Below are 115343 nucleotides of genomic sequence, written 5' to 3' on the forward strand. Positions count from 1 at the left end.
ATTTTTGTCACCTAATCCTGATATGCTAAACAGCATACCATCTCTTGTTAGGTGGCCAAACTAACTATGCCACTACAGTTCAAAGATTTTCAATGGCGACAAGACTCTCCATCAAGAGATACCTACCTTTCTGTCGCCTTATCAGAGTCATATAATAAGAAAAGTGCAATTTGGTTTCTAATTGAAGCTTTGGAGAAAATAGAAGCAACCAATTGGCCCGAAGAAAGTTATAAATTAGCATCCTCAGCTTTACTTTGGTGTTGTTCAGCTACGGATCGACGAGTCAGAGATCAAGCAACAAGATGCCTTGGCTTGCTTTTTAAACAATACCCTGTGATATGCCAGCATGCAGTAAACACGTTTACTGGATGTGACGACGACTACATACTTGAAAGCCTGATTCAGGCTATGTATACGTCCTGCTTGCTTTCACCTGAGTCAGCTGAGGACTTTGTACAGCCATTAAATAGATATATTAGAGCAAATAGCGGTTCAAATAACATTTTAATTCGCGAGCACTCCCAGCTATTGAGGCAGGAGCTTGTGAAACTAGGGATTGAAGAAGACAGAATATCAAATCAATATGTAACTCCTTCTTTGCCATTAACATGGCCTATTCTAAGCGATGTGCAGACCTTGCTTAAACTAGAAAATTTGCCCTCAAACATGCGCCTATGGGGTGATCAATTAGGTCCTGACTTTTGGCGCTATGTAGTTGAACCAAGACTTAGGGCCTTTGACCTACAATCACAGAACATAACTCTTGAGAATATTTCCTGCTGGATTATGAGAGAAGCCGAATATATCGGCTATCCCGGATATGGTAATGGCGCCCTCAAACATGACTTGGCAACTCTTCATAAATATGGAAGAGGAAGAGCAAAACCCGGCTATGCAGAAACCATCGGCAAGAAATGTTATTGGGTTGCTTTTCATCGATTGATAGGTCTGTTGGCTGCCAATGTAGCAACGACCCAATCTCGTTGGGAGCCACAATTAACCTCTGATAGATTCTGGTCGTTAGAACTTAGAAAGGTTGATATATCAGATATAAGAGATTTGTCATCAAAGCAAAAGTACCCTCTTAGAAACCTAATAATACAAGATCTTGAGCTGCCAGAAAGCAATGTAAACTATTGGTTGCAGACTGATGATTATTTCGTTGCAAGCAACGTACTTGTCTTGAATGACGAGAGCGGTACAACGTGGATTAACTTGAGTTTTTATTCAGAGGTTCACGCTAAACGAGATGAGGACGACGTCTCGTTCGACGCAGAAAGCTTCCTTAGTATATCTAGCTATCACGGCTATTTTGTTGAACCGAGCAACACTGAAACATTCGAACTCCACAATCATAGTAATGACCACTGCTACCGTGTCTACTTGGCGGAGTACCCTAGAAGCCCAGCTTTCAAACAATGTATTACTGAACAAGATACGACTATTTCAGATGACCAGCGAATATTCTCTAGCATTCAACTATTGAGAGGTGGGGAGTGGGAGTACGATTACTCAAGCAATGTTGAACAAAGCTCTATCAATATGCCTTGTCCTGACTTAATTGAGAAGATGAACCTTCGCTGGGATCAAGACAGTGGATGGCTCGATGAAAACCAAGACTTGGCTGCGTTTAGTCATAACATTGATAGAAATTCTTCTTTGTTTATTAGGAAAGACACCTTAGATAGCTACCTATCTAAGTTTGGTAAGTCTTTGGTATTTTCGCGTTTTTGTAGAAAACAGTTCAGCCGGGGTTTTGCCAACGATGCAAAATTAATGGAAGTCACTAGTAGGTACATTTACACGCCAAGCGATTGCTCTTTAAAACGCATTAGCGAAGATATCGAGTACTTGGGCTTTGAGCCTAGCGAAGAACCAGAGTAAAATCTCTGGAAAATAGCTTCAAGCCATACTCTTTTCAGGAAAAATAGTCACAAAAACTAATTTTTCTGGAAAGAGCCTGAATGCCACACTACAAAAGGCGTTGCAGAAAAATTCCAGACGCTGGGTGTGATAGTAGATTCATACCCTAACTTAATGCTCTGTAGCTCAGAAAATTAGGTGAACAAGGGGGCTAGTGAGAATCTGGTCCTGTCATTTTTTCTGAACACCACTTTCGTAACATTTGTGCTAACTGCTCCTCTTCTACCGGTTTAGTTAGCACATCGTTCATACCTGCCTCTATGCACCTTTGCTGATCCTCAGGTAACACATTTGCGGTTAGCGCAACTATGGGTACCCCTAAATAATGATGCAGTTTGCGAATTTGCTCCGTCGCTTCTATACCATCCATAACGGGCATTTGCATATCCATAAAAATTAAATCAAAGGAATGATGTCCAGTTAATTTTAAGGCTTCAAGTCCATTTTCTGCGATTTCAACTTGCCCTACGCCCTGACTTTCTAAGAATGCACTGAGTACAATTTGATTGACTTCGTTGTCTTCAACTACTAGAACGCGTAAATTCGAAAATTCAGAAGATGTAGCTTCATCTTGTTTGGCATTTTCCGTTTGATTTTCCGGTGCAGGCGCAACCGGGAGTGTCAGTTCAAAGAAAAAGCGCGACCCAGTATCTTCTTCGCTTTCTATTTTTAACTCACTGCCCATAGCATCCAATAGCTTGGTGGATATGGTCAATCCTAAACCGGTGCCGCCAAATCTTCGCGTAATGGTAGAGTCTGCTTGCTTGAAAGCCTCAAATAAGGTGCTAATGTGCTGCTTAGAAATTCCGATCCCGGTATCTTCAACACTAAACAAAATCTTCGCTTCATTCTGTTCTGTGCGCTGACCTTTTACATCTATGCTTACACGCCCTTCGGGGGTAAACTTTATCGCATTGGTTATTAAATTAATTAATACCTGATTGAGTCGTGTAACATCACCAATTACTCTATGAATGTCCTTGGGAAGACTATTGCCCACCACCAAAACTAACCCCTTTCTTTTCGCTAGTGGCTCATATAAATGACGAAGCTCGAATAACATGGTGTCAATTGAAAATGGCGCTTGTTCAAACTCGACTTTCCCCGACTCTATTTTACTCAGATCCAGAATATCATTTAAAATGACCATTAAGTTTTTACCAGAAGAATTGACAACATCTAACATTTTCTTTTGATGGGGATCCAAGTCGGTTTTTTGCAATAGGGCGACCATGCCTAATAGGCCATTCATAGGTGTTCGAATTTCATGGCTCATATTGGCCAAGAATTCGGATTTAATTTTTGAGGTATCTTCAGCTTGTTGCTTTGCCTCCACAAAAGCTTCGCTTAACTCTCTAAATTCATGAGCAGCGGAAGCTAAGACTCCAATTTCATCTTTTCGTGCTAAATCATGAATATCAGCAGATAAATCGCCTTCCAAGAAACCTTTAAAACTTTCAGTCAAACGTTTAATTGCCTGTGTTATATGTAAATGGAAAAATAAGGTAACGCCAACAAATAACAACAACGCGGTGATAGCCATTGCATTAAGTACAGTTTGCGTTACTTTAATACTAGATTCACTTTGGTTCTTGATATTAACTAAGTCTTGTAGTGACTGTTGACGAAGGATATCAGCCAAAGCGCTAAATTCTATGGCGTCTCCTGCCATAACTACATTGATAAGCGTAAGGTAATTACGATTTGCCTGAACGCTTTGAGCAAAGGTAGTTTGGTACAACTCAGATATTTCTATAACCTCTTGAATTGATCCTTGGTTATCTTTTGAAAACTGTGGGCTCAGTAATTGAATGAGGTCTTGGAATCTATCCAATCCTTGTTGTACATTTTTTCTATGGCTATATTCCTTCTTTGCCAGAAACAGATTTGCAGACCAATTTACTTGATGCCAAGTATTTAATGCATCCAAAATAATGAGCTGGTCATCTTTACTAGATACCTTATCTAGCAGTTCGTTAAATATCGCTTTCACTTGTTGATACTGTTGGGGTAATTGAGTTTCTATAAGTGCATTTTTTGTAGCAAAGCGTCTATCCATTACCGATAGATTGGCACCATACCTGTCAACCAAAGCTTTCATAGAAGCGATGACGTCTTTATTTTTTTCGCTTTGTGCATAGCCTTCCAATGCTAATACACGTTTTTCAATATCTTTGTGTTTGACTTTGATTTTATCAAGTATTACTTGATTGCCAGAACCACTATAAACAGTAATGTCTCTTTGTAATTCAACAATTTCCCGGTTAATCTGAAGGATTTCAACAGAGGTATTCGAAATCGCAACTACGCTAGTTACCGATTTATCAATTTGCTGTAATCGTCCTAGCAAAATGATATATACAATTAGCATTACAACTACGAATAACCCAGTTCCTGCTAGAATTTTGGTCGCTATAGAGCGTACTGAAATCATGCTAACGAAAAACCTTAGGCATTGAGAAGCTCATACCATTTATCCAGGCTGTAATCATAATTATCCATCACTGTATTCCATACTGCTATATTGGAAAAACGCTTAAAGTAACTACCACCATCACGGGTCTGCCCTGACTGAACCGCTATATTGCCATCGGTTCCTTTTAACATTGTTGCTGCTTCTTTACCCTCATACCAATAATCCCATTCAGCTTGCGTCATAAGAGGCTTACTTCGTTGCGGATTTGAGATGTAGTAACCTTGACGAGCGATAAAAGCCCCCGGATACCCAGATAACCACCAATTCATATAATCATAGGCAGCATCTTTGACATGGCCTTGCGTATATTTCGACATGCACATTACCCCATGCCAAGCTCGGTAGCCTTCTTTTGGCGCCGCATAAACTACAGGAACACCCTGTCCTTTTAATGAACTTACACCGGGAGAGAACATACTTTGAATTCGCACTCTATCGGTTTTCATAAATTCAACCGATTGTGGCACTGATGTCCAAAAACCAGCAAAATGCCCTTCCCTTTTTTTAGCTAACAAAATTGAAAATAGCTGATCAATCTCTTCAATTGTCATATTGCCAATGTTATTAAACTGCATTAGACCTTTAGCTTGAACGGCCAAAGCGGCATCAAATATGCCTATAGTCGGTGCATTCACCAAGGCTACTTTTCCACGATAATTATCGTCTAACAACCACCCCCAAGATTCAGTTTCATAGGACGTACCTCTTGATATGTATTGGGTGTTATAGCCAAAAGAGTCCACATTATGGACATAGGGCAAAAAACTAATTGCTTTGGTAGGACTGCTTCCAAGTCTTTGATTCGGTTGAACGAAAAGGAGTTTATGTGGTGAGTCACCCGCAGCAATTTTACCATTTGGCTGCAAGGTCCCCGTCTTTGAAAGAGAATTTATTTCATCCCAATATGTTAACCGGTCAACGTCTATGGGCTGAATTGCCTCAGCTTGCCACAAAATATTAATAGAATCTGACCACTGTTCATAGAGATCAAAGGACATTGGATCAGCTGCAGCCTTTTGCAAAACAGCAGCACTCCCCATTGGCGTGAACTCTATCTTAAAACCCAACTCTTTCATCGCTAATTGACGAAGTTCTTCTTGCAGGGTTACATGAGTTCCCATAACCCTCAAGGTAACTTTTTGTTTTGCAAATACATAAGGCGCTTTACTGATACAAGCAGTTGCGGCCAGACCCGCGCCCATTGATTTAAGAAAGTGTCTTCGGGTTACAGAATTCGTCATATTATATGTCGCTCATTTAACAGCTTTTTTTAGTATAGTTCAACAAATTTGAACTAAGTGATTAAATGTTTGATTAAACTGCAATCGGCTTTAGTGTTATCGGTCATATTTCCTTCTGCTTAACCTTTTGTATCTTTTGTATCTTTTTGTTCGTCCACGTAATCCCACATTTCGCGAAGCTGTTCGGAGAATCCTGAGTTTAATAACGGAAATCGATGAAAAGTTTTAGGATCAAGGGATATTTGCTCGATATGAAAGCCTGCTCTGATCCCATAGCGTTTCCAAGGATTGCGGCAGAAAAAAGTAAACCAGCGCTGTATAAAGCTTGCTAGTTCTGAAAATGCGTATCGGTCACCGTAACCTTCTATCAATAATTCTACCAGTATACTTTTCGGCCACATCTGTTTAATCAGGTAACAGTCCATAATAAAATCACAGATGTCATAAGGCATTAAGTCTTCTTCATCTGTTTGAGCTTCGGGACGAAGTTCAGCCGTGGGTTGTTGCTGGTTAATTAACTTCAATGATGGTAATTTAATCTGGGTTTTCTCGAACTTACTACTAGCGATTGGTAGTCCTTGATTTTCCAGCCATAAATTTAACTTTCTAATTCGTGATTTCGAAATCCCCGATATTGCCGACATTACGCCTGATGTATCGCCATCCATGGTGGCATAGCCTAACGCAGATTCAGATAAATTTGAGGTTGCAATAAGTAGTTTATTGGACCGATTTGCTAACATCCAAACACCCGGACTTCGCGCTCTGGCCTGAATATTCTGCAACGCAATATCGTCCTTTTCCCACCCTAACGGGTCTTCTGGTGTTAAGCTATTTACCAAATCATTATAGGCAGATACCAAAGGCTGAATATTCCACTGTTCAAATCTGGCGCCTATTTCTTTTGCGATGCCTTGAGCTGCGTTGAACGTAGTGTCAGAACTATTATCCGTTCCTTGATACAAAGTCCATAGCAGATGTGGCATTACTTCATTCTGCACCAAAGCTACGGGATCATTGTGCCTGGAATCGTCTATTGTGACCTCTAATGCAGCATCTATGATAGATTTATAACGGGTTATCCCAAGTTGGTGTATCGCTATTAATTGACTAAAATAAACCAAACAAGCCACTAAACCAGAATCAGCCCCGCCTGATAGACTTACCATGTAGCCTTTTGTCTTGGTCCTCAACATCCAATCCCATAAGCCGTTGCCTATGGCGTAACAGATTTCCGCATAATCTAAATCGTCTTTATCCATGGAGGCCCAAAAATCAGCCAAAGTACTATTGCTACTTTTGTCATAAACGGCTTTATTTTGTTTGCTAAACCCTTGACTTTGTAAACAAATATTAATCGGTAAGGAAATGATATTTTCATCTATATTGGCAATAGATTCACTGCTATTGATTCGTGAAACCCGATTAGCACTTATATTCACTAACACATGATTGATTAACACTTCAGCTACATGAAAACGCTCGCCGAATGACTTAATGTCACCTTCAGAGGCAATCATACATCCAGCATCAAATATGCTGGTGCCATTTTCTGTCCCGTTTAAATTTGCATAAGCATATGCGACACCAAAAGCTCTCGATCCTTCTCTAACAAATTGTTTTCGGATTGCATTTTTACCCACTGCAAAGTGAGAGGCACTTGGATTAAGAATAACATCGACATTTCGTTGGTATAAATCTCGTCCAGGGCGGTTGCTTATCCAAGAATCTTCGCAGGTTTCGAAACCAATGCGTATTCCCATAGCGTCAATAACAATATCACCCATGGGCACATTAAATTTTGGATGATTCATGACCTTTTTTCGAGGCCAGGCTTCAAACCACCTGGGTTCGTAATGTAGGCCATTTCGCGCTAAAAACTGTTTGCACGAAAAACCATGTAATCCTTGCTGTGAAATAACTGCGATGGCGTTAAATACCTGACCACCAGGGAACATGATTGGCATACCCAATGCCATTATCATATTGTTAGCGGAGTCTTGATTACAAGATTGCTGTATCCCCTGAATGACTCTAGCTAACGCAGCTTCCGCAGCATCGTTGAATTCCTGAAAAGTAAAGTTATCTTCGCAGCCATATCCGGTAAGGGCGAGTTCAGGGAACAGCAACAAGTTAACATTCGCTGACAAAGCTTGTTCATATGCTTGCATAATGCGCTTAACATTTCCGTTAAAATCAAATGGAATCTGTCGAAGGGCCACAGTGCCAATTCGCGTGTAATGTGCCATACAAACTTTTACCTTTTATTAGTATACACAATACATTATAGGGTTAAGGCTAATTTGTACATCTTGAATGTTGGTGAGCATTTATTGATAAGTCTTTACATTAACGGTATCTTGCCAATGAGAAATTGGAGGTTGCGTGAAATTAGTTATTTTTGGTTCTGCTTTTAATCCACCCACTAAGGGTCATGAAGACGCCATTTCTCATTTATTGTCCGATAAACACAATTTTGATCGCGTGTTACTTATTCCCTCTTTTCGTCACGCATTTAATAAGCAAATGTTAGATTACAACTATCGTAAAGATTTACTAGCTGATTTTGTGGCTGATATAGATGACCCAAGAGTGGATAGCTTGCCCATTGAAGACACAATTTCAAAAGATGATCACCCTGTGTTTACCTATGATCTATTGCATCATCTTTCTACAAGTGTTTTTCCTGAGGATGAGCTGTTCTTCGCCATTGGTCCAGATAACGCAAAAATTTGGCACAAATTCTATAAGGCTGATGAAATTACTCAGCGATGGTCCTTGATAGAAGTACCAGAGCGAAAACCCATTCGTTCCACTCTGGTTCGTCGAAAGATACGCCTAGATGAGGACATTTCAGCCTTGGTGACCCCATCTGTCGCAAAGCGCATTAAACAATATAAATTATACCTTTAGTACTCATTCGAGATTAAAGATACTAGAGTTCATTCTCAGCAAATTCCGCCAAACGGCTTCTTACTACGCCGTCTAAGCTTACGGTTGAACTCCCTGAGAAGAATTTAAATTTTTCTACCAAATAAGTTAAACCAGAGGTCAACGGATTTACCCCGTAATTAAAATGTTACCACGACCCCGTAATTGACATTTTACTAATTTGCGTTACCGTTTATTACCTCTTAAGTGGAGTAGTAATGAAAGTTCCAAGCGTAGCACAAGTTATTAAAACGAACATTAATATCGGCAGGATTCCATATTTCGAAAGAAACCAAAAGGGAGAAATTATTGAGCAACAAGTTGAAGGTCATAGTCTTCGAAATGTTATTTATCAAGAGAACAGGATTGTCGAACAATTCCATCTAATTTGTTGCACAGAAAGACTGGATTTATGTTTAGCATTCAATTTATATTTGATTGAACGTTACACTGGTGAGTATTCACTGAGAAAGAACAGAGATAGCGAGACGGAAAAACATGTTCATACGTCAGGCTATCTAACCTCTAAGAAAAAAAGTGAAGGTGTTGAAGTTGAAGCTATCAAGACCATAGCAAAAGACTTAAAAGCATTTGTGGATTGGATCATTGCGGACGGATGCTCGTTGGAAGAAGTATATGCCGTTCCAAAGAGTTATGATGTAAATAGCATAGATGAGTCGAAAGCAATTTTGCCAATTTGGAGATTTCAAAAATACCTGACCCAATGTGTCGAAAGTAATGAATACTCCTACAATCTTGCAAACAGAATATGTCGTCATCTGGTCCAGTTCTACGTCTATTTGTACTTGAGAGGGGATGTCCGCAACCTACCGTTTAGCTACAAGCTCCGAGGAATAAATGTAAAGAAGAAGGATGGGTTACAGTCGTTTTTCGCAATCCCTGGACTTGATTCTAGCTCCAACTATAAACAAGCAATCGAAGCGTACATTAGCAACTTTAAGATTCCAAGAACAGCCAAACAAAAAAAAGCACCAGACGGTATTAAAGAACTACAACCATTTAACAGCACAGAGTTGTTTCACGCTTTTAATTCAGAACACTATACCAACCCAACATGTAAAGCAATGATTAACTGTGCGCTACTCGCGGGGCTACGAGATTTTGAAGTCATCTCCCTAGATTACAGTGATCTTACCAATCCAAATGACACAGGAAGAGCGATTTTCAAAATTCAATTGAATAGAAAATTTTCTAAGACGGTAAATCTAACGATTTCCCTTACATTGATGCAAATCCTCTGGGACTACACCCAAACGGACATATACCGTCAAAGACGTATAAAGCATGAAACAAAGTACGGTGTTAATAACGAAAAGCACCCACTGCCATTGTTCATAAACAAAGAGGGTGAACGTATGGAGCGAGGAACACCGGGTACATATATACGACTGATTCGAACTGAATTAAGAGCCAAAAATCAATTTGAATTAAAACGTACTTTTCATGATTTGCGTGCGACATTCGCAACATATTTTGCAATAGCAATGATTAAAAAGGGATATAAGCCAGAAGAAATTAAGGCGCGGCTAATCGTGTTGATGTCTCATGAAAACTTTGACACTACGCAAAAGTATCTTGATTTTGCGGTCAGTGGTGGGTTCGGGAAACACGGTGCAATGGAGGCCTGGGTAGTTGATATCTACTCCGATGTTTACAAGAAGATTGAGGATGATGCAAAACGATCTAAAAGAGGAATGAAATGAAAAGGCGAATTAAAGGTGTCACATATATAACAGCATTCCTACCAGATCAAGCGTTGGCGATGATGCTAAAACCTTAATAGATATTTCCGAAAACAAATTAGGATATTCCACAAGCTACATTACTCAAACGCAGCGTTTAAAGGATTTAGCAAACTATATTCCAAAGCTCATTAAATATGACCGAGGGGTTGCTATTAAACAGTTCAGAAACCAAGGGTTTGAGTTCATCAGAAATAATGAAGTCAATTGGGCTTTGTTAGAATCGGTTATATTTCGTTACGAGGCCGAGCATTGGCATAGTCTACAAAGTCAGACACATCTGCTTATCAAATCATCTCTGATGTCAAAACGACACCCTAACCCCCGCATTTGCAATAAACCCATCATTCCTAGACCATATATCAGTTGTCCATTGACCACTTGGTGCTCTTGCAGGCAATAGCAATGGATGTTCATCAGTTTGTTTGATATCCAGAAGATTCTCCAGATTTATAAAATAACTCGCACTACCAACCGTAATTTCTCCCATAAGCCCTAAGTGCCAGTAAGGGGCCGACTCATCAATAAACGGATTATCGTTCACGCGTTGCGGACCTGTATAATAAGCTTCGAACCCTACTCGAAATTCATCTTCTTCCTCCCACATTGCAACAAAACCTGCTGAATACTGCGGTGTGAGTGCAATTTTTTGTCTGTCTCCGTCGGCAGCAGCTTGTTCAGTAGCATCTAAGTAAAGATAGCTAGCAGTCAGTTTAATATCGTGCCAATAATATCGTACTAACACTTCCGACCCACGAATTTGACTCTCTCCATCTGCATTAACGAGTCTCACTCGGTCTAGCGTCATATTTTCCTGAGACGAAAAAGCTTCTAACTCTGTTACGTTTTCAACATTTGACCCAAACAATGTAAAGCTCGTTTCTATATTGTTGTAGGTATAGGTAAAGTCCAGCGACGCTGTTTCTGCTTGTTCTTCTACCAAGCCTTGGATGGGTGCCAACCTAGATAACCCTGCGGCTTCAATTTCTTCTACGAATGGGGTAGGTGCGAAATAGCCTTGCCCGTAAGAGCTTCGAATCGTCAAATCGCCAGGTCGATACAGTAGCGAAACCCTTGGGCTTAACTGGGTACCAAAATCACTGTGTTCATCAACTCTAGCGCTAACAGAAGTCGTTAATTTAGAGGTCATTTCATAGTCAACTTGCGCAAATAGACTTGGCACCTCGTAAGAGTAGTCGAATGTAGGAAACGTATCCGATTTATAAATATCAGACAAATACGCTAGACCAACTACCCAATCGCTTCTATCGGTATAACCAGACAAACTACTCTCTAATAAATAACTTTCGTGTTTGTCGTCTTCAATAACATCACCAAAAAGGTGCTTATGCTCTTGCACCATGGCTGAAGCTCTAGTTGAAAAGGTATAAGTGTCCCCTAAGGGCATGCTAAAAACCAAACCACTGTCGTAACGCTTTGAATCCTGCGTTTGTTCAAAAGCGTTACCATCTGCGACCACACCGCCATCCACAGTCCCCCCTCTTCTGTTTTCGGTCATATAACCAGCAGTAAAATACAGACTTTCACCCTCGTCCCCGTTCCAAAATAATCTAGGGCGAACGGTGTAGCGCTCATACCCAGCCAAGTCTATCCAATCGTCATTATCAATATCGACACTTTTTTGGTGGTGAGCGCCTGCGGTTAAGGAGGCTTTCAGTGCTGTTGATAAAGGAGCTTCTATGTACGCCGTGACATCTTGGGCGTCACGGGTAGTTAGATTAACGATAGTCTCTCCATTAAACTCTTCGCCTGGCCGTCTAGAGACAAGATTAATAACGCCACCTAAGGCCGAGCCGCCATACAAAGAAGATGCGGATCCTTTGATTATTTCAACCCTCCCTAAATCAGTAGGCGGGATCTGTAATATGCCGATAGATGCAGCTTGATTTCCATACAGAGGTAATCCATCTGCAAGTAACTGAGTGTATCGCCCGTAAAGGCCTTGTAGACGAATATTTGCGCTGCCAAGAGCGGGTGAAGTTGTCTGAACGCGCACACCTCCTGTCTCTGCAACAAGCATAGATATATTCCCTGGGCGCATGGTTGATTTTTCCATTATCTCTTCACGGTTAATTATCTCTACTCGCATTGGTTGTTCGTCTGCAATCCGACCTGATCGGGTTGCTTGTACAATAATTTTCTCGACGTCTTCATCATCATCGTCATCTTCTTGCTGCAAATCGTTGTTTTCGCTAAGCATGCTGCCAGACCTTAGAGCGGGTTCTTTGGCGTTTGACGCCATCACTAACTTTTGACCGGCAATGGCCTCAAATGCACACGTAAACAAGATAACTAGCGAGGCGATGCGTGATAACGAAAACATAAAACTGCTCCAATTCAAGATTGTTAATGTACAATAACTATAAAGCTTACAGTAACTGGAAGGTCAACATGAAAATCAGCGAATTAGCGAAAGCTACAAATGTGAGTGCTAAAACAATTCGTTATTACGAGCAAGTCAATCTGCTATTGCCAGCTAAAAGAGGTGAAAGTGGATACAGGCATTACGATAAAAAAGATATCGCAACGCTTGTGTTTATAAGGCGTTGTAGAGAGCTTAATATTCCTATTATCGATATAAAGCGCCTGCTCGATGTTCAGAAAAATCCAAACGCTTCTTGCGCCTTTATCGACGAGATGATTCAAAATCAACTTATTCGCATTCAGGAGGCTCAGAAAGAGCTCGCCCTGTTAGAAAAGTCATTAGCGTCACTTGCATCATCGTGCAACAATCATACTGTTGAAGGATGCTCGATACTGCATCAGTTGCAATCAAATTAGCTCAGTCTGATAACACGAAGTGACTTTGGTTTATGTTGTTTCTAAGTGATGAGTCACGAGAGCGCGAACATTTAGTGAAATGTCAGAAAATGCAAGTAATAAACTACTCTCTGCATCTTTTACTCGCAACAACAGTTACCTTTTTGAATTGGCGGGCATTTCACTGTTCCATATGAGCAATAAACGCAGCAGTCTCCCCTAAGAGGTTTCAGTATTGATTTGCAATGAGTGCATTCATAGAAAAATTGACATGCAGTGGTTGGCATTTCCTCTAGTTGGCTATGATTGCATTTAGGACATGTAATTGTTGATAAAAGCTCTATTTCGGACAAATGATAGTGCTCCCAATTTGATTAAAAAAAGCGATTCGAGAGTAAGTTAAGATTTTATTCTTGAAGGGAAACCAGCATTCTCTGTTGCTTTGGTTAGCGTATCAGGGCTAGTAACTTCGTCGTCAAATATCACGACAGCCAGTTTGTTTTCGAATGTAACATCCACTTCTTTTACACCTTTTACACGCTCTAGTGCTTTTTCCACTGTTATTGGGCATGTAGCACAATCCATTGACGGCACTTCTAAAGTAACGGTTATATCTTTAGCAAATGCTACGGTGCTGCTGACTAACAATAATGACGTGAATAATAATTTTTTCATTTTTTCTCCGATTAAATTTCAGTGATAGTAGCTATACTAACCATATAATCCAGTAGTTACTGGTGACAAAAAGAAAAGCCAACAGCGCGGTAGACCAAAAAATTACTATTCTCCGCGCTCTTACTTTAGGGCTCGCGCACAACTCACCCTCCGCACATTCTTTCAATGGGCGATAAGTTTTCCACCCAGCTAATCCAAATAAAACCACTACGGCAAAAATGAAAATAGGTCGATAAGGATCTAAAAGCGTTAAATAGCTGATCCACGTTCCGCTAATGCCCAACAAAAGAAGTACAAGCGGCCCCGCGCAACATGCACTTGCACCGATTGCCGCGGCAAGACCTCCTAAGATAGATACCTGACTACTTTTTACCATGTTATTAAGCAATTTTATTCAAACTGTCTAAAGCATAACTCCCGTACTTAGGTACGGAGTCAAGTGTTAGTTTTATTTGATGGCTGGAGTGATTCGATAATGGGACAAATTTTGTTATTCGAATTATTTTTACAGTCTGATACGAGGGATTCAAGACTGCCTTTAAGACGCGTTAAGTCTTTCAACTTCTCTTCAATAACATCCAGTTTATGTTCAGCAAGAGACTGCACCTCCTCACAATTGCTGTTGCTTAACACTAATAATGACGATATTTCAGCCAACGTAAAACCCAAGTGTTGAGCACGCTTGATAAATAACACCCTTGAAAGTGCTTGCGGAGTATATTGTCTGTAACCTTGAGATGGTTTTATCGGTTGCTGCAACAAGGCCTTCTTTTCATAGAACCGAATAGTCTCTACACCCACATTTGCTTCTTTTGCGAGTTTACTTATTGTGTACATATAAAGCCCTAAATAGTTTGACTCACTTACTAAACAAAAAATAGCATCAAATCATAATTTATACCGAGTTTGCATAAATTCATCACGAGCATCAACAATAACTGATGATGGCAATTCGACAAAAGCGAACGGTATAAACGACACAACCCCTTGGTCGTCATGCTCAGTCACACCCTAAAGTCGCCTATATAGAGCCTGATATCACAGTGTTAGCATGGCAGATGTCTTTTTTAAATACATCTGCCGTTCTCTTCTCCTTTATTTAAGTTTTCTGTCGTGCACAAGTCGATATAAAACAGGCAATACTATCAATGTCAGTAAAGTAGACGAAATTATTCCGCCAATGACCACTGTCGCCAATGGACGCTGTACTTCTGCTCCCGTCCCGACATTCAGCGCCATTGGCACAAAACCAAGGCTAGCAACCAATGCCGTCATCAGTACCGGCCGCAAGCGTGTTAATGCACCATCAACAATAGAATTAATTAACTCTCCTGTTTCTTCTAGTCTTTGGCGGATAAACGACAACATAACCAAACCGTTAAGCACAGCAATGCCAGACAGCGCTATAAAACCGATGCCTGCTGATATAGACAAGGGCATGTCTCTCACCCAAAGCGCAAAAATCCCACCGGTTAACGCTAAAGGCACGCCAGTGAAAATTATCAAAGCGTCTTTCACCGAGCCAAAGGCGATGACTAGCAATGCAAGAATTAAGAAAAGCGTTGCTGGGACAACAAGGCTCAATCGTTGACTCGCACTTTCAAGCTGCTCGAACGTGCCGCCATAATCGACCCAATAACCACTTGGCAATGAAACATTTTCTGCAATTTGCATTTTTGCCTCAGTTACAAACGAGCCTAGGTCGCGCTCTCTTACATTAGCAGTAACCACAATACGGCGCTTGGCGTTTTCTCGGCTGATTTGACTGGGTATACTGGCATATTCTAGCGTTGCAACCTCTGCTATCGGCACATAATTACCATCCCTTGTCATAATAGGTATGCTGCCTAGCGTGTCAAGATTATTGCGAATATCCTCTGAGTAGCGCACCACTATCTCAAATCGCCTGTCGCCCTCGAATATCAAGCCTGCTTCTTTGCCGCCAACCGATGCGCTTAACCATGTTTGCAGGTCAGTGATATCCAAATTATAACGCGCTAAAGCATAAGGTTTGGGATTCACGGTAAAGATGGGAATTTCATCAACTTGCTCAACGCGTGCATCCGCAGCGCCGGGTATATCTTGCAGTACCGCTAATATATCACCGGCCGAATCGCGCAGTTTATTTAAATCATCACCATAAATCTTTATGCCTAAGTCAGCTCTCACGCCACTAATTAATTCGTTAAACCGCATTTGTATAGGTTGAGTAAACTCGTAGTTATTGCCGGGTACGCTTTGAAGCTCACGCTCCATTTGCTCGACAAATTCGGCTTTGGATAAAGTAGGATCTGACCATTGGTCGATAGGTTTCAACATCACGAACGTATCGGTCACATTAGGCGGCATCGCATCTGTGGCAACTTCTGCCGTGCCGGTTTTAGCAAAGACAGTGCTTACTTGTGGGTACTGCATAATGACGTCTTCAAGCCTTTTTTGCATATCCACAGCCTGCTCAATGCCAGTGCCGGGCACTCGCATAGCGTGCAAGGCAATATCACCCTCATCGAGTTGAGGTATAAATTCAGAGCCAAGACGCATGCTTAGCCAAACGCTCACAACGACCAATAATGTCGCTGAGCCTATTACCAACCAACGTAGCTTAAGCGCCCATAACAGAACAGGACGATAGACCGATTTCGCCCCCACTATAATAGGGCTCTCTTTTTCACTGACTTTACCCGACATAAACATCGCAACGGCTGCTGGCACAATAGTGATTGAGAACACCATCGCAGCAAGTAATGCCAAGATGACGGTGGCTGCCATCGGGTGAAACATCTTCCCTTCTACCCCTGTTAAACTGAAAATGGGGATATACACGATTGTAATAATCATCACGCCAAACAGACTCGGCCGTATAACCTCATTGGTTGCTTCATACACAACTTCGAGCCTTTCCTTGATGGGCAGCACTGAGCCGGTTCGCCTCTGCGCTTCACTTAATCGCCTGATACAGTTTTCAACAATAATGACTGCACCATCCACAATTAACCCGAAGTCTAGTGCCCCTAAGCTCATTAAGTTTGCGCTAACGCCTGTTTGCACCATCCCTGTTATTGTGGCGAGCATCGCCAGCGGTATCACAGCGGCGGTAATAATGGCTGCTCTTATGTTGCCAAGCAGCAGAAACAACACCACAATCACCAGTAATGCGCCTTCAACAAGGTTTTTGCGAACGGTGTTGATGGCTTTATCAACCAGTGCGGTCCTATCGTAGACAGTTTCTATTACCACACCGTCGGGCAAGCTAGCTTGGATTTCATCCACTTTGTCAGCCACTGCCAAGGCCACAGCACGACTATTTTCACCAATGAGCATCATCGCAGTGCCTAAGACGGTTTCCTTACCCTCTCGTGTTGCAGCCCCCGTTCGAAGCTCTTTACCAATAGCCACTTCGGCAATATCGTTGACGGTCACTGGAGATTGATTAGTGAGTGTTACCACTACATTACCTATATCTTCAATTGTGGCCAGTTGCGCTTGAGAGCGCACCAGTATTTGTTGACCGTTGCGTTCAACATATCCCGCACCTTGGTTGGCATTATTGCGCTCCAATGCCCGCAGCAGATCGTCAGTGCTCACACTATAATTAAGCATACGTTGAGGATCAGGATTCACATGATATTGCTTGGTAAAGCCGCCAATGGCGTTAACTTCGGTGATACCTTTTACTAGAGCGAGTTGAGGCTTTACCACCCAGTCATGCAACTCTCTTAAAGCCATCGCATCAAAGTCTCTGCCATCGGATGTTAATGTGCCCGGCTCAGAGCTGAGTGTGTACATGTAGATTTCACCTAAACCAGTGGCAATCGGTCCCATCTCTGGCTCAATACCCTCTGGTAGCTGACTTTTAATAATGCCTATGCGCTCATTAATGAGGTTTCTGGCAAAATACAGGTCGGTGCCTTCTTCAAATACGGCGGTCACTTGAGACAAGCCATAACGAGATAGTGAACGGGTATAATCCAAGTTTGGTATACCCGCTAGAGCGTTTTCTACCAAAAAGGTGATGCGTTGTTCAGTTTCAAGCGGCGAATAACCAGTTGCTTGTGTATTAATTTGTACTTGGACATTGGTGATGTCGGGTACTGCGTCAATAGGCAGTTTTTGATAACTAAATAAGCCAAAACCAATGACTAAAAAACTCAGCATCAAAAATATACCGCGCCTGTCTATTGCTGTGCGAATAATGGAAGCTAGCATGTTAAGCCTCCTTTAAAGCCTTGCAGTAGCAAACATGTATATTCGGATTGAATTGAGGCATTAATGGTCATGACCGGCCTCCGATTTTTCCAGATCCGCTTTGATCAGGTAACTATTGGTAACCACAACAAGCTCACCTAATTCAATGCCGCTGATGACTTCAATAAAGCGACCATCCGTCACACCAAGCTGCACGGGGCGTGGTTTATATTCATTATCATAACTAACAAATACCACTTGCTTGTCTTCATACTCTTGCACGGCAGTAACAGGCACCATATGACTTACGGCCTTAGTGGCGGTGGTTACCTGCGCCTTTACTAAAGTGCCTAATGGCCAATAGCCACTGCTATTATCCACAGTGACGTTGGCAAGCGAATGCGGACTGCCATTGGCAGATGGCGTCAGATAAGCAATTTCAGATAGCTGTTCAAAGTTTGCATGTCTTAATTCAACAGCTTGTCCTACCTTAATTTTGCCGAGGTGCTGCGAGAACACGGTTAACTGTGCCCACACATTCTTATAGTTTGCTAATGAAAACAGTACTTGTCCGTTTGATAACTCACCATTATTGGCATGCCGCGCTATTACGTTGCCATCAAAGGGAGAAACAATCGAGTAGCTTTTTAAGCTCTCATTTGATTCTACGACTGCTAAAACATCTCCTTTTTTAACTGTGTCGCCAATATTAACTTTGACATCTTTGATCACACCGTCAAAACGCGCTCTGATATGACTCAATGAACTCGGATCTGCGCTTATTCGGCCATAGAGTGTGGTCGAAAGTGATATGTCGCCAGCGATGACATTTGTGGTGGTAATCCCATTTTGCATAGCCGTCTCATCACTCATCGTAACGACTTCACCAGCGTGTTTATCGTCCTCATGAGAATCACTACCTGTGTGTTTGTCCCCTGCGATTACCGTCCCATGTATCATCATTAGCGTGACGCTTAAAACGAGTGCTTTTAATATTGTGAATGTTTTTAATTGAGTAAATTTATTCATGATCGTTGCTTCTTATCGAAATGTTTGATGGCTGCTGCATAGTGATGTTGTGCTCTAGCTTTTTGGAAGCATTGCTCTTTGCAGTATCAGTTTTTGCAGTGCCGGCTAGTGGAGCCTTAAGTGCAAGACCGGTAAGCGTTTCAATTTCTGTTTTGCTTAGGTGCACTTGAGACGCCGCCTCGATTAATGTCAGGCGCGTATTTAAGAATTCTTGTCGAGTAGATACCCATTCCAAATAGCTAAATCTGCCATCTAAATAAGCGCTTTCGACTAAATCTAAGGCTTCTGTAAGAGGCGGTATGACGGTTTGTTGAATAGCGTCGACCTCTAGTAATGCACGAGTGTGCTCCCCTAAGGCCTGATTAACTGAATGCAATAAACTTTGCACATTGCTCTGTTTTTGCAGTTCTATTGCATCAAGGCGTGCCTTTTGCGCCTCGTATTCGCCTAGATTTCGTTTTTGTTGAAACAATGGCATGCTGATCCCGGCTATTAGAGCAGTTTCATCAATACCTTGTATTCGTCGAACACCCGCCGTCCATTCAATGTCAGCTCGATTATTGGCTTGCACTAATCTAAGCTGCGCCGCTTGAACGCGGCTTTGTTTTGCAAACAGGTCTATATGCGGACTGCTTTGGATAGCGGTCGAAAGCGTCTCAAATGAGCCAATGTCTTGAAACGCAAAAAGTTGACCTTCCACTCGCTTAAAAGTGGGCGTTTGTTCGCCCCACATGATGGCAAGACTGCGCATTGCAAATTGAAGACTTTCTTGAGCTAATTTAACATCGAGTTTTGCTTGGGCTAGCGCGGCTTGGGCGCGTTTTTGCTCTAGCAATGGTGACGCGCCTGCATCAACCCGCTTAGCAACTGCGTTATAGGTATAGAGTGCAAGCGACTGTGCGTCGTTTTGCACGTCTAAGGTGGCCTGCAATACGAGTGCTTTGATGTAACGACGATTCAGCTCGCCGAGGACATCTAATGTGCGTATTTTCTTTTCCACTTCTTGTTGTATTTTACGCTCAGAGAGTACATTCAACCTCGCGCTAGGCTTGTCGTTGAGCTGTAGTACAGATGACAAGGTCAAACTGACTTCAAGCTCCTTAATGCCCGACACCTCGCCGGTTCCCATAAAGTTCTCTAGTTCAATCCCAGCGTTCAGTGCGGGTTTAAGCGCGGCGGTTTTTGATTCGCCGTCAATTACTCGCTGTCTAAATTCAAACTCATATAAACTTGGATTATTGGCAAGTGTAAGTCTTACCGTATCTTCAAGGTTCAGCGTTTCTCGCACAGGCGCTTGAACACCATCATCTATATAGCGATTAGTTTGTACCGCTTGAGCGGTAAGTGGGCTAAACGTTAAGCCCAATGCGCAAGCAAACGTAATGGCGCGTGCATGCACAAAAATATGAAACATTTTCATTAGAGTATCCTAATAATTTATCAATATTCAGCGTCGCAAGCTTTTTAGCGCGACACTATCGAAAGCGATATTAGGATGGTGTTTTGGGTGGGCGTAGTAATCGGTTGATGGGTGCGTCGATAATCGCATCCAAATAATTAAAATTGTGAATAGATACCACAGCTTGTAGATTGTTGATGTTGTGCTGACCTAACCACTGTGCATGCGTACCGTGGCAGTGGCCACAATGGTGGCAATCGGCAGGGTTGTGGTGGTCTGCTTTTGCTGACTCACCAAGCGCTTTAGTTGGCATATCGTTTGAAGCTTGATTGTGCTCTGAATGCTGGTGTTCATGTTGCAAATGTTGAGTATCGATGGCATGAAAATCTAAGGAATTCGCCACAGCAGAAAACGACTGAAAGAGTATCAGCGAGATCATGATGTAACTTATACATTTTAAATTTTTCATGAGCGCGAGTCTACCAAGTCTATTTCACTTCGTCACGACATTGTTCATCGGCAAATTCTATTTCGACTGTAGTGTGTTCAAAGTCGTACTTTGCTAATGATGTTTGTACGCTATGCTTCAATGTTTGGATGTGCTCAATGTTCACCTCACCCTGTAAAACAAGATGGACTGTCATGACATTTCGCTCGCCGTCTAAAGACCAAATATGAAAATGATGGAGGTCGCTTACCTTATCGTTTGCAAGCAAGTCGTTTCGGATTTTTGACATTTGCTCCTCATCTGGTGTTGCTTGTAAAAACAACATCAGGGTTTCTTTTAGGTTACGAAACACATTGAAGAGAATGAACAAAGTAAAGCCAATGGACAGGATGGGATCTAAAATCGCCCATGGCTTAAACATTAAGACGATCGATACAATAAATACGGCCACCCAACCGAGCACGTCTTCTAACAAGTGCCAATTAAGCACGCGTTCATTTAATGACGTTCCTTCACTTAGTTTATAAGCGGCAAAACCGTTTACTGCCATACCAAAAATCGATAATGCTAACATCCCTTCAACTTGGGGCATTTCAGGCTCTGCCAAACGAGGTATCGCTTCAAACAATATCCAAATCGAGCCCACCGTGAGCACTAAACCGTTAATTAATGCGCCCAATAAAGAAAAGCGTTTGTAGCCATATGAAAACGTTTGATTAGCATCTTTGTCGCTAAGCTTGTTCAATCCCCACGCTGTGCCAATTGACAAACTATCGCCTAGATCATGCACTGCATCTGCCATAATAGCGGTGCTATTGGTTAGCCAACCACCAATAAATTCAATAATGGTGAACACCACATTTAAGAAGAATGCCCAACCGATGCGTTTTGACGCATCCTTTGAATTTTCATGCGAGTGTGAATGACTATGTGAATGATTATGACTGTGCATGTCTAATCTTATCCAAGATTGATTTATTTGCAGACGAAACTGGCATGGGCTTGAATGGGCTAACATTTGCACCACCCGTGTTACCGTCTGGAAGCAAGCCTATCGCTGTTTTCGTTAAGGCACCCATTATTCTAAATATTTGCCCGAATACTTCTTTCATGTCCTTGTGTTTTAATCCAAATTTCAGCATTTTATAATGCACTCGGGTATGGTGATAAGTAGAGTGCTGTCCAATCACATGTGCATCTTCTAAAGCTTTAAATCCTGCTTCATCATCTTGATGTAAAAACGCATGTTGTGCATCTCTTAGTTTTTTATCTACATAGGGTTGTGCTGCTTGAGTGAAATTCATAATGCTTCTCCGGCAGATTGACTGTTATCACGAAGCTCTTGTTTAGCGTCTTTTAATATTGAAATTGCACCGCGTAAAACGATGATAGACACAATAAGGCCAATCACTAAATCGGGCCAGCGAGTGTCAAATAAGTAAACCGTCACGCCTGCTAATATTACGCCCATGTTGGCAATGACGTCATTCGCAGAGAAAATCCAACTCGCTCGCATATGTACTTCGCCGCTCTTCTGTTTTCTAATGATTAATAAACATATGACGTTGGCGATTAAGGCAACAAAACCCATCCCTATCATTAACAATGACTCTGGGTCACTGCCTAATATCGAACGACGAGCAATATCAAATAAAATAATGAGGCCTAGTATTAATTGAAAATAGCCGCTAATTTTTGCCGCGTTTGCTTTATGAATAATGGTTTTGCCCACTGCATAAATACCAATACCATACACGACCGCATCTGCTAGCATATCCAACGAATCTGCAATAAGCGCTGTTGAGTCAGCCAATAAGCCTACACTCATTTCAACGACGAACATTACGGCATTAATGCCTAACAACCAATACAACACCCTTTTTTGTTCTTGGTCTTTGATTTCAATGTCGCACCCACACCCGCTCATAAAAAACACTCGCTTTACTGACTCATGACACAAGTGTAAACTCTATACTTGGTATAGAGTCAAGCGCGTCAGGTAAAGAAAAATGAAAATAGGACAGTTAGCAGATAAAACAGGCCTAAGTATTCAAACTATTCGCTTTTATGAACGAAAGGCGTTGTTAGCAGCACCAGAGCGCACGCAATCGAATTATCGAAGTTATTCGGACGAAGCACTAAAGCAGTTGCTGTTTATTAAGCAATGCCGTGCGCTCGATATGACGATTGAAGAAATTAGTTTAGTACTAGAAACACGAGCTAACCCAGAGAGCAGTTGCGAAAGTGTTAATGCTACGATTGACAAACACATTGATGATATTGAGCATCGAATATCTGAGTTAAACGCTCTACAAAAAACACTGCAATCCATGCGTGCCGCTTGTGATGATGACAAAAAAATCAAGGAATGCGGTGTACTGCATCAGTTAGATAGTATTGTAGATTCGCACTGCCCTACAAAACGTAATGACTGAGCCTCAATGACTCGTTCGCTAGCGAACGGTATAACAAGTTGTTGCCTCACAATAAATAGTATTTCCAATGAAACGCTAGTTTTACCGATTGGGTTATAAAATTAAATATCCTGAAATCTATTTAATCCTTGAGCCATCCGCACAATTTCTTGATTTTCCAGTGCCAGTAAGTTGTCCAAAAGTTCTTTATGATGAGGGATTACAGCCTGCTCTCTTAGATAAGAATAAAGTGCTATCACTTCTTGATGTTGTTCAATTACGATTGCTGCAATCTCTGAATCTGTTTTTTGTTCAAATGCACCGTCGCAGTGGTCGTGCAAGACAATCGGATTCTTCTCCAAATATTCTATAAAGAGCGTTTCCAACTCTCCAGATTCCGCTTTTACTGAAAATGATTTTATAAGCGCTGCTAAGTGCTCCTCATGAGCAATCAAATATTGCATTGCCATTTTTGAGCGCTCAGAATTATTTGGTTCGCAATGCGTGAGGCAGCTTGCTAGTTGTTTGTGGAAATCGATGGTCCACTCTAAAATATCTCTTACACTTTCTATTTTCATACTAACTCTCGATATCCCGCACAGATTAAAAAGATTCCAGTCAGAAATTTAAATTATATACCGCGTAAAATCATAACGGCTAGATTACAGTTGCATTACAAATTTGTCAGTTCCGCTCTTTTACATAGTGTTTCACGTTGGGTCACTTTAAATTAAAAATTAAGCCATGAATACGTCACCACTTATTCGCTTATTACAATTGGGAATGAGGCTAAAACTCTCATCTAGGCAGGACTATTCATAGTCGGACTGCTTTTTGCACTACTCTCAAATAAGATTAGGGGAGAGTGACTATAAGAACATTAAGTTGTGCTCTACTTCCCAAGAACTAGGGCGTTTTGACTTGGTTTGTTGTAATAGAGCGATTTTTATTTCTGTAAGGTTGATTGCAATATTTACCTATATATGTGAACTTTTTACCCGATATTGACGGGGTTTGAGCAACATTATGAACGCAAATAAAACAGATAAAGGATTACTTAGTGCATTTGTAAAATGCGCTGGGTGCCTTGCTTTGCTTGTTTTATCATTGTCTAGTGTTGCATGTGAGCCTTCAGACAAAAATGACGCAAATGCCAATTTCATTGAGTCCGTAACGACTCAACATCAATCTGACAATACACAACAGTCGGAACATCAAAATCATACAGAGTGCGACAGTAAGTGTTGTGACGGTGTTTGTGAATGTAAATTAGGCTCATGCTTTAATTTTACAGCAATGGTTGCGCATGATTTGAAATCAATTAGTGCGCCGTCCTCTTCGCACTTTTATTTCTCCAATTTTTATCATTTTTACTCGGGGTTCAGCCTCCTGAGGCCACCTAAACTTCATTTGATTTCTTAAGTAGTTTTCAGTTTACCGACGGACAAACATATCAATATTGCATACCGATAATGCAGTTTGTGGCACATGTCGCAAATAAAATGAGGTTCTTATGAATAATCGAATGAAACAAAATCGGCGCGTTTTTTTGAAAAATGCTGCCTATGCGACTGGTGGATTGGCCTTGCTAGGTCAAATGAGAGCACCATGGGCTTTCCCAGAAGGTTATAGCAATAGCAACAATCATAGCGGTATTGCTAAAGTCAACTACGGTAATGCGGTAGTAGGTGGGGAAAATATTAAGATGACGATCTCTCGTCAGCAAAAAAAAATTGCCGGCGATATTGCAAGGCCCATTACCATCAACGACATATCACCTGGCCCATTGCTCCGGTTAAGAGAAGGTCAGCAAGTTAAGATTCATGTTACCAACGAATTACCAGACAGCACGTCTATTCATTGGCATGGTTTTATTCTCCCATTTAATATGGATGGAGTACCTGGCGTTTCATTTCCTGGTATCGACCCTAACTCTACGTTTACCTATGAATTTGATATAGAACAAAACGGCACCTATTGGTATCACAGCCACTCGGGCTTGCAAGAGCAGTTAGGTCATTTGGGGCCTGTCATTATCGACCCTGTTGACGGTGACATAGGTGCAGACAGAGAGCATGTCATTCAATTGAGCGATTGGACCTTTGAGGATCCACATGATGTGTTTAGACATTTAAAGGTAGCAGAGGGTTACTACAATTATCAACAACGTACGATAAGCGACACTGTTAACGATATTAAAAAACAAGGTTTTGTTAATACAGTAAAAGAAAGAGCTATGTGGGCCAATATGCGGATGAATCCCAGAGATATTCTCGATGTAACAGGCTCCACATATACATATTTAATGAATGGCAGAGATGCTCAAACCAACTGGACCGCGCTCTATAAGCCCAATGAAAGCATTCGATTAAGGCTCATAAATGGCTCCGCAATGACGTATTTCGATTTTCGTATTCCGGGCCTCGAAATGACGGTAGTGGCTGCTGATGGACAACCAATAAAACCCGTTAAAGTCGATGAACTTCGAATTGCGGTTGCTGAAACCTATGACGTCATTGTAAGACCCGTCGGCTCGAACACATATACTCTTTTCGCAGAGAGCATGGATAGAAGTGGCTTCGTTAGAGGAACCCTAAGTACTGAACTTGGAAAAGAAGCACATGTGCCAACATTGCGCAAAATGCCAGAGCGGGGCATGGCAGCTATGGGGATGAGCTCAGACATGTCAGGAATGGAAGGAATGAATGAAATGGACACGTCGGCCGCTGACGTTAAGAGCCGAGCAACATCATCTGGCTCTTCCATGGCTCATTTGAATGGCCACTCATCTATGCCCTCTCGTGCACTGCCAGTAGACGACATTAATATAAAGCATGATGAAAACGGTCATGGTCCTGGTGCAAGTATGCTTGCAAATAATCCCACAAGTCGACTCGATGAACCGGGTGTTGGTTTAGAGAATGTGAAGCATCGAGTATTGCTGTATAGCGACTTAACAGGTGCCAAAGAATGGCCCGATACCAGAGAGCCGAAGCAAACAGTTGAACTGCACCTCACAGGTAATATGGAACGTTACATGTGGTCATTCGATGGACTCAAATTTAATGAAGTCGATGGCCCCATTCATTTTAGGTATGGTGAACGAATTCGTTTGATTTTAGTAAACGATTCTATGATGAACCATCCGATCCACTTGCATGGTATGTGGATGGAGTTAGAAAACGGGAATTATCCGCCCCCTCGAAAACATACGATAAGTTTAAAACCCAGTGAAAAAGTTTCGCTGTTGATAAGTGCAGACGCCCCTGGTAATTGGGCATTTCATTGTCACCTGCTCTATCACATGGATGCGGGCATGTTCAGAATCGTATCGGTCTCGTAGGGGAATATTATGAAAAACACTTTTAAAGTTTTCAGCACTATACTGGTTGGTCTTTGCGCGTCCTCAAATGCGCAAGAGATACCGTCAGATTGGCCGCAACCTGTCGAACAATACAATACGGGGATGGTTTTATTTGACCGTCTTGAATATACGCGCACAAACGATGAAGAAAACATCGGAGTGTGGGACATGATTGGATGGTACGGCGGTGATACCTATCGCCTTTACTTCAAAAGTGAAGGGGAAAACAAGCAAGATGATGGTGAACCCACAGATTTAGAGCGAGCCGAGCTTCTTGCAAGTAAATTGATTGCGCCATTTTGGGAATTTCAAGCCGGTGTTGGCACAAGAGGAACCTTAAGTAGCGAATCTAATATGGAGAACTATGCAGTCATAAGCTTATATGGAGTCGCTCCTTATCAATTCGAAATGGATAACTCCATTGTCATTAATGAGGATGGTGAAATCAGTTTCTCAGTAGAAGCCGAGTATGAAATTAGAGTCACCCAAACATCATTTTTGCAACCGAGACTTGCCTTGTCTGGTTCGCTTTCAGAATCTGAAAGGTTCGACCGGCCCTCTGGCTTCAATTCAATACGCATAGGTTTTCGATATCGCTATGAGTTTGCAAGAGAGTTTGCGCCATACGCGGGTATTTATTGGAGTCGAAGTCTTGGTAATAGCGCTGATATCGCTCGAAACAATGGTGCGTCAGTAAGTGAAACTGGTCTCGTGGTGGGTGCTCGGTTCTGGTTTTAAGGGCTTTAGAAAGGAGCAGTAAATGGAAGTAATTAGTCAGTTGATAGTAGCTTTAATAGCGATTGGATTGTCAACCACGAGTCATTTTTTAAGCCTCAGAGCGTTAAAGAATCGTGTCGTGAGCTCAGACCTTTCTGCATACCTAAAGCTCATTGCAGTAGTGTACGGCATAACCTTTAGCCAGTTAATAGCTGCCTTTTGGTTCGCCGTCGGGTTTGTGGTATCTGTAGAGATCGGTTTAGGCGATTTGCAGGGATCAACTTCTCTTAGTTTTATTGAAATTTATTACTTCTCACTGATCAATTTAACCACCTTAGGATTGGCTCAACTAACGCCCATTGGGCATTTAAGTTTCTTATCGGGTTTAGAGGCAATGACGGGCTTTTTACTCGTTAGCTGTTCAGCTTCTTTAATATTTAAAACAATGAATCAGTCCTAAACGGACATAAAGGATAACGTGATGACTAAATATACAAAGTTTTTAGCAATGATTTTCACATCAACTATGGCCATGCTGCTAATGATGTATTTCAATACTTATGCATTCGACCACATTTTCTTTAGCGAAACGCGGTTCTATATGGCTATCTATATGGGTTCGATAATGGCAATCATTATGTTGCTGTTCATGCTCAACATGTATGAGAACAAAGCCAAGAACTGGACAATTTTACTAGGTAGCGGACTTGTTTTTTTGGTCTCACTATTCTTAGTTCGCTCACAATCAACCATCGCTGACGAGGCCTGGATGAAAGCAATGATACCGCATCACTCTATTGCCATTTTGACTAGTGAGCGAGCCAATATCTCAGATAAACGGGTGCTTAAATTAGCCAATGAAATCATCGCTGCGCAGGAGCGCGAAATCAAAGAAATGAAGTGGTTATTAGATGATATCGAGAAGAACGGTGAAACACAAACTGACGCCGAAGCGACTAGCCGCTCGGTCCCCGATTTCAATCAACAATAAGCAAACTGCTAAAACATTAATACCTTACTAAAAAAGCAGGAGAGGGACCATGGCAAAACAAGCAAAATTATATCGAATGCATACCGATGAGCACATCTGTCCGTATGGCTTGCGCTCTAAAGACCTATTAGAGCGAGAAGGGTTTCAAGTAGATGATCATAAGCTTGCAAGTCGCGAAGAAACCGATAAGTTCAAAAAAGAACACGACGTAGAGACTACCCCTCAAACCTTCATTGATGGGGAGCGGATAGGTGGATATGACGACCTAAGGGAGTACTTTGACTTAGGCGAAGCTGGACAAACAGGCACCACCTACACACCTGTTATTGCGATATTTTCTGTTGCCTTGCTGATGGCGTTGTCAATAGCGTATGCGTATCTCGCAGGTAATTACATTATCCAAGTTATCGAGCTTTTTGTCGCATTTAGTATGACACTGCTAGCAATTCAAAAGCTCAAAGATTTATATAGCTTTACGAACTCCTTCATCACCTATGACTTGCTGGCAATGCGGAATATACGCTACGGCTACATTTACCCCTTTGCCGAAGCATTCGCTGGAATCGGAATGCTGGCTGGCCTGTCGGGTTATCTCGTTGGCCCTGTTTCTTTATTTATTGGGACAGTGGGCGCGATCTCTGTATTCAAAGCAGTATACATCGATAAACGTGAACTTAAATGTGCCTGCGTGGGTGGTGATAGCAGCGTGCCACTTGGCTTTGTATCTCTCACAGAAAATCTATTTATGATTGCAGCTGGATTATGGATGCTCTCTAAAGCAATTGCCTAGATGCGTGAGTACAAAGCTATTGAAGCGTACTGACAAAATGTAAAAAATTTGGTGAAAAAGACCTTATTATCAATTAAGGAAAGGTTAAATGAGTTCTCACAACGAAGATTACGAAAAAGGAAGTTTGAGTTTAACTGGTACGGTCGCTATGGGTACTGGTGTAATGATTGGAGCCGGAATATTTGCGCTTACCGGGCAAGTCGCGGAATATGCTGGGTCGTTATTCCCTCTGGCATTCATTGTGGCTGCCATTATCAGTGGGTTTAGTGCCTATAGTTACATAAAGGTTTCAAACAAATATCCATCTGCGGGCGGCATCGCCATGATCTTAAAAAAGGCTTATGGCCCAAGTGCTATAACCGGAGGTGCCGCATTGTTGATGGCATTTTCAATGATCATCAATGAAAGCTTAGTGGCTCGAACGTTTGGCACATACACCCTTCAGCTATTTGATATACAAGAAAATAGCATATTCGTTCCTATATTGGCTATCGGGCTTATCATTTTTGCATTTGTAATAAACGTGGCAGGTAACAAAGTAATTGGAAGTGTTTCCAAGGTTACAGCCGTGTTGAAAATTGGCGGCATATTGATTTTCGCCCTCGTAGCTCTCTGGGCAGCGGGGTTTGCTTTTCAACCCGCCAGCGCTGATGTGAGTGAAAATGCCTCTGCTAGTGGCTTTTTAGCCGGTACCGCTTTGGCCATTTTAGCCTACAAAGGATTTACAACTATTACCAATAGCGGCGACGAAGTGGTCGACCCAAACAAAAATGTTGGGCGAGCCATTATTGTGTCTTTATTAATTTGTTTGGTTGTCTATTTATTAGTGTGCTATGCGGTTGGCTCCACACTAACGGTCGAACAAATAGTTGCTGCTAAAGACTACGCACTCGCTGAAGCGGCTCGCCCCGCCATCGGACAATACGGTGTTTGGTTTACGGTGGGTATTGCAATAATAGCGACCGCGTCGGGTCTACTAGCCAGCGTTTTTGCGGTTTCGCGTATGTTGGCAATGTTGACAGATATGAATTTGATCCCCCATCGGCACTTTGGTATGCCCGGTAATATTCAAAAACATACATTGGTCTTTACTGTAATTGCTGCGGGCTTACTTGCCGCTTTTTTTGATCTTTCGAGAATCGCCTCTCTAGGGGCCATTTTTTACCTAGTAATGGATATTATTATTCATTGGGGCGTATTGAGGGTACTTAGAAAAGACGTTGGAGCAAACCCACTGGTGGTGATCACCGCAATTATGTTAGATGTTGTTGTTCTTCTAGCATTCATTTGGATCAAAGGCAGTGATGATTTACAGATTATCATCATTGCCGGCATTGGCATTGTTGCTGTTTTTGCCTACGAGCGCTTTTTCCTAAGGCATAACGGCGACGACAAGGATAACGATGAGGAACATACCCACAAGGGCTAGCATTAAATAACTATGAGGTAATAAAAGTCTGGGAAATGCACGTTTATCGGCCTGAAAATTCTATAAAATTGAATTAGTCCGATAAACGTGTGGATAGGAGCTCTAAACGTCACACCTTCACAGATATTGATTGCCTGATTTCACTTGGCGCAGCCTGGTCACCACCCTTCACTTTATTCGCCTCTGCAATGGTGCTCTCTTCAGCTTCTTTCTTCTTACAGTTGGACGTTTCTGCTTCTGATGTTTGATGATTTTTTTCCAATTTATCATTCACAATCGTTTGATAAATTGGCGTGTTGTTAGAAATCTGCATTGATAATGCCTCCTAAAGGTCAAAAGGTTTTGAAAGATATTAAAGGTATTTTTTATTTAGAGCGCTTGCCTTGGTCAGTAACGTGACAACTCCATGGCTTGTGTTTAGCATTTTCACGAATGTTTTCGTCAACAAATTGATAATAACCTTCCTTGAAATGCGTCCACCAATCGTCTGAAATGTCGGCTCTGTGCATTCGAACGATATTCTCGATACCATCGAGTTCACAATGTGTGGCATCATAACCAACATGAAGGGTGTTAGATGACTCCTCAAACGACACTGCGTCAACACCAATAGTTGAATCGATATCTCTGATAATTAAATCTATATTGTCGGAAGTCACCCCGGTCAACCGAAGGTGACGAATAACCAAATTTAATTCATTCACACCAACTCTATGATATTTATTACTCATTGTTTTCTCCTGCCTATTAAAATGTTGAATTGTTTGACGGAAGCGATTTATCAAAAACGCTAATTGTCGTATTGGAGGTTTGAGCTGCTGAATTTAGGTAACCAGGCAGGCGTGGTCTCTTTATATGCTAAATAGCGCTCCCCAAATTCGGCTATCGCTGTTTTTTCTTCACGTTTGGCTAAGCGAATGTAGACTAATGTTAATATTGGAAACATGATTAACGTTGGGATTGTGGGCCATTGCAATAAAAAGCCAAACATAATGATAATAAAAGCTAAATACTGTGGGTGGCGACATCTTGCATACCACCCTGTATTAGCGAGCGAATGGCTTTTCTGCGCACGATGAAGAACATTCCATGCAGAAGATAAAATAAAGAAACCAGCAATGATAAGTATATTGCTAGTGATATGCAGTATGCTCCAATGAGCATCCCCCTCAAAACCTAAAATCGTTTGTAGCAAATGTCCATTTTCATGTGCTAGAAAATCTATGTTCGGATAAAGCTCTGTTAGCCAGCCTGACAAAAAATAGATGGTGAGAGGAAAGCCATACATTTCTGTAAACAACGCAAGAATAAAAGCGGAAAAAGCTCCTAAGCTTCTCCAATCAGTCTTTGATTGTGGTTTTACAAAGCTGAATGCAAAAAAAATAAAAATGGCAGAGTTTATGAAAACTAAACCCCATAGACCATAGTCAGAATCACCGTGCATCGTTCTCTCTCTTTTCTTCAATGTTGGTAGTTGTCTTTTGTTGACGCTCTTCTGTAAATGTCATCTGCTCTTCTTCTGTCTTTCTTTGCTCGCCATCATGATGGCCGTGTCCATGACTCCCGTGCATAAAAAAATGCATAAAGGGGCAAAGTAGCAGGATCAGGTAAGGAAAATACGGCCACACATGCTCGCCATGCTCAAAAAATAAAAAGTAACTTGCCGCAGCAATGAGTCCCAGTGCAGCCCAGCCTGAAGGTGTTTTCCAAAATGATAATTTTGAGTCGCTCATATTTACTCTCCTATTTGAATGCTAACCATCTATTGAACAGTTATCTTCCCTTTATACATTTGCATTTGGCAGTGAAATGCGTACTCACCTGCTGGCAGCCTCGGAAGCGATATGACTGTCTTTTTATTTAAAGGCAGTCGTTCTGAAATATCTAATTCGGGTATCGAAAGCATTTCTGCGCAAGGCGTTGCATCAGCTCTATGAAACACGATTTGCCTTTCTTCATTCGCTCTAATTTTGATGTGCGATGGTTGATAAATACCGTCTTTCACCAAGATCTCCAACGAACCTTCAGCGATACGAATACTTTGCTCTTTGTATAACCAAAACCACCAGATGATAAGAGCAATCAATACAATTCCTGTAAGGTTGATCCATAGCATTGTCACACTCTCCTAATGTTCTTTTGCTTTAAACAATCGCAGACGATTGGCGTTGGTAACGACGGTAAGTGATGAAAACGCCATCGCGGCACCAGCTATCACAGGACTTAATAAAAGACCAAAAAATGGATACAGAACACCGGCAGCGAATGGTATACCTGCAACGTTGTAAATAAATGCGCCAAATAGGTTTTGCTTAATATTGGTTAGAGTGGCTTTACTCACCGCAATTGCATCAGCAAGACCATGAAGAGAGCCCCGCATTAAGGTAATATCAGCACTTTCAATGGCTACATCAGTGCCTGTACCTATTGCAAAGCCTACATCTGCGTGAGCCAATGCAGGTGCGTCATTAATTCCGTCTCCTGTCATGCCCACAATTTCTCCCATTGATTGATACTCAGCGACTTTATTTGCTTTGTCCTCTGGCATAACCTCGGCCACAAACTCTGTGATACCCGCTTTTTCAGCCACTGCTTTTGCGGTTGAACGATTATCACCTGTGAGCATCACTACTCGTATTCCGTTGTTCTGAAGTCGCTTTATTGCATCAATAGAATCAGTTTTAATTGGATCGGCAACTGCAATTACTGCAACAAGCGATGAATTAACAGCGAAATACATTGGTGTTTTAGCTTCAGAGGCTAAGCCTTGGGCTTTTTCGATGTAGTCGCTAATGTCAATATCACGCTGCTTCATTAGCTTTTCGTTACCGAATAAAAGGGTATCTTCCTCAAACTTCGCTTCCACTCCCTGTCCAGCAATGGAAGAAAACTGAGTCACTTTCTTAGGTTCTATATTTTTTGCTTTGGCACTTTCAACGATCGCCATTGCTAGGGGGTGCTCAGAGCCAGCTTCGATACTCGATGCGAGCATTAGCACTTGTTTTTCATTTTGACCCGGTGCTAGCAATACATCAGTTACCTTAGGTGCTCCCTCGGTAATAGTGCCTGTTTTATCTAGAATCATCGTAGTAATCTTACTGGCTGTTTGCAGCGCTTCGCCGTTTCTTATCAACACACCCGCTTCTGCGGCTTTGCCTACCCCTACCATTACGGACATCGGTGTCGCCAAACCAAGTGCACACGGACAAGCTATGATAAGAACCGTCGTTGCAGACACAATTGCGTAAGCAACAGCTGGAGATGGCCCAAAGTTTAGCCAAACTAAAGCGCTTATTACGGCAATAATCATAACGACGGGTACGAAGTAAGCTGAGATAACATCGGCTAAACGTCCTATCGGGGGCTTTGAATTTTGAGCACGTTTTACCATGTTGATGATTTGGGCGAGCGCCGTATCTTTGCCTACACGCGTTGCCTTGAAAATAATAGAGCCCGATTTATTAATCGTACCAGCGACGACCTCTTCTCCCTGTGTTTTTTCTACTGGCATCGGCTCACCGGTCAACATAGATTCGTCAACTGTGGAGTGTCCCTCTACGACCATGCCGTCTACGGAAATTTTTTCACCAGGTCTGACTCGAATCAGATCGTCGAGCAACACTTGTTCTATTGGTATATCTACATCTTTACCGTCTCGAATAGCACGGGCTGTTTTAGCTTGCAGGCCAATTAAACGCTTAATCGCCTCTGAAGTCTTACCTCGCGCTTTAATTTCAAGAGCTAAACCAAGATTGATTAAACCAATAATCATGGCAGTAGCTTCAAAATACACGTGTCTGGCCATTAGCGGCACGATATCGGGAGCAAACACAACAACCATTGAATAAAGCCAAGCGGTACCCGTTCCAAGGGCTATTAATGTGTCCATATTCGCAGAATGATTTTTAAATGAATTCCATGCGCCCACATAAAAGTGTTTACCGGCAAAAAACATTACACCAAGAGTTAGCAATCCGACCGTTAACCAAACGAGTCTTTCAGTATTGGTTGTTACTGTCATTTCGCCAACGAGCAGGCTGTAAATCATCAATGGCACACCAAGCGATAACGCCACGGCCATCTCTCGCATTAATTTCTTGTAGTATTGCCAGTCGGCTTTTTCTTTTTCGTCTAGCGCTTCTTGCTCAGAATCACTGTCGTCTAATTTTGCTTTGTATCCGGCTTTTTCCACCGCTTCTATAATATTTGAAACCGATGCATCTCCGATTACCGTGACAACACGCTGAGCGAAATTCATCTCCGCTCGATCAACTCTAGGCAGATTGTTTAACGCCGCCTCAATTTTGTTGACGCAGCTGGCACAACTAGCTCCTTCAATTATAAATCGAGTTTCGGTTAGCATGTTGTGCTCCTGTTTGATTGTCTCTTTGAGCTTTGGAGTTTCGTTTGCGGATTGGGCTTGCTTGCTACAACAACAGTTTTTCTCTGTGCTTTTGGTAACTTTTTGAGTTGCTGTCATTTAGATTCCGTCGTGTAATTTTGCGCGTTCAACTTTTTTCTGTGCTCTGTATTTGCATAGATTCATATTTTTTGACTCTAATTGCATAGTGATTAGGGGCGATACGGGAGCAAGACAAAAAGTAATAAGGTTGCTTTTAAATTAAACATAATTTTAACGGTGTAAGACGTTAAGAACACGGCACTGGCATTACAGTTTGATTACTTTTCTGTCATTTATGAGATAAATAATTGGTATGCGCAAAAACAGTAATGTGAACGGCTACTAATTGACTAGAAGTCTTTTAGCTAGAAATTGGACTAGCCCAACATTATGAACATCTTTAGGCTATTATTCGCGAGAAGCGAGGTCACGAGCAATCAATAGTGTAGCCCTGAATTTTAAATTAAATTTCCACTGACTACGCATAATTTTTTGCACTTCGAGATAAATATTGCCAAGTGAAGATTGACAAAAATGTATCATACTTTGTGGACGTTTCGACTGGCTGGATTGCCCAAGATAGCGGACGGATCTGTTTAGATGAATTTGATCCCTTCAGAGCGATAAACAGACATCAGATGGTCAGCTCGGGAGAATAGACCCCTAAAGACAAATATTAGAAATTCAGATTTAAAAAATTCTGGGCTGGCCACACTTCGTAAAGCAGAAGCTCTAGACTCAATCAGATTTGGCCTGATGAGGCGTAAATTTCTTGATTAAAGTTAATTATGCAGAAAATATAGGATCTGTAATTGCGATTGTTGATATTGCCCCAACTGTATTAGTAATCTCAATTGTAGGTGAAAAATAGTTTGAATAGTAATATTGAACATTCGGAAAAAACTCTTCCAGAGGACTTGACCATTTCACTCAGGCAGTTTGAGAGTGAAGAGTTTGCAAAAAATTTTGGAGAAACTTGCATATATATTTTGAGCGAGCTCTCCAAACGTTTCAATTTGTCTAATTTGGACGGAGTAACGATTGCTTATGATTATTCGAGTGAAGTCGCGGCAATAGATCGAGGTTCTAATGGTTTTGGTGAATTAAAACCAAGCACTGGTGATGTAGAAGGAATCGCAATGGCTCCCGCAGTAATGCGAGACGGTAAAATCAAATCTCATCTTATATTAAATGCTAATTATCTAGTTCCTATGCTAGATTTTAACGGAAAGCATGTAGAAAAAGGTATAAACGTAATCGCACACGAGTGTGCGCATGTAGAATCAAATCACGCATTTTACGACTGCTTTCCAGAATATTCATACGGTAAAATAATTCATAGCGTAACCGAATATCTAAGAATACTTGCTGGTCAGGCATCTTGGGATGAGTATTTTGCAACAAAGCTTTCCGCCACGATCGGAGACAGTGATCCAAAAGCTTTTCAAGAGACTTTTTTGCGTGTTCTAGATACATCCGAAAAATCCATCTACTCAGTTCTTATTGACTACCAGCACCATCATGATGTAACTAAAGGTATCGAAGAAGTGGGAAACGCAGTTATTGAATTAATGAAGTTTGCTTCATATATGATTGGTGACTGCATAGGTAGAAAAGAAAACCCTTCAGAAATACCAAATGTAAAAGCAGCATTGAATAAAAGCTGGTTCTCACCTTATTTTTTCGAGTTGGTTAACTCTCTTAACGCACTTGATGAAGACTATCCTAATTGGCCTTCGTTTGAACCTTTTGAACGAGTTATGAGGCTTTACGATAGCGTTTTGGCCCACTATGGTGTAGTTGTTGAAAGTAGCGATTCAGATTCACCTTACGTTCATTTTTATAAAATGCCATTTTATGATGATTACTTATAACAACACGTTTAATTTTTTTACTGACCGAGAAAAGAATGCTGAACGTCATTCCATTGATAACATATTAAGTTCAAACAAACCTTAGTCCTCTATACGCAAACAATGGACATTAAATGCCTTAATAATCGACATCTGGTATGGCTGTCCTGCGTCGTACGAGCTAAGTTGATTGACTTATTAAGCATAAATTCCCGGATATACCAAATTAATTGCCTCACGCACATCATCTGTATAGTTGTCTTCTACAGAATCTAGATAACTGTGAAACTCATCCCAGTTTCCTACAGAAAATATCTTTGTATCACAAGGTTCTAAAAGCATTGATTCAGGGTCCTCGCACCATTGCTTCATGGCCCTGTCTATAAAAATTGCATCGCTGTAAGGACCGAAAACAGAAATGCACTCAGAATCATAGAATAGTCCAGCCAGTTTCCGGCGTGCATTGATGGGGTTAGTGTATGCTCCGTTCTTGACCATCTTTCGTAAAACCGCAAAAATTCCACACGAAACCTTGATATTTGGAATGCTTGTAAAATAATGCGATGAAAAAAATGCGCCTATTCTTCTTAATCGCTCATCAATTTTCATGGTTGTTCTATCACAATGAAGTAGCGATTCTACGTACATCGTGTCCATTGGAGCATCCATATAACTCATCAGGTTTCCAGTTCCAACATTGGCAACCATCTGTAAATACTGATTAAGCAAAGATCTCCCGTATCCTATGGCCTCCATACTTACATCTTCTTCAAAGGAAGTTGTCAGTTTTGCCCAGTCCGGGAACAGATTTACCAGACCTTCGATTGCAGCAGCCTTTCCTTGTCGGATAGCCTCTAAGTCGCCCAAGTAGGGACGTAAATCGATCCAAATATAATCATCCCATCCATGGATTTCATCGCGAAATGCATCGCGCTCTTCGATAGGTTGAATAATTTCTGACTTGGACCTAAATGCGTCAAATAATCGATGCATTTGTTCCAGCTTAATCTCGTAGGCTTCTCTAAATTTATAGCCGCGTGCAGTTTGCTTTATGAATTTATACAGGTTTTCTTGTTGCTCGTGTCTCCACAAGTGCGTTTCGTCTGTATGAACGGATGAATATGGACATACAACTAATTGCCTAGCAGCCATGTCTTTTATGCGATTGGCCGCATCTATAAATAATCGCTCTTGATCCCTAAAAGCATGAGACAGAAAAAACTGATCAAGATAAATTATCTTTTTTCGAATATCTGGGAGAGGGAACTTTGTCCGTTCTCCACAACTATTACACCCTCTATTTAGGATGTTTCTACTGACATTGACGTTCCCATACTTTCCTGTAACACCGCACTTGGGGCATGGTTCATAAAGATATCTGGATATCAGCACGCTTTTTTCCTTGTGAGCTTAACAACTTCATATCGAACCCATGGGTCATTTATATCATTTGTTGGTTTTAATATATTAACTGCCGTGTTGCCAAAGATATATTTTTAATAATTAATTAATTTTTTAAGAAGATAAAACGACCATAGGAACGTTTTTTTGAATATAGGAGTAAGTCATTGAAACGTCTCTTTTATGCACTCTGCAGTCTATCAGTCATCTTTGACTGGCATCAATAGACAGAGATCAGGCTTTCCAAAGGCAGACTCTGAACTGCTGCTTCAGATAAGAGAAGAGCCGCCGGTCGGAGTATATCAATAATCAAAAAGTAGTATGATACTCTTTTGTAAAGTAATGACACTTTATTGTCAGCCTACACCAATCTACACAATTGTAAGCTTCCCAGAATACACATTCATCGCGCTATAAAACTCATACTCGCCTGGCGGATAAGCAGAAAAGTTCACTGATACTTGTTTATTGAGTTTGAGTCTTATCGTTAATCCTAGCTCAGGAAAAACCAAATATTCCGAGCATAAATTTGAATCCTTTCTCAGAAAAACAATTTGATTAGCTTCATTAGCCGTTAACTTAACCGTAGCGGGTCGATAGTGGAAGTCTTTCACCTCGACTAAGATCCTGTCGCATCTCAGTCGTTTTTTAATGTGTTGGTGCAAAGTTAGTGTTGATATTAGTAAACATAGTAAAAATAATGCGCCGCTAATCCATAGCATTTAAAAATCCTTTGTTATTTGCTCCCTGAACAGCCACTTTTTGTACATTAAAAAGCGCTCGATAAAGCGATATGTAAGTCATTCAGTGCGTTTAGATTTATGAGGAGAACTAGTGAACAAATAGGGCAGCGTTTGCTACCCTTGAATAGTTTAATTAAGTGCTGATTATTTGTCGAACTCCACCATATCATGCTGGTATATCTGTCCTGTAACCACACTAGCGGTGGCAAAATGTTTATCCTTCTTTTCTCCGAGCTTCACTTTTCCAACAAACTCACGAGAATAGCCAGATTCCCCCTCATTTATGACAAGCTTATCCATTACCGTTCTATAAACGTTAAATACATCGCCTTTTTCGAGGCTTTCTGTATTTGCGACACAAATAACCAGGGTATTATCATCTTTTACAGTAACAACTTGTCCGCTCATTATATAGTCATGATATACACTGCTGGCGCAGCCGCTTAGCAGAGCAGTTGCGATTAGTATTAGTGTCGCTATTCTTATGGTCTTATTCATTTCAAATTCCTTTAAGAAGTTTATCCTTAGCTCAATACGCAACTACGTTGTTATTGAGCTGTGCAAACCGGCGTGCATATTATTTGCTTAGCATCTTTTAGTGTTCATGCATCTTTTTGGATTTTTCAATAGTATGCCCCATCATTTGCTCCATCATTTTTTCCATCATTTGGAGGCGCTTTTCCATCATAGACATTTTCATTTCAGCAGACATTTCCTTGCCATGCATCATGCTTGCATCACCTTTTGAGTGATGCATCATGCCCATCATATCTTGCATGCTGTTAGCATGTTCATTGAGCATTTGCTCTCTTTTCGCGGGGTCGTTTTCTTGTTTTATTTTCTCTAAGGTTTTGTTCATTTTTGTGATGTGTTCATTCATCTTTTCCATCGATGCATCATCCATCATACTCATCGACATATGCGACTTATCGCTGTGTTGATGCGCACTGGTGATACCCAACGGCGAGAATATTAAAAGTGAGGAAAAAGTGATTAAAAGAAGGTTTTTCATATTCAGTTTCCTTGTTGTTGAGTTAATGATTTCTGTCTTTTGATGCAAAAAAGCTACATCTAGCATCAAAATTCCATACTTCACTGTAGTTTAAAACAAGAGTTGTTTCACGGCAGAAGCATTACAATTTGATTACCTTTTGGTAATTAAATCTTGTTTAGTAATTAAGTTACAAGGCGGATAAAGCGGACGACATGAAAATGCGAAAACAATTTTGCAAAAAGATAAACGCTGCCTACCCATTAATAATAAAAAGTCGACAGCGCAGTATTTTTAATTAGACCAATGAATATGCGTGATCTTCCACTCATCATTCAATTTTTCTAAACCTATAGTTTCGTTGCCAATATGGTCTATTTCTTTTCCTTTGTATTGCCCTTTCACCGAGCTTCTCGACAAGGATATTGCATATGTGCCATTTTCTTTTACATGATGCTCCATGAGCTCAACTTGCATTTGTGATAAATACTTCATATCAGAAAGCATATGGTGACTCGCATACTCTTGGGCGCTTCTCTCTACACCTTTTCCTTCAAAAATCAGCACATCATCAGCCAAAAGACTTGCAGCTAAGTCACCATTTCCTGTTTCTAAAGCTTTATGAAATTTAAGTACTACAGTTGCTGCATCGGAATCAGTTCCGCTAAAGTACTGTGAGTTTTCGTTGTGTTTTTCATCTCCGTGAGCACTAACTGCTGCACTAAATGACAGTAGGAATGCAAAAACAGTTAAGGGTCTTAAAGCAGTTATTTTCATAAACATTTTCCTTTTCTTATTTTGGCGTAAACCGCCGATTATTTTCATTAAAGGTTCGGGCTCAGCGCAGTAGTTATTGAAGCTGTAACAGATAAAATAATAAGCCCAATAATGGACTCGAATTTGATTGATTTGAGCAATTTAACGCGCACACTTTCATCATGAGCTAGCCTAGGTACCCAAAAGAGCTTATGTCCAGCAGCTAAGGTCAGCATTAGCGCAACTGCAAGCAGTTTAGATAAAAAGGCTAGTCCATATTCACTGAAGAAAAGCTCCGACGGTGAAGACAGTAGCTGTATCAACATTACTACACCAACCGTGACTAAGATAAACACCAACACGATGGCAATGTTACCGTAACGTTTCATGATGAGAGCTAAATCGGAATGATTGAGTAAGTAACATGCAGTAATCAGTGGGTATAAAGAGCCTACCCACGTCAAACCAATCAATGAATGAATAGCAATCTGAATTTCGCCGAACGTGACAAACTGACTGGCATGTCCGGTCAGGGAGAACGTAAACGCTAGCGGCAGCAAAAATATTACACTGCTACCTAGCAAAATCTTGAAAGATACTAAACCATGACCGCGTTTGAGTTTTTGTAACAGAAACCAAGCAAGCAAGCCGAACAAAACAAAGATAACGGCGTGAATAGTGGCAATAGTTCCTACCTGTGAGCGCCACATCATCTCCATCATGAAAGGAGAAAACATGCCTGTAAGTCCCTGCTCTGCCATATAGCCAGTCTGAATGAAAAAACCAGCGACACTAGCAAAAAAACCAACGATTGAAAGACGAAAAGAGAAGCTTAAGGTAATCAGTTGCCAGCTTTGATGAGCATTCACTGCAACGCCCTGCTTGCTGCCTTTTAAAAGCAATAAAGTAGCGCAAGAGCCCATGATGCCCATCATTCCTAAATAAACTAGGAATTTGACAAACGCTAGTAATATCGTCCACCATTCTGGCAACATATCAATTTACCTTTTTAATGCTTAATAACTAATGACTCATACCTGAATGATCCATCGAAGTATCCTTCATGTCTTTGTGCTTCATTCCTTTCATCTTTTTACTCACATGCACCATAAATGAAAGCTGTCCTTTCATTTTATGACCGTCATCTCCCATGATGGTCCATGAAACCACGTAAGTATCCACAGCGAGCAGAGGTAAGCTGTAACTGTAGTTTTTGTTCGCCTCCATCGAAGGTTCAAAGCCAACATCCACGGTGTCACCTTTTTTACTGTTGACTTTTAAATCCACAAGACGCACATCATCTGCAAAATTTAGAACGAGCTTGTCTGGACTTTCCATCAACATAGCATTGTCTTTCGGCATTGATGACGCTAACGATGTATGAGCATAAACTTGTGTACTTAAGCTCAGACTTAAAGCGAAAAGTACGATGATTATTGATTTCATATTATTTCCTTAGTAGGTAGTTTATTTAAATAATTTTGTTGTTATTGTTTGATATCGTAAAAAGCCTGTCGTTGGTGGCGGACGGATTCTCGCAGACGCATAGTGGCGGGCGAAAGAGTTCGCCACGCTACCACTTGTCGACAATACTCTTATAAAATTTCTTTCCTTGCTTGAAGCGAGCATCAGAAAGTATCCGGCAAGTTTTTAATTTGCCTTTTCTTCCACAGAAAGTATATAGCGGGTAAAACCAACAAGGTCAGAAGTAACGCGCTAACCATGCCGCCAACCATTGGGGCAGCAATACGACTCATGACTTCAGAGCCAGTGCCTGTGCCATAAAGTACGGGTAGTAACCCAAATATTATGGTCGCTGTGGTCATCATAACCGGTCGAACTCGTAATCCAGCACCATGCATCACCGCCTCACTTAACATGTTGATGGTAGGTTTAACACCCTCAGATTTACATTTGTCGACCAGTGCTTGATACTCATGATTTAAGTAAACCAACATGATCACGCCAATTTCTACGGCAACACCTGCAAGTGCAATAAAGCCGACGCCGACGGCAACTGAAAAGTTGAAGCCCTCTATGTACATCAGCCAGATACTTCCCACCATAGACAGTGGTAAAGTCCCCATAATGATCGCTACTTCAATGAAATTTCGAAAGTTTAGATACAGTAGAATAATGATGATAGCTAGCGTCAAAGGAACCACATAGGTTAATTTCTCTTTTGCCCGCAACATATATTCATATTGTCCAGACCAGTTCACCGAATAACCTGCCGGCAAGACTAGTTGTTCGCTCACTGCTTTTTGGGCTGAAATTACATAGGAACCAATATCTACACCATCGATATCCACATACACCCAACCATTTAGTCGTGCATTTTCACTTTTGATGCCTGGAGGACCATCTTCAATATACACATCCGCCACATCGGCCAAAGCAATGCGTTTACCCTGAGGTGTAACGATGGGTAGCAAAGACAAAGACTCAGGCGATGACCGATAAGACTGCGGGTAACGAACATTTACAGGGTAACGCTCTAAACCTTCAACGCTTTGAGTCACGTTCATTCCGCCGATGGCACTTGAGACAACTTGTTGCACGTCAGCGATGTTTAGACCATATCGAGCAGCCTTTTCGCGTTGAATATCTACTTTGACATAACGTCCTCCTGCCACACGCTCGGAATAAACAGAGGCAGTCCCATCAACATCAGAAAGTATGGTTTCAATTTGCTGTCCAATCTTCTGAATTTCCATAAGATCAGGACCACCAATTTTTATACCAACGGGCGTCTTTATGCCTGTTGCCAACATGTCAATTCGCGTCTTAATAGGCATTACCCAAGCATTTGTTAAGCCCGGCAATTTGACCACCGAGTCAAGTTCCTTTATTAAATCATCAGTTGTTAAACCTTCTCGCCACTGCTCTTTAGGTTTTAATTGAATAAAGGTTTCTATCATCGTTAAAGGTGCCGGGTCAGTTGCAGTATCAGCACGACCCACTTTTCCAAATACGGAGTCAACTTCTGGGACGGTTTTGATCAATTTGTTAGTTTGTTGTAACAGCTCTCTCGCTTTGCCAATTGATATACCGGCATAGGTTGTTGGCATGTACATCAAATCCCCCTCATCTAAAGGCGGGATAAACTCGCTACCGATTTTGTTCACGGGCCACAAACCTATCGCTAGCACTAAAACCGCAGCTAACATTGTTAACTTAGGAAAACGCAGCACAGTTCTAAGCGTAGGCATGTATAAAAACGTTAAAAAGCGATTCACCGGATTTTTACTTTCAGCAAGTATTTTACCGCGCACAAAATATCCCATAAGAACTGGCACGAGCGTAATTGCAAGTGCTGCTGAGGCCGCCATGGCATAAGTTTTGGTGAAAGCAAGTGGTGAAAACATTCTCCCTTCTTGTGCCTCAAGCGTAAACACAGGCACAAAACTTACCGTTATAATTAGAAGGCTGAAAAACAATGCAGGGCCTACCTCAGATGCTGAATCCACAACTATTTGCCATCTGTTCTCTTTAGTTAAAGGGGTACGCTCCATGTGTTTATGCATATTCTCAATCATCACTATCGCCCCATCGCTCATCGCACCGATCGCAATAGCAATTCCGCCCAACGACATAATGTTGGCATTGATACCTTGCATATACATCACAATAATTGCTGTGATAATGCCTACTGGAATGCTAATAATAGCGACAAGTGACGAACGCACATGGAACAAGAATGCGATGCACACCAGTGCAACGACGATAAACTCTTCCACTAATTTCGATGCGAGGTTATCTACCGCTCTTTCTATTAGTGCAGAGCGATCGTAAACCGTGACAATTTCGACGCCATCTGGAAGACCTTTTTTAAGGTCTTCAAGTTTCGCTTTAACGCCATCAATAGTCTTTTGCGCATTTTCACCAAAGCGCATAACAACGACACCGCCAACCGTTTCTCCTTCACCGTTCAACTCAGCTACACCTCTGCGCATCTGCGGACCAAGACGGACATCAGCAATATCTTTTACTAAAAGCGGCGTTCCATTATTGTTTACACCTAAAGGAATGAGCTCAATATCCCTTTTACTTTCTATGTAACCTGTCGCGCGAACCATATATTCAGCTTCAGCCATTTCAATGACGGATGCGCCCACCTCCTGATTACCGCGCTTGATGGCCATTTGAATGTGAGAGAGCGGAATGCCATATGCTCGCAACTTCTCAGGATCGACCTGCACTTGGTATTGCTTTACCATGCCACCAATAGCTGAAACTTCAGAAACGCCTGGCACCGTTTGAAGCTCATATTTAAGGAACCAATCCTGTAAGCTTCGCAGTTGGCTGATATCGTTTTGCCCCGTTTTGTCGACAAGAGCATATAGATAAACCCAACCCACGCCGGTAGCATCTGGCCCCAATTGTGGTCTTGCGTTTTCGGGTAAATTAGGCGCGACTTGCGATAAATATTCAAGCACTCGACTACGCGCCCAGTACAAGTCAGTGTCGTCATCAAAGATGATGTAGACATAAGAATCGCCAAAAAAAGAATATCCTCTCACTGTTTGCGCTCCAGGCACTGACAGCATTGAGGTAGTCAAAGGATAGGTAACTTGATCTTCTACCACTTGAGGCGCTTGCCCTGGATAACTAGTCTTAATAATTACCTGTACGTCCGACAAATCAGGCAATGCATCAACCGGCGTATTTTTAATGGCAAACAAACCACCACCCACTAGAATGAGCGTCGCCAGTAGCACAAAAAATCGGTTATTGACCGACCATCTAATTATGGCAGCTATCATTGATGAGCTCCTTGATGGTCTGAATGATTAGAATGTTCCATGTTTTGGGTATCGTTCATGTCAGTCATTGAGCCCATGATATGGACAGTTGCCACTTCAAAACTTCCAGAGTCGGTTTTGACAATTTCCATGTGCAGTGACATACCGGCTTTCAATTCTTCAATAGCAACGCTATCGGCAACATCGAAATCCATTGTCATACTCGGCCATTCCCACTCATCAATAGGACCGTGGTCAACGTTGATTTTTCTGCTCTCCATCATCACGTTATTTATGGTTGCCTCTGTCCAAACCGACATAATAGGCTCTTCCATACTGTGCATTGCGTCATGACCTGAATCAGTGCTGTCCGCAGAGCTATTCATATTTTCAATATCATCCATATCACTCATTTCATTCATCGAATCCATGATATGAATGGTGGTTACTTCGAAACTTCCCGAGTCAGTTTTAGTGATTTCCATATGAAGTGACATGCCGGCTTTTAACTCATTAATGTCGACGCTTTCGGCAACGGTGAAATCCATTGTCATGCTCGGCCATTCCCACTCTTCAATAGCGCCATGATCAACATTTATCATTCTATGATCAGTCATCACGCTATTTACGGTCGCCTCGGTATATACCGACTGTGAAGTCGCTTCAGGCTCCTCCATCCTTTTGAAATCAGAACTAATGCTGCTTTCTGAATCGAGTAAAAATTGTGCTGACGTAACGATTTTGTCGTTGAGTCTCAAGCCTGATAAGACCTCCGTATATTCATCAACTACCTGTCCTACTTCTACTGACACCGACTTAAACTTTCCGTCTCCAAGTGCTAAAACCACTCTATCTTGGCTACCCGTTCTGATTACCGCCTCAGAGGGCACGAGCAAATTCTCATCTGTTAAATCAGAATGAATCGTTACCTGAGCGAACATGTTAGGTTTTAGTGCATAATCATCATTGGTAAATCTCAGCCTGACTTTAAGCGTCCTAGTCGATTCATCTAGGGTTGGATAGATATAATCAACATCTCCAGTCCACTCTTTACCCGGGAGATATTCTAAAGTCATAGTCACAGGCAAACCCTCTTGAATTTGAGCAGACTGTCGCTCAAACACCTCAGCGTCTACCCAAACTTCATCCAAGGCACCAATTGATAAAATTGTGAGTCCTGGCTTTACGTAAAACCCTTGGCGCACATTCAAATTATCAACAAAGCCAGCTTGGGGTGCATAGAAGGTAATTGTTTGCTGAACTTTACCAGTTGAGATAAGCGATTGAATTGCAGATTCTGGCATTTGCAGCGCTTTTAACCTTGTTTTTGAAGCCTCTATCAGCTCCTTATTTGAGCGTTTTAAAGCAATAAGATATTCCTCTTGAGCATTTACGAGTTCGGGAGAATAAAGCGCGTATAGTGGCTCGCCCTTTTTGACATATTCGCCCGCTGCTTTTACGTATAGCTCATCTATCCAACCCTCTATCCTTGGGTGAATATGAACGAGTGTATCCTCATTGTATTGGATATAACCTACGGTTTTTATGGGTACGTGCAAAGACCGTTTCTCCACTTTAGCAGTACGCACACCTAAATTGTTCACGACAGTTGGCGAAATTTTCACCGTACCTGGGCTATCGCCTGCGCCTTGTTCATCTTCGTAAACAGGGACTAAATCCATGCCCATAGGGGACTTCCCAGGCTCATCTCTTCTATAGTTTGGATCCATTGGCGCAACCCAATACAAAGGCTGCTTTTCTCCAGCATCCGCCTTACTATCTTGTGAGCCATTTGAGCTTGGTAATATTGAGTAGGTAAGAGCTGTAATTACAGCGCCTGCTATCACGCCTATAGCGATTGCGTTAACAGTTTTCATTGGTTTGCTCCAAATTCAGATACAGCTTTAAGACTCTGCTCAGAAAAAAAGTAATTCAGTTGAATTTTTGTTTTAAGTAGTTCGACTTCGATTTCTAATGCGTCAATACGAGCATTTAGATCAGCGATCCTTGCTCTCACAACCTCAGCGAAATCACCATCGTCATTGGTGTAAGCTGTTAACGCGGCTTCTGCTTGTTCGCTTGATTGCTGTAGAATATTGGTGCGATATAAGGTTTGTCTCTCCAGCAGTCTTTGTCTTGCTGCAAATATGGATTGCATTTGAGCAAGCATGCCTCTGAGCACTAAACGTTTTTCAGTTTTAATTGCTTCTGATTCGTTAACGGCGGCGCTTACTTCTTTATCTTGTTTATTTTCTGTAAACAAGGGGAGGTCAAAGCTAACGCCGATTGAAAGAAAATCTGCTCGGCTTCTGTCCATTTGGTCATCTGCTCGATATGCATAACTGGCGTTTACGCCCCATTGGGGCTTGTATTGCTGTTTTGCTAGTTCGATACCCGTTTGACTAGACTTAATCCTACTTTCCACCGCTCTGAGTAGAGGATGCGAGAGAAGTCTGTTCGCCAACATTTGTTGGTTATTGACTTTTAGCATTTCATAGTAGGCATTATCTATCTCTTCAATTTCGGGCAAACCGTCCGGCAATTCAAGAGCGACTGCATTAAAAGAGTGGCTAAAAACGCCCGCATCTCCTCCCGTCAACCATTCTAAAAGATCGGCCGAAGCAGTTTCCTTTTTAGATGATAGCTTTGTCAGTCTGTCTTCAAGTCGCGCGAGTTCTAGCTGCGCTCGGATAATATCTTGTTGCCTGACTTTACCGACGGCAGAGGAGTAATTCGCTTCAGCAATTTCACTGAGTTGTTCAAACAAAGATCTGTCGTTCTCAATTAGCGAAATGCTTTGCTGCGCTAGATAAACGTCTAACCACTTCATAGAAACGGCAACTTGTGTTTTGGCTATTCTGTCCAATCGCATAAATGGATGCTGCGTTGCCAATTCTTCGAGTTGCTTGCGTCTAATACTCAAGCTTTCTCCACGAGGAAACATCTGTGAAATGCCAGCTTTAATTTGAGTCATAGGCTCTTGGTCGAATGCAAAACCATCAGTAGGGATGTTTGCCAACCCTAAAGAAACAACTGGATCAGGCAAAGTATCTGCGGCGATACTTGAAGAAATAGTCGCGTTTTCCCGATATTGGCTACCTTCCAACCACGGGTCCTTTTGAATAGCTTGGGCAACAGCCTGCTGCAAAGTAAGGGGGGTCTTTTGTTCTGCTGATATTTGACCACTTGTTGTAACAAGCAAAATCAGGCATGCAAAGCCTTTAAAAGCACTCATCAGAATTGCTCCTCATACGAATTCACCTCGGCAAAAACCTCTGCCGTACCGTCATCTTTGAGCAATAACACTTGATATGGTCTGAATTGCTCACCGTTCTCCATTCCAGGACTGCCAACAGGCATACCCGGCACTGAGAGGCCGATAGAGCCTTGCGGAACATTATCTAAGTATTTAACAATAAATTTGACGGGTATATGACCTTCGAAAACATACCCTTCAGTTGACACCGATGTATGGCAGGAGCGGTACATTGGCTTGATTCCGAGATCTTGTTTTTTAGTAGTGAGAAAAACTATATCATCTACATCAGTTTGGATGCCTTGAGATTCAGCATGATCAATCCATCCTTGACAACATCCACACGACTCGCGTTTAAAAACGTCCAACATTAAAGTTGACTCAGCATCTTGAGAATTTGTCTTATTTAGTTCAGTGGTAACTGATTCATTTGTGCATGCAACGACAATAGTCACTGAAAAAAGCAGCACTAATTTAGTAAAAAGCAATTTTATTGGCTTCATTTGATTTCTCTTACTAACGATTTAAATGTCGACCACAGCCTTTATTGGGCGGCGTTCGATATTGGAACTTTGACGAGCTTCGCCAAATTCTTAGAGTTAGGCTATAGAGCGTTTTGGGGGGCGTTGCAAGCGACCAAGGACAGCGTTGTCTGCATCCGTGATAAAAGTGTTGGGCTTAAGGGATTTGAAGTCGATTGGAGTTAAAATGTCAAAATTCACCAGCATCGCGATGGACACAATGCCTAATGGACAAGCACACCCGTCGCCACAGCAATCCTCGTCCATTTGACTAATCTGATGAATATTTTGTGATGAATTGCGATCATTATCCATAAAATGTTGCTCATGCATATCGTTCTGCATATCACAGCCAGGGCTGGACATCGCAAACGAATCTGCAACTTGAGTGCTTAAAAATATTATAAGCAAAACAGCTTTAATGCATTTACTGACCACACCAACCCTTAATGAATAATCTAATATGACTTTACTATTCTTGAAATAACTTTGATAAGGTATTCTAAATATAGTTCCAGATGAAGAGTATAGTTAAGCAACATGGCAGCGCGATTACCTGCTCATTACAATGTTGTAATCTAGTGAGAGCAATCGTTGGTTATTTTTATGCATTGGAATATATTGCTTATGAGTGAGGTACGTTTTGTTGGCCCGAGTTGCCATATCCAATCTCGAAAACCCACTTGTTAAACACTTAGCAACACTAAGTACCGAAATCACATTAAACATAACGTGAGTGAACTATGAAAATTCTGGTAGTCGAGGATGAGAAGAAAATCGGTGACTATATAAAGCAAGGATTGACAGAGTCTGGATTTGTCATTGAGCTCGTTCGCAATGGTTTAGACGGTCACCATAAAGCGATGACGGGCGAGTTTAATTTAATAATATTAGATGTCATGCTACCAGATATTAATGGATGGCGGATTCTAGAATCATTGCGTCAATCTGGCAATCAAACTCCTGTATTATTTTTAACCGCAAGAGATAGTGTCAATGACAGAGTAAAGGGTCTAGAGCTGGGCGCTGACGATTATCTAGTAAAGCCTTTTGCTTTTGCAGAATTGCTGGCTAGAGTCAGAACCCTTTTTCGAAGAGGAAATACAGTTGCAAGCAGCTTGCTACAAGTCGCAGATTTGCAAATGGACATCCCGTCTCGTGTTGTAAAACGCGCTGGCCAATCCATTAATTTGACAACAAAAGAATTTTCACTTTTAGAACTCATGGTCAGAAGGCAAGGAGAGGTGCTTCCACGCTCGCTGATTGCGTCTCAAGTATGGGATATTAATTTTGACAGCGATACAAACGTCATCGATGTAGCAATTCGCCGCTTAAGAGCTAAAATTGATGATGAATTTTCCCCAAAATTGATTCAAACGGTTCGTGGTATGGGATACAAATTAACAACTGATGAAGAGCAAAATTAAAAGACAAAAGCCGTACTCAATTTCCTTTCGAACAATGGTATTTGTGGGAATAGCTATTTTCGTGTGTCTCGGCATTATGGGCACACTAGTAGTCACCTCTATTGAAGACCATTTTCAAGAACAAGATGCCGATGAGCTTAATGAGGTGTTTCATGCCATTAAGTTAAAGCTCGAAAAGTCACATGATCAATCGGTACAACCTTCCAAGCTTTTATTCCAGGCAGTTTCAGGACATCATGGTGTCTACTATCATGTTGAGGATGATAAAGGAGATACGATATTTACAAGTGAAGGAGCTGACTTTTCATTCTTTCCTAAAACAGCCACAACATACACATCAATTAATCCGAAAGACATGTTGTTGTTTAGCGATGAAAACCATATGCATAGAGCCATTAAATTAAGTTTTAATACGCATGATACTAGCTATATCATCATCGTGGCGTCAAACATGGAATTCCACATGACGTTTATGAACAGCCTTTTAAAATCGATAATGGGCATCATTATTTGTTCGGGCATTATTACAGTGTTAGCTGCGCGTTTTGCGATTTACAGAAGCCTATCACCATTAAGAAAGCTTACGCGAAAAATTGAAACTATCACCGCCGATAATCTTGATATAAGACTAAACCCAGATGAGGTACCAGAAGAATTAATTACTCTAGTAAATTCTTTCAACACCATGATTGAACGTCTTGAGGATGGCTTTGAAAAACTATCCCACTTCTCAGCAGATATCGCGCATGAATTACGAACCCCAATTACTAATTTAACGACCCAAACCCAAGTGATGTTAGGACAAGTGCGGTCAACCGAGGAATATGCCGACATACTTTATTCTAATTTAGAAGAATATGAGCGCATGACGAAAATGGTGAGTGATATGCTCCTATTGGCTAAAACCGAGCACGGACTTATAAAGCCCGCAATTGAATCCTTAGATGTGCAAAAGGAAATATCAAGCCTGCTCGATTACTTTAATTTACTTGCTGACGAGAAGCACATAAACATCCAAGTTACCGGCTCTTCCTTTACTATTCACTGCGACAAAACCATGTTCCGACAGGCAATAGGAAATCTGATTTCAAATGCGATAAGACACGCTCCTAATAATAGTACGGTGGAGGTCAAAACGGAGTCCAAAGGAAAAAACCAGAAAATAATGGTGTTAAATAGCGGGGAGAAAATTGAGCCTCAGCATATTCCTAAATTGTTCAATCGCTTCTATCGAGTTGACCCCTCTCGACAGAGAGATGGTCAAGGCACTGGCCTTGGATTAACCATTGCTAAGTCTGTTATGAAGATCAACGGAGCCGATATGTACGTTGAATCCGATGAAAGTAAGACCGTGTTTACTATGGAGTTTAGCGACACTTAAAAATAAGATGATGACGATGGGTAATCGTGTTTGAAAAATTGCTAATTTATCTTGGCTGTTTATTGAGGCCTTATTGTGAATGAAATTAAAACATCTGATTCACGCAAAGGCTAATCGGTTTGAGCATCAACTTAATCGATATGACAGTTGAATCAATAAATCTCCGTTTTCCACCCGTGAAAAGAAGAGACTAGAAGACTTGCCGGCCATGTCTTTAGTGGGTAACACAATCTGAATTTCGATGGCTACAGGACGTATTGTTGTGGCCCTGTCCATTTTTCTTGTGCCCATATGTCAAATTCTGTGAATGGCGTTAATGACACCGATAAGTCAGAGTCTTCTGTGGGGCAATGCGTCTTCAGTAAAAGAAGAAAGAGGAATATACTTCGGGTGGCTCCCCAAAACAGTACCGTCCTTTTTTACTTTTAAGTCGCTTAGCTTCGCTATTAGCCTATCCCGCCCTACAGCACTAGGTATTATCGTAAATCCGAACGAGGCCCAAAATTTTATCCTGTTTGTTTGACAGTGTTTTAACAAGTCCGGCTCTCTTGGGTCATTTGCATCAGACATTTCACCACTCACCTCTATGTCGGCGGAGAGCTTAGCACGTAGGTATTGCACCGCAGTGTTGACTAACAAGCTACCAGTTCCTTTACCCTGGAGCTTAGAATCAAAGCCATTGCCTTGGATGTCCTCAATGAAGACGTAACTGGGAGTGTACTTAAGCATCATTTTTACGTAGCCGTCGGGTACTCGCGCTTCAACGTCTAAAAAGGGCGCATGATCATAAATACGCACACGTAATTCATCTTTACTCCACGATAAACAATTTTCCATTATTAACCCTTCTGAGGCGATATAAGCGACAGTTAACCAACATGAATATTATCTAGCCTTGTAGCCTCGCGCTCCAAAGATGCCAAGTCGTGATAACCTCTTCGAGCGAGGGAAGTAGCAGCGAGAATGATGATACAGGTCAAGAAAGCTAATATAGTCACTTGATAATCATTAATACCTATGCGCACACCTCGATGGGCTATTTTAGACCTTAACGCGTAATATCTAGATACGGTTTTCTTAATACTTCGATAGTCTTTCAACTCTGCTATGTCCTCTTGCTTCATATCGATATCACCGTAAAGAAATAAAGAGGCAATTCCAATTGCATTTCTTTTCGTAATTTCCTCATTGCGCAACGTGAAAAAGCACTCCAAGCAAGACCATAATTTTAAAAATGCGGAGGGCAACGAACTATCTGAGTTTGCTTCGCCGACCCAGTAAAGAGATTTTACAATTGTTTCTTCAAGCTCCGTTCTGTCTTCTTTTTTGAGAATTTCCGGCAGGTGAGTAAGTGAGATCTCTGCTAAAAAGCCTTTGGTTATTTCTGTGTCAAAATATACTTCTCGTCTAGCACTAACTGAGCTAGTTGAAATTAAGCGTCCATTATCCTTGTTCCAGCCAAAAGTAGAGCTTGGCTGGTAAGAAAAACCACCTCTACCTTTTATACTAACGTGAGCCTCCCTGAAGGCTCTTTTGAAATTCGCGCAAGCTAAAAGCCTCAGACATGAAAGACTTAAATTTGCATTGTCATAATACTTACTAAGCGCAACATCATGCTCGCCATAAGCACAACCTAAGAACACTAGTTTGCCAGTGATGGGGCGAACGAAGTTGTCCTCCCAAATATCTTGGAGTCTATGAGGTTTTACATCCTTAATGAGTTCTTTGTCGAACAATCTTAATGTACCAAACCCGAGATCGATGCAACACTCATAAGAAAAATCAAGTCCAGCAACTTCGCATACGAAGGTGTACTGTTTGATTGTTGCATCAATATCATCAAGAATACTGTTAAGATAATTCTCTTCATATACAGTGTTTTTTCGATTATAAAAAAATTCTAGGCGCTTTCTGATAATACCTCGAATTTTTCTCATCGATACTAAACCGCGATAACGTTCGCTTTTGGCAAGTACCTCACAGATATCGGATTGAATGGTCATCCCGTAATTGGACAAAAACAAACTACCACCATCAACAGTGATGGACTGTTGAAAGGTATCCATCGATTTTATCTTTTCAATATCAAACGACTGGAAGCATTTACTCTTTGCCTGTTGAGGCAAAAGTCGCAACAGAGTTCTCACTTCTTTTTTGGACAATCCACTAGGAGTGCTATAGGTCATAATGATGCAACTTTGCTCGCAATTTTAATTAGCCTCAAATCCGTTTTAGTCTGCTAGACTTAAAGACCGTATGCTGCTCCGGTAATGAGGCTCTTTTACAAAAGACTGCGCGTTCATTCCGACGCAGGTCTCGGTAGAACTTCTGTTTACCAAAATGTCTACCAAGCAAAACTACACTACAGGTTCTGCTCAGTGAATTGTGCTAACGAGCTTCGCTCTACCTCATCAAAAATCAGTATGCTTCCTTTCTCGTAATTTCTGTAGATATTCACTGCTGCTGTTGCTCCACTGGATGCTGGCGTTACAAACTTGTCATCAATCTGCGCCAAGTTGCCCAAAACGATTGTCCGGCAATTCTTTCCGCCACGGCTTAACATCCCCTTCATCTGAGCACGGGTCATGTTTTGGGCTTCGTCAATAATCAAAACGGCATCATCAATCGAGCGACCACGAAAGTATGCCATTGAAGTAAATTCAATATTGGCTCGCTCAATAATGTGCTCAACAGTAGCGTAAATATTTGCATCATGATCATCAACTGAATGCATTGAAATTAACGCATCAGTAATACCGGCAAGTAAAGGCATTGATTTTTCCTTAAGGTCGCCAGGAAGAAAACCAGGATCTTCATCCATAAAATCACGGGACCTTACCACAACTATTTTCTTGTATTGTTTTAACTCCAGAACTTGGTGCAACGCAGCGGCTACCGCCAAAAAAGTCTTACCTGAACCAGCTGGACCAAGGATGATGTTTAAATCAAAATGAGGATCTACTAACTGGCTCAGAGCAATAGCCTGTCTGGAATTTTTTGGACTAATTCCCCACACCGTATCTTGCTTTCGCGGAAGTAGTTTTGTGAAAACGTGCTCATTTGTCACTTCAGTAACTAAACCAATGTGACCTACCCCATCATACCAATACATATTGTATTGAACCTCTTCATTGAAAAGGTTTCTGTCAAGTTGATATACCTCTCCAGAGAGTTTAAAACTATCGTCTGACTTAAGACGATCGAACAAATCTCCATCAAATGCCTGCACACCGGTATACAGTAAATCTATATCTGATATTTGATGGTCTACAAGTACATCTTCGGCATCAACACCAATTGTTCTTGCCTTGAGCCGCATATTGATGTCACGAGATACTAACGTGACTTCCTGACCCAATACCTTTCGCATGTGAAGCGCATAGTTGATAATTCGATTATCAGCATCGCTACCAATGCCATGTTTAAGTTCGCTTTGAATGTCTAAATTGGTATCAACCCCAATAAACAACTTTCCTCTCTTTGAAGTTTCATTAGAAGGAAGTGGGATACCTTTTTCCATCTGCTCAGCACTGTGCCCGTTGATGATATCTTCAAGCATTCGTATGATAACTCTAGCGTCGGCACTGACACTTTTATCTCTTCTCTCTTTTAGGTTGTCTAACTCTTCTAACACCGTCAAACAGATATACACATCATCTTTGTATGAAAGCAGACTCTTTGGATCATGAACAAGCGCCGATGTATCTAATATCCGTGGATTTCTATTCTCGTTTGAATTTTTCATTTTCGTCCCTCTTTGAGAATTACTATTTTGATTAGTCTAAAGTAAATGTTTGCTAGTCTTATTACGTAGTTATCAAAAAGAAACTAAATTGTCTGGGTTTGGGATAAAAGAATGACCACCGCATCTTTAGTGTATTCAAGGCTTTCAGATAGGTCTGTACAAATGTTGAAAAAAGTCTTGCAGTAATACCTGTTTTTCCGCTTCCTGCGGGACCTGTTAAAATGCAAAGATCAATGTGAGGATCTAGTAAGGCATGCAAGGCCATGGCTTGGCCGATGTTTTTCGGTGTGATGCCCCAAGCTCGACGCGACATTAGTCGTTCATAACCAAGGTCAAGTACTTCTATAGTTTCTTCATTTATAGCTTCAATCAAGCCAGCAAACTTGCCCGCTCCATCGACTAAAAACTCATTGATATAAGGGTCCGGCACTATGGATTTTTCAAGGGTGTGTACGGTGTCCCTGCCTTCAGTCACACTTTCAACACTTTGTATTTTGTCCCAAAACTCGCCCTCAAACTCGTAATAACCCTTACTAAGATATTTGATGTCACTGATTAATTGGTCGGTACGATAATCTTCTACCAACGCCATCCCAGCACCTTTGGCTTTTAGACGCATGTTGATATCTTTGGTCACCAGAACAACTTCTCGATGTTTGAACTGCGCTTGTAAATGCAAAGCTGCATTGATGATGCGATTGTCGTTTTCGTTGCTAGTAAATACTTGAAGATTTTTGTCCATGCCTAAATCAGCAAAAATAGACAAATGCCCTGATGGTGCTGAATCTCCAGAACCAAGTCCCATCATAGTGACGCCTGCAATCATATCTTCAGGCGAAGCATCATGCAGAAGATCCTCCATTGCTCTAATGGAGACTCGGGCGTCTCTAGCAACGTCTTTTTTACTGTCTTTTATATAATCTAACTCTTCCAACACTGTCATAGGGACAACAACATCGTGTTCTTTGAAGGACATAAAGGCTAAGGGTTCATGAAGCAAAATATTGGTGTCTAAAACGAACATCTTTTTGCTGTTTTCTTTCGCGGTATTAATGTCGACGGGTTCGACTTTTTGGATTTCCGGCATTTATGGCTCCGTGTTAGTGCTGGAGAAATATCGTTACCAATTATGTAATTGATAATCCGATAGGCCACTAAGCGAACAGAAGCTGAGTGAAAAACAATCTGCTTGCCACTGCGACTGTCCACTTTAGATACTACCTTAAACAGAAATTAAAAATTTATCACCTGTTTTATGCAGAATTTTTATTTGCTACTGACATTCGAGTCCGAGCCGACTACAATTCGCATAATTAAGTAGCGAAAACTAAAAACAGGCATGGCAGAAAAAACTGAATATATTGTTGGGCAACGTTGGTTAAGTAACTCAGAAGTCGATCTGGGTCTTGGCGTGGTAATGAATGTTGATTTTAGATCAGTATCTGTACTTTTTCCCGCAGTAAAAGAAGAGCGTAATTACGCCAAAAACCAAAATGCGTTGGCAAGATTAATATTAAATCCAGGCGATATTGCAACTCATGTGGATGGTTGGTCGCTAAAAGTCGAAGAAGTGGCCGAAGACAGCGGCTTGTACTCCTATTTAGGAACCCGAACAGACACCAACGAAACCGCAGCTATCGTTGAAGTCGCGCTAGAACATACGATTAAGGTGCATCAACCTGAAAAAAGATTGTTTATAGGGCAACTTGATAGCCCTAAATGGTTTGATGCTAGATATGCCTGTTGGGAAAAACAATACGAAATGGCCAGCTCCGATGTTATCGGTCTAATCGGTGCAAGAGTCGAACTTATTCCTCATCAAATTCATATTGCGCATGAAGTCGGTAAGCGTTATGCCCCACGAGTGCTATTGGCCGACGAAGTAGGTCTAGGGAAAACTATCGAGGCAGCGCTAATACTACATCAACAGATTCTAAGTGGTCGTGCTCAACGCATATTAATTTGCGTGCCTTCTAGTTTGGTACATCAATGGCTGGTTGAAATGCTAAGACGCGTCAACTTACGTTTTTCTGTGTTTGATGAAGAAAGAATCGAAGCGGTCAAAGAAAGTGGCGAAAACCCATTTAGCCAAGAGCAATTAGTGTTATGTAGTCAGGAATTTATTCAACAAGAAGAAAATCTCCTTGCTGCTAGCAGTGTAGATTGGGACATTTTAGTGGTAGATGAAGCCCACCATCTTAAATGGAGTCCAGAATCTGCTTCACCAGCCTATACAGCTGTTGAGCAGCTCAGTGCTATCGCTAGTGGAGTATTACTACTTACAGCGACACCTGATCAACTGGGGCATGAAAGTCACTTTGCTCGCTTGCGTTTATTAGATCCTGCACGATTCCATTCTTACGATGCTTTCATAGAAGAAGAAAGGAAATATTCGCAACTGGCTGAAGCCATCACACCTTTAATTGAAAATCATCAATTGACCGAAGCTCAAGAAGAAACCTTAGCTTCAATCGCCCCTGACACTGATATTTCTGCCCTATCAGATCTTGAATATCGCAACAAATTGGTGAAACAGTTAATTGATCAACATGGTACTGGACGTTTGCTATTCCGCAATCGTAGAGCAGCGATTCAAGGGTTTCCTGAGCGTATATTGAATCCTCATCCACTTAGCTTACCAAAAGAATTTGAGTTGGCCTTGATGGGCGAAAACGATACTCATATTGAGTTACATCCTGAACGTTCAACTATGCTCGATCAGGCTTGGCCAAGTTATGATCCAAGAGTCAGTTGGTTAATAGAATTTTTATCGGGTCAACGTCAAGATAAAGTATTGGTAATATGTGCCTTTGCATCAACTGCTTTGCAAATTGCTGAATACTTACGTGTAAAAACCAGCATTCGCCATACCGTATTTCACGAAAATATGAGCATTGTGGAACGAGATAAAGCAGCGCACTTTTTTGCCACTGATGAAGCTGGTGCGCAGGTTATGTTGTGTAGTGAAATTGGGAGTGAAGGAAGAAATTTCCAATTTTGTCATCATTTGGTGCTGTTTGATCTTCCGCTCAATCCTGACTTATTGGAACAACGCATTGGCCGACTCGATAGAATTGGTCAGACCAAAGACGTGAATATTCATGTGCCTTACTTTAAAAAGCACGCCCAAGAAGTCTTATTTAACTGGTTTCATTATGGCTTGGGAGCTTTTGTACAAACTTGCCCCGTGGGTACTGACGTCTATAAATCAATGGCTGACGACCTACATTCAGCTTTGCAATCGCCTCTGGATCAAGAGAATTGGCAAGACTTGGTTGAACAAACCAAAGCACTCACTGTTAATTTAAAACAGGAAATCGAAGAAGGCAGAGATCGACTATTGGAGTTGAATTCATCTGGTGGAGATCAAGTAGACGATGTTATTGACCGTATCATCGGCGCTGAAAATCCGGTCAATATGATGCGATTCATGAGCCGATTATTAGATTCCTTAGGCGTTAATCAAGACGAAAAAGATGGTGATGTCTTTGTATTAACGCAAGGTGAATCAATGTTATTTCCAGTTCCTGGTCTGGATGAAGAAGGAACCGAGGTTACTTACAAACGAAGTGTCGCCACACGTCTTGAACATGTGCATTATTTAAGTGGTGATAGTGAAATAGTTACCCATTGTATAGATTCAGTATTAACCGATGTTATTGGTAAAAGTAGCATCTGCTTTGTGAATCAAGAAGGTGCACCTGTAGGCGCGTTTTGGATCGAGTTAGTTTGTGTATTGGCGCCAGTAACAGAAGCGAAGTGGCAATTATATCGATTCCTACCAGCCACACCTATTCGCTTGTGCGTTAATGCTAAAAATCAGTTAGAAGACTTAGCATTTAGTACCTTCTTCAAAGTCAAACCGAAAATGGCGCAACAGCTTATTACTGCGTTAGCTGACCAACTGAAAAAGAACATAGAATTCGGTATGACCGAAGCGAAAAATGCATTGTCAAAAGTAAAGCAAGATGCCCTGAGTCAAATGCAAAACAGTCTAGATGACGAAATTGTACGACTCACTAAACTACAAATCGTCAACCCGAGCATTCGGGATGATGAAATAGATTTTCTAAAACAGCAAAAGGCGCATTTGACAACTGTGATAACCGACTCTGAGCCGTATTTAGATAGCCTACGTTTGGTCATTAATAATCCTAAATAATGGCCATACTTAACTATAATCCGCCCAAGGATCCTTATTTACACTTCATCTATAGAGATGATGACATTGCGATATTGGAGAAACCTAGCGGATTACTTAGTGTTCCAGGAAAAGCGCCAGAGCATAGAGATTCTCTTGCTTGGCGCGTAGCAACAGTGTTGCCCACTGCTACCGTAGTGCATCGGTTAGATATGGCGACATCGGGATTGATGATTTTCGCTCTAAATAAACAAGCTCACCGAGCCATCAGCAAGCAGTTCGAGCTGCGTCAAATTGACAAAACTTACTATGCATTAATCTATGGGATACCCACCCGAAAAAGTGGTCAAATTAATTTACCGCTCATATGCGACTGGCCCAATCGGCCAAAACAGATGGTCGATCATGAAAGAGGTAAAAAAGCCATTACGGATTACCAAGTGATTCAAACTCAGGGTGACGTCTGCAAAGTACAATTGCATCCGATTACAGGGCGTTCACACCAGTTAAGAGTGCATATGCTGTCAATGGGACATCCTATTTTAGGTGACCGTTTGTATGCGCATCCCGAAGCCTTAGCCTTGTCGCCTAGGCTCTGCTTGCATGCAGCAAGCATCAGTTTTACCCATCCAACTACTGCACAAAAACTCTCCTTTGAAAGCAAACCAAATTTCCCTGAAATTCCACTGCCAATTGCCGATAAATAACTATTACTAGCTCAATAAAGCAGTTCATCGGATAACATATTTTTACATGAATACTTTTTTCAACAAGTTTACCCAGATAATTATGCGGATTGCGTTTATTGCATTGTTCGCACATGTAAACTTGGCTTTGGCACAGGATGAAACCGCATTTACTCCTCTTTCAACTATTCAAAACGATTTAATAACTCAATTACCGCCAGATTCAGTAATCGAATTTGAATATAATAACCAGCCGCATAAATTTTATAGTTTAGCGTCGGAATTACCCAAGGTTCGTGGTCTTTTTCTGATTGTAGAACATGAAATGCAATTTTCGTCAAATAGCCAATTTTCATTTTCACTGGCGTCACAGATGAGTCAAATAGGTTGGAATACAATTGTCACATTTGTACCTAACAAATCTCCAGCTGAATCCGAAGAAAATAGCGACAACAGCACCGATGAACAATCTACTGAGCAAGATAGTTCACAAACTAATCCAACAGATCAAGACGATTTACCGAATTCTTACGCCAGTACAACCTCTGCCAAAGAAATACTGCCCACTTTAACCAGTGAATTTTTGCAAACCTGTGCCAATGACACTGCCCAATTTCTAAATACTGTAATAACGACAGTAAATGCTTCAAATCAGCGTGTCGTGTTGTTTTCTTCGGGGATTACTTCACATTGTCTAATGTCGGGCGATTTATCAAAGTACAAGGGCGTGGTGGCGCTGAGTCCTTTCGCTCCTAATCAAGAGCAAAATAACAAAGTACCTGAGTTATTCGGCAAAGCAAATGTACCAGTTTTAGATCTAACCAATGATTATGAAAGTCATTGGGCTAGAGCGACCGCTCACAAGCGTTTGGTAAATGCAAAAATAAACCTTAAACCACACTATCGCCAACGCAAAATTATCGGTCAGCCACTGTCGAATTTGCAGTTGACCTATCTAACAAAAGAAATTTCTGGCTGGTTGTCCTACTTAGGTATGTAAAAATCTATCTATTTTTTGCATATTTTTTTTAAATTTAAATATCATACATTTAGCAAAATTTCACAATTTAACCTCAGCAATTCACAGAATTTGACTATACTTACAAAGTCATTTTTGCATGAGGAAATATTATTGTCAGTCGACGGCTTCATCACAGAAAAATCAAAGCAACTTGAGTTCTATATCAGGGGCTATTGGGATGCAGCAATTACCTATCATGAATTGCAGCAATTTCTTTGGGATACGCTGGAAGAATGGGGCACAGTAGAAAACAGTGCTTTTGTTGCGTATTCGCATCAGGAACGCGTATTTTGGCATGTGTTTTTTGTAGTGCAACACACAGAGGAAGAAGACTTAAAGTATGAAGACCAAAACCCTGATTTAGCTTTTGTATTAGAGTTTTTAAACAGAAATTATCTTTGCCCACTAGACGTAGTAGGCATGCGCCCTTAATAAACAATTACATTCTAAATGTAACCACTCTATTTCGACCTGAATTTTTCGCATCATAAAGTGCCGTATCTGCCGCTTGTAACCAAGCCAATGGTTGTTTAAACCCAGTATTAAACTCAGCTATACCCACACTGACGGTAAAATTAATGGCAGTAGTTTCATGAGTAACCGTGGTTTTTTCTGCTAATTTTCGAATACGTTCAGCTACAGTTTTAGCATTTTCCCCAGGAGTGTCAGGTAACAAGATCACAAACTCTTCTCCACCGTACCTACCTGGAATATCTGTTTCTCTTGTGGCGACGCGAATAATATCCGCCAATTTTTGAATTACAGCATCACCGGCTTGATGGCCATAAGTATCATTCACGCCTTTGAAATGGTCTATATCGAGTATTAGTACTGAAATATCAGTCTTGTTGCGAATGGTAAGCTTATACTCTCGTTCAAAGCGTTCTTGCCAATATCGGCGGTTGAATAAGTTTGTTAGTCCATCGATTCGACTTATTTGTTTAAGCCGATCATTTAATCCCTCGATTCTAATCTTGCCCATAGCCTGATCGGTAACGTCGTAAATCAAAATACAAACTCTATCGACCTTACCTAAACTGCCAGTGACAGGAAAAATCGTAATATTTTGGTACATATATTCGGAAGGTGAAGTGACGGGCCTAGCTGCTTGCATCTTAAACACATACTGACGCTGTTCCCATACCATAAACACTGGTGTATGCATTTCGAAGACTGGACGACATTTATTTTTCAGCCAGTGCATATCAAGATCAGAAAAGTACTTGAATAAGGTATTACCTTTAACATCGGTACTTTCGAAACCAGTATGGTTTTCCATAAACTGATTCCACTCTTCAATTTCGAAGTTAGTATTGACGACTATGATGCCCACTTCGATAGATTCCACTAAGGCCTGTTGCCATGAAACATGATTCTCATTGCTGTAAGCTAAATTCATTGTCATGCAGCCCCTCTTATTTCAAGCAACTGCTTAAAAGTGGCATCAATCTCTTCCCCTGGGATAACTAAAAGCAGTTCAAAATTAATATTTTCGTCCGCTATTGCATAGGCAATTTCGATTACCAGAACCTTTTCCCATCTTGAAATGTTATTAGAAACCAACTCATTAAGGTCACAATGCACACCTAATATAATTGGCGAATTATGGGTGAATTTTACTGCTAGTTGTTCTGATAACCCATTTAAACAAGCGCCGATAATCAGGTTAGATACATCCATCAATACTTCTATGTCGTTAGGTGCTGATGAATGTTGTTGTCTACCAAGTAAGTTTCGAAATGAATCAATATTAGTATCGTTGAAAATAATTAAGGCTTCGCCCTTTATTCGTTTACTGACAAACCCTTTTGAAACTGCCGATACCTGTTCGTTGTCGTCAATGGAGGCAAGTGTCATGGCTAATTCGTTGGTGTGCACAACACTGACGTTAGGGATAGGAAGATGTACAAATCTGTCTAAAATTTTAGCTAAGTTTTCACCCGCTTGGCCCATAGCAATATTGGAAAGTTCACGAAAGGCATCGAGTTTATCTTCTTGGCTTGAACCGATTTTGACATTCTCTGACTTAGCACGATTGGAAGTACTCATGTCACCTTGATAGATGCCATATTTTTTTAAGATTTCGCTGAGTTTATCGTTATCAATAGGTTTGCGAATAAAGTCGATAGCGCCCAGTGCTTTCATACGCTTGCGCGCTTCTTCCTGAACATCGCCTGACACCACGATCACCATGGTTGGAAGATCGTGTTTGCGGATGTACTGCATAGTTTCGTAACCGTCCATTACTGGCATATTCAGGTCAAGAAACATAATGTCGCCCTTCCCTTGCTTAATAGCATCAATGGCTTCTTGGCCATTGTTAGCATATGAAACGTCAACATCCCAGCCATCCGGCAAGGAGCGCGCCATTGCTTTGCGAGCAAAAGCCGAATCATCACATATCAGTACAGGTAAAGTCATAGTCATTAAGCTTAAATTCGATGCCGATAATTTACTACAATTTAAAAGCGATTTCCTTTTTCTTAACTCTTTATCTGCAGTTCTTATAATTTATTTACTATTCTTTAGTATAAATAAATATCCATTGCGACTTGAAGATTTAGATAAATCAGTGGAAAAAGAATCCAAATTTATAACTAAAAAAACGTATTTTTATAATAGATGAAAAAAATCGAAACGTTTTAACTGAGACGTTAATTTTAAGCTAAATGAACCAGAAACGATGAAATCAGTGTTTTGTTGTTTCAATTTACACAGCAAAAGGATAAGCAATTGACTCATGATGCTGATAATTTTCAACCTCAAAATCACTAGTACTGACCCAGGTTTCAATATCTTTTAGAGACTTGATATCAGGGTTTATGTTTAACTTGGGAAATTCGAACGGCTCTCGTTTGAGTTGAACATCTCGCATTAATTCAAGCTGATTTTCATAAATATGCGCATTTACAATTTTATGAAACACCTTACCTGCTTTATGCCCTGTGATTTGCGCCATAAGTGCTAATAAAACAAAACACTGGGGCATGTTGAATGTTAATCCAAGCGGCACATCACAGCTACGCATATAACTCGTCAAATGCAAAGTGTCCCCAAGCAAACTAAAGGTATGCGTATGCATGCAAGGACGCAGACATCCCATGTCAAACTCACCAGGATTGTAAAAGGTGACAATCTCTCCTCTATCATCAATACCTTGAGATAAATTTTTTACTACTTTGGCTAACTGATCTAAGCTGGTACCGTCAGGTTTCTGCCAATTTCGGCCTTGAACTCCATACACTCGGCCCATATCATCCTCGCCTTTACGATGAGGATTATTCAACCATGCTTGGTTTTCGTTGGCATTTGCATTCCACGTATTGCAACCAATAGCGCGAAAGTCTGCGGCATTGTCATATCCGCGCAAATAACCCAAAAGTTCAGCAATTGCTGCTTTGTAAAAACATTTTCGAGTAGTCACTAAAGGAAATTCATTGTTCCCAACATCGTACTCAAGATCAGCATTGATTACGGTTAAACAACTTATTCCGGTGCGTTCATTCGTGACCCATTGGCCTTCTTCGATAATGCGCTTACATAGTGATTCATATTGCGACATAATTTAGGCTTTTTTACCTTTTTTCTGTGTTTTTTCTGGTTGTTGAGCAGGTGTCATATTGGCATAAATAATTAAACCCAAACCAGCTAAAATCATAGGTATGCATAGCATTTGTCCCTGACTAAGCCCTAGGGTATTCAAACCAATGTGCATATCTGGCTCTCTGAAAAATTCAATGATAAAACGAAATACGCCGTACCCTAATAAAAACAAACCACCGACAGATCCCACTGGCCGAGGTCTAGCTGAATATAACCAGAGGATCACAAAGAGTACAACGCCTTCTAAAAAGAATTCGTATAACTGCGATGGGTGACGAGGCTCATCGCCTCCGGTCGGAAATACAAAGGCCCAAGGCACATCTGTAGTTCTTCCCCAAAGTTCACCGTTAATGAAGTTGCCTAGACGCCCTGCTCCCAAACCAATAGGTACAAGGGGAGCTATAAAATCACCCACTGTTAAAAAACGCCAGTTTTGTTTTTTCGAATATAAGAACGCCGCTAAAATTACGCCTATACAACCGCCGTGGAACGACATTCCACCTTCCCATAATCTAAATAGATAAAGTGGGTCTTCTAAGAAATCTGAGAATTTATAAAATAGTACGTAACCTACACGGCCACCTACTATGACGCCCAAAAACGAATAAAACAGGAGATCGCTTAATTGTTCTTTGCTCCAATTCATACGATGTAAACGGCGATTTGCCAACCAATAAGCAGCAGCAAAGCCGATTAAATACATGATGCTGTACCAGCGTATTTGTAAGAATCCTAAATCGAAAAGTACTGGGCTGATGTCGGGAAAGGTCAAGTGACTGCCGTTTGACATTTATTATTCTAATCCTATTAACATGCGTATGCTGACGATAACAAGAAAGCCAGCAAAAATTCTTTTAAGTTTTACAGTATCAATTCTGTTGGTCAACTTGGCACCAAGAGGCGCTGTGAATACGGATACTATCACAATACCCAAGGTTGCAGGAAGATAAACGTAACCCAATGAATATTCTGGTAAATAGGGTTTGTTATATCCGGCAATAATGAAACTTAAGGATCCAAAAACAGCAATGGCGACACCGCAAACACTGGCGCAACCAATGGCTTTTTTGATATTCACTTGAAACCAAACTAAAGCAGGCACAATTAAGGCACCACCACCTATTCCCATGAGAGCAGCAATGAATCCACTACTTAATCCTACTCCTGAAAGGGATAGTTTTGACAGTTGACTGTGCGCTTGTGGTTTTCTTGATAATAACATCTGTAGAGCGATCAAAATAACCAAAACAGCAAAAATGCGTTGCAGCACAACACCTGAGATAAAACTCGCGAACTTGGCGCCAAGCATTGCCCCTATTGAGATAGCAATTACAATAACGGGTAAAATACTCATATCGATGTTACCCATTTTAGCGTGACTACGGGCAGACGATAGGCCGGTAAATATCACCGTAGATAAAGAGGTAGCAATGGCAATCGGCATGCCGTGCTCAATATCAATATTCTGAAAGCTATTTAATAAGTAGAGAAGCGCAGGGACTATTATGAGTCCTCCGCCAATACCCAACATACCTGCAAGTATACCAACTACACCACCTAATCCCATACAAAGGATAATAAAAACTACTACATCTTGCACTTAAACTCCTACTCTCACTAATCCACCCAGTCCCTTAGTCTCCAAATAATTTTCTAATATCTGACGAACCTGTGCTGGCGATTCTGAGGATAGTATTGAAGATAAAATTGCCTCACATTCGGTCATCGACGTATTGCGAATAACCCAACTTATTTTTCGCAGAGAGTGCCCGTTCATGCTTAACTTTCGATATCCCATCATTATTAACAATAGCGCTCCTAAAGGCTCGCCTGCTAGCTCTCCACATACGGTTACCGGTACGCCATGCTCATTTGCTGTTGTAACAATCCCTAACAGCGCGTTTATCACCGATGGGTGATAACTAGAATATAAGGATGCCACGCGAGGATTATTTCGGTCTACCGCCAACAAGTACTGTGTTAGGTCATTCGTCCCTACAGAGAAAAAATCAACGCGCTTAGCAATTTGTGGCAATTGGAATAATGCTGAGGGCACCTCTAACATTACACCAAGTTTTGGACGCGCTAGTGTTACTTTCTTTTCATTAGCTTCCTCTAGAACTTCTGAAAAAGCTTGGTCAATTAACGTTTTAGATTCATCAACTTCATTCACACTAGCAATCATAGGCAACAAAATATGCAAATTAGTGTGCCCTAAACTTGCTCTTAACATGGCCCTGATCTGCATTAAGAAAATATCTGGATGATCCAAGGTTAATCTAACCCCTCGCCATCCTAGAAAAGGATTCTCTTCGCTTATGGGAAAATAGCTAAGTGGTTTATCTCCGCCAACATCCAAAGTACGCATGGTAATTTCTTTGTCGGGATGAGCTGTAAGTACCTGCTTATAAATATCACACTGTTCTCGCTCAGATGGAAAACGCTGACGTAGCATAAAGGGAATTTCTGTACGATATAGACCAACACCATCGCCCTGAGAAAATTGCTCTAACTCTAAGTCAGCCGATAGACCAGCATTCACTAGCAAAGAAATTTTAGTTCCATCTTGGGTAATGGGAGGGGCATCAGATTCACTGTCGATTCTTGCAAATAATGCTTGTTCCTGTTGAATCAGACGAATAAATTCGTGTTCTTGAAATTGATCAAAATTCAGCGCGACATCACCTGAATAACCGTCCACAAACAGGGTTTGAGATTTCAATAAACCAACTGATACGCCTTCTAGGCCCATAACCGCTGGAACATTCATAGCTCTGGCTAATATAGCTGCGTGCGAATTATTAGAACCTTTCAGTGAAATGATCCCGGCGAGTTGTTCTCTAGGAAATTCAGCCAGCATAGGCGCACTGACTTCTTTTGCTACTAAAATGTACTTTTCGGAGCTGTGCATAGGTTGAGTGTTATCAACATCACCTAAAATATTGGCTAATATTCGATTTGAAAGGTCGATAATGTCTACTGCCCGCTCACGCATGTATGGATCATCCATGCTTTCAAAGCGATTGGCATAGGCTTCAACAACGAATTTTAGCGAAGACGCTGCGTCCCAACCTTCATGGATTTTTTTTTCTACTTCTCTTCCTAGGGAGTTAGCATCCAACAATTGGTTGTAAAGTTGAAATATAGCTTTTACATCATCAGGAAGGCTAGCGCTAAGACCGGCTGATAGTTCACCAACATGTTGGCGCGTTAAGTCTACGGCTTTCCGATAAATAGTGATTTGCTTGTTCGGATCATCTGACTTTTTGGTTATTAAGGTACGTAAGTCATTTTGAAAATTTACCGCATAGCCAATACCAAGCGCTAATCCTGGAGAGCCTGGTATTCCATTAAGTTTTCGACTTGTCGCTTCCTTGCTTTCATCCGTAATTAATAGCTTGCCGGAAATTTCCGCATTAGTGATATATAAAGCTAACTGGGCAGCTAGAGTTACCAAAAAAGCTTCATCATCGAGGTTAAACTGACGTTTTTTGGATTGTTGGAGAGAAATAACGCCCAAGACTTTACGTTGAAAAATGATTGGTGTACCAATAAAAGCTTTGTACTTTTCTTCTTTTACTTCTGGGTAGTGTTTAAAGTTGGGATGAGCAAATGCGTCATCAATTATGAGCGGCTCTTCTCTATCGCCAACCAAGCCAATAAGGCCTTCATTGAAACCAATTTTGACTTTTCCAACCGCGCTACGTTCCAAACCATCTGTCGCGGTAAGCACAAATTGTTTGTACTTATAATCTGCCAGATACAAAGAACATGAATCGACACCCATTTCCTCTTTAACCATGGCAACTAGACGATCCATTGATGCCTCAAGGGTCGGTAATTGACTTACTTCTTGGATGATGGATTTAAGCGTCGTTAACATATGAGATTGGCTACCTTAATCACAAACAAAAAAGAACTCTCGATATCACATTTCAATCACAAAACGAATAAAAGTCAGGATTGATTTGGTCGGTTTTTCTGTCGTTTTTTGTATTTTCGCTGATTGGTATTTCCCGTACGTTGATTTGATAACACGACGTTGGAGAATTCTTTCATTATGCGTCTGTAGACATCGCGTTTAAACGAGACTACGTTTCGAATCGGATACCAATAGCTCACCCACCGCCAATCATCAAATTCTGGATGACCGCAAGACGCTAAATCTACATCCTTTTCTTGACAAGTTAATGACAGTAGAAACCATTTTTGTTTTTGACCAATACAAACGGGCTCGCTACCTTTACGCACGAGTCGTTTAGGCAATTTATACCTAAGCCAATTGCGGCTTACTGCAAGGATTTTTACGTCTTTTTCTTTTAGCCCAACTTCTTCGTACAGTTCCCTATACATTGCTTGTTCGGCTGTTTCGCCTTGATCAATTCCACCTTGCGGGAATTGCCATGAATGCTGGCCATACCGTCTTGCCCAGAAGACTTGCCCCTGTTTATTACAAATTATAATGCCAACATTCGCGCGGAATCCTTCGGTATCAATCACACAGATTACCTAGCGCTTTTTTTCTTTTATATTTCTCCATTCTTTCATAAACTTGTAATGATGCAAAGCATAAGTTTATAGGTTTGTTAAATTAGTTATGCAGGTAATCCCCCCAAAAGATCAAATGGGCTTGCTCGATCGGGTAGAAAATATCGCAGGTTTAACCTTGGGCGAGTTGGCGTACCAGCACAAGGTAAAGGTTCCAGCTAATCTAAAAAGAGAAAAAGGATGGGTCGGACAATTGATCGAAGTGGCCCTTGGCGCCACTGCTGGCAGTAAACCACTGCAAGATTTTCCGTCTTTGGGTATTGAACTTAAAACCCTCCCTCTCTCCTATAATAATACGCCCTTAGAAACCACATACGTTTGTTATGCTCCGCTCACTGGCGTAAGTGGAGTGCGTTGGGAACTGTCAAATGTACGCAATAAATTAAGAAAAGTATTATGGGTTCCTATTCAAGGCGAACGGGATATTCCTCTTGCAGAGCGTATTATAGGCCATGGTTTTATGTGGCAACCTTCTCAGGAGCAAGAAGCTAAGTTAAAGCGGGATTGGGAAGAACTGATGGAAATGATAAGTCTAGGACAAGTAGAAAAAATTAATGCTACCTACGGCGAAGTCATGCAATTACGCCCCAAAGCCGCAGATGGCAAAGCTCTCACACAAGCGGTAGGCGAAAACGGCCAAATAATAATGACCAGGCCTCGTGGGTTTTATTTACGCAAGAATTTTACCCAAGACATACTAAACCATACATTTTATTGATAACGATCAAGCTCATTTTCTGCGCAATAGTCGATAATAATCGTCTATATCCTATAAAAGGAAAATGACAAATGGCACTCACCATTACTGACGAATGTATCAACTGTGACTTATGTCCTGAAGAATGCCCAAATGACGCAATCAAGATGGGTGAAGAGATTTATCAAATAAATAGCGATCGATGCACGGAGTGCGTAGGTCACTACGACGAACCTAGCTGTGTTAAAGTATGCCCAGTTGAATGCATCATTCCTGATCCAAACGTCAGAGAGTCGCTAGACGAGTTAGCTGAAAAGTATACTAATCTTCACGTTTAAGAATCTAAAACCGCTTTTTTCTCATTATGGCGTTGGAAGTCTTTAATTTTGGCTTCCTCCTCCTTTGCCGCTTCAGCATCATATTTTGCTTCGTAGGCTTCACATGTCATGGTAATAGCGTAAGTAAAAATCGCACCAACCAAGACCACTAGCCAAGATAAATAAACCCATAAAAACAAAATAGGGATAGTTGCTAACGCTCCATATATAACTTCATAGGACGGAAAATTAGCGACATAAAATGCAAATCCTTTCTTAGTCAATTCAAATAGAGTTGCGGCTAAAACAGCGCCGCATAGGGCATATTTAGCTCTTACTGGACGATTAGGTACTATCATATACAGCAGTATAAATGCACCAACAGCGGCAAAGTAAGGCACCAATTTTAGAAATCCAGTACCTAATCCAGGCTGGTAATCATCTGCGAAGGCAGCAATGGTGGCCAAATATGAACTGACCAATATGCTCAAACCAATCAAAAGTGGCCCTAAGGTAATTACCATCCAATAAATAGCGAAAGTATATACAACGGGTCGTTTTGCTGTCGTGCGCCAAAGATGATTAAAGGTTTTATCAATATTTGAAATGAGCAACAAAGCTACAACTAACAGTGTACCTATACTTACAGCTCCCATTCCAGAAGCATTTGCTACAAATTCAGACATATATTTTTGCACCACATCGCCAGCAGTAGGTACAAAGTTATTGAAGATAAAATACTCAAATTCACTGCGCATTTCAGCAAATGCAGGAAAGGCTGACATAATCATGAAAAAAACCATGATTACAGGAACTAGTGACAATAAACTCACATAAGCGAGATGACCAGCAGACACCGTAATACGTTCACTTTTAAGATAGCCAAAGAAAGCTTTGAATATATCCCAAAGAAGCGGTGTTCTAGCATTAAAATAGGCTTGAATGTCTGCTTTAGTGATCAATTTTGTTACTCATGTTTACTTTAGTAACAAGTTTACGCCGATTATCGAAAACTTCAAATTTATCAATCAGCTATCAACTTTAATTTACACGCTTTTGCGTAACCCTAACATATGGCAAATGGCATAACTGAGTTCAGAGCGATTCAAAGTATAAAAATGGAAGTGTTTTACACCCTCTTTTGCTAGCACTTTCACCATGTCCATGGCGATATTTGCCCCCAATAGATTACGCGTTGTTTGGTCATCGTCATCCAAACCTTCATACATTTTGTGTAACCAACCTGGGACATGCACATTTGTAAATCCGGCAAACCTTACTAATGTTTGATAATTGGTTACCGGTAAAATGCCCGGGACTATATCCAAATCGATACCCGCAGCGGCGGCTCTATCTCGAAAACGTAAGAAAACACTAGTGTCAAAGAAAAACTGAGTAATAGCCTCAGTAGCACCAGCTTCGTTTTTACGTTTTAAATTCAATAAGTCGAATTGATCGCTTGGGGCTTCAGGATGTTTTTCAGGATATGCCGCAACAGATATATCAAAATCAGCCACTTCTTTTAGCAACTGCACCAGATCTACAGCGTACATATCTGGCTTATCCATACCTGAGGGTAAATCACCTCTCAACGCTACGATTCGACGGATACCAGAATCCCAATAATCTTTCGCAATCTGAACTAATTCTTCTCGGGAAGCATCTACGCATGTTAAATGAGGTGCAGTCGGGACACCGGTTTCTCTATGGATGCGTTTTACCACACTGTGAGTTCTGTCTCGTTCACCACTGTTTGCGCCATAGGTAACCGACATGTAACTGGGGTTTAAGGGTGCTAATCTTTCCACGGACTTCCATAAGGTGTTCTCCATGGCTTCACTTGAAGGTGGGAAAAACTCGAAAGATACATCGATATCGCGTAATTCAGAAAGTGATTGATTCAAGGCATCAATGCCTTGTGCGTAAGAAACCATGTTTAACCCTTATAGACGTTTAGACGTCTAAATTACGAAAATACCATCTAGACGTCAAGCAGTTTACACGTCTAGATTGATCTTTTTTTTATTCCAGTTAGAATTTTCATATAACAACATAAATTACGAATGACATTATGGCAGATTGGAACGGCAAATATATTCACCCTTATGCGGAACATGGGAAAAAAAGTGAACAGGTAAAAAAGGTCACAGTGTCTATTCCGATAAAAGTGTTGAAAGTGTTAACAGACGAGCGCACTCGACGCCAGGTGAATAACTTACGTCATGCAACCAATTCAGAATTGCTTTGTGAAGCTTTTCTTCATGCATTTACCGGTCAACCTTTACCGAATGATGACGACTTGCGCAAAGATAACCCTGAAAAAATTTCTGCAGAAGCAAGACGCATTATGGCAGAAATGAAAGAAGGCAAGTCTTAGCACAGCCATCATGCAAATCTAAGTCGAGTTTCTAGTTTTTTAACGACGCAATAAACTCGTCAGATTCTTTTATCGCTGCGCTCATTTGCTGAAGTAGAGTTTTGACATCTCGTTGAATGGTATTCAACTCTCCCTGCAATGCACCGATGGCGTTAGCGTTCAAATTATGTTTAAGATAAAGTACATTATCGTTTAATGCGGTTAATACAGGTGGCATACTTGCTTCAACCTTACGCATAGATTTCAGTAAATTTTGGTACTTTGCCTTGGTTGTGTCTAATTTCCTTTTACTATCACGACGTAAATTAGCATTTGAGATCTCATCCAACTCAGATTCCCATTCACGAAATAAAGAGCCAGCTACGGATTCGACTTTATCAATTCTTGTGGAAACCTCTTCTGCGGCTTCTTTACTTGCTTGATATTGGTCATTGAGCTCATTGTATACATCTTCTAGCTCCCCACCATCAAAATTGATTAAAGCACTGAATTCTTCTAATGCACTGGAAAACTGTTCTTGAGCTTCTTGTTGCGTTTCTTGAGCATCTTCAACTCTATCCACCAGAATATCGCGTTTTTCTATTCCTATGCTTTCCCACATATCGAAGTATGCGTCTTGAATTGTTGAGGTACAACTTGAAACCAAACCTAGACTTAATATGAACATAATTGCAAATAAACGCATTGCATAATCCTTGTATTTAACTATCAAATGGCCAAAAGATACTCGAGTTTGATGATTTAACGTTTGAGTTTTAAGTAAATTTATTGGTAATCTGAGTAAAGTGCTTTATTTATTCAGTAAATATACACCAAAACATAATCAATCTGTACCTCGATGAAAGGTTGAGAACAAAAGAGCATTGAATGCCATTTAGATCACTGAAAATTGATGTTTCAAATGAACATAAACTTCACGTAGAACTTGCAGGAAACCCTGACGGCATACCTTTCTTGTTTGTGCATGGCGGTCCCGGTGCTAGCATATCAAACTGTTATAAATGGCCTTTTGATTTAAATAAACACTTTGTTGTTGCCTTTGATCAAAGGGGATGTGGTCAATCAAAACCTTTTGCTAGCCTTAATGACAATAACACATGGGCTTTAATCGAAGACATAGAGAAAATTCGTAATCACTTACAGATTGAAACTTGGGGGGTATTTGGCGGTTCTTGGGGAGCTACCCTGTCTCTTATTTATGCGATCAAACATCCATCTCATGTGTCTAAACTGATATTAAGAGGCGTGTTTTTAGCAAGATCCAAAGATGCTGAGTTTTTTCTTACTCCAGAAGGCGCAGCTGCGCATTTTTTCCCCCTAGACTATCAAAAGTTTATTTCTGTCATTCAAGGAAAAAAAACAGCAGCTAATATCTTGCATGAGTACTATGGCTTAATGACAAACAGTGAGCTTGAAGTACGCAAAAATGCTTACCAACGTTGGTTTGCATGGGAGTTAGCGATTTCTCGCCTGATAAAAGAAAATATAGAGGTTATTCCTGACGCTAAATTTGTTGAAACTCTTGCATTAATGGAATGCCACTATTTAATCAACAATTGTTTTATTGAAGAAAACTACATTTTAGATAACTGTCATATTATTCAAGACATTCCCTGCGAAATCGTGCATGGTCGATATGATCTTGTATGCATGGCGAGTGGTGCAATTGAACTTGCCCAGCAACTTCCCAAAGCAAATCTTCACATAATTGAAAACGCTGGACACAGTGCCCTTGAGACACAAATTCGAAATAAACTCATAGATATAATGAGACAACATAATGAGTAGCAGTAAATGATAGGATTAATTCAACGAGTATCCCAAGCTCAAGTTGATGTGGCGGGGCAAACAATTGGTAAAATAGGTGCTGGCATCCTTTTATTGCTAGGCATTGAAAAAACTGACACCCAAACCGATATTGAAAAACTCGCTAAGAAAATAATGCATTATCGAATTTTTCCAGACCAAGACGGAAAAATGAATCTGAGTTTATTGGACACGCAAAAAGAACTGCTAGTAGTTTCACAATTTACTCTAGTGGCCGAGACCAACAAAGGCAATCGTCCTGGATTTTCAAAAGGGGCTTCACCAGAAGAAGGTAAACGTCTGTATGAGGCTTTTTTAGCACATATTGAGCAACAATATGGGCCTTGTGAGTGCGGAGAGTTTGGCGCAGATATGCAAGTTTCATTAATCAATGACGGCCCAGTGACCTTTTACTTTCAAACCTGAGGACAGGTGCAATTTGTTTACACAAACTATACAATATTCTACTTTGAATCACAGATGGATGTAACAGCTTGTTGATTGTGAACACACCGAAAACCGAAACGGAACTTGCGGAATACTTTGAATTTCGATGGTCTCATTTACGTAAACCTTGGGGCTTTCCTGAAGGGTCAGAAAAAGATGAATATGAAAGCGTTAGCGAGCACCGCACAATAAAAAATCAAATGGGTGAAATTGTTGCTTGTGGACGCGTGCATTTAAATACTGCCGAAGAAGCACAGATTCGTCATATTGCTGTGGAGACTACCTACCGACGTAAGGGAGTCGGTAAAATGATTCTTCAAGCCCTTGAATCGGTTGCAAGAGAGATGGGAGCTGAACGAGCAGTTACAAATTCTCGAGAAACCTCTATAGACTTTTTTCAAGATTGTGGCTTTGAAGTTATCGACGATGCACCCGAAGAATTAGGTAAATTAAAACGCAAACAAATGCGTAAGATTCTAAATGACCACAATGCATTAATTTTGCATCCTAAATGGTGCAAAGAGTTACAGGATACTTGGCACGAAAAAATTCCTATTACTGAGCACATGGGAATAAAACTCTACCAATATACTGAGCGCACTATAGAAACTCGCGCATCATTAAACAAAAACGTTAATTTACACGGCAGTATGTTTGCAGGTAGCATCTATTCTCAAGCCACATTAACCGGTTGGGGCATGATATTTTTGCAATTGAAACAAAAAGGACTGGATGGGGAAATAGTGTTAGGAGATGCTAATATTCACTATCACAAACCTATAACCATGCGACCTAGAGCAATTTGCAATATAGAAAGTGTGAGGACTAAATTCGCAATTTTAGAAAGAGGCAAAAAATGCCCTGTTTCTTTAAAAGTCGATATTTTAGACGGTGATCAGTCGGTCGCTGAATTCTCAGGACAATATTGGGTATTACCTCCCAGCCAATAAAAAAGGCAGCTCTACGCTGCCTTTGATATTTATTTATGAAGTCTAACGCATTGCTGCTTGTAGCTTTTTCATAGCGTTCTTTTCAATCTGTCTCACTCTTTCTGCTGACACTTCATATTCATCAGCCAGATCTTGTAAGGTCTTCTTATCGTCAGACAACCATCTAGTTTCAATTATATGCTGACTTCTTTCATCGAGCGTCTTAATTGCTGTGTACAGACGTTTAGTTGCGGCTGAATCCCAATCATTATCGATCACTGTTGATTCAACATCCGCAGATTTATCTTCAAGATATTGCGCTGGCGAAAAAGTCGTAGATTCGTCGTCATCATTCGATAAATCAAACGCTTGATCTTGGCTGCTCATTCGAGCTTCCATTTGCAACACTTCTTTGGTGCTAACACCTAATTCTTCCGCTACAGTCTGCACTTCGTCATGGGTGAACCAACCTAAACGCTTTTTCGCCTTACGTAGATTAAAAAACAATTTACGTTGCGCTTTAGTTGTTGCAACTTTTACAATACGCCAATTTTTAAGAACGTATTCATGAATTTCTGCTTTAATCCAATGCACAGCAAAAGACACTAAGCGAACACCTACAGTAGGATCAAATCGTTTGACGGCTTTCATCAAACCAATATTGCCTTCTTGAATTAAATCAGCTTGAGGCAATCCATAACCTGAGTAAGATTTTGCGATATGCACTACAAAACGCAAATGCGACATAACCAGCTTTCTCGCAGCTTCCAAATCACCTTCGTTTTGTAATCTCTCACCTAAACGCTTTTCTTCCTCGGCGGATAACATGTCAATACCAGATACAGCTTGCATGTAGCTTTCGATACTACCGCTCGCAGGTACTGATAGCGCAAATGATTGCATGTTTTGACTCATTGTTTCTCCAATTACTTAAGCTTTAAATTAAGACCAATTTTTACCCAGAAAGTTCCTTGAACCTTACATTTTAAGCGTATTTTTAACACATCTATTAAATATAAGGATTATTATATAAAATACAACCCAAATTCGCTATATTTTCCTGTGAACTCTAGTACAGTCACAGCTCATGATTTGCGATCGCCAGTTTGTATCTGTCCATAACGATAAAAGGTGTTAGTACATAATGTTTGCCTATGTTGCCAGACAAGCCATATATACGGTCGAGAAAGATGTTTTCGCTTACGAACTATTATTTAGAGACGGCAAGCGTAATTGTTTTCCCGACATTTCGCCCGATACAGCAACTAGTACTATGTTAACCGATAGCCATCTGAGTATTGGTTTGGAAAACATTACCTTTCAAAAAACAGCATTTATCAACTTCCATGAGGATACACTTTTATACAGGTTTCCTTCGACTTTAGATCCTTTATCGACAGTTATAGAAATCGTTGAATCGGTAAAAGTTACAGAAGCTCTGATTCAAGCATTAGAGCACGTTAGAGATTTAGGCTATTCGTTGGCCCTAGACGACTATAATTTTGATCCTAAGTGGGAGCCATTAATCCCATTAGTGAAATATATCAAAATAGAATCGTCGGTGGTGAGCAATGCCAATGATTTCGTACTTGGCAAAATCGAAAAACTTCTTACCGCGGAAAAAGTGCTGATAGCAGAAAAAGTTGAAACAATTGACGAATTTGTACTGCTGGAAAAAATGGGTTTTACACTTTTTCAGGGTTACTTTTTATCCAAACCTGAAATAGTCGAACACAAGAAAATAGAAGTAGCCCTTTCCTCAGTAATTGAACTTGTTGGTATTAGTGCTAAAGCCGAATTTGATTTTGATGAGGTGAATGAAATTTTTGAAAAAGATTTGGGCCTGTCATATAAATTAATGCGTTTTATTAACAACCCGACGCTCAATAAAAGACAGAAAATTAATTCTTTGGGACACGCACTAAAATTTTTAGGCAGTATCGAGTTAAAAAAATTCATTGCTCTGCTTGCCATCGCTAATTTAAAAGGTGATAAACCCATGGATTTAATCACCACCAGCCTTACACGAGCGCATTTTTGTAAGCGGCTTTCAGAATTATTAGCGTTTAAAGAAAATCCTCCCGAAGGATTTATTTTGGGATTATTTTCGTTAGTGGATGCACTTATCGATATTCCAATGCCCAAGGTCACCAAATCTTTGCCATTCTCTGAACAAGTAAATACTGCGCTATGTCAAAAATTTCAGTCGGATGAAAGCCCGCTAAGTGATTTGTTAGCCTTGTGTATCGCCTTTGAACGAGCGCATTGGAAAGCTATCGAGTATCTGTGTAGCAAATTAAGCATTGAAGAAGCTCAAGGCTTCGAAGCCTATTATGACGCAATGAAATGGGCGGAAGATATGCGAAAAAGTTTGCCTAGCTAATCTAAACTTTATTAGATTTCACATCATATCTGACATAATTTCTAAAAACTGAGTGTCCCATTCTAATTAACCTATTTTTTTCTAGGACACGCAATTTCTAAAAAAGAAATTTGCGTGTCCCATTATAAAAATTTAACCATCACGTATTCGCGCCGATAACACTCTAAAGTATTCGCATTTTTAGGGTAAAAGTAATGATAGTTTTCGCTCGTGAACCTATTTTCACTAGCAATGAAAAGGTATTCGCCTATCAATTAGTGTTCAATGAAAGCATTGGGCATGTATTTGATCCTGAAAATATTAAATTAGCGCGTTCTCCGGAAGATACTGGTGGGGTAGCTTGGCCACAGCTATTAGAAGGCTTTACTAGTCTCATCACCATTACCAAAGAACAGCTTTTTAATCCTATACCTGAAGATTTCCCACCTGATGACACTATGTTAGAAATCGATAAGTTCGATGAGGATGATCCTGCTTTTGTAGAACGTATTAACGCTCTTAAAAAAATCGGATACAGAATTATTGCAGGCGATAAAAACCCCTTATCTGAATTTGTTATTAAGCACTGCGATATTCTAAAAGTGAGTATCAACAAAATCTCGCCTTATGAAGTGAAAGAACTGCGTAATCAAACGATAAACCCAAAAATAAAACTTATCGTTACTGACGTTCAAACACAGGCGTCTTTCAAAAAGTGTGTTGAGGTAGGCTTTGACTATTATCAAGGTTATTTCTTTTTAACTCGCAAGAAGACCAATCATTCTGACGAATTACCCGCTAACAAAGTCGCAATATTTAATCTCATCAGTCAAATTTCCCAACCTAGTTTAGATATGAAAAAGATTAGGGTGATATTCGAACATGATGCCACACTCACCTATTTATTGATGAGGTTCATTAATAACCCCATGATCAATAAATATCATGAAATAAAGTCGATTAAACATGCACTTGCTTATTTAGGTGAGGTAATGCTAAGGAAATTTGTTGCAATAGTATCTTTGGCTCAATTAAATACTGGCAACACTTCTGAGCTTTTGCAAGTTGCGTTAATTAGGGCTAAGTTCTGCGAATCTATCTCGGAAACTCACGATGGAAAAGAAGAATCCCTAAGTGCGTTTTTAACAGGATTATTTTCGTTAATTGATGTCATTCTAGATAGAGACATGGCTATTTTAATGGACAAAGTTCAATTGGCACTTGAGATCAAGTTAGCATTGACTCAAAAACAAGGGACACTGCATCATTATGTAAAAATTTGCCAAGGTATCGAGTCTGCACATTGGCAAACCTTAAAACAAAACTGTGAACAAGTCGAAGTAGAGCACGAAATCGCAAAAAGCGTCTATTTAGAATCAGTGCGTTGGGCTAATAGTTTTTCAATCCCTGAATCTAACGTATATCCTGTAGCCAGAGTGCATTAATTCTATTCTGGCTCAATATCTTTTACATGTCTTTGTACTGACAAGAATGAACCTATGAGTCCCATAGCGACGCTTATTAATAGCATAATCCCTATAGCACCAAACTCTAATCCAGTGATATCAATATTGATGCGGTAAAGTTCAAAGACATCTTGTAGATTCCAATCAATCCAAACTAACACTAGGCTGATTGTTAGCCATGCTATTAATCCTCCTATCAGTCCAAACCAAAAACCGGTGTAAAGAAACGGACGATGAATAAACGCATCTGTCGCCCCCACCAGTTTCATTACTAATATCTCTTCTTTCTTATTCAATATATTTAATCTAATGGTATTGCCAATAATTAAAACCACAGCAAAGAAAAGTAAAAACGCAAGTAAGAATACTAGTTCTTTAGCGACTTCTAAAACTGCATACAAGCGCTCTAACCATTCGATATCAAGTTTGCCTAGTTCAACCTCACGTTCTTGCTTTAACTTGTCTAACAATATCGCGGCAGAGGTGGGCGCGGCATGTCGACTGGTTGGCGTGACTCTAACAACTGCTGGCAAGGGGTTAGTGTCTAAGTAGCCAATGGCGTCACCTAATCCAGACAGGGCTTCAAATTCTTTAAGCGCCTGTTCTGAAGACATGTAAGACACGCTATCAATTTCTGGCCACAATGAGATCCGAGTAACCAACTGTTGAGCCGCTTGTTCACTAACATTTTCTTTAAGGAATAATGAAACTTCTGACGCTTGTTGCCATTGCTGGCTGACTTGCTCAGTGTTTTTAACAACAATATAAAGCGTACCAGGCAGGGTGAGACTAAATCCAAGTACTCCAATCGTCATTAAACTTGCGAATGGTGTTCGGTAAAGCTCCCCTAGGCTGAAAAAAGCTTGCCTAATATGATCAACAAAAAACATGACAAAACGCTGAAATATACCAATTTTGTGATATACAGCACCGTGTTTTCTTTCTTTGAATAAGATACTCATGGCGCTTCAAAATCCTCGGCCGGACTTAAACCATCAGTAATCATTTTGCCATTTTTAAGTGTTAGGGTGCGATATTTCATGCGCGCTATCAAGCCAAGATCATGGGTTGCAATCAATACAGAGACCCCTGCCTGATTAAAATCTTCAAATAGACGAATGATTTCCATAGAAAGTTTAGGATCAAGATTACCCGTAGGCTCATCAGCTAGAAGTAATGGTGGGCGATTGACAACAGCTCTGGCAATACCTACGCGCTGCTGTTCCCCTCCAGATAGCATAATTGGCAGGTTTTTAGCCTTGTTACGTAGGCCTACCATATCTAAAGCGGCATGCACTCTAGATTCGATGTTTTTTCGGCTATGGCCTTCTATCACAAGGGGAAGCGCCACATTATCGTAGACAGTTCTGTCCATTAATAAATGATGACTTTGAAATATCATGCCTATATCCCGCCGAATGTAGGCGATATGTTTACGTTTGATAGAGCTTAAATCATGCCCATTTATAAACACATTCCCCACTGTTGGGCGTTCCATGATACTAATAAGCTTCAAAAGCGTACTTTTTCCTGCACCTGAATGCCCGGTTAAAAAAGCCATTTCACCTCTTTCTAGATGAAAGTCTACCATCGACAGAGCTTGTTGCCCGCCATGATAGGTTTTGCTTACTTTTTCAAATCTAATCATTCAATAACGCTTTCTTTAACTAATATTCCAAACAGGACACGCAATTTTTTCACATATGCTTTAGCTTACCCTAACAGGGCTTCCAATTTTTAACTAACTTAATATTTTTTAGACTTTACCAGAGTCATCAAACAAGGCATCCACAAACTCACTGGCCTGAAACGTGCGCAGGTCGTCTATCCCTTCGCCAATACCGATGAATCTAACCGGAATAGAAAACTCATCTGCAAGCGCAAATATGACGCCACCTTTTGCTGTTCCATCTAATTTAGTGAGGTTGATGCCCGTAACACCTACAGCTTCATTAAAGATCTTAGTTTGACTCACTGCATTTTGACCAGTACTCGCATCCAAGGTAAGCATAATTTCGTGAGGAGCTTCTGGAATTTGCTTTTTCATAACTCTAACGACTTTCTTGAGTTCTTCTATCAAATTGTCTTTATTTTGTAATCGTCCAGCAGTATCGGCAATAAGAACATCAATTCCTTTGGCTTGCGCTGATGCTACAGCATCGAAAATAACTGATGCGCTATCTGAACCGGTAGATTGGGCAACTACAGGTATATTGTTTCGTTCGCCCCAAACTTGTAATTGCTCAACAGCTGCAGCCCTAAATGTATCTCCTGCCGCCAACATTACTTTTTTACCTTCAGCCTGAAATTTCTTCGCTAGTTTACCAATGGTAGTAGTTTTTCCTACGCCATTTACACCCACCATTAAGATAACAAAAGGCATCTTTTTACCATCTACCGACTGTGTTTCCAATGACATCGGCTGGTTAACCGGTTCTAATATTTCTCTTAATTGCTTCTTCAATAACTCTGCGAGAGCTGTTCCATCTTTAAGTTGTGTATGTTTTGCTTCATTTGTTAGATTGGTAATGACTTTTTGTGTGGTCTTCATCCCTAAATCAGCAACTAGCAATTGAGTTTCTAATTCTTCATAAAGATCTTCATCAATTTCTTTTCCTAGCAAAATTGATTTGAAACCACTTCCAAAATTTTCTCTGGTTTTTGATAACTGTTGCTTTAACCGAGTAAAAAAGCCGTGGGACTCATTACTCGAATTACTCGAAGCCTCTTCAATTTCGGGAGAACTCTGAATGTCAGTACTTTTTGTATCATCGGATTTATTTTCTTTGGTATCCGACTTTATTTCAGAATCTTTTTTAAACCAGTTAAACAAAGTACAACCTCACACTAAGTAATGATAATATTATTACAGGTTATTATTCATTGTATGATAACACCGTGTAGGAACCAGATGCCATTATCACAAAGAAAATCTAAGCGTTACAACAAATTTAATTCAAAACCTGATTCAGGACACTCAAAAAAATCAGCAAACGCTTCTAGTAAAATTCGCATTATTAGCGGAAGTTTTAAAGGCCGCAAAATAGCAGTTGCAAACGCAGATGGATTAAGGCCTACCACGGATAGAATCAGAGAAACTCTCTTCAATTGGCTCATTGGCTCTATTGCCGAAAAACGTATCTTGGACATGTATGCGGGCACCGGAGCACTTGGTTTTGAAGCTTTATCTAGAGGCGCTTCTCATTGTACATTTTTTGAAATAAATAAAATGCCTTTTCGTCAACTAATAGAAAATGCAGACTTACTTAGCGTATCAAATAAGTGCAATTTCAAGAATATGGATGTTTTAACAATACTTAACGAATCGGAGCATCAGTTTGATTTGATATTTATAGACCCACCCTTCGGAAAAAATTTAGTGAATCCAAGTATTTCTGAATTGATAAAGGCAGACCTTTTAGCAAGCAATGCATTGATTTACGTTGAATGTGAAAACAATTACGCAATTGATGACTTCGAAAATCTTATGGTTATTAAAACGTTAGAAACTAAGACATTTACTTCAAGATTATACAAATATTCGAAAATATCTTAATTAACTCGATAAACCAAGATTACTGATCTTTTCATTTCTGAAACTATCTCTTAAATACATAAGCTCTTCTACGTTAGGGGTATTCGAAGCTAAGTATTCAATAAGTGACTCAATCAGTTCAATTTCGTAAATGACCAACTCTGATTCTCTAATTTGGGCAGGCGTGAGGTCAGAATCATTCTGGACACGCAAATATCTTTCAATGTCACCTTGACTCAGCTTGGCTAGCATTACAGCCGGCTGTAATTCACTTCCCGCGAAGGTATCGATAAGCACATTTAGTCCAACTAAAAAATCCAAAGTCGATTTTGATGCCAAACTATCATCCTCTATTTCATCGAGTAATAGCCCTATTTTTTCCGCATTGTTAGCAAAATTTTGTTTCTTTTTAAATGCTGACATCCAGAATTTATTAAGTACAGATTCTAATAAATCCAGAGGCTGTTGTTCCCCTAGAGAATTAAAATATATCCTCGCGTTTATGAACATTCTTTCTGCAATACAAAGCGATATAATAACTGAATCTTGCAATTCCAGCGTTCGAAGACGTGAAAATAAGGTGAGCTTTTTGGTCACTATAAGCCTCTTAAAAATATGATGTAATCGGAAATCCCGTTGAGTAGCATTTGAATAGCAAGCATTACTAATATCATCCCCATTAAGCGTTCTATTGCTCGAATTCCTTTATCACCCAAGAGTATATGAACTTTTCCTGCGGTTAGCAGAATTATTGAGCTTGAAAACCAAGCTAAAAATAATGAGACTGTCCAATGTAACATCTTATCTGGGGATTGGCTGGACAAAAGAATTAAAGCCGCCATAGTTGAAGGTCCAGCTATCATAGGCACGGCTAAAGGAACTATGAAAGGCTCTTCTCCCTCACTAAAATTCATTATTCCACCTGGCTTTGGAAAAATCATTTTAAGTGCAATTATAAATAGTATGACGCCACCCGCTATGCTTACGGTTTCTTGTTGGATTTGTAAAAAATCCAACAAGGACTGCCCGATGTAGAGAAATACAACTAGGATTAAAAGAGCTATTGAGAGTTCTCTAAGAATAATTTTAGTTCTTCGTTCTGAGGGAACACTTTTAAGGACACTCAAAAAAATCGGAAGATTTCCTAAAGGGTCCATAATTAAAAACAACAAAGTAGCCGCAGCCAAAATATCCATTAATTTTCCTAACAGTTACAACTTAACTTTAAAACCATAAATCAATAACTAAATTTTGAATGTCCTGAAAAAGATAATCGAACCTCAGTTTGATATATTTGAGTGTCCAAAACGCTGAGATTCAGGGCTTTAAACCATCAAACTTAAAGTTTTTCTAAAATATATTAAAATTTATTAAATTTTGGTCGCTATATTGTATATCAATTACAAACATATTAAGAGTTTATCATGGCATTAATGACTGTTAGTGATGTAGCAGAGTATTTGCAAATTCAAACAGGCAGAGTAGAGCGTTTAGCTAGAGAAAGTTTGTTAATCGCTAAATCTAAAGACGAAAGTGGCTCACCACTTTTTGAAAAAGATGATGTACAGCGCTATAAAGAGCTAGCCGAACGTTTAGGCGGGCTATAGCGAAACAAAGTTTCGGAAGCGGATATCCCTTTAATCCATCGCTTACCTAATTTTTGAGCCCACATTTTTAAACTTTCAGAGTCACCGATAGCTGACGAAAAAGCTTCGGTTAATTTGTTTTTTTGCAATACGAAACCCGATTTAGGCGAATAGTCTTGTAGTTTCTTTGACCATTCATCTACTTCTTTAAGCAGCATTTCACTATAATCTTCAAATGTAATTTTCAATTGGGAAGTGTTATTCAATACATCTTCAAACGAAACAAAATTTTTGATATTTGACGCTTTATTTAGCCTTAGTCCAAAGCCAGTATGCTTGAACCTTCTGATATTATCTGTAATATCAGCTCTAAATGGATTTAAATCTACGTACTTCATGCACTCAATAATAGCTTCTTCTGATAGTAATGCTTGAGATTTAAATCTCCCTTCCCAGAAGCGTCCTGTACAATCGTCTTCTTTGTTTGCTTTTTTGGATATAAATTCATTAAGTGCCTTCATGAACCAGCTTATATTCAATAATCGAGCGCGGTACTTTTTAGCAAATTGACTGATAATCAACTTATTAAGTCCTTTTTGAGGCGATAGAAGAGCTAATTCGACGATACCTGGAAGTCGGTAAAGCTTTCCCCAACGTAGAATGACGTCCTGATCTGACAAGACGGCACCATCTTGTTGAGAAATTTTCAAAACCAAGTGGTAATGATTTGACATAATTGCATAGGTACAAATCTGAATACAAAAGATTGAAATCAGGAACTCAATTCGTTCCTCTATCCACTCTTTCCGGTGCTCATAACTGTTGCCTGTAAGCCCGTCTATACCGCATAAAAATGCTCGTCTTACGCACCTTGTAAAACAATGGTAATACTCTGTAATTTCTGGATTAATTAGGTGCTTCCTTGCAACCGTCATAATTAAACCTCAATTGAGATAGTAGATAAGCATTTACTCTAAATGGAACTGGATTTAAAAACACCTGTCCATTAGTGCAGACTTAAAAATTTTTTATTAATATTTCTGAAATTGTTCGAACTCCCAAACCTGTTGCACCTTCAGGCATTATTTCAGTACCGTTTCTATTATAAGCCGCAGCCAAGTCAAAATGCAGCCAAGATCCTTCATACCCCTCTACAAATCTGGATAGGAAACCTGCGGCGTTTGATGCTCCACCAGCTCCGCCTCCCTTTTGAGGTCGACTATTAGCAGTGTCTGCAAAAGGCGATGGGCATTTAAATTGATGGTTGAGGGTAAGAGGTAATTGCCAAAGAGGTTCATTTACGTTGCAGGCAAAGTTCAACGCTTTTGCGGCAAGTTCCTTATTCAGTGAAAATAGGGCATTGTAGTCACCACCTACAGCCATAACTGCGGCTCCAGTTAGGGTAGCTGCATCTATGATTAAAGAAGGATTATTTTCACAGGCCGCTATTAAACCATCAGCTAACACTAACCGACCTTCCGCATCTGTATTAACAATCTCAACTGTCAGGTCATTTTTATATTTTAAAATGTCACCTAATTTATATGCGTGTCCACTTACCAAATTTTCTGCACAGCACAAATAAAGTTTAACCCGTTTTTGCAGACCCAACATAATGGCTAAACCTAGAGCTCCTACTACAGTTGCCGCTCCCCCCATATCACATTTCATATCCAGCATGCCTTCACTTGATTTTAAGCTATAACCTCCGCTATCGAATGTGATTCCTTTTCCTACTAAAACGCAGCTCACATCCTTTTCCTGTATTGGATTAAAATCGACCTCTAATAAAACAGGGGGCCTTTCGCTCCCTCTACCAACTGCATAAATACCGTTGATTTCTTGTTCAGCCAACTCATTACCTATGATCTCTTTTACAGACACGGTTAGGGGATCATCTACCAGGCTAACCAACCAATCTGCCGAAAGTTTTGATAAAATCTCTGGACTCAAATTTTCAGGTGTCTCGTTGGTTAAACTTCTAACAAAGTAAAGTGCTTTTTTATGTGCCAAAAGCCATTGTCTGTCATCATCTGTAGTTTCAGAAGCAAACTTAACTTCTAGATTTTGTTTGGGGGAATAAAAAGCTTGGATTACCGCATATTGCTGCTCCCTACTCCAACTTCCTTCAAGCTTTACTGAAGTAAAACCTAGTGACAAAAATTTGCGTGTCCCTTTTCTAATATCATCCAAAACCGAGGTTTCGGTTGCATTAATGGTGATTGCATTTTCAGATAGAGAGTAAAGCGTGCTTGGCTGGGTTGGCTCTACGTTTAGATATAAATTTATAGAAGATTCTTTTTTCATTTTTTGTTCTTTAAATATGTTTAATCTTAGTGGCTTGTGATTCATTATATACAAAGCGTTATCAGAAGAGAAAAAAGCAAACAAAGGACAGTCAATTGTTTACATTTCCAACACCTTTAATTCAAGGTAGTTTTCAAACTAGATATAAACGCTTTTTAGCTGATATTAAGTTACCTGAAAATAAGGTTATTACAGCACACTGTGCCAATACTGGCGCAATGACTAGCTGTTACTATCCTGATTGCACGGTTTTTTTGTCAAAAAGTGATAATCCAAAACGCAAATTGGCATACTCTTGGGAGTTAAGTACGGATTTACACGGAAACTTGATCTGCGTTAATACAAGTATAGCGAATAGATTCGTCGAAAACGTGCTTAAAGAAGGGAAAATTTCAGAATTTCAAGCTTATTCTTATATAAGGCGAGAAGTAAAGTTTGAAGACAGTCGACTAGATTTTTTAATTGAAGATGAAAAATCAAATTATCTTTATCTTGAAGTAAAGTCTGTCACCCTTGCAGATAGTCATGGCAGTAAATTCCCTGACGCTAAAACGGTGCGAGGACTAAAACATTCATTATCACTCATTAAAGCCAAGCAAAAAGGTTTTGACGCCTGCCTTGTTTACGTCATCATGCGTAATGGTCAAGATACTTTTCGCCTGGCGTCCGATGTGGATCCCATTTATACCGCTAGTGTCAAAGAATTAGTCAATTTTGGCATTAAAATTTTAGTCATTTATACGAAAATTACACCACAGAGTATTGAGGTATCTAATTACATACTCATTAATCATTAAAAAAAGATTGCAATTTCTGAAAAAATGCCCATATTACCGTCCTTAAATTTTTTGAGGAAGTTTGTCTTCCCCAAAGACATGGAGCCGAAACAACAATTCTGGATAAAAGGATTGTGAGGAATCAAGAGTAGAGAGGGCTTATGCCAACAGAAAAGAATAAATCGATTGGTCTATTAGCACTTGCAGGTTTAGAACCTTATCAAGAAAAACCTGACGAAGAGTATATGAATGATGCTCAAATGACGCATTTTAGAAAAATACTCAATGCTTGGCGCGTTCAACTTAGAGAAGAAGTTGATAGAACTGTTCATCATATGCAAGATGAGGCTGCAAATTTTCCTGATCCAGTGGATAGAGCAGCGCAGGAAGAAGAATTTAGCTTAGAACTGCGAACTCGAGACCGAGAGAGAAAGCTCATCAAGAAAATTGAAAAAACCTTAAAACGAATTGAAGAAGACGACTTTGGTTTTTGCGATTCTTGCGGCATTGAAATAGGGATTAAACGTCTTGAAGCTCGCCCCACAGCTGATCTTTGCATAGACTGTAAAACAATGGCTGAAATAAAAGAAAAGCAATTACAAGGCTAATAATAGGGTTAATTGAGGCCTAATTTCTTGATTAACCCGCCTTAAAAATAAATTTTAATTTGCTTATCAATGCGAAAAGTCTCTCGATTTGCCCCCTCACCTACTGGGCCTCTTCACTTTGGATCCCTTGTTTGTGCATTTATTTCTTATGTTATTGCTAAACAAGATGGGGCAGATTGGCTTGTCCGTATTGAAGATCTTGATGAACAACGCTGCAAGTCAGAGTATGTTAATTCAATCTTAACAACCTTAGAATCTCATCATCTATTGTGGGATGGTGAAATCATATACCAATCAAAGCGTTCCAACCTCTACCTGGAATATATAAATGCGCTTAGAGAAGATAATCTTTTATACGGATGTAGCTGTTCCCGCAAAGAAATAAAGCTTCGAAGTAGCTTTTATGATGGATTTTGCCGAAATAAACATCTTCCTTTATACGGCAATATTGTTCGGCTTAAAAATGATGATTGTGCTACGAACTTTTATGACCAACATTTGGGACACGCAAAAGTTGACAGTTATCTTACACTTGAAGATCCTGTGCTACGAAGAGCCGATGGACAGTTTACCTACAACCTTGCTGTCATTGTCGATGACATCGAGCAAAGCATAACCCAGATTGCAAGAGGCAGTGATTTATTTGAATTAACGCCACTACACATAGAGCTATTTCAACACTTTAATTATAAATCGCCCGAATTTTTTCATTTACCCCTTGCCGTACACCAATTGGGGACAAAGTATTCAAAGCAAGCTTATTCTCCACCCATTTCAAATAAAAATGTAATGGACAATTTAAAAAGTTGCGTGTCCTTTATGGGGGGTAAACCCGATGAAATGTCAGAATTTAACAATGTTGATGAATTAATTGAATGGACAATTTCAAATTGGAATCGTCAAATGCTACCAAAAGTAAGAGAAATTATCGTTTCACAAACAAATGGCTTATACTTCGCACAGTAAAGTATTGCATGTCCCAAGGATTTTTTAAGTTTAAATGTCAAATACTAGGTTAACTAAACTCACTCCAACGCGAATACCGAAAAGTCGTCACAACCTAAGATCTAGTGCTTTATCTGAAAACGCTGTAACTGTATTGTCTACACTGAATGATGCTGGCTTTGACGCTTATGTAGTAGGTGGTTGGGTTAGAGACAGTTTGTTAGGTATGTCCCCCAAAGACGTTGATATAGTAACTAACGCGACGCCAGAACAGATTAAAGGGCTATTTAAAAACTGCAGGTTAATCGGAAGGCGCTTTAGGTTGGCCCATGTCTATTTTGGTAGAGAGATTCTTGAAGTTGCAACATATCGAGGTCATCACACTGAGGACAGTGACAACGAATTAAGCCAATCTAGTTCCTCAGGTCAACTGGTACGAGATAATGTATTTGGCTCTATAGAAGAAGATGCTGCTAGACGAGATTTTAGTTTAAATGCGATGTATTTCGATGCTCGAAGCGACTCCATTCTCGACTTTGCAAATGGGATGGCATCTCTAAAAGAGAAAACTCTAACTATGATCGGGGAGTTAGAAAATAGGTTTACTGAAGATCCCGTTCGAATGCTAAGAGCTGTTAGATTTTCCAATAAACTTGATATGCAAATTCCAACCGATATGACACAGGCAATAATCAAGTTTGGACATTTGTTGGCAACAATACCACCAGCCAGATTATTTGAAGAAATTAATAAGTTGTTTTTATCCGGTAAGGGGCAGAAGGCATTAGATTCGTTGATAGAACTCAGCCTAATGAAACATTTGTTTCCGACTTGGGCAGCTAGTGCTAAATCCAAAGATTCGAAAGAATATCACTTCGCACGAAAAATGTTGACCAATACAGATGAAAGAATTGCGACTAACAATAGGGTCACTCCCGCTTTTTTGTATGCAACGATTCTTTGGTATTCTTTAGAGGAAAAAACAGAAACATTGGTTCAAGAAAGTAACCTGTCTCGATATGATGCGATTAATATTGCTGTTGTTGAAACCTTAACCCTACAGTGTAAGAGAGTTATGATTCCAAAACGTTTCTCTGTAACCATGCGCGAGATATGGTCGCTACAATACAGATTAACAAGGCGCTTCGGGAAAAAGCCTTTTGCTCTTATAATGCACGCAAAATTTAGGGCCGCTTATGATTTTCTATGTTTAAGAGCTGAAGTTGAAGGCGGGCAAATGCTTGAGTTGGCCGAATGGTGGACTGACTTTCAAAAGGCTGACCAAAATAAAAAACGTCAAATGGTTCTTCCATCCAAATATAAAGGCAAAAGGGCTAAAAATTCAAGGCGATAATTATGTTATTAGATATAGCTTACATTGGATTGGGTAGTAATTTAAAAAATCCCAGCCAGCAAATTAAAGACGCTTTACGAGAACTCCATCAAAGCTCAAATATTTGTGTACAAGCTTGTTCTCATTTGTATAAAAGTAAACCTCTAGGCCCACAAAATCAGCCTCTTTATACCAACGCTGTGTGTAAATTAAACACTTCATTATCTCCCATTGAACTTCTCGATGTATTACAAAGTATTGAAACAAACCATAAAAGAGAACGAAATGGCGAAAAATGGGGGCCTAGAACCCTAGATCTGGATATATTGTTATTTAATCAAGAGCGAATAAATTGCGAAAGATTAAAAGTGCCCCATATAGGCATGCAACACAGGGAATTTGTATTAGTACCTTTATTTGAAATCGCTCCGGATTTAGTCATGCATGACGGCAGAAGTCTGGCAGCATGGATCAACGACTGTGATTTAAACGGCTTAAAACGCCTGAACAATAAAATAGATTTCGCCAGCATAGCGGCTTAATTATTTAATAATTACTTGGGACACTCAGTTTATTTAAGGAATTTGGACACGCAATGAAAAAAGTGACAGTTTCGACCCTAACAAAAATGAAGCAAGAAGGTGAAAAAATTGCTTGTCTTACAGCGTACGATGCTAGTTTCGCTAAGCTTTTCGATACTTCTGGGGTAGAAGTATTGCTGATTGGCGATTCTTTGGGGATGGTATTAAAAGGTGAGGACGATACCCTTTCAGTCAGTGTTGAAGAGATTGCTTATCATGTAAAAAGTGTCAGAGCAGGAACTAATAAATCAATGGTTGTCGCTGATATGCCATTTATGAGCTATTCCACACCTGAATTGGCTTGTACAAACGCCGCAAAATTAATGGCCAATGGCGCGAATATGGTAAAGCTCGAAGGTGGTGACTGGTTATATGAAACCATAAAACAATTGGTTGAAAGAGGTGTACCTGTATGTGGACATCTTGGCTTGACCCCTCAATCAGTGAATGTGTTTGGTGGTTTCAAAGTTCAAGGCAGAAACTCTGAACAAGCCGAAGCCCTCCTTCAGAGTGCAAAGCAGCTTGAACAAGCAGGGATTCAATTGCTTGTATTAGAATGTGTACCTCAATCCTTGGCTGAACACATCAGTCAAAATTTGAGTGTCCCAGTAATCGGCATTGGGGCGGGAGCAGATACAGATGGGCAAATTTTAGTCATGCATGACATGATAGGAGTAAGTGCCAATTATATGCCTAAGTTCTCCAAAGATTTTTTGGCAGAAACAGGTAGTATCTCAAAAGCCGTTGAAGCTTATGTATCAGCAGTAAAATCTGGTGATTTTCCCAGTAATGAACACTCTTTTGATTAATGTAGAATTTAGCAACAATGAAGATAGTTGAAAACATTTTAGAATTACGTGAGTTAAGACGCCAGTGGCAAATAGATGGAGAGAAAATTGCTTTTGTTCCCACAATGGGAAATTTGCATAATGGACATCTTAAGCTCGTTAAAGAAGCGCAAAAAAAAGCCTCAAAGGTCGTAGTATCAATCTTTGTAAATCCTCTACAATTTGGTCCAGATGAAGATTTAGATGCTTATCCAAGAACAATAAAAGAAGACACCGAAAATCTAGAGAAACTGGGCGTTGATCTATTATTTTTACCAAAAACACAAGATATATACCCCAGAGGTTTAGAACAACAAACATTTGTTGAAGTGCCCGGTATTTCTTACATGATTTGTGGTGCTAGTCGCCCTGGACATTTCAGAGGCGTTGCGACCATTGTTTGTAAACTATTTAATATGGTACAACCAAATCAAGCTTATTTTGGCAAAAAAGATTTTCAACAGCTGCAAGTAATTCGAGCTATGGTGACAGATCTTTCCATGAATTTAGAAATTTACGGCGTTGATACAGAACGAGATTCATCTGGATTAGCTTTAAGTTCCAGAAATAACTACTTAAACGAAAATGAAAAACAAATTGCGCCTAATTTGTATAAAACGATCTGCACTGTTTCCGATAAACTGACTTCGGGAAGAAAAGACTACTCTAAAATCATTACAGAAGCTAAAGAAGCACTGGGCGAATTTGGATTTAAAACCGATTATATTGAAATAAGATGTGCCAACACATTGATGTTACCCAGCTATGAAGATAAAGAATTGGTTGTCTTAGCCGCGGCTTTTCTCGGAAAAACCAGACTTATAGACAACCTTCAAGTATCTCTTTAAGAATCCGTAGCCAATAGTTTTGCGGCATCTTTGGCGAAATAGGTCAAGATGCCATCTGCGCCAGCTCTTTTAAATGCTAATAGTGATTCCATCATCACTTTCTCTTTATTTAGCCAGCCCGCATTGAAGGCAGCCACGTGCATCGCATATTCTCCACTGACTTGGTAAGCGAAAGTAGGCACTGAAAACTCAGTTTTACAACGTCTTACAATGTCTAAATATGGCATCCCAGGCTTCACCATTACCATGTCAGCGCCTTCCTCTAAATCCATTCCAATTTCTTGTAAAGCCTCATCACTATTGGCAGGATTCATTTGATAAGTAGACTTATCGCCGCCTTTTAAATTAGATGCTGAGCCTACAGCATCTCTAAAGGGGCCATAGTAACTGGATGCATATTTTGCTGAATAGGCCATGATGCAAGTATTTATAAATCCGTTTTCCTCAAGATTAGACCGAATTTTACCCACTCGCCCATCCATCATATCAGAGGGTGCCACAACATCTACGCCAGCTTCTGCGTGACTTAACGCTTGTTTTACAAGGGTTTCAGAGGTGAGGTCATTTAGGACGTATCCGTGTTCGTCAATAATGCCATCTTGACCATGGGTAGTAAATGGATCCAGCGCTACATCTGAGATCAAAATAATGTCATCACCAAATCGGCTTTTTAATTCTCGAATTGCCGCTTGCGCTAAACCGTCGGTATTAAAAGATTCTTCCGCTAACAATGATTTTTTACTTTGTGAAACGACTGGAAATAATGCGAAACTTTTCACACCGTAGGACACGCAATCTTTTACTTCCTCTATTAAAAGATCCAAACTAAAACGATAAATGCCGGGCATTGAATCGACAGGCTCTTTTCGCTGCTCCCCTTCCAAAACAAACATCGGAAAAATTAAATCGCTAGCTTGGAGCGAGTTTTCTGTGACTAATTGGCGAATTGCCTGCGTTCTGCGCAATCTTCTTGGTCTATGGTTAGGAAACATATAGAGGCTTAGTTTATGTTAATTGATGTGTATTATGCAGCAGAGTAAATAGGATTGCGACCCTTTGTCAGCGCTAAATCAGCCTGTTTTTAAGGTAAAACCTTTGATAGTGGAAGAGCAGACTTAATCAACAAACCTTTGCGTGTCCCAAAAAAAATTGAGTGTCCTAGGTTATATTAGTAATCTTCGGCAATCACAACATTGCGGCCATTTTGCTTTGCCTGGTAAAGCAACTTATCTGCAAATCCAAACAATAATTTTTGTTCATCTTCAGTCGCCACAACTCTGCTAGTTACGCCTATACTCACGGTAAACGACAGATGTTTACTTTGATATTTTGTATCGTGCTCTTCAGTCGCTTTACGAATGTTTTCCATAAGCTTTTTAGCACCAGACAGGTCCGTATTCGGTAAAAGTGCGACAAATTCTTCGCCGCCATAACGACAAATAACATCGGCGGGACGCTTAATGTTTTGTTGCAAGATAATGGCGAAAGTTTTTAAGCATTCATCGCCTGCCAGATGACCAAATTCATCGTTTACCTTTTTGAAATAGTCAATATCCAAAACAGCGACTGACAATGGTGTTCTTTCTCGTCGGCTACGTCGAATTTCAGCGATATATCGTTTATCAAAATAACGTCTATTCATTAACCCAGTCAGAGGATCTATTGCACTTAATCGCTCAAGTTCATTATTGGCTTCAGATAACTCTCTTAACGCAATTTCTAGTTCTAGGGTTCGCTCTTCAACTCTGTATTCAAGCTCTTGCTTGGCTTTTTCTTGGACACGCAAAAGATCATCTTTGGCCAAAATTGCTTGGCGCTCGCTTTCTATTGCAGAAGCCCTTGCAGTTTCAGTTTCTTTATATTGACTACTGAAACTCATCGCTAACGCTAGGGCCAGAAGCATAGTCTCAGTAATTGCCCCAACCATTAACAAATAACTGCCATCAATAGGAAACTCATAAAGCCCTAAGTTTTCAAAGGTCGTTGTTAACCCACTTAGCAATAAGACTCCCCAAGCAGCGGTAAAAAACTGCGCAACCAAGCTTCCATTTATTGCGAGACTTACTGCTGACACCACAATGAAAGGAGCCGACAGGGCAATCATTAACAAAACTCCCTTTATCATGATTTCATAAGGGAATATTGAACTCGCGAAAAACATAATGAAACAGACGTACTTGATAGCATTTAAGGTTAAATAAAGCCGTTTACTCGTTCGTTTTAATTCTAAGATATCGACTGATAATTGAATGATTAACGCGATTGTTAGACAGGCAAAAAATAAAATGGCGCGCTCTTGAAACCAAATATTGTCTGGCCAGAAGAATCGAAAACTCACGCCATGTAAGGTCGCCACTACCATCGCAAAACAAAATACATAACAAGTATAGATACCAGCGGTCTTGTTTTTTGTAGTAGCAAAAATAAATAAGTTCGCTACTGCCATTGCCATCATGTAGCCAAAAAATAACCCAATAAATAGTTTGTGCGCACCGCTATATTCCAAGAAGTCAGAGTCTAGCCAAATGCGCATAGGCATTTTTACCGGCCCTTTAGTACTGACTTTAAAATATATATCTATGCGTTTAATATTTTCAGGAATCGGTAGCAAAAATTGCTCGTATTGTACTGGTCTATACTCAAAGTTTTGCGCATCACCGACAGTATAGGTCGCAACGATTTCTTGTGTATCAGCATCTATCATCCAAATATCAACATGATCTAATAGTCCGTAGTTGATTTCCATTAAGTAAGATAAGGATGGATTAGGTGTTTTGAAATTAGCTTTAAACCAATACGGGTTTTTCGATACCCCGGAGTTTCTCTTAGTCGCTTTTTCCCACTTATCCTCCGACAATTCCAATACTTGGGGGAGTTCAAGAAACTGCTGGGTTTGTTCATAGTAAAAAAGTTCCGGTGCAACACTTGCATCAGAACCTTTCTTAGTTAAAGCCATAGTAAGCAATAACAAACTTAAACCAAAAAGAAATACTATACCGGCTATCCAAGAGCTCTTATTTCTGGCTAAGATATGGTTTGCTTCCATTTCAGTCCTTAAATGCTGAAAATAATTTAAACGCGTTTTGCTTAGTCTTCGATAGTATTCTATCGGCATTTTCACCAATTATTTCAGCTATTTCTTGTGAAACATGAATAATGTTTTCAGGTACATTGATACGGCTTTTCGATTTTAAGGTTTTTGGAAAGAGGTATGGAGAATCGGTTTCTAATAACATTCTTTCAAGAGGAAGAGAACCAACAGCTTCTCTTAAGTCAATGCCTCTTTTTAAATCACATACCCAACCTGTGACCCCAATATAGCATCCTAAAGAGAGATATTGAGTTAATTGAGCTTGATTGCCGGTGAAACAATGAGCAATTTTAAATTTTGTATTTTTTGCGTGTCCCGTTAATAATTCAACCTGAGTATCAAAGGCATCCCTTTCATGTAGATAAAGGCCCAAGTTATGGGTGGATGCCAATTCAATTTGCTCTTTGAACGCAAAAATCTGTTGTTCAGGCGTAGAAAAGTTACGATTAAAGTCCAATCCGCATTCGCCAATTGCAGCAAAATGAGGGACATCAATTAACCCCATTAAAATATTTTTTGAATCGGCATTCCATTCTTTTGCATGATGAGGATGGACACCCGCAGTGAAATAAAGAGAAATGGGACAGGTATTGAAGTTTTCGCAAAACTCTTTTGCTTTGACCGCTTCTTCAAGGTTACTTGATATAATCAGAATGCCTTCGACACCAGCTTTATAGGCTGCTAATAAAACAGCTTCGGGGTCAAACCTCTTGTCAAATAAATTGACCCCAATATCAAACACAGCTATTTAATTCTTGTAACTTTTGAACGCCGATTAGAATCTGGCGTAGAAAGGAAATAGGACGATAAAAAGCCTTTTTCGACAATAACTTGATCACCTTCATCTACTTTCAAGCGGCTTTTTTCTTTTTCTTTCCAAACTTGCCCTGTATTTAGAGTAAAGATCCTAAAGCCTCTGCTATCTGCTACGATTTTAGTGACTTTGGATGTGATTTCTGTCGGGCTATTATCGGCAATAGGCTTTGCTATCTTTTCAGCGCCAAACTCTTCTATCTCACTCTGACTTATTTGTTTTGCTCTTACCTGTTCTTGAGGACGAGAACTTTCAACCGATTCAAGCTTTTCTACCTTTTTTGCCTTTTTTACAGCTCTGAATATGTCGTCGTAGCAAGCCAAACGCTTCTCGTCCGATTCAATTTTTGCACAATCTTTTGGTGAATTCGAAGCAAAAACCAGCTGATTGATATTTAACAGTAATAGCACAAACAATATTCTTTTAATCATCTTCCTGAATTTCCTCTTCTGCTTCACGCTTTCGAGAATAAATGGAACCTATAATAATCCCAACCTCGTATAGCAGCCACATTGGTACCGCTAAAAGCACTTGTGAAATTACATCAGGCGGCGTTAAGAGCATACCCACGATAAATACACCAACTACAACAAAGGGGCGTTTTTTCCGTAAACTTTGGGCGTCAGTAATTCCCGTCCAACACATTAAAATAATAGCTACAGGAATTTCAAAGGCTACACCAAAAGCAAAAAATATTTTCAAAACAAAATTTAGGTAACTTGAAATATCCGTACTAATCAATACGCCCGCTGGCGCCACGCTGTTGAAAAACATGAAAGCCAAAGGAAATACGACATAGTAGGCAAACGCCATTCCCGCATAAAACAATATGGTAGAACTAATCAAGAGAGGGGCGACTAGTTGCTTCTCATTTCGATACAATCCTGGAGCAACAAACGCCCAAATCTGATACAAGACAACAGGTATCGCAATAAAAAATGACAGAACTAGAGTGAGCTTAAAAGGTGCGAGAAACGGCGAAGCAACATCTGTGGCTATCATTGAAGAGCCTTCTGGCATCTCGGCCAGTAAAGGTGTTGCAATGTAAGCGTATATTTCCTGAGCGAAATAAAACAAACACAGAAAAACAATGAGTACCGCTACTAAGGCCTTAAGTAATCGGCTTCTTAATTCTACTAAGTGTGAGATTAAACTACTGGTCTGCGTCATTCTGCTTTTTTTGCTCTATGGAAATAATATCTTGTTCTGATGTGGAATTAGACTTTTTTGTAGGTTCGTAGGGAGTTTGAACAGACGCAGCGGCCGCTTTAAGCTCTTCAACACTGCGACGAATATCTTCTCCAACATTCTCTAATCCAGCTTTTTCGGCCTTTTTTAGATGTTCATGTAGTTCATGTGTCTTAAGTTGATTTGAGACTTCCTGTTTAAATCCATTGGCTACCGACTTAATGCTTCGGACAGTGTCAATAGTAGAACGGATAGCGCTAGGCAGCCGCTCTGGCCCAAGAACCAACAAAGCAATTATGCCAATGACAAGAAGTTCCCAAAACCCAATATCAAACATAAGCGTTATTCTTTAACTTTTTCTTTCTGTTCAACAGTAGTTTCGGTCGTTGTTTTTTTCTCTTCTACAGCATTAAAGTCAGCATCTTGCTGCTTAGATTTGTCTTCATCATCGCTCATTGCTTTCTTAAAACCTTTTAGAGCAGCGCCTAGATCACTACCCACATTTCGGAGTTTTTTAGTACCGAAAAGTAAAACGACGATGCCGAGAACGATTAATATTTCCCAAAAACTTGGCATATGAGGATCCTTTTTTACTTGTAAAATGGCGATATATTCGCCGTTGACGTATTATCGTGCATTATACCCATTATCTAATTAATATCATTCGAATTAAACTAGGTAAGTGAAAATATTGACGGAAATTATCTATATGTATAATAGGACACGCAAACAAAAATTTAGTTTGCTAGCCTTAAAAAAGGAAATTTGCGTGTCCCAAGTTCGGATTCTAACGATTTGCGTGTCCTGTTTTCTCTGCCTTTTCGGCTTTAGTGTTGAATCAAGCGCTGACGAAAATAAAGATGTACCGGTAGACTTTTGTCTAGAAGACAATTGGATCGACAGTGCATATTGTCGCTTCCATTACTCCATAGACAATTCCGCTAATAGTCTAAACGATATGTTTAAAGTTCATCCTGATGTTGATGATCCTGCGACAACCCGAGGACGACTGCGATTTGGATGGGAGCCAAGAACCGGAAATTTAGCAGAGTTCGATTTTCGATTCCGTATCAGATTAAAACTTCCTGCCTTTGAAAACCGAGTAGAATTATTGTTATCTGACGATGAGGATGACATTAACCGGCAAGATGTTAAAGCAGCACGACGGGATGAATTTAATAACAGTAACAAACCTGTTTTAGCATTACAGTTCAAAACCAAAGAAGACGACAAGATTAGCTACCGCTTAGGATTTGGTCGTGGTAGCCAGTTGTACACTAGAACGCGCTATACTGATGTTTACAAAATAGATGAGAAAATCCACTTATTTTATTTTGCAGAGGCCAATTACTATTCAGAAGACAAGCTAGGATTTGAATTCAATGGTGTTTTAGGCATTGAGTTAAACGAAACATCGGGAGTCGAATTCAATAATAGTTTTCGATTTAGAGATCCTTCGGACGATTGGTACTGGCGTCATGAGTTTCAATATCTACTATTAAAAGACGACAGCGCCAGTTATCTTTATACCGCTAGTATCGAGGGAGTAACAAGACCAAACTATCGAAAAGAACAAATGTTTATGAGCGTTAGATACAAACAGAAATTTTTGAGAGAGTGGCTATTTATTGAGTTAGAGCCTTATGTTTTATGGCTTCGCAAAGAAGATTTTAGAGCAAGCCTAGGCATGGCAGTTAGGTTTGAAGTACATTTCGAAACCTAACCTCGCATGTTGAAAAATTAGATACTAAAACTAGCGCCACAGCCACAAGTGGTCGTCGCATTAGGATTATTTACAAGAAAACGAGAACCTTCTAAACCCTCGGTGTAATCTACGGTACCACCAACCAAATATTGCAAACTCATGGGGTCTACCACTAAAGTTACAGCATCTTTTTCTATGGTCATATCACCTTCATTTACTTTTTCGTCAAAGGTGAAACCATACTGAAAACCTGAACAACCACCGCCTGTGACATACACACGTAACTTTAATTCGGGGTTTTGCTCTTCTTCGATTAATGTTTTGACTTTTTTTGCCGCGGCATCACTAAACTCAATCGGCATTGCTGTTTCTACAGTCATTTAATAACTCCAGTTAATTTGCATCCGGCTTCTCGCCGACATCTTGGTGCGAATTATCTAGTACCTGACTAATTTAATCAAGTATTATAGGTTCTTCAGCAAGCGCTTCTCGCCAAGAGATAGACGTTGAATAAGAACCTCGTTTTCGATTGTACTTATACACGTCAGTGGAAATTTCAAATCGTTCAGGAACAAAACCGTCAGGCACTGTGATGTTAAATTCAATTACTTGAAAATATTTAAAGGCAAAGGCTAAAGGACTTGTTGGATTTCCCCGCAATTGATCGACATTCATAGATGAAGCTTTTCCATTAAGACTGCCCAACAAAACCACTTTCAACTGCCCTTTGATCACAGCCTTAATATTTTCTTGTTGCAATAGCATCAATTTAATTGAGTAGTTGTTTTCGCTAGCATTTTTAGTAATTTCGGCTCGTTCAACCACAAAGCCATCTTGGGTCATCTCTGGCGCCATCACTCGTTGATAAAACGAAACCTGTTGTCTAAGATCAGATGTCTTGTCTAATGCTTGAGATAAAGATTCTTTGGTGTTTTCTAGACTCAATTTCAACACATCTTTTTCAATCTTGAGCTTATTTAGATCTGCATTTAGCCGTTCATTTTCTGAAATTAAATTTTGCGTGGTTTGCTTTGCTCTAGCTTGTTCTTCTATATCGACTTTAATGCTGGTTTTGCCTAATTGAAATCCTAATGCACAAAAAACTATGACTGCCACCACCCAAATCCAATATCGACTAATTAGTCCAACTTGTTGTTTTGATTCACCAACTTGCAACAAATATTCTCCCCGAATTTTCTTCTGTGCTAGTATACAGTTAAATCCGCAAAATATGACCGCAATATAACGAAAAGTGTCAGAATAACAATAGACATGCAAAAATCATTACTGCAAAAATTGCTTCAACACCTACGAAAGATGTTGTCGATTCCTTCGACTTCCATAGAGCTATGTTTAGTGGGATTGATTGGCGGCGTCATTGCAGCCATTGTGATTGTACTATTTCGTGGCAGTTTAACCCTTTGGCACCAATTAATGTTGGGCGAAATTGGTAATTACGCTTATTTACCTGACTGGCAACGCTTTTTATTACCAATTGTAGCCATAGGCTTGGTTTTGTTGGTTGCGCTTATTACAGGATTTAAACACTATCGTTTAGGTATCCCCTTTGTTATACATCGGCTAAAAATGTTTTATGGCCACATTCCACTGCCGACATCTGTAAACCAATTCTTCGGTGGTATTTTAGCTTTGGGGAGTGGCTTTGTGGTAGGGAAAGAAGGTCCAAGCGTGCATCTTGCCGCCGCTGCGAGTCATTATGTCGGCCGTTGGCTAAGCTTGCCATTTAATTCTTTGAGAATTTTAGCCGGGTGTGGCATTGCAGCAGGAATCTCAGCCGCATTTAATACCCCATTTGCTGCCGTTATTTTTGTAATGGAGGTGGTGCTCAGAGAGTATAAAGTACATGTTTTCATTCCTGTCATGCTGGCAGCAGCCTGCGGTTCGGTGCTAACACGAGCGGTGTTTGGTGATGTAAATGAACTGTCGTTTTTAACATTTACCCCTATTTCTGGTTTAGAGCTTTTGTATCTCGTCTTTATTGGATTTTGTATTGGCTCCATGGCCGCATTGTTCAATAAACAACTGATGCTAATCATGGCTTTTTTCCGCCATACCAATATGGTAGCAAGATTGTTGATAGCCGCAGTCATCACTGGGGCAATTGGATATTTTTACCCAGCAGCGCTAGGAGCTGAATTTATCAATGTAGAAAAACTACTTACCGATTCACAAAGTTTTCAAGTTCTACTCATTTTGTTTGCTTGCAAGTTCATGTTAGCCACTATAGCCATAGGCTTAGGTGTACCTGGCGGTATTGTTGGCGCCGTAATGGTTATCGGCATGCTTTTAGGCATGTTGTTAATAGTGCCTTTATCATACATTGGTGAAGTATCTTCTGTTACCAACTATGCGTTACTAGGGTTAGCGGGATTTTTAGCAACCGTGCTGCATGCGCCAATGGCCGCCCTTTCCGCAGCAATGGAATTAGCCGCTGATTCTCGCGTGGTTTTGCCTGCGATTATCGTGATAGTCACCGCTTATATCACCTCTAAACAATTGTGGAAAAACAGTTCAATTTTTATTCAGCAATTGGATTTTCAGGGGCTACCGTACGCCAGTACTGCAATCAGAGGAATGCTTCAATACACTGGTGTTTTAGCGCTTATTGATAAAAATTTCGCAGTAATGGAAAACGTTGACCATGAAGGTCTTTATGAGTTTTTACAGCATACCCCAGATCAAAAACTTATTCATATTAAAGGTGATGAATATACCCAAACAAGCATCGAATGGGTAAGCTTAAGTGTAAGCCTGCATCAAAATGACCATGCCCTTAGCACCCAAAATGTTACTGTACTCACACAACAACACACTCTGGCCGATGTCCATGACGCGCTTTACAACAAAAGAGAAGGTGCAGTAGTAGTGATAGATCAAATTGCGAATCGTGAACAACACTTTATGAGTATAGATGAGATTAGCCAACAAACTTTGCGTGTCCAAAATTTAAGAGAACAGAATATAATGGGGATCATCACTTGGAACATGCTTCATACTTATCTACTTAGAAAACAGCATTAGGAGTCATTTTGAACATTCTGTGGTTAAAAGCTTTTCACGTATTTTTTATGATCGCTTGGATGGCGGGGATATTTTACCTTCCTCGTCTTTTTGTTTACCACGCTGAAACTCAGTCTCAAGAAATACGCGATCAGTTCAAAATCATGGAACGAAGACTCTGGTTCTTCGTAACGCCTTTTGCAATTTTGACTTTGGTGCTTGGCTTGCTCATCATTTATCAATATGGTGGACAATGGCTAAAATTAAGCGGCTGGCTGCATGCTAAGTTATTACTGGTCACTCTATTTTATGTTTACCACGGATATTTGTATGTTTTGCTTAAGCAATTCGCACAAGACCAAAATAAACATAGCCCAAGGTTTTATCGATTTTTAAATGAACTGCCAGTGTTAGCCTTGTTGGCTATTGTGATTTTGGCAATTCTCAAACCATTTTAATCCAGGACACGCAGTTTTTAAATCCTGAAGTCCACCATTTGGCATTTCATCATGGGACACGCAAAAATTTAGTCTTGGATAAATGTCTCAAATTGGTTTGGTAGGAAGTCTACAAGCGCGCCTGAAATTTCAATATATGGCATTTCATCATGGGACACGCAAAAATTTAGTCTTGGATAAATGTCTCAAATTGGTTTGGTAGGAAGTCTACAAGCGCGCCTGAAATTTCAATATATTGCTGCATCGCCAGTGGCAACGACGCTGAAATCTTTTGTAGGTTATTACCAAAATCAATTTGCCCACGAGCTTTGGCTTTATCAAGTGCAGCATTCACATCTGAGAAGGTACTGAACATCATTAAACAATGTTTGAGTTTTTTGGCTAATTTCGGCGCAAGCTCTGGGGATTTAACTTGCATTTTCTGCCAAGCATGTTGCCACACTTTTTCGCTTTGATGATGAGCAACAAGCAGTCCTTGAAAAAAAGACTCTAAAGCAAAATTATCTCCCTCATATTGAAACTCAATATAGTCAGGTAACTGAAAATGCTCGGTTCGCATTTCCGTTAGAACATGCCGGAAGTATTCAAACAGTTGCTCAAATACTCTATCGGCCTGCGCGGTATCTTTGACTCGGCTTTGAATATTAATGGTCCAAGGCAACCAAACATCCGGTAAGGGAATTTCTGGACAAACACAAGCGCCCATCACAACGCCTTCAACATAATATCTATTGTGTAAAAAATAAGTATCTTCGGAAGATTCGAAAAGCTGTTTCAAGTCTGTTTGCATAACACCTTGATGATTATAATTGTTTTCTATAATTTGCTCATGATAGCCTGTATCAACGACGGATAAAACTATAACAATAAAATGAAAACAGCAATTAAAGGCATTATTGTCACAGCGGCATTTATTGGTCCAGGAACAGTCACTACTGCATCAGTTGTAGGCGCAGAATTAGGTTATCAAATTGTCTGGGCCCTTGTGTTTTCAATATTTGCAACCTGCATCCTACAATTAATGGCCCACAGACTGGGAGCCTATGGCAAAATTGGCCTATCTGAAGCCACCCTATTGCTAATTACAAACAAGCCAGCCAAATTTTTAGTTAGTTTTTTGATTATCTGCGCCATTGGGATCGGAAATGCCGCCTACGAAGGAGGCAACATTACGGGCGCAGCACTTGGTATACAAAGCACCTTTGGCGGAAGTTTATCTCTATGGTCAATTCTTATAGGTTCCATCGCTGCAATTTTACTTATCTCCGGTAAATATCAGATTCTAGAAAAGGTATTAGTACTGCTGGTTGCTGGCATGAGTTTTATGTTTATATCGCTTATGTTTGTCATTGGCATCAACTGGTCTTCCCTGGCCTTTGGATTAATCCCTAGATTCCAAGACGTTACGCTCCTTAGTTTAGTATTAGCACTAATTGGCACTACCATTGTACCTTATAACCTATTTTTACATTCCGGCATGACAGCCGCCGATAAGTCATCTGAGCAAGATAAAGAATGGCCGTTATTCTTGAGTCTTGGCCTTGGTGGTCTTGTGACATTAGCTATCATTTCTAGCGCAGCTACCGCCTTTTTTGCTCAAGGCATCATGTTAGATAAACAAAACCTTGCTCAACAATTAGAACCAGTGCTCGGAGAAAGAGCCAGTATATTTTTTGCTTTAGGTCTTTTTTCTGCGGGTATCACCAGCGCAATTACCGCGCCTTTAGCTGCAAGTTATGCCATATCAGGACTTTTTGGATGGACGCAATCACTTAAACACAAAGGCTTTATGTCGGTAGCCTTGCTCATAGTTATCTTTGGTACATTAGTCTCTAGTTTAGGCTTTAAGCCTTTCAGTGTAATTTTATTAGCTCAAACAACAAACGCGATTTTATTGCCAATTTCGGCCATCTTGTTGCTAATTGCTTGCAATAGTACAAAAATAATGAAAAGTAAAACTAATTCCCGAGGCGTGAATTTGGCCGCTATAAGTGTCATTTTGGTGGTGTTTCTGCTTTCACTAATGAAGTTAATAGGCTAAAAAAGTAGCTTTTGTATATTAGAGACTTGCGAGCCATTGTGTAGGATTAAGCGCCTTACCTTTGTGTCTTATTTCGAAATACAAACTTGCTTCATCTTGACCTCCACTGGTCCCAACCAAACTGATGGTGTCTCCTTGAGAGACAACATCGCCAACATTTTTTAACACCGCTTGATTGCGCCCATACACTGACATGTAGCCTTCTCCGTGATCAACAATTACCACTAAGCCAAAGCCCCTTAACCAATCTGCGTAAAGTACTTTTCCATCTGCAACCGCAGAAACTGGGGTGCCAGCAGAGGCGCGAACCACTATGCCCTTCCATCTAACCTGCCCTTGTCTACGTTTGCCAAACAAGGCTTCCACTCGGCCATTGGTCGGTTTTACCAGCGAGCCTTGCATGCCATTGAGTCCGGATAAGACCACAGATGAAGTTGATCTTTCCCTTGCTCTTGCCGCAGCTAATTCAGCCTGCTCTATTGCATTTATCAGAGATTTTTCTTGTTCTTCCAATCTAGCGACGCGCGCTTGATCAGTCTCAATTTGTTGATTTAATTCCCGTAATTTTGCGAATCTGGCTTGTTGCTGATTCCGTAGCTGATCACTTTGCTGCTTTTGTTCAACTTTAAGATTGTTCAAGTCATTGCGTTTTTTGTCTAACTGCTGGGTTACCTCTTCAAAGGTCTTTATTAGTCCTCTGAAAGATTCAATTTGTGCTTTTCTCGCTTTATTTAAATACTGGTAGTAAGTTAAGACTCTTTCCAATGAGCTGGCTTTTTCTTGGTTAAACAACATTTTCGCATAATCATAATCACCGGCCATAAAAGCGCTTTTCAGTTGATTCGCTAAGTATTCTTGCTGTTGCCCAATTTTTTTTTCAGTCACCGATTTTTCCACTTCTAAAGCAGTGATGTCTTTATTGGTCTGCACTAATGCGCGGTCAGTTTTATTCAGTAGCGTGGCGGTTTCTGCAATCTCTAATTCAGCTAATTTTAATTCTTGCTGTAATCTTTCACTGTCTTTAAGGTTTTCGGCGAGTTGAGCTTTGGTTTGCTCGATTAGAGCTTTGATATTTTCAAGATCGTCGCGCTGATCTTGGGCGTAACTGAAGGGCAAAAAGCCCAAAGATAAAACGAATATACAAATTGAGGAAAATGTAGAACAGGTTCGTTTCACTTGGGCTTTTTGTTGTCTCATTCTATTTCAAAGTTACTATTGGCGTCCCTGTCATCTCTTTAGGCTGTTCCATTCCCATCAAATGTAGCATTGTGGGAGCAACATCGCTCAAAGTACCATTTTTGCGAGACTCGGCTGGTCTTCCAAAATAAATAAAGGGAACTGGCTCACTTGTATGTGCAGTATGCGTAACTCCTGTGTCAGGGTCAATCATTTGCTCCGCATTTCCATGATCAGCGGTAATTAAACACTCTCCACCAACTTTTTCTAAAGCTTCAATGACTCGCCCTATACTTTTGTCAACAGCTTCGCATGCTTTGACCGCCGCTTCAAAAACCCCTGTATGTCCAACCATGTCGCCGTTAGGATAATTACAGATAATCACATCAAAATCACCAGATTCAATTGCAGCGACTAATTCGTCAGTGAGTTTTTCGGAATTCATTTCAGGTTGCAGATCATAGGTCGCCACATCAGGTGAGGGTATTAACTTACGTTGTTCACCTTCATATTCATCTTCTTTACCACCACTAAAGAAAAACGTTACGTGAGCAAATTTTTCGGTTTCAGATATTCTCAGTTGGGTTTTATTGTGCTTTGCTAACCATTCACCCATCACGTTTACTAGATGTTCGGTTGGAAACGCGCAAGGTACTTTCAACGTGCTTTCAAATTCAGTCAACATCACAAAATGCATTTTAATTTGTTGACCTCGGTCGAAACCGTCAAACTCAGGGTTTGCTAGGGCATGGGATAGTTGACGAGCCCGGTCTGCTCGGAAATTCATAAACAAAACGGCATCACCATCTTTAATACCAGGATAATCCTCTATCATGGTGGGCTTTACAAACTCGTCATTTTCTTTTCTTTCGTAAGAAGCCTTTATGGCATCTTCCAAATCATTATTTACATATTCGGCTTTTGCGTTAACAAGGAGATCATAGGCTTTTTCTACCCTATCCCATCTATTGTCTCTGTCCATCGCATAGTAGCGACCAATCACTGTCGCAAGCTCTGCGCCATTAATGTCTTTGCATACAGAAAGTGTTTTTGCGATGTATTTTTCAGCGCTTTGCGGGGGGGTATCTCTGCCGTCAAGAAAACCATGGACGTAAATTTGTTTGACACCTTTATCTTTGGCTAATTTAATTGCAGCAAAAATGTGGTCTTGGTGAGAATGAACGCCCCCATCTGACAACAACCCCATTATGTGAACATTAGAACCACTCTCGACAGCTTTATCTATAGCTCCGGTCAGTGCTTGATTTTCAAAAAAATCACCATCTTCTATTGCTTTGGTGATTTTTGTGAAGTCTTGATAAACAACACGTCCTGCACCTAAGTTTACATGACCAACTTCAGAATTACCCATTTGTCCTTCAGGTAATCCAACATCCAAACCTGACCCTGAAATTAAAGTATTGGTGTATTCTTTTTTCAGTTTATCTAAATTTGGTGTGTTCGCCGCTGCAATTGCATTATTCTTAGTTTCTTCTCGATAGCCCCACCCATCAAGAATTATAAGAGCCAATGGCTTTTTTTTCGTCGTCATGAGAATCCCGTTCGTAATAAAATTATGTAGTTAATTTACCAATATTTTGGGGCGCTATAAACACCTAAATAAATTACATCTAAACTAATGTTACTTAATATGTATAACCATATCATTTTTCGGGATCAACCTTTGCTTAGTTTATTTTGCTATTTGATTACTTTAATGACGTTTTGAACAGATAGGAATAGATAGGACACTCAATCAATAGATGGGACACTCAAAGTTCTAGTTTTGCGAAGTTACAATTGAAAAATATGCGTGTCCCATAGTTTGGTGTAAACAAATTTGCGTGTCCTTTGTTTTCTTAATGAGTTTTCATTCAATTTTCTATATACTTGCGCGTCTTAAATTCATGATGAAATTTGCAGGAATCATCAAACATGGAACAATTTATTGTTTTTCTTCAAGATAATTGGATGTTGTCAGCTGGTTGGGCCGTATGTGCGGTACTATTGGTCTATTCATTTATCTCCCCAATGCTTACTTCGGTTAAGCGGGTGAATAATCATCAAGCGACTATGTTAATCAATAAGCAAGATGCTGTTATTCTCGATATACGCGCTCAAAAAGAGTTTAAAAATGGACATATTCAAGGCGCAAGGCAAATAAAACCGGAAGAAGTAAGAGAAGCAAACTTCAGCAAACTTGAAAAGCAAAAAAACACACCCATTATAGTGGTTTGTAATATGGGTAATCTTGCTTCCGGCGTAGCTAATAAGTTAAGTAAACAAGGCTTTAGTGATGTATACGTACTTGACGGCGGAATGAATGGCTGGACATCAGCTGGTCTACCCGTTAGTAAATAAAACAGAACGGTTTATAATATGCAAAAAGTCGAAATATATACCAAGGGTTATTGTCCTTACTGTAAACGAGCTAAGGCGTTACTTGCGCACAAGGGCGTTGAATATATCGAATTCGAAATTGATAAAAACCCAGATTTAAGAGATCCCATGATCGAGCGAGCGAATGGTAGCTATACAGTTCCTCAAATTTTCATTGGCGATCAGCATGTAGGTGGTTGTGACGACCTCTACGCATTGGAATCGCAAAATAAATTAGATGCCCTGCTACAAGGGTAAGACACATTTAGTAGTAATTTTAAAATAGGAACACAAGATGGCAGACGAGAATAATAGCGCTGAAGGACAAGCAGCAGGTCAAGCGCAACAGCCTCAAGAAGTACAATTTAACCTTCAGCGAATTTATACGAAAGACATTTCGTTTGAAACACCAAATTCACCAGCGATATTTCAAAAAGAATATAAGCCTGAAATCAAGCTTGATATTGACACTCGCACTGCTGAGCTAGATACCAATTTATATGAAGTGGTTCTATCATTGACGGTTACTTCTACTGTTGAAGGACAGACAGCATTTTTATGTGAAGTGCAACAAGCAGGTATCTTCATGATTGGTGAAATGCCTAACTCAAACAAGGCGCATACCTTAGGTTCGTTCTGTCCAAATATGCTTTTCCCATATGCTAGAGAAGCTGTTTCAAATTTAGTCAATCGCGGTACTTTCCCTACTTTGAACCTTGCACCAGTGAATTTTGACGCAATTTTTGCAGCTTATGTGCAAAAACGTCAACAAGAGCATGCAAACGCTCAACAGAACAGTCAGCAACTCGACGGCTAAATGAGCAACTCTGATTGTGTAACCGTGTTAGGAGCCGGTTCCTATGGAACTGCGCTCGGGTTTTGTTTGGCACGCAATAACAATCACACTTATCTTTGGGGAAGAGATAAGCAGCAAATAGATGACATGATACAAACTCGCCAGAATACAAAATATCTCGGCGAGTTCACTTTTCCTGAATCTCTAGAACCAACCTCTGACCTAGCCTCCTGTATTGCAAGAAGTGAATACTTATTAGTAGTTGTTCCCAGTCATGCTTTTAAGTCTATGTTGGAAGATTTAAAGCCATATTTGACTGATAGACATAAAGTCATTTGGGCTAGTAAAGGCTTGGAACCTCACACTGGCCGACTATTGCACGAAGTTTTTACAGAGATTATAGGTTCTCAAGTTCCTCATGGCGTTTTATCGGGGCCTACTTTCGCAAAAGAAATGGCTGCAGCACTTCCGACCGCGATAACACTTTCTAGTAAGGACGATGTGTTGCTGTCTGAATTTTCTGAAAAATTACATAACCCTAAAGGGTTTAGGGTTTACCTCAATCATGATCTAATTGGTGTTCAATTAGGAGGCGCGGTCAAAAACGTCATTGCGATAGGTGCGGGATTGGCTGATGGATTAGGCTTCGGTGCTAATGCAAGAACAGCGTTAATTACAAGAGGACTCGCCGAACTGACAAGATTAGGTGTTTCTTTGGGCGGTACTCAAGAAGCATTTATGGGTATGTCGGGGCTAGGAGACTTAGTACTCACTTGCACAGATAACCAGAGTCGCAACCGTCGATTTGGCTTAGCGCTTGGTCAAGGCATGTCAGTTGATGCCGCCATAGAGAGCATAGGTCAAGTAGTGGAAGGCTATCGAAATACAGAAGAAGTACATATTCTAGCTAGCCGCCAGAACATTGAGATGCCAATTTGCGAACAAATTTATCAAGTGTTGTATGAAAACAAATTGCCCAAATTAGCAGCCCTGGCCCTTTTAGGCCGAGAACAAAAGAACGAGATTAATTAACCCCCATTCTCAAATCCCAATTGGCGCCAACTTTCGTAAATAAACACAGCAACTGAATTCGACAAGTTCATACTTCGACTATTAGCCGTCATAGGAATTCTAACCCTACATTCTTCTGGTAAGGATTGAATCACCTCATTAGGAAGCCCCCGGGTTTCAGGTCCAAACAGCAAGGCGTCACTTTTTTGGTAGGAAGCTTGAGAGTGAAAGGTTTTACCTTTAGTCGTGCAAGCAAAAATACGTGTTGGTTTTTCGCTATTAATATAATCCTCTAAGCAGGCATGACGTTTAACGCGTGCTAACTCATGATAATCCAAGCCCGCTCTTCTGACTTTCTTTTCATCCAAATCAAAGCCCAGAGGCTCAATCAAATGCAAAGCATAGCCGGTGTTCGCGCAAAGCCTGACAATATTACCAGTATTTGGTGGGATTTCAGGTTGATACAAGACAACGTCTAACATAATTACTAATTCGTTAATTCAAAACAAATAGTCTATCAGATTATGGCAACAGCTATAGACAAAAGCGTATAGTTTGAAGATTTAGAGCTCAAAAAAATCAAAGATCTGACGTAGCGCAAAGTGACGCAAGTCATCCGTTTCGAATAAAATTTCATGTTTCGCGCCCTGTACTTCTATTAACTGCGCATTTTTAACCCTATTCGCTAGTTTTTTTATTTCGTCGCTATTGACTACAGTATCTTGAGTTGCCAGAAATATTTTACTCGGGGTTTGTATTCTATCTAGATTTACCTTGATATATTCCATCATTCTAAACGCCTGTTGCAACCATTGGAAACTCACCCCACCCAGTTGTAATTTCGCGTTCTGTGAATGGGTTTCGACAAAATATTGGTATCTTTGTTGAGAATGAGTGAGATGGTTCTTCGAAAACTCAACAGGGATATAATTTTGTTGCCCCCAAAAGTAATCGGCGTCCAATTGCTTATTTAGCTGTCGTTTTAATCCAATACTCACAAGTTTTTTTGCCAACCAAACAGGTATAGGCGCAGAAATACCATACATAGGCGCCATTAAAACAGCTTTTTCAAATAACGCTGGTTTTTCGATCATTACGCAACTACCAATGGCTCCTCCCATTGAATGGGCCAGTAAATATATCGGCAAATTAGTTATTGATTGCTCAGTTTGTACTGTCCCAATAAGCTGTATAGCGTCCTGAATATAATCTTCAAATTGGTCGACAAACCCAATTTGTGGATTTAAACACCGTCTTGTTGATAAGCCCTGCCCTTGGTGATCAAACAACAAAATAGCAAACCCATTTTTTTGCATTTCGTAGCAAAGTTCAGCATATTTAAAGCAAGATTCCGCTCTTCCTGGCATTATCACTACCAATGCCTTTGCGTTTTCGGGTTGATAAAATTGATAGTAGATTTCTACGTTATTGGCCATAGCGACACGACCAGTAAGCATTTTTTCATCCATGAATGGCATAAAGGTTTGCCAGTAAGTTTCATGGAGTTGATCTTCGCAGCTAAGAAACACTAAACGTCCTAAATTGAATCGGTCTGAGATACAGGTAAAATTATATCAAGAACTAAGCCTTTGTCTTGTTCCTGTTGTTGATATACTAATTTGCCTTTATGTAAACCGATACCTGCCTCAGCGATAGCTAGCCCTAGACCGACGCTTTTATGGGATTGATTAGCAACCTGTTTATAACGAAATGGCTGAATGTAACATTCAAAATCTGCATGACTCATGCCTGGGCCATCATCACTGATACGAATTGTGATTGAATGATTATCAGGTTGAAAAAACGCTATACTGATGGTTGAATTTGCAAATCGAATAGCATTTCTAACGATATTTTCAATAACACTGGTCATAGTCTGTTGATGTAACTCTACTTCACACACTAGGTCATTTTCATAGACTAAGATTTTTTTGTTAGCCTTTGCTTCAAATTCTAAGTTTTGCACTATGGGGCCGACAAATTCATTAATTTTAACTTTGGTGAATACTATATTATTTCTTAATGATGCGTCATTTATGGATAACTTTGATAAATTAATCACGTCTCCGATTAGCTTGTCCATCACCGCAATTTCATTTTCAATACGCTTTATATTCTTATTATTTGATTCCTCGACTAAATCAGATTCCAGCATAGCAACGGCTAGTTGAAGCCTGGTAAGTGGCGTCCTAAGTTCGTGTGACACATTGGCCATTAACAGTTTTTGCTGTTCTATTGTCGATGCAACAGTATCAGCCATAGCATTAAAATCCCTTGAAAGTGCACCAATTTCGTCCTTACTTTTTAAAAATCGATGAATTCTTGAGTCTAGCGCCCCTTCTCTGAATGCATTTGTGACTTCACGAATTTCATTAATCGGTTTACTTATCCGCCAAGCTAACCACAAACAAAGACTGGTACCGACCAACAGAATAGCCACAACACCAAGGGTAAAATCAACGTCTTCCCTTTCGTGTCGGCGTAAAAACCTCACTGAAAACACCACGTAATCTGCACCACTTCTCTGTAAGTTAAATGGCCCAATGAGCTCTAAATTATTGAACCTTGCAACCAGAATCTGTGGTGATTCACTGAGTGAAAATAACCTGTCTTTGTATAAGGAAAGAGGATCTTTAGTAAAAGCCGGGTTAAAGGGCATAATGACGTCCTTTTTATCCGGTGCAACTGCTAACAAAATTGGCATATCTCTTCGTTTTAATCGACGAAGTGCCGCTTGCACGGGAACACCGCGATCAACTATCGATTGCAACAATTCAATACTAGTTTGTACGCGCTCGATTTGCTCTTTTTCTGCACTTACCACTTGCTCTTTGATGGTAAGAAACCTAGCAGCAAAAAAAGCACTGATGACCAAAAGAATAATGGTTAGCCAAAACCACAAAAAGATTTTGCCGAATAAGCTATTAAGCGGATTTAAGTTCTTTAACTTACTAATCAAACTATCACTCACTTGTCATCAGGTAACCATTACCACGAATGGTCTTAATAACGTCATTTATCCCTTGTTCAGAGAGTTTTTTGCGAAGATTACTGATATGCATATCCAAACTTCGATCAAAAGGCGCTAGTTTACGATTCAACACTACTTCACTCAGGTGTTCTTTAGTTAACAGTCGTCCCGTGTTTTTTACTAACTGTACCAATAAGTAAAATTCCGTGCCTGTCATTTCAATATTCTGATGATTTACGCTAACTTGCTGAGTGCCTAGGTTAATCTCCATTGAATGCAATTTAAGCACTTCCCGATTCGACAATACCCCATCAGCACTCAATCTACGTACCAGTGCTTTGATTCTGGCCAATAATTCACGATGATTGAAAGGTTTTGCTAAATAGTCATCTGCGCCTAGTTCTAAACCTAATATTTTATCGTAATCGTCTCCTTTCGCCGTCAGCATCAAAATAGGAATCTTTGAAAATTTACGCACTTCTCCAAGTACCGTAAAACCATCTAGGTCAGGCATCATTACATCGAGTAACAGCACGTCAAATTCCCTTTCCTGAATAAGTTCTATTCCTTGGCGAGGTTGGTTTGCCACCGTCACAGCATAACCTTGCTGGGTTAAATACTCGTTGAGTAATTCGGTTAGGCTTAAGTCATCATCTATAATAAGAATTTGATGCATAGTGTCGTAATTTCCTTGGAAAAAGCATGAACACTTAACTGAAGTAATATATTAATGACGCAATGATCAGATATTTTTGCGCCAAGAAAAATCATCTTTACACAAGCTTTACACTTCCTTGGCACTATTTTGCATTATTAAGAGTACAGTATGCATGTCTCATTCAAAAAGGGTATTAATTTATGAAAAAGTTACTCATTACACTAATTGTTAGTACAAGTTTATCTGTATCTTCATTAGCAGTTGCTGGCGGACCAAAAGAAGAAGGAAAGCATCCATTTTCTCAATTAGATCTTTCAGAATCTCAACGGCAAGACATTGCACTTATTATGCGTGATCTTCGAGGTGACAACAGTTTATTTAGAGGTGAACGTCATCACCATCGCACAAACATGCGTGAATTGATGAGCATGCAAAGCTGGGATGAAGAAAAAGCTGAAGCAATAATAAGACAAGGCTTAGAAAATTCACATCAGTTAGAAATTAATCGAGC

Annotated in this window: 115 protein-coding genes and 3 pseudogenes (1 of these 118 running past the window's edge); 44 read left to right on the forward strand and 74 right to left on the reverse strand. The window is 40.3% G+C overall.

The window, feature by feature from the left end:
- Positions 1-66: 66 nt before the first annotated feature.
- The gene (locus tag ACNKW3_RS11350; RefSeq protein ID WP_427399416.1) at positions 67-1884 is read left to right on the forward strand and encodes a hypothetical protein; all 1818 of its coding nucleotides are present in this window, start codon (positions 67-69) and stop codon (positions 1882-1884) included.
- Between the two features lie 190 nt (positions 1885-2074).
- Here the strand turns inward: ACNKW3_RS11350 and ACNKW3_RS11355 are convergent, their stop codons facing one another.
- The 3 genes from ACNKW3_RS11355 to nadE form a co-directional block, all read right to left on the reverse strand.
- Positions 2075-4357: a response regulator gene (locus ACNKW3_RS11355; protein WP_427399417.1), complete on the reverse strand. Its 2283-nt coding sequence runs from the start codon at positions 4355-4357 to the stop codon at positions 2075-2077.
- A gap of 14 nt (positions 4358-4371) precedes the next feature.
- Positions 4372-5640: an ABC transporter substrate-binding protein gene (locus ACNKW3_RS11360; RefSeq protein WP_427399418.1), complete on the reverse strand. Its 1269-nt coding sequence runs from the start codon at positions 5638-5640 to the stop codon at positions 4372-4374.
- A gap of 119 nt (positions 5641-5759) precedes the next feature.
- Positions 5760-7889, reverse strand: coding sequence for an NAD(+) synthase (gene nadE / locus ACNKW3_RS11365; RefSeq protein WP_427399419.1), 2130 nt, complete (start codon positions 7887-7889; stop codon positions 5760-5762).
- A 136-nt stretch (positions 7890-8025) separates the two neighbouring features.
- Between nadE and ACNKW3_RS11370 the strand changes: the two genes are divergently transcribed.
- Complete coding sequence (locus ACNKW3_RS11370) at positions 8026-8553, forward strand: nicotinate-nicotinamide nucleotide adenylyltransferase (protein WP_427399420.1); 528 nt, start codon at positions 8026-8028, stop codon at positions 8551-8553.
- A gap of 22 nt (positions 8554-8575) precedes the next feature.
- Here the strand turns inward: ACNKW3_RS11370 and ACNKW3_RS11375 are convergent.
- Positions 8576-8695: pseudogene (locus tag ACNKW3_RS11375) on the reverse strand (PhoH family protein); the annotation flags it as partial.
- A gap of 94 nt (positions 8696-8789) precedes the next feature.
- On the opposite strand from ACNKW3_RS11375, the gene ACNKW3_RS11380 reads away from it, so the two are divergent.
- Entirely contained in the window at positions 8790-10295 is a 1506-nt protein-coding gene (locus ACNKW3_RS11380; RefSeq protein ID WP_427399421.1) for a tyrosine-type recombinase/integrase, read from the forward strand.
- 343 nt (positions 10296-10638) lie between these two features.
- On the opposite strand, the gene ACNKW3_RS11385 is transcribed toward ACNKW3_RS11380, so the two are convergent.
- Positions 10639-12678: a TonB-dependent receptor plug domain-containing protein gene (locus ACNKW3_RS11385; protein WP_427399422.1), complete on the reverse strand. Its 2040-nt coding sequence runs from the start codon at positions 12676-12678 to the stop codon at positions 10639-10641.
- A gap of 68 nt (positions 12679-12746) precedes the next feature.
- Between ACNKW3_RS11385 and ACNKW3_RS11390 the strand changes: the two genes are divergently transcribed.
- The gene (locus ACNKW3_RS11390) at positions 12747-13136 is read left to right on the forward strand and encodes a MerR family transcriptional regulator (RefSeq protein WP_427399423.1); all 390 of its coding nucleotides are present in this window, start codon (positions 12747-12749) and stop codon (positions 13134-13136) included.
- Between the two features lie 119 nt (positions 13137-13255).
- On the opposite strand, the gene ACNKW3_RS11395 is transcribed toward ACNKW3_RS11390, so the two are convergent.
- The 11 genes from ACNKW3_RS11395 to ACNKW3_RS11445 all read right to left on the reverse strand — a co-directional run bounded on the left by ACNKW3_RS11395 (position 13256) and on the right by ACNKW3_RS11445 (position 22778).
- Positions 13256-13468 (reverse strand): GDCCVxC domain-containing (seleno)protein, encoded by a 213-nt coding sequence (locus tag ACNKW3_RS11395; RefSeq protein WP_427399424.1) that lies wholly within the window; start codon positions 13466-13468, stop codon positions 13256-13258.
- A gap of 46 nt (positions 13469-13514) precedes the next feature.
- Positions 13515-13790 (reverse strand): mercury resistance system periplasmic binding protein MerP, encoded by a 276-nt coding sequence (gene merP / locus ACNKW3_RS11400; RefSeq protein ID WP_427399425.1) that lies wholly within the window; start codon positions 13788-13790, stop codon positions 13515-13517.
- 31 nt (positions 13791-13821) lie between these two features.
- Complete coding sequence (locus tag ACNKW3_RS11405; protein ID WP_427399426.1) at positions 13822-14166, reverse strand: mercuric transporter MerT family protein; 345 nt, start codon at positions 14164-14166, stop codon at positions 13822-13824.
- 59 nt (positions 14167-14225) lie between these two features.
- Positions 14226-14627, reverse strand: coding sequence for an Hg(II)-responsive transcriptional regulator (gene merR, locus ACNKW3_RS11410; protein ID WP_136251543.1), 402 nt, complete (start codon positions 14625-14627; stop codon positions 14226-14228).
- A gap of 258 nt (positions 14628-14885) precedes the next feature.
- Positions 14886-17996, reverse strand: a complete 3111-nt coding sequence (locus ACNKW3_RS11415) for an efflux RND transporter permease subunit (RefSeq protein ID WP_427399427.1) — start codon at positions 17994-17996, stop codon at positions 14886-14888.
- 60 nt (positions 17997-18056) lie between these two features.
- A complete protein-coding gene (locus ACNKW3_RS11420; RefSeq protein WP_420935947.1) occupies positions 18057-19004 on the reverse strand; it encodes an efflux RND transporter periplasmic adaptor subunit in 948 nt (315 codons plus the stop codon).
- Positions 18997-20424, reverse strand: coding sequence for a TolC family protein (locus ACNKW3_RS11425; RefSeq protein ID WP_427399428.1), 1428 nt, complete (start codon positions 20422-20424; stop codon positions 18997-18999). The genes ACNKW3_RS11420 and ACNKW3_RS11425 overlap by 8 nt, the downstream gene beginning before the upstream one ends.
- Before the next feature lie 70 nt (positions 20425-20494).
- On the reverse strand, positions 20495-20872 hold the full coding sequence (locus ACNKW3_RS11430) for a hypothetical protein (protein WP_427399429.1): 378 nt from the start codon (positions 20870-20872) through the stop codon (positions 20495-20497).
- 19 nt (positions 20873-20891) lie between these two features.
- Positions 20892-21803, reverse strand: coding sequence for a cation diffusion facilitator family transporter (locus tag ACNKW3_RS11435; protein ID WP_427399430.1), 912 nt, complete (start codon positions 21801-21803; stop codon positions 20892-20894).
- Positions 21790-22155: a DUF3703 domain-containing protein gene (locus ACNKW3_RS11440; RefSeq protein ID WP_427399431.1), complete on the reverse strand. Its 366-nt coding sequence runs from the start codon at positions 22153-22155 to the stop codon at positions 21790-21792. The genes ACNKW3_RS11435 and ACNKW3_RS11440 overlap by 14 nt, the downstream gene beginning before the upstream one ends.
- Complete coding sequence (locus ACNKW3_RS11445) at positions 22152-22778, reverse strand: cation transporter (RefSeq protein ID WP_427399432.1); 627 nt, start codon at positions 22776-22778, stop codon at positions 22152-22154. Before ACNKW3_RS11445 ends, ACNKW3_RS11440 begins: the two co-directional genes overlap by 4 nt.
- Before the next feature lie 82 nt (positions 22779-22860).
- Here ACNKW3_RS11445 and cadR point away from each other — a divergent pair, with 82 nt between their 5' ends.
- The gene (gene cadR / locus ACNKW3_RS11450) at positions 22861-23286 is read left to right on the forward strand and encodes a Cd(II)/Pb(II)-responsive transcriptional regulator (protein ID WP_427399433.1); all 426 of its coding nucleotides are present in this window, start codon (positions 22861-22863) and stop codon (positions 23284-23286) included.
- Between the two features lie 101 nt (positions 23287-23387).
- On the opposite strand, the gene ACNKW3_RS11455 is transcribed toward cadR, so the two are convergent.
- Positions 23388-23843, reverse strand: coding sequence for a hypothetical protein (locus tag ACNKW3_RS11455; RefSeq protein ID WP_427399434.1), 456 nt, complete (start codon positions 23841-23843; stop codon positions 23388-23390).
- A gap of 947 nt (positions 23844-24790) precedes the next feature.
- Here ACNKW3_RS11455 and ACNKW3_RS11460 point away from each other — a divergent pair.
- From ACNKW3_RS11460 to ACNKW3_RS11485, 6 genes are all read left to right on the forward strand, one after another.
- Positions 24791-26608 (forward strand): copper resistance system multicopper oxidase, encoded by a 1818-nt coding sequence (locus tag ACNKW3_RS11460; protein WP_427399435.1) that lies wholly within the window; start codon positions 24791-24793, stop codon positions 26606-26608.
- A 9-nt stretch (positions 26609-26617) separates the two neighbouring features.
- Complete coding sequence (locus ACNKW3_RS11465; RefSeq protein WP_427399436.1) at positions 26618-27367, forward strand: copper resistance protein B; 750 nt, start codon at positions 26618-26620, stop codon at positions 27365-27367.
- A 22-nt stretch (positions 27368-27389) separates the two neighbouring features.
- On the forward strand, positions 27390-27806 hold the full coding sequence (locus ACNKW3_RS11470; protein ID WP_427399437.1) for an ion channel: 417 nt from the start codon (positions 27390-27392) through the stop codon (positions 27804-27806).
- Positions 27807-27827: 21 nt separating this feature from the next.
- Positions 27828-28337 carry a DUF305 domain-containing protein gene (locus tag ACNKW3_RS11475; RefSeq protein ID WP_427399438.1) on the forward strand — a complete coding sequence of 170 codons (510 nt, stop codon included), beginning with the start codon at positions 27828-27830 and terminating at the stop codon, positions 28335-28337.
- 49 nt (positions 28338-28386) lie between these two features.
- Positions 28387-29127, forward strand: coding sequence for a MauE/DoxX family redox-associated membrane protein (locus ACNKW3_RS11480; protein ID WP_427399439.1), 741 nt, complete (start codon positions 28387-28389; stop codon positions 29125-29127).
- Between the two features lie 88 nt (positions 29128-29215).
- The gene (locus tag ACNKW3_RS11485; RefSeq protein ID WP_427399440.1) at positions 29216-30556 is read left to right on the forward strand and encodes an APC family permease; all 1341 of its coding nucleotides are present in this window, start codon (positions 29216-29218) and stop codon (positions 30554-30556) included.
- 109 nt (positions 30557-30665) lie between these two features.
- On the opposite strand, the gene ACNKW3_RS11490 is transcribed toward ACNKW3_RS11485, so the two are convergent.
- From ACNKW3_RS11490 to ACNKW3_RS11515, 6 genes are read right to left on the reverse strand one after another with little or no spacing between them, the layout of a single operon-like run.
- Entirely contained in the window at positions 30666-30869 is a 204-nt protein-coding gene (locus ACNKW3_RS11490) for a hypothetical protein (protein WP_136251527.1), read from the reverse strand.
- Between the two features lie 52 nt (positions 30870-30921).
- Positions 30922-31287 carry a cation transporter gene (locus ACNKW3_RS11495; protein WP_427399441.1) on the reverse strand — a complete coding sequence of 122 codons (366 nt, stop codon included), beginning with the start codon at positions 31285-31287 and terminating at the stop codon, positions 30922-30924.
- Between the two features lie 59 nt (positions 31288-31346).
- Positions 31347-32000: a methyltransferase family protein gene (locus tag ACNKW3_RS11500; RefSeq protein WP_427399442.1), complete on the reverse strand. Its 654-nt coding sequence runs from the start codon at positions 31998-32000 to the stop codon at positions 31347-31349.
- A complete protein-coding gene (locus tag ACNKW3_RS11505; RefSeq protein ID WP_427399443.1) occupies positions 31990-32289 on the reverse strand; it encodes a DUF2933 domain-containing protein in 300 nt (99 codons plus the stop codon). The genes ACNKW3_RS11500 and ACNKW3_RS11505 overlap by 11 nt, the downstream gene beginning before the upstream one ends.
- Positions 32290-32318: 29 nt before the next feature.
- Positions 32319-32672 carry a cupredoxin domain-containing protein gene (locus tag ACNKW3_RS11510; RefSeq protein WP_427399444.1) on the reverse strand — a complete coding sequence of 118 codons (354 nt, stop codon included), beginning with the start codon at positions 32670-32672 and terminating at the stop codon, positions 32319-32321.
- Between the two features lie 12 nt (positions 32673-32684).
- The gene (locus ACNKW3_RS11515) at positions 32685-34919 is read right to left on the reverse strand and encodes a heavy metal translocating P-type ATPase (protein WP_427399636.1); all 2235 of its coding nucleotides are present in this window, start codon (positions 34917-34919) and stop codon (positions 32685-32687) included.
- 911 nt (positions 34920-35830) lie between these two features.
- On the opposite strand from ACNKW3_RS11515, the gene ACNKW3_RS11520 reads away from it, so the two are divergent.
- The gene (locus ACNKW3_RS11520; protein WP_427399445.1) at positions 35831-36832 is read left to right on the forward strand and encodes a hypothetical protein; all 1002 of its coding nucleotides are present in this window, start codon (positions 35831-35833) and stop codon (positions 36830-36832) included.
- A gap of 177 nt (positions 36833-37009) precedes the next feature.
- Here ACNKW3_RS11520 and ACNKW3_RS11525 read toward each other — a convergent pair whose 3' ends face one another.
- The 12 genes from ACNKW3_RS11525 to ACNKW3_RS11580 all read right to left on the reverse strand — a co-directional run bounded on the left by ACNKW3_RS11525 (position 37010) and on the right by ACNKW3_RS11580 (position 49590).
- Positions 37010-38203, reverse strand: coding sequence for a hypothetical protein (locus ACNKW3_RS11525; protein ID WP_427399446.1), 1194 nt, complete (start codon positions 38201-38203; stop codon positions 37010-37012).
- Positions 38204-38583: 380 nt separating this feature from the next.
- Complete coding sequence (locus tag ACNKW3_RS11530; protein WP_427399447.1) at positions 38584-38934, reverse strand: cupredoxin domain-containing protein; 351 nt, start codon at positions 38932-38934, stop codon at positions 38584-38586.
- 165 nt (positions 38935-39099) lie between these two features.
- The gene (locus tag ACNKW3_RS11535; RefSeq protein WP_427399448.1) at positions 39100-39453 is read right to left on the reverse strand and encodes a hypothetical protein; all 354 of its coding nucleotides are present in this window, start codon (positions 39451-39453) and stop codon (positions 39100-39102) included.
- A gap of 97 nt (positions 39454-39550) precedes the next feature.
- A complete protein-coding gene (locus ACNKW3_RS11540) occupies positions 39551-39967 on the reverse strand; it encodes a hypothetical protein (RefSeq protein WP_427399449.1) in 417 nt (138 codons plus the stop codon).
- A gap of 273 nt (positions 39968-40240) precedes the next feature.
- Positions 40241-40723 carry a YybH family protein gene (locus ACNKW3_RS11545; RefSeq protein ID WP_427399450.1) on the reverse strand — a complete coding sequence of 161 codons (483 nt, stop codon included), beginning with the start codon at positions 40721-40723 and terminating at the stop codon, positions 40241-40243.
- 47 nt (positions 40724-40770) lie between these two features.
- Entirely contained in the window at positions 40771-41697 is a 927-nt protein-coding gene (locus ACNKW3_RS11550; protein WP_427399451.1) for a copper resistance D family protein, read from the reverse strand.
- Positions 41698-41725: 28 nt separating this feature from the next.
- Positions 41726-42148 (reverse strand): copper resistance CopC family protein, encoded by a 423-nt coding sequence (locus tag ACNKW3_RS11555; RefSeq protein WP_427399452.1) that lies wholly within the window; start codon positions 42146-42148, stop codon positions 41726-41728.
- A gap of 182 nt (positions 42149-42330) precedes the next feature.
- Positions 42331-45468, reverse strand: a complete 3138-nt coding sequence (locus ACNKW3_RS11560) for an efflux RND transporter permease subunit (RefSeq protein WP_427399453.1) — start codon at positions 45466-45468, stop codon at positions 42331-42333.
- Positions 45465-47324 (reverse strand): efflux RND transporter periplasmic adaptor subunit, encoded by a 1860-nt coding sequence (locus ACNKW3_RS11565; RefSeq protein ID WP_427399454.1) that lies wholly within the window; start codon positions 47322-47324, stop codon positions 45465-45467. The genes ACNKW3_RS11560 and ACNKW3_RS11565 overlap by 4 nt, the downstream gene beginning before the upstream one ends.
- The gene (locus ACNKW3_RS11570) at positions 47321-48682 is read right to left on the reverse strand and encodes a TolC family protein (RefSeq protein WP_427399455.1); all 1362 of its coding nucleotides are present in this window, start codon (positions 48680-48682) and stop codon (positions 47321-47323) included. The genes ACNKW3_RS11565 and ACNKW3_RS11570 overlap by 4 nt, the downstream gene beginning before the upstream one ends.
- Complete coding sequence (locus tag ACNKW3_RS11575; RefSeq protein WP_427399456.1) at positions 48682-49206, reverse strand: DUF411 domain-containing protein; 525 nt, start codon at positions 49204-49206, stop codon at positions 48682-48684. Before ACNKW3_RS11575 ends, ACNKW3_RS11570 begins: the two co-directional genes overlap by 1 nt.
- A 96-nt stretch (positions 49207-49302) precedes the next feature.
- Positions 49303-49590, reverse strand: coding sequence for a hypothetical protein (locus ACNKW3_RS11580; protein ID WP_427399457.1), 288 nt, complete (start codon positions 49588-49590; stop codon positions 49303-49305).
- A 377-nt stretch (positions 49591-49967) separates the two neighbouring features.
- Here ACNKW3_RS11580 and ACNKW3_RS11585 point away from each other — a divergent pair, with 377 nt between their 5' ends.
- Positions 49968-50651, forward strand: a complete 684-nt coding sequence (locus ACNKW3_RS11585; protein ID WP_427399458.1) for a heavy metal response regulator transcription factor — start codon at positions 49968-49970, stop codon at positions 50649-50651.
- Positions 50635-52032, forward strand: a complete 1398-nt coding sequence (locus ACNKW3_RS11590; RefSeq protein WP_427399459.1) for a heavy metal sensor histidine kinase — start codon at positions 50635-50637, stop codon at positions 52030-52032. The genes ACNKW3_RS11585 and ACNKW3_RS11590 overlap by 17 nt, the downstream gene beginning before the upstream one ends.
- A 126-nt stretch (positions 52033-52158) precedes the next feature.
- On the opposite strand, the gene ACNKW3_RS11595 is transcribed toward ACNKW3_RS11590, so the two are convergent.
- The 5 genes and pseudogenes from ACNKW3_RS11595 to ACNKW3_RS11615 form a co-directional block, all read right to left on the reverse strand.
- On the reverse strand, positions 52159-52323 hold the full coding sequence (locus ACNKW3_RS11595; RefSeq protein ID WP_427399460.1) for a hypothetical protein: 165 nt from the start codon (positions 52321-52323) through the stop codon (positions 52159-52161).
- A 39-nt stretch (positions 52324-52362) separates the two neighbouring features.
- Complete coding sequence (locus tag ACNKW3_RS11600) at positions 52363-52869, reverse strand: hypothetical protein (protein WP_136251507.1); 507 nt, start codon at positions 52867-52869, stop codon at positions 52363-52365.
- Positions 52870-52901: 32 nt separating this feature from the next.
- The gene (locus ACNKW3_RS11605) at positions 52902-54098 is read right to left on the reverse strand and encodes a hypothetical protein (RefSeq protein WP_427399461.1); all 1197 of its coding nucleotides are present in this window, start codon (positions 54096-54098) and stop codon (positions 52902-52904) included.
- 296 nt (positions 54099-54394) lie between these two features.
- Positions 54395-55777 carry a PhoH family protein gene (locus ACNKW3_RS11610; protein WP_427399462.1) on the reverse strand — a complete coding sequence of 461 codons (1383 nt, stop codon included), beginning with the start codon at positions 55775-55777 and terminating at the stop codon, positions 54395-54397.
- 190 nt (positions 55778-55967) lie between these two features.
- Positions 55968-56864: pseudogene (locus ACNKW3_RS11615) on the reverse strand (PIN domain-containing protein); the annotation flags it as partial.
- Positions 56865-57116: 252 nt separating this feature from the next.
- Between ACNKW3_RS11615 and rapA the strand changes: the two are divergent.
- The 4 genes from rapA to ACNKW3_RS11635 all read left to right on the forward strand — a co-directional run bounded on the left by rapA (position 57117) and on the right by ACNKW3_RS11635 (position 62057).
- Complete coding sequence (gene rapA, locus ACNKW3_RS11620) at positions 57117-59939, forward strand: RNA polymerase-associated protein RapA (protein ID WP_427399463.1); 2823 nt, start codon at positions 57117-57119, stop codon at positions 59937-59939.
- Positions 59939-60625, forward strand: coding sequence for a pseudouridine synthase (locus tag ACNKW3_RS11625; RefSeq protein WP_427399464.1), 687 nt, complete (start codon positions 59939-59941; stop codon positions 60623-60625). Before rapA ends, ACNKW3_RS11625 begins: the two co-directional genes overlap by 1 nt.
- 46 nt (positions 60626-60671) lie before the next feature.
- Entirely contained in the window at positions 60672-61604 is a 933-nt protein-coding gene (locus ACNKW3_RS11630) for a DUF3530 family protein (protein WP_427399465.1), read from the forward strand.
- Between the two features lie 132 nt (positions 61605-61736).
- A complete protein-coding gene (locus ACNKW3_RS11635) occupies positions 61737-62057 on the forward strand; it encodes a hypothetical protein (protein ID WP_427399466.1) in 321 nt (106 codons plus the stop codon).
- 7 nt (positions 62058-62064) lie between these two features.
- On the opposite strand, the gene ACNKW3_RS11640 is transcribed toward ACNKW3_RS11635, so the two are convergent.
- From ACNKW3_RS11640 to rppH, 7 genes are all read right to left on the reverse strand, one after another.
- Positions 62065-63024, reverse strand: a complete 960-nt coding sequence (locus ACNKW3_RS11640) for a diguanylate cyclase (protein WP_427399637.1) — start codon at positions 63022-63024, stop codon at positions 62065-62067.
- A 2-nt stretch (positions 63025-63026) separates the two neighbouring features.
- A complete protein-coding gene (locus ACNKW3_RS11645) occupies positions 63027-64046 on the reverse strand; it encodes a response regulator (protein ID WP_427399467.1) in 1020 nt (339 codons plus the stop codon).
- A 289-nt stretch (positions 64047-64335) separates the two neighbouring features.
- A complete protein-coding gene (locus tag ACNKW3_RS11650; protein WP_427399468.1) occupies positions 64336-65187 on the reverse strand; it encodes a thymidylate synthase in 852 nt (283 codons plus the stop codon).
- Between the two features lie 3 nt (positions 65188-65190).
- The gene (gene lgt, locus ACNKW3_RS11655) at positions 65191-66018 is read right to left on the reverse strand and encodes a prolipoprotein diacylglyceryl transferase (protein ID WP_427399469.1); all 828 of its coding nucleotides are present in this window, start codon (positions 66016-66018) and stop codon (positions 65191-65193) included.
- Positions 66019-66021: 3 nt separating this feature from the next.
- On the reverse strand, positions 66022-66828 hold the full coding sequence (locus ACNKW3_RS11660) for a sulfite exporter TauE/SafE family protein (protein WP_427399470.1): 807 nt from the start codon (positions 66826-66828) through the stop codon (positions 66022-66024).
- Entirely contained in the window at positions 66829-69111 is a 2283-nt protein-coding gene (gene ptsP, locus ACNKW3_RS11665; RefSeq protein WP_427399471.1) for a phosphoenolpyruvate--protein phosphotransferase, read from the reverse strand.
- Positions 69112-69185: 74 nt separating this feature from the next.
- Positions 69186-69728 (reverse strand): RNA pyrophosphohydrolase, encoded by a 543-nt coding sequence (gene rppH, locus ACNKW3_RS11670; protein ID WP_427399472.1) that lies wholly within the window; start codon positions 69726-69728, stop codon positions 69186-69188.
- Positions 69729-69825: 97 nt separating this feature from the next.
- Between rppH and mutH the strand changes: the two genes are divergently transcribed.
- Entirely contained in the window at positions 69826-70494 is a 669-nt protein-coding gene (mutH, locus tag ACNKW3_RS11675) for a DNA mismatch repair endonuclease MutH (protein WP_427399473.1), read from the forward strand.
- Positions 70495-70565: 71 nt separating this feature from the next.
- Positions 70566-70811, forward strand: a complete 246-nt coding sequence (locus ACNKW3_RS11680) for a YfhL family 4Fe-4S dicluster ferredoxin (protein ID WP_427399474.1) — start codon at positions 70566-70568, stop codon at positions 70809-70811.
- Here the strand turns inward: ACNKW3_RS11680 and ACNKW3_RS11685 are convergent.
- Positions 70808-71749, reverse strand: coding sequence for a virulence factor BrkB family protein (locus tag ACNKW3_RS11685; RefSeq protein WP_427399638.1), 942 nt, complete (start codon positions 71747-71749; stop codon positions 70808-70810). The genes ACNKW3_RS11680 and ACNKW3_RS11685 overlap by 4 nt on opposite strands.
- Positions 71750-71836: 87 nt before the next feature.
- Complete coding sequence (metF, locus tag ACNKW3_RS11690; protein ID WP_427399475.1) at positions 71837-72724, reverse strand: methylenetetrahydrofolate reductase; 888 nt, start codon at positions 72722-72724, stop codon at positions 71837-71839.
- Positions 72725-72861: 137 nt separating this feature from the next.
- Here metF and metJ point away from each other — a divergent pair, with 137 nt between their 5' ends.
- On the forward strand, positions 72862-73167 hold the full coding sequence (gene metJ, locus ACNKW3_RS11695; RefSeq protein WP_427399476.1) for a met regulon transcriptional regulator MetJ: 306 nt from the start codon (positions 72862-72864) through the stop codon (positions 73165-73167).
- 31 nt (positions 73168-73198) lie between these two features.
- Here the strand turns inward: metJ and ACNKW3_RS11700 are convergent, their stop codons facing one another.
- Positions 73199-73852, reverse strand: a complete 654-nt coding sequence (locus tag ACNKW3_RS11700) for a DUF2959 domain-containing protein (protein WP_427399477.1) — start codon at positions 73850-73852, stop codon at positions 73199-73201.
- Between the two features lie 182 nt (positions 73853-74034).
- On the opposite strand from ACNKW3_RS11700, the gene pip reads away from it, so the two are divergent.
- The 3 genes from pip to ACNKW3_RS11715 all read left to right on the forward strand — a co-directional run bounded on the left by pip (position 74035) and on the right by ACNKW3_RS11715 (position 76370).
- Positions 74035-74955 carry a prolyl aminopeptidase gene (gene pip / locus ACNKW3_RS11705; protein ID WP_427399478.1) on the forward strand — a complete coding sequence of 307 codons (921 nt, stop codon included), beginning with the start codon at positions 74035-74037 and terminating at the stop codon, positions 74953-74955.
- Between the two features lie 6 nt (positions 74956-74961).
- Positions 74962-75399 carry a D-aminoacyl-tRNA deacylase gene (dtd, locus tag ACNKW3_RS11710; RefSeq protein WP_427399479.1) on the forward strand — a complete coding sequence of 146 codons (438 nt, stop codon included), beginning with the start codon at positions 74962-74964 and terminating at the stop codon, positions 75397-75399.
- A gap of 68 nt (positions 75400-75467) precedes the next feature.
- Positions 75468-76370, forward strand: coding sequence for a YiiD C-terminal domain-containing protein (locus ACNKW3_RS11715; RefSeq protein ID WP_427399480.1), 903 nt, complete (start codon positions 75468-75470; stop codon positions 76368-76370).
- A 42-nt stretch (positions 76371-76412) separates the two neighbouring features.
- Here ACNKW3_RS11715 and rpoH read toward each other — a convergent pair whose 3' ends face one another.
- Positions 76413-77264, reverse strand: coding sequence for an RNA polymerase sigma factor RpoH (rpoH, locus tag ACNKW3_RS11720; RefSeq protein ID WP_427399481.1), 852 nt, complete (start codon positions 77262-77264; stop codon positions 76413-76415).
- Positions 77265-77493: 229 nt separating this feature from the next.
- Here rpoH and ACNKW3_RS11725 point away from each other — a divergent pair, with 229 nt between their 5' ends.
- On the forward strand, positions 77494-78732 hold the full coding sequence (locus ACNKW3_RS11725) for an EAL and HDOD domain-containing protein (protein WP_427399482.1): 1239 nt from the start codon (positions 77494-77496) through the stop codon (positions 78730-78732).
- A gap of 194 nt (positions 78733-78926) precedes the next feature.
- Complete coding sequence (locus ACNKW3_RS11730; protein ID WP_427399483.1) at positions 78927-80156, forward strand: EAL and HDOD domain-containing protein; 1230 nt, start codon at positions 78927-78929, stop codon at positions 80154-80156.
- Positions 80157-80158: 2 nt separating this feature from the next.
- On the opposite strand, the gene ftsX is transcribed toward ACNKW3_RS11730, so the two are convergent.
- The 3 genes and pseudogenes from ftsX to ftsY form a co-directional block, all read right to left on the reverse strand.
- The gene (ftsX, locus tag ACNKW3_RS11735) at positions 80159-81139 is read right to left on the reverse strand and encodes a permease-like cell division protein FtsX (RefSeq protein ID WP_427399484.1); all 981 of its coding nucleotides are present in this window, start codon (positions 81137-81139) and stop codon (positions 80159-80161) included.
- Positions 81136-81825, reverse strand: coding sequence for a cell division ATP-binding protein FtsE (ftsE, locus tag ACNKW3_RS11740; RefSeq protein WP_427399485.1), 690 nt, complete (start codon positions 81823-81825; stop codon positions 81136-81138). The genes ftsX and ftsE overlap by 4 nt, the downstream gene beginning before the upstream one ends.
- Before the next feature lie 108 nt (positions 81826-81933).
- Positions 81934-82986 (reverse strand): annotated as a pseudogene (ftsY, locus tag ACNKW3_RS11745) (signal recognition particle-docking protein FtsY); the annotation flags it as partial.
- 102 nt (positions 82987-83088) lie between these two features.
- On the opposite strand from ftsY, the gene rsmD reads away from it, so the two are divergent.
- Complete coding sequence (gene rsmD / locus ACNKW3_RS11750; RefSeq protein ID WP_427399486.1) at positions 83089-83733, forward strand: 16S rRNA (guanine(966)-N(2))-methyltransferase RsmD; 645 nt, start codon at positions 83089-83091, stop codon at positions 83731-83733.
- Here the strand turns inward: rsmD and ACNKW3_RS11755 are convergent, their stop codons facing one another.
- On the reverse strand, positions 83734-84309 hold the full coding sequence (locus ACNKW3_RS11755) for a DUF416 family protein (protein ID WP_427399487.1): 576 nt from the start codon (positions 84307-84309) through the stop codon (positions 83734-83736). It abuts the gene before it with no gap.
- The gene (locus ACNKW3_RS11760) at positions 84309-84908 is read right to left on the reverse strand and encodes a YhgN family NAAT transporter (RefSeq protein WP_427399488.1); all 600 of its coding nucleotides are present in this window, start codon (positions 84906-84908) and stop codon (positions 84309-84311) included. The genes ACNKW3_RS11755 and ACNKW3_RS11760 overlap by 1 nt, the downstream gene beginning before the upstream one ends.
- A 228-nt stretch (positions 84909-85136) precedes the next feature.
- Here ACNKW3_RS11760 and ACNKW3_RS11765 point away from each other — a divergent pair, with 228 nt between their 5' ends.
- Positions 85137-85319 carry a helix-turn-helix domain-containing protein gene (locus tag ACNKW3_RS11765; protein ID WP_427399489.1) on the forward strand — a complete coding sequence of 61 codons (183 nt, stop codon included), beginning with the start codon at positions 85137-85139 and terminating at the stop codon, positions 85317-85319.
- On the opposite strand, the gene ACNKW3_RS11770 is transcribed toward ACNKW3_RS11765, so the two are convergent.
- Both ACNKW3_RS11770 and pepB read right to left on the reverse strand, forming a co-directional pair.
- The gene (locus tag ACNKW3_RS11770; RefSeq protein WP_427399490.1) at positions 85283-86233 is read right to left on the reverse strand and encodes a transposase; all 951 of its coding nucleotides are present in this window, start codon (positions 86231-86233) and stop codon (positions 85283-85285) included. The two genes, ACNKW3_RS11765 and ACNKW3_RS11770, sit on opposite strands and share 37 nt — an antisense overlap.
- Positions 86234-86315: 82 nt before the next feature.
- Positions 86316-87605, reverse strand: a complete 1290-nt coding sequence (gene pepB, locus ACNKW3_RS11775; RefSeq protein ID WP_427399491.1) for an aminopeptidase PepB — start codon at positions 87603-87605, stop codon at positions 86316-86318.
- A gap of 95 nt (positions 87606-87700) precedes the next feature.
- On the opposite strand from pepB, the gene sfsA reads away from it, so the two are divergent.
- The 7 genes from sfsA (at position 87701) to panC (ending at position 93523) form a co-directional block, all read left to right on the forward strand.
- Positions 87701-88402 (forward strand): DNA/RNA nuclease SfsA, encoded by a 702-nt coding sequence (sfsA, locus tag ACNKW3_RS11780; protein ID WP_427399492.1) that lies wholly within the window; start codon positions 87701-87703, stop codon positions 88400-88402.
- A gap of 140 nt (positions 88403-88542) precedes the next feature.
- Positions 88543-88989 carry an RNA polymerase-binding protein DksA gene (dksA, locus tag ACNKW3_RS11785; protein WP_427399493.1) on the forward strand — a complete coding sequence of 149 codons (447 nt, stop codon included), beginning with the start codon at positions 88543-88545 and terminating at the stop codon, positions 88987-88989.
- A gap of 69 nt (positions 88990-89058) precedes the next feature.
- On the forward strand, positions 89059-89955 hold the full coding sequence (gluQRS, locus tag ACNKW3_RS11790) for a tRNA glutamyl-Q(34) synthetase GluQRS (RefSeq protein WP_427399494.1): 897 nt from the start codon (positions 89059-89061) through the stop codon (positions 89953-89955).
- 34 nt (positions 89956-89989) lie between these two features.
- On the forward strand, positions 89990-91288 hold the full coding sequence (pcnB, locus tag ACNKW3_RS11795) for a polynucleotide adenylyltransferase PcnB (RefSeq protein WP_427399495.1): 1299 nt from the start codon (positions 89990-89992) through the stop codon (positions 91286-91288).
- A gap of 2 nt (positions 91289-91290) precedes the next feature.
- Positions 91291-91809: a 2-amino-4-hydroxy-6-hydroxymethyldihydropteridine diphosphokinase gene (folK, locus tag ACNKW3_RS11800; protein ID WP_427399496.1), complete on the forward strand. Its 519-nt coding sequence runs from the start codon at positions 91291-91293 to the stop codon at positions 91807-91809.
- Positions 91810-91862: 53 nt separating this feature from the next.
- Positions 91863-92657 carry a 3-methyl-2-oxobutanoate hydroxymethyltransferase gene (gene panB, locus ACNKW3_RS11805; RefSeq protein WP_427399497.1) on the forward strand — a complete coding sequence of 265 codons (795 nt, stop codon included), beginning with the start codon at positions 91863-91865 and terminating at the stop codon, positions 92655-92657.
- A gap of 17 nt (positions 92658-92674) precedes the next feature.
- Positions 92675-93523 carry a pantoate--beta-alanine ligase gene (gene panC, locus ACNKW3_RS11810; RefSeq protein ID WP_427399498.1) on the forward strand — a complete coding sequence of 283 codons (849 nt, stop codon included), beginning with the start codon at positions 92675-92677 and terminating at the stop codon, positions 93521-93523.
- Here panC and hemB read toward each other — a convergent pair.
- The 7 genes from hemB to tatA all read right to left on the reverse strand — a co-directional run bounded on the left by hemB (position 93520) and on the right by tatA (position 99192).
- On the reverse strand, positions 93520-94515 hold the full coding sequence (gene hemB / locus ACNKW3_RS11815; protein WP_427399499.1) for a porphobilinogen synthase: 996 nt from the start codon (positions 94513-94515) through the stop codon (positions 93520-93522). The two genes, panC and hemB, sit on opposite strands and share 4 nt — an antisense overlap.
- Before the next feature lie 176 nt (positions 94516-94691).
- Positions 94692-96569 carry a sensor domain-containing diguanylate cyclase gene (locus tag ACNKW3_RS11820; protein WP_427399500.1) on the reverse strand — a complete coding sequence of 626 codons (1878 nt, stop codon included), beginning with the start codon at positions 96567-96569 and terminating at the stop codon, positions 94692-94694.
- 1 nt (position 96570) lies between these two features.
- Entirely contained in the window at positions 96571-97356 is a 786-nt protein-coding gene (locus tag ACNKW3_RS11825; RefSeq protein ID WP_427399501.1) for a TatD family hydrolase, read from the reverse strand.
- 2 nt (positions 97357-97358) lie between these two features.
- The gene (locus ACNKW3_RS11830; protein ID WP_427399502.1) at positions 97359-97859 is read right to left on the reverse strand and encodes a hypothetical protein; all 501 of its coding nucleotides are present in this window, start codon (positions 97857-97859) and stop codon (positions 97359-97361) included.
- Positions 97852-98598, reverse strand: a complete 747-nt coding sequence (tatC, locus tag ACNKW3_RS11835) for a twin-arginine translocase subunit TatC (RefSeq protein WP_427399503.1) — start codon at positions 98596-98598, stop codon at positions 97852-97854. The genes ACNKW3_RS11830 and tatC overlap by 8 nt, the downstream gene beginning before the upstream one ends.
- Positions 98582-98953, reverse strand: a complete 372-nt coding sequence (gene tatB / locus ACNKW3_RS11840) for a Sec-independent protein translocase protein TatB (protein WP_427399504.1) — start codon at positions 98951-98953, stop codon at positions 98582-98584. The genes tatC and tatB overlap by 17 nt, the downstream gene beginning before the upstream one ends.
- 5 nt (positions 98954-98958) lie before the next feature.
- Entirely contained in the window at positions 98959-99192 is a 234-nt protein-coding gene (tatA, locus tag ACNKW3_RS11845; protein WP_427399505.1) for a twin-arginine translocase TatA/TatE family subunit, read from the reverse strand.
- A 193-nt stretch (positions 99193-99385) separates the two neighbouring features.
- Between tatA and ACNKW3_RS11850 the strand changes: the two genes are divergently transcribed.
- Positions 99386-100339, forward strand: a complete 954-nt coding sequence (locus ACNKW3_RS11850; protein ID WP_427399506.1) for a hypothetical protein — start codon at positions 99386-99388, stop codon at positions 100337-100339.
- Between the two features lie 17 nt (positions 100340-100356).
- Here ACNKW3_RS11850 and erpA read toward each other — a convergent pair whose 3' ends face one another.
- Positions 100357-100701, reverse strand: a complete 345-nt coding sequence (gene erpA, locus ACNKW3_RS11855; protein WP_427399507.1) for an iron-sulfur cluster insertion protein ErpA — start codon at positions 100699-100701, stop codon at positions 100357-100359.
- A gap of 73 nt (positions 100702-100774) precedes the next feature.
- Positions 100775-101500, reverse strand: coding sequence for a DUF6776 family protein (locus ACNKW3_RS11860; RefSeq protein WP_427399508.1), 726 nt, complete (start codon positions 101498-101500; stop codon positions 100775-100777).
- A 93-nt stretch (positions 101501-101593) separates the two neighbouring features.
- On the opposite strand from ACNKW3_RS11860, the gene ACNKW3_RS11865 reads away from it, so the two are divergent.
- Both ACNKW3_RS11865 and hemJ read left to right on the forward strand, forming a co-directional pair.
- Positions 101594-103363 carry a chloride channel protein gene (locus ACNKW3_RS11865; RefSeq protein WP_427399509.1) on the forward strand — a complete coding sequence of 590 codons (1770 nt, stop codon included), beginning with the start codon at positions 101594-101596 and terminating at the stop codon, positions 103361-103363.
- A gap of 8 nt (positions 103364-103371) precedes the next feature.
- A complete protein-coding gene (gene hemJ, locus ACNKW3_RS11870; protein ID WP_427399510.1) occupies positions 103372-103800 on the forward strand; it encodes a protoporphyrinogen oxidase HemJ in 429 nt (142 codons plus the stop codon).
- 166 nt (positions 103801-103966) lie between these two features.
- Here hemJ and ACNKW3_RS11875 read toward each other — a convergent pair whose 3' ends face one another.
- Entirely contained in the window at positions 103967-104590 is a 624-nt protein-coding gene (locus ACNKW3_RS11875; protein WP_427399511.1) for a UPF0149 family protein, read from the reverse strand.
- A gap of 81 nt (positions 104591-104671) precedes the next feature.
- Between ACNKW3_RS11875 and ACNKW3_RS11880 the strand changes: the two genes are divergently transcribed.
- Complete coding sequence (locus ACNKW3_RS11880; protein ID WP_427399512.1) at positions 104672-105841, forward strand: NRAMP family divalent metal transporter; 1170 nt, start codon at positions 104672-104674, stop codon at positions 105839-105841.
- Between the two features lie 18 nt (positions 105842-105859).
- On the opposite strand, the gene ACNKW3_RS11885 is transcribed toward ACNKW3_RS11880, so the two are convergent.
- Positions 105860-107038 carry a murein hydrolase activator EnvC family protein gene (locus ACNKW3_RS11885; RefSeq protein WP_427399513.1) on the reverse strand — a complete coding sequence of 393 codons (1179 nt, stop codon included), beginning with the start codon at positions 107036-107038 and terminating at the stop codon, positions 105860-105862.
- 1 nt (position 107039) lies between these two features.
- A complete protein-coding gene (gene gpmI / locus ACNKW3_RS11890; protein WP_427399514.1) occupies positions 107040-108569 on the reverse strand; it encodes a 2,3-bisphosphoglycerate-independent phosphoglycerate mutase in 1530 nt (509 codons plus the stop codon).
- A gap of 383 nt (positions 108570-108952) precedes the next feature.
- On the opposite strand from gpmI, the gene ACNKW3_RS11895 reads away from it, so the two are divergent.
- Genes ACNKW3_RS11895 through gpsA form a run of 4 tightly spaced genes read left to right on the forward strand, consistent with a single transcriptional unit; the run spans position 108953 to position 111224 of the window.
- A complete protein-coding gene (locus tag ACNKW3_RS11895) occupies positions 108953-109378 on the forward strand; it encodes a rhodanese-like domain-containing protein (RefSeq protein ID WP_427399515.1) in 426 nt (141 codons plus the stop codon).
- An 18-nt stretch (positions 109379-109396) separates the two neighbouring features.
- A complete protein-coding gene (gene grxC, locus ACNKW3_RS11900; RefSeq protein ID WP_427399516.1) occupies positions 109397-109654 on the forward strand; it encodes a glutaredoxin 3 in 258 nt (85 codons plus the stop codon).
- Positions 109655-109691: 37 nt separating this feature from the next.
- Positions 109692-110213, forward strand: a complete 522-nt coding sequence (secB, locus tag ACNKW3_RS11905) for a protein-export chaperone SecB (protein WP_427399517.1) — start codon at positions 109692-109694, stop codon at positions 110211-110213.
- Positions 110214-111224 carry an NAD(P)H-dependent glycerol-3-phosphate dehydrogenase gene (gpsA, locus tag ACNKW3_RS11910; RefSeq protein WP_427399518.1) on the forward strand — a complete coding sequence of 337 codons (1011 nt, stop codon included), beginning with the start codon at positions 110214-110216 and terminating at the stop codon, positions 111222-111224.
- Here gpsA and trmL read toward each other — a convergent pair.
- The 4 genes from trmL to ACNKW3_RS11930 all read right to left on the reverse strand — a co-directional run bounded on the left by trmL (position 111221) and on the right by ACNKW3_RS11930 (position 114850).
- Positions 111221-111685, reverse strand: a complete 465-nt coding sequence (trmL, locus tag ACNKW3_RS11915) for a tRNA (uridine(34)/cytosine(34)/5-carboxymethylaminomethyluridine(34)-2'-O)-methyltransferase TrmL (RefSeq protein ID WP_427399519.1) — start codon at positions 111683-111685, stop codon at positions 111221-111223. The two genes, gpsA and trmL, sit on opposite strands and share 4 nt — an antisense overlap.
- A gap of 81 nt (positions 111686-111766) precedes the next feature.
- Positions 111767-112732 (reverse strand): alpha/beta fold hydrolase, encoded by a 966-nt coding sequence (locus tag ACNKW3_RS11920; protein WP_427399520.1) that lies wholly within the window; start codon positions 112730-112732, stop codon positions 111767-111769.
- Between the two features lie 8 nt (positions 112733-112740).
- Positions 112741-114105, reverse strand: coding sequence for a histidine kinase dimerization/phospho-acceptor domain-containing protein (locus ACNKW3_RS11925; protein WP_427399521.1), 1365 nt, complete (start codon positions 114103-114105; stop codon positions 112741-112743).
- A 61-nt stretch (positions 114106-114166) separates the two neighbouring features.
- Positions 114167-114850, reverse strand: a complete 684-nt coding sequence (locus ACNKW3_RS11930; protein ID WP_427399522.1) for a response regulator — start codon at positions 114848-114850, stop codon at positions 114167-114169.
- Between the two features lie 182 nt (positions 114851-115032).
- Between ACNKW3_RS11930 and ACNKW3_RS11935 the strand changes: the two genes are divergently transcribed.
- Positions 115033-115343: the beginning of a Spy/CpxP family protein refolding chaperone gene (locus ACNKW3_RS11935; RefSeq protein WP_427399523.1), read on the forward strand. It continues 439 nt past the right edge of the window; only the first 311 of its 750 coding nucleotides appear in the window; its start codon is at positions 115033-115035; the stop codon falls past the right edge of the window.

This window comes from Glaciecola sp. 1036 (assembly GCF_050306235.1).
Classification (GTDB): domain Bacteria; phylum Pseudomonadota; class Gammaproteobacteria; order Enterobacterales; family Alteromonadaceae; genus Glaciecola.

What these genes read in the sequence shown, in the direction of transcription:
- ACNKW3_RS11350 (WP_427399416.1), top strand. Translation starts at nt 67, where the DNA reads ATGCCACTACAGTTCAAAGATTTTCAATGGCGACAAGACTCTCCATCA.
- ACNKW3_RS11355 (WP_427399417.1), bottom strand. Translation starts at nt 4,357, where the DNA reads ATGATTTCAGTACGCTCTATAGCGACCAAAATTCTAGCAGGAACTGGG.
- ACNKW3_RS11360 (WP_427399418.1), bottom strand. Translation starts at nt 5,640, where the DNA reads ATGACGAATTCTGTAACCCGAAGACACTTTCTTAAATCAATGGGCGCG.
- nadE (WP_427399419.1), bottom strand. Translation starts at nt 7,889, where the DNA reads ATGGCACATTACACGCGAATTGGCACTGTGGCCCTTCGACAGATTCCA.
- ACNKW3_RS11380 (WP_427399421.1), top strand. Translation starts at nt 8,790, where the DNA reads ATGAAAGTTCCAAGCGTAGCACAAGTTATTAAAACGAACATTAATATC.
- ACNKW3_RS11385 (WP_427399422.1), bottom strand. Translation starts at nt 12,678, where the DNA reads ATGTTTTCGTTATCACGCATCGCCTCGCTAGTTATCTTGTTTACGTGT.
- ACNKW3_RS11390 (WP_427399423.1), top strand. Translation starts at nt 12,747, where the DNA reads ATGAAAATCAGCGAATTAGCGAAAGCTACAAATGTGAGTGCTAAAACA.
- merP (WP_427399425.1), bottom strand. Translation starts at nt 13,790, where the DNA reads ATGAAAAAATTATTATTCACGTCATTATTGTTAGTCAGCAGCACCGTA.
- ACNKW3_RS11405 (WP_427399426.1), bottom strand. Translation starts at nt 14,166, where the DNA reads ATGGTAAAAAGTAGTCAGGTATCTATCTTAGGAGGTCTTGCCGCGGCA.
- merR (WP_136251543.1), bottom strand. Translation starts at nt 14,627, where the DNA reads ATGTACACAATAAGTAAACTCGCAAAAGAAGCAAATGTGGGTGTAGAG.
- ACNKW3_RS11415 (WP_427399427.1), bottom strand. Translation starts at nt 17,996, where the DNA reads ATGCTAGCTTCCATTATTCGCACAGCAATAGACAGGCGCGGTATATTT.
- ACNKW3_RS11420 (WP_420935947.1), bottom strand. Translation starts at nt 19,004, where the DNA reads ATGAATAAATTTACTCAATTAAAAACATTCACAATATTAAAAGCACTC.
- ACNKW3_RS11425 (WP_427399428.1), bottom strand. Translation starts at nt 20,424, where the DNA reads ATGAAAATGTTTCATATTTTTGTGCATGCACGCGCCATTACGTTTGCT.
- ACNKW3_RS11430 (WP_427399429.1), bottom strand. Translation starts at nt 20,872, where the DNA reads ATGAAAAATTTAAAATGTATAAGTTACATCATGATCTCGCTGATACTC.
- ACNKW3_RS11435 (WP_427399430.1), bottom strand. Translation starts at nt 21,803, where the DNA reads ATGCACAGTCATAATCATTCACATAGTCATTCACACTCGCATGAAAAT.
- ACNKW3_RS11440 (WP_427399431.1), bottom strand. Translation starts at nt 22,155, where the DNA reads ATGAATTTCACTCAAGCAGCACAACCCTATGTAGATAAAAAACTAAGA.
- ACNKW3_RS11445 (WP_427399432.1), bottom strand. Translation starts at nt 22,778, where the DNA reads ATGAGCGGGTGTGGGTGCGACATTGAAATCAAAGACCAAGAACAAAAA.
- cadR (WP_427399433.1), top strand. Translation starts at nt 22,861, where the DNA reads ATGAAAATAGGACAGTTAGCAGATAAAACAGGCCTAAGTATTCAAACT.
- ACNKW3_RS11455 (WP_427399434.1), bottom strand. Translation starts at nt 23,843, where the DNA reads ATGAAAATAGAAAGTGTAAGAGATATTTTAGAGTGGACCATCGATTTC.
- ACNKW3_RS11460 (WP_427399435.1), top strand. Translation starts at nt 24,791, where the DNA reads ATGAAACAAAATCGGCGCGTTTTTTTGAAAAATGCTGCCTATGCGACT.
- ACNKW3_RS11465 (WP_427399436.1), top strand. Translation starts at nt 26,618, where the DNA reads ATGAAAAACACTTTTAAAGTTTTCAGCACTATACTGGTTGGTCTTTGC.
- ACNKW3_RS11470 (WP_427399437.1), top strand. Translation starts at nt 27,390, where the DNA reads ATGGAAGTAATTAGTCAGTTGATAGTAGCTTTAATAGCGATTGGATTG.
- ACNKW3_RS11475 (WP_427399438.1), top strand. Translation starts at nt 27,828, where the DNA reads ATGACTAAATATACAAAGTTTTTAGCAATGATTTTCACATCAACTATG.
- ACNKW3_RS11480 (WP_427399439.1), top strand. Translation starts at nt 28,387, where the DNA reads ATGGCAAAACAAGCAAAATTATATCGAATGCATACCGATGAGCACATC.
- ACNKW3_RS11485 (WP_427399440.1), top strand. Translation starts at nt 29,216, where the DNA reads ATGAGTTCTCACAACGAAGATTACGAAAAAGGAAGTTTGAGTTTAACT.
- ACNKW3_RS11490 (WP_136251527.1), bottom strand. Translation starts at nt 30,869, where the DNA reads ATGCAGATTTCTAACAACACGCCAATTTATCAAACGATTGTGAATGAT.
- ACNKW3_RS11495 (WP_427399441.1), bottom strand. Translation starts at nt 31,287, where the DNA reads ATGAGTAATAAATATCATAGAGTTGGTGTGAATGAATTAAATTTGGTT.
- ACNKW3_RS11500 (WP_427399442.1), bottom strand. Translation starts at nt 32,000, where the DNA reads ATGCACGGTGATTCTGACTATGGTCTATGGGGTTTAGTTTTCATAAAC.
- ACNKW3_RS11505 (WP_427399443.1), bottom strand. Translation starts at nt 32,289, where the DNA reads ATGAGCGACTCAAAATTATCATTTTGGAAAACACCTTCAGGCTGGGCT.
- ACNKW3_RS11510 (WP_427399444.1), bottom strand. Translation starts at nt 32,672, where the DNA reads ATGCTATGGATCAACCTTACAGGAATTGTATTGATTGCTCTTATCATC.
- ACNKW3_RS11515 (WP_427399636.1), bottom strand. Translation starts at nt 34,919, where the DNA reads ATGCTAACCGAAACTCGATTTATAATTGAAGGAGCTAGTTGTGCCAGC.
- ACNKW3_RS11530 (WP_427399447.1), bottom strand. Translation starts at nt 38,934, where the DNA reads ATGCTATGGATTAGCGGCGCATTATTTTTACTATGTTTACTAATATCA.
- ACNKW3_RS11535 (WP_427399448.1), bottom strand. Translation starts at nt 39,453, where the DNA reads ATGAATAAGACCATAAGAATAGCGACACTAATACTAATCGCAACTGCT.
- ACNKW3_RS11540 (WP_427399449.1), bottom strand. Translation starts at nt 39,967, where the DNA reads ATGAAAAACCTTCTTTTAATCACTTTTTCCTCACTTTTAATATTCTCG.
- ACNKW3_RS11545 (WP_427399450.1), bottom strand. Translation starts at nt 40,723, where the DNA reads ATGAAAATAACTGCTTTAAGACCCTTAACTGTTTTTGCATTCCTACTG.
- ACNKW3_RS11550 (WP_427399451.1), bottom strand. Translation starts at nt 41,697, where the DNA reads ATGTTGCCAGAATGGTGGACGATATTACTAGCGTTTGTCAAATTCCTA.
- ACNKW3_RS11555 (WP_427399452.1), bottom strand. Translation starts at nt 42,148, where the DNA reads ATGAAATCAATAATCATCGTACTTTTCGCTTTAAGTCTGAGCTTAAGT.
- ACNKW3_RS11560 (WP_427399453.1), bottom strand. Translation starts at nt 45,468, where the DNA reads ATGATAGCTGCCATAATTAGATGGTCGGTCAATAACCGATTTTTTGTG.
- ACNKW3_RS11565 (WP_427399454.1), bottom strand. Translation starts at nt 47,324, where the DNA reads ATGAAAACTGTTAACGCAATCGCTATAGGCGTGATAGCAGGCGCTGTA.
- ACNKW3_RS11570 (WP_427399455.1), bottom strand. Translation starts at nt 48,682, where the DNA reads ATGAGTGCTTTTAAAGGCTTTGCATGCCTGATTTTGCTTGTTACAACA.
- ACNKW3_RS11575 (WP_427399456.1), bottom strand. Translation starts at nt 49,206, where the DNA reads ATGAAGCCAATAAAATTGCTTTTTACTAAATTAGTGCTGCTTTTTTCA.
- ACNKW3_RS11580 (WP_427399457.1), bottom strand. Translation starts at nt 49,590, where the DNA reads ATGTCCAGCCCTGGCTGTGATATGCAGAACGATATGCATGAGCAACAT.
- ACNKW3_RS11585 (WP_427399458.1), top strand. Translation starts at nt 49,968, where the DNA reads ATGAAAATTCTGGTAGTCGAGGATGAGAAGAAAATCGGTGACTATATA.
- ACNKW3_RS11590 (WP_427399459.1), top strand. Translation starts at nt 50,635, where the DNA reads ATGAAGAGCAAAATTAAAAGACAAAAGCCGTACTCAATTTCCTTTCGA.
- ACNKW3_RS11595 (WP_427399460.1), bottom strand. Translation starts at nt 52,323, where the DNA reads ATGGGCACAAGAAAAATGGACAGGGCCACAACAATACGTCCTGTAGCC.
- ACNKW3_RS11600 (WP_136251507.1), bottom strand. Translation starts at nt 52,869, where the DNA reads ATGGAAAATTGTTTATCGTGGAGTAAAGATGAATTACGTGTGCGTATT.
- ACNKW3_RS11605 (WP_427399461.1), bottom strand. Translation starts at nt 54,098, where the DNA reads ATGGATACCTTTCAACAGTCCATCACTGTTGATGGTGGTAGTTTGTTT.
- ACNKW3_RS11610 (WP_427399462.1), bottom strand. Translation starts at nt 55,777, where the DNA reads ATGAAAAATTCAAACGAGAATAGAAATCCACGGATATTAGATACATCG.
- rapA (WP_427399463.1), top strand. Translation starts at nt 57,117, where the DNA reads ATGGCAGAAAAAACTGAATATATTGTTGGGCAACGTTGGTTAAGTAAC.
- ACNKW3_RS11625 (WP_427399464.1), top strand. Translation starts at nt 59,939, where the DNA reads ATGGCCATACTTAACTATAATCCGCCCAAGGATCCTTATTTACACTTC.
- ACNKW3_RS11630 (WP_427399465.1), top strand. Translation starts at nt 60,672, where the DNA reads ATGAATACTTTTTTCAACAAGTTTACCCAGATAATTATGCGGATTGCG.
- ACNKW3_RS11640 (WP_427399637.1), bottom strand. Translation starts at nt 63,024, where the DNA reads ATGAATTTAGCTTACAGCAATGAGAATCATGTTTCATGGCAACAGGCC.
- ACNKW3_RS11645 (WP_427399467.1), bottom strand. Translation starts at nt 64,046, where the DNA reads ATGACTTTACCTGTACTGATATGTGATGATTCGGCTTTTGCTCGCAAA.
- ACNKW3_RS11650 (WP_427399468.1), bottom strand. Translation starts at nt 65,187, where the DNA reads ATGTCGCAATATGAATCACTATGTAAGCGCATTATCGAAGAAGGCCAA.
- lgt (WP_427399469.1), bottom strand. Translation starts at nt 66,018, where the DNA reads ATGTCAAACGGCAGTCACTTGACCTTTCCCGACATCAGCCCAGTACTT.
- ptsP (WP_427399471.1), bottom strand. Translation starts at nt 69,111, where the DNA reads ATGTTAACGACGCTTAAATCCATCATCCAAGAAGTAAGTCAATTACCG.
- mutH (WP_427399473.1), top strand. Translation starts at nt 69,826, where the DNA reads ATGCAGGTAATCCCCCCAAAAGATCAAATGGGCTTGCTCGATCGGGTA.
- ACNKW3_RS11680 (WP_427399474.1), top strand. Translation starts at nt 70,566, where the DNA reads ATGGCACTCACCATTACTGACGAATGTATCAACTGTGACTTATGTCCT.
- metF (WP_427399475.1), bottom strand. Translation starts at nt 72,724, where the DNA reads ATGGTTTCTTACGCACAAGGCATTGATGCCTTGAATCAATCACTTTCT.
- metJ (WP_427399476.1), top strand. Translation starts at nt 72,862, where the DNA reads ATGGCAGATTGGAACGGCAAATATATTCACCCTTATGCGGAACATGGG.
- ACNKW3_RS11700 (WP_427399477.1), bottom strand. Translation starts at nt 73,852, where the DNA reads ATGCGTTTATTTGCAATTATGTTCATATTAAGTCTAGGTTTGGTTTCA.
- pip (WP_427399478.1), top strand. Translation starts at nt 74,035, where the DNA reads ATGCCATTTAGATCACTGAAAATTGATGTTTCAAATGAACATAAACTT.
- dtd (WP_427399479.1), top strand. Translation starts at nt 74,962, where the DNA reads ATGATAGGATTAATTCAACGAGTATCCCAAGCTCAAGTTGATGTGGCG.
- rpoH (WP_427399481.1), bottom strand. Translation starts at nt 77,264, where the DNA reads ATGAGTCAAAACATGCAATCATTTGCGCTATCAGTACCTGCGAGCGGT.
- ACNKW3_RS11725 (WP_427399482.1), top strand. Translation starts at nt 77,494, where the DNA reads ATGTTTGCCTATGTTGCCAGACAAGCCATATATACGGTCGAGAAAGAT.
- ACNKW3_RS11730 (WP_427399483.1), top strand. Translation starts at nt 78,927, where the DNA reads ATGATAGTTTTCGCTCGTGAACCTATTTTCACTAGCAATGAAAAGGTA.
- ftsX (WP_427399484.1), bottom strand. Translation starts at nt 81,139, where the DNA reads ATGAGTATCTTATTCAAAGAAAGAAAACACGGTGCTGTATATCACAAA.
- ftsE (WP_427399485.1), bottom strand. Translation starts at nt 81,825, where the DNA reads ATGATTAGATTTGAAAAAGTAAGCAAAACCTATCATGGCGGGCAACAA.
- rsmD (WP_427399486.1), top strand. Translation starts at nt 83,089, where the DNA reads ATGCCATTATCACAAAGAAAATCTAAGCGTTACAACAAATTTAATTCA.
- ACNKW3_RS11760 (WP_427399488.1), bottom strand. Translation starts at nt 84,908, where the DNA reads ATGGATATTTTGGCTGCGGCTACTTTGTTGTTTTTAATTATGGACCCT.
- ACNKW3_RS11765 (WP_427399489.1), top strand. Translation starts at nt 85,137, where the DNA reads ATGGCATTAATGACTGTTAGTGATGTAGCAGAGTATTTGCAAATTCAA.
- ACNKW3_RS11770 (WP_427399490.1), bottom strand. Translation starts at nt 86,233, where the DNA reads ATGACGGTTGCAAGGAAGCACCTAATTAATCCAGAAATTACAGAGTAT.
- pepB (WP_427399491.1), bottom strand. Translation starts at nt 87,605, where the DNA reads ATGAAAAAAGAATCTTCTATAAATTTATATCTAAACGTAGAGCCAACC.
- dksA (WP_427399493.1), top strand. Translation starts at nt 88,543, where the DNA reads ATGCCAACAGAAAAGAATAAATCGATTGGTCTATTAGCACTTGCAGGT.
- gluQRS (WP_427399494.1), top strand. Translation starts at nt 89,059, where the DNA reads ATGCGAAAAGTCTCTCGATTTGCCCCCTCACCTACTGGGCCTCTTCAC.
- pcnB (WP_427399495.1), top strand. Translation starts at nt 89,990, where the DNA reads ATGTCAAATACTAGGTTAACTAAACTCACTCCAACGCGAATACCGAAA.
- folK (WP_427399496.1), top strand. Translation starts at nt 91,291, where the DNA reads ATGTTATTAGATATAGCTTACATTGGATTGGGTAGTAATTTAAAAAAT.
- panB (WP_427399497.1), top strand. Translation starts at nt 91,863, where the DNA reads ATGAAAAAAGTGACAGTTTCGACCCTAACAAAAATGAAGCAAGAAGGT.
- panC (WP_427399498.1), top strand. Translation starts at nt 92,675, where the DNA reads ATGAAGATAGTTGAAAACATTTTAGAATTACGTGAGTTAAGACGCCAG.
- hemB (WP_427399499.1), bottom strand. Translation starts at nt 94,515, where the DNA reads ATGTTTCCTAACCATAGACCAAGAAGATTGCGCAGAACGCAGGCAATT.
- ACNKW3_RS11820 (WP_427399500.1), bottom strand. Translation starts at nt 96,569, where the DNA reads ATGGAAGCAAACCATATCTTAGCCAGAAATAAGAGCTCTTGGATAGCC.
- ACNKW3_RS11830 (WP_427399502.1), bottom strand. Translation starts at nt 97,859, where the DNA reads ATGATTAAAAGAATATTGTTTGTGCTATTACTGTTAAATATCAATCAG.
- tatC (WP_427399503.1), bottom strand. Translation starts at nt 98,598, where the DNA reads ATGACGCAGACCAGTAGTTTAATCTCACACTTAGTAGAATTAAGAAGC.
- tatB (WP_427399504.1), bottom strand. Translation starts at nt 98,953, where the DNA reads ATGTTTGATATTGGGTTTTGGGAACTTCTTGTCATTGGCATAATTGCT.
- tatA (WP_427399505.1), bottom strand. Translation starts at nt 99,192, where the DNA reads ATGCCAAGTTTTTGGGAAATATTAATCGTTCTCGGCATCGTCGTTTTA.
- erpA (WP_427399507.1), bottom strand. Translation starts at nt 100,701, where the DNA reads ATGACTGTAGAAACAGCAATGCCGATTGAGTTTAGTGATGCCGCGGCA.
- ACNKW3_RS11865 (WP_427399509.1), top strand. Translation starts at nt 101,594, where the DNA reads ATGCAAAAATCATTACTGCAAAAATTGCTTCAACACCTACGAAAGATG.
- ACNKW3_RS11875 (WP_427399511.1), bottom strand. Translation starts at nt 104,590, where the DNA reads ATGCAAACAGACTTGAAACAGCTTTTCGAATCTTCCGAAGATACTTAT.
- ACNKW3_RS11880 (WP_427399512.1), top strand. Translation starts at nt 104,672, where the DNA reads ATGAAAACAGCAATTAAAGGCATTATTGTCACAGCGGCATTTATTGGT.
- ACNKW3_RS11885 (WP_427399513.1), bottom strand. Translation starts at nt 107,038, where the DNA reads ATGAGACAACAAAAAGCCCAAGTGAAACGAACCTGTTCTACATTTTCC.
- gpmI (WP_427399514.1), bottom strand. Translation starts at nt 108,569, where the DNA reads ATGACGACGAAAAAAAAGCCATTGGCTCTTATAATTCTTGATGGGTGG.
- ACNKW3_RS11895 (WP_427399515.1), top strand. Translation starts at nt 108,953, where the DNA reads ATGGAACAATTTATTGTTTTTCTTCAAGATAATTGGATGTTGTCAGCT.
- grxC (WP_427399516.1), top strand. Translation starts at nt 109,397, where the DNA reads ATGCAAAAAGTCGAAATATATACCAAGGGTTATTGTCCTTACTGTAAA.
- secB (WP_427399517.1), top strand. Translation starts at nt 109,692, where the DNA reads ATGGCAGACGAGAATAATAGCGCTGAAGGACAAGCAGCAGGTCAAGCG.
- gpsA (WP_427399518.1), top strand. Translation starts at nt 110,214, where the DNA reads ATGAGCAACTCTGATTGTGTAACCGTGTTAGGAGCCGGTTCCTATGGA.
- trmL (WP_427399519.1), bottom strand. Translation starts at nt 111,685, where the DNA reads ATGTTAGACGTTGTCTTGTATCAACCTGAAATCCCACCAAATACTGGT.
- ACNKW3_RS11930 (WP_427399522.1), bottom strand. Translation starts at nt 114,850, where the DNA reads ATGCATCAAATTCTTATTATAGATGATGACTTAAGCCTAACCGAATTA.